The 113,022-nt window shown below is 56.8% G+C and carries 108 protein-coding genes (2 of these 108 only partly in view); 75 read left to right on the top strand and 33 right to left on the bottom strand.

Annotated features, from left to right (window positions below; genetic code table 11):
* From livH to ugpQ, 9 genes are all read left to right on the top strand, one after another.
* Window positions 1-416, top strand: the end of a protein-coding gene (livH, locus tag ACQG1Y_RS22045) for a high-affinity branched-chain amino acid ABC transporter permease LivH (protein ID WP_426737064.1). Its footprint begins 511 nt before the window's first position; the window shows 416 of its 927 coding nt (coding positions 512-927); the start codon falls outside the window, past its left edge; the stop codon is at window positions 414-416.
* Window positions 413-1,690, top strand: coding sequence for a high-affinity branched-chain amino acid ABC transporter permease LivM (locus ACQG1Y_RS22040; protein WP_003861542.1), 1,278 nt, complete (start codon window positions 413-415; stop codon window positions 1,688-1,690). Before livH ends, ACQG1Y_RS22040 begins: the two co-directional genes overlap by 4 nt.
* Window positions 1,687-2,451 (top strand): high-affinity branched-chain amino acid ABC transporter ATP-binding protein LivG, encoded by a 765-nt coding sequence (gene livG / locus ACQG1Y_RS22035; RefSeq protein ID WP_003861544.1) that lies wholly within the window; start codon window positions 1,687-1,689, stop codon window positions 2,449-2,451. Before ACQG1Y_RS22040 ends, livG begins: the two co-directional genes overlap by 4 nt.
* A 1-nt stretch (window position 2,452) precedes the next feature.
* Complete coding sequence (gene livF, locus ACQG1Y_RS22030) at window positions 2,453-3,166, top strand: high-affinity branched-chain amino acid ABC transporter ATP-binding protein LivF (RefSeq protein ID WP_015571469.1); 714 nt, start codon at window positions 2,453-2,455, stop codon at window positions 3,164-3,166.
* Window positions 3,167-3,413: 247 nt separating this feature from the next.
* The gene (ugpB, locus tag ACQG1Y_RS22025) at window positions 3,414-4,730 is read left to right on the top strand and encodes a sn-glycerol-3-phosphate ABC transporter substrate-binding protein UgpB (protein WP_192967511.1); all 1,317 of its coding nucleotides are present in this window, start codon (window positions 3,414-3,416) and stop codon (window positions 4,728-4,730) included.
* A 102-nt stretch (window positions 4,731-4,832) separates the two neighbouring features.
* Window positions 4,833-5,720, top strand: a complete 888-nt coding sequence (gene ugpA / locus ACQG1Y_RS22020; RefSeq protein ID WP_003861551.1) for a sn-glycerol-3-phosphate ABC transporter permease UgpA — start codon at window positions 4,833-4,835, stop codon at window positions 5,718-5,720.
* A complete protein-coding gene (gene ugpE / locus ACQG1Y_RS22015) occupies window positions 5,717-6,562 on the top strand; it encodes a sn-glycerol-3-phosphate ABC transporter permease UgpE (RefSeq protein ID WP_015571468.1) in 846 nt (281 codons plus the stop codon). Before ugpA ends, ugpE begins: the two co-directional genes overlap by 4 nt.
* Window position 6,563: 1 nt before the next feature.
* On the top strand, window positions 6,564-7,634 hold the full coding sequence (locus ACQG1Y_RS22010; RefSeq protein WP_015571467.1) for a sn-glycerol-3-phosphate import ATP-binding protein UgpC: 1,071 nt from the start codon (window positions 6,564-6,566) through the stop codon (window positions 7,632-7,634).
* Complete coding sequence (gene ugpQ / locus ACQG1Y_RS22005) at window positions 7,631-8,371, top strand: glycerophosphodiester phosphodiesterase (RefSeq protein WP_015571466.1); 741 nt, start codon at window positions 7,631-7,633, stop codon at window positions 8,369-8,371. Before ACQG1Y_RS22010 ends, ugpQ begins: the two co-directional genes overlap by 4 nt.
* On the opposite strand, the gene ACQG1Y_RS22000 is transcribed toward ugpQ, so the two are convergent.
* Window positions 8,361-8,732, bottom strand: coding sequence for a DUF2756 family protein (locus ACQG1Y_RS22000; protein ID WP_017384131.1), 372 nt, complete (start codon window positions 8,730-8,732; stop codon window positions 8,361-8,363). The genes ugpQ and ACQG1Y_RS22000 overlap by 11 nt on opposite strands.
* 122 nt (window positions 8,733-8,854) lie before the next feature.
* Between ACQG1Y_RS22000 and ggt the strand changes: the two genes are divergently transcribed.
* Window positions 8,855-10,600, top strand: a complete 1,746-nt coding sequence (gene ggt / locus ACQG1Y_RS21995) for a gamma-glutamyltransferase (RefSeq protein ID WP_072134592.1) — start codon at window positions 8,855-8,857, stop codon at window positions 10,598-10,600.
* Between the two features lie 87 nt (window positions 10,601-10,687).
* Here ggt and yhhY read toward each other — a convergent pair whose 3' ends face one another.
* The gene (gene yhhY, locus ACQG1Y_RS21990; RefSeq protein WP_017384133.1) at window positions 10,688-11,176 is read right to left on the bottom strand and encodes an N-acetyltransferase; all 489 of its coding nucleotides are present in this window, start codon (window positions 11,174-11,176) and stop codon (window positions 10,688-10,690) included.
* 311 nt (window positions 11,177-11,487) lie between these two features.
* Between yhhY and ACQG1Y_RS21985 the strand changes: the two genes are divergently transcribed.
* From ACQG1Y_RS21985 to ACQG1Y_RS21960, 6 genes are all read left to right on the top strand, one after another.
* Window positions 11,488-12,525 carry an oxidoreductase gene (locus ACQG1Y_RS21985; RefSeq protein ID WP_032655374.1) on the top strand — a complete coding sequence of 346 codons (1,038 nt, stop codon included), beginning with the start codon at window positions 11,488-11,490 and terminating at the stop codon, window positions 12,523-12,525.
* Between the two features lie 123 nt (window positions 12,526-12,648).
* On the top strand, window positions 12,649-13,344 hold the full coding sequence (locus tag ACQG1Y_RS21980; protein WP_003861565.1) for a pirin family protein: 696 nt from the start codon (window positions 12,649-12,651) through the stop codon (window positions 13,342-13,344).
* A gap of 91 nt (window positions 13,345-13,435) precedes the next feature.
* Entirely contained in the window at window positions 13,436-14,431 is a 996-nt protein-coding gene (gene gntR, locus ACQG1Y_RS21975; RefSeq protein ID WP_003861567.1) for a gluconate operon transcriptional repressor GntR, read from the top strand.
* Between the two features lie 126 nt (window positions 14,432-14,557).
* Complete coding sequence (gene gntK, locus ACQG1Y_RS21970) at window positions 14,558-15,085, top strand: gluconokinase (RefSeq protein ID WP_003861569.1); 528 nt, start codon at window positions 14,558-14,560, stop codon at window positions 15,083-15,085.
* Between the two features lie 3 nt (window positions 15,086-15,088).
* Window positions 15,089-16,429, top strand: coding sequence for a gluconate transporter (gene gntU / locus ACQG1Y_RS21965; protein WP_017693851.1), 1,341 nt, complete (start codon window positions 15,089-15,091; stop codon window positions 16,427-16,429).
* Between the two features lie 365 nt (window positions 16,430-16,794).
* Window positions 16,795-17,241, top strand: a complete 447-nt coding sequence (locus ACQG1Y_RS21960; RefSeq protein ID WP_426737061.1) for a hypothetical protein — start codon at window positions 16,795-16,797, stop codon at window positions 17,239-17,241.
* A gap of 187 nt (window positions 17,242-17,428) precedes the next feature.
* Here the strand turns inward: ACQG1Y_RS21960 and yhgN are convergent, their stop codons facing one another.
* Entirely contained in the window at window positions 17,429-18,022 is a 594-nt protein-coding gene (yhgN, locus tag ACQG1Y_RS21955) for an NAAT family transporter YhgN (RefSeq protein ID WP_003861574.1), read from the bottom strand.
* 178 nt (window positions 18,023-18,200) lie between these two features.
* On the opposite strand from yhgN, the gene asd reads away from it, so the two are divergent.
* The 6 genes from asd to glgP all read left to right on the top strand — a co-directional run bounded on the left by asd (window position 18,201) and on the right by glgP (window position 28,912).
* Complete coding sequence (asd, locus tag ACQG1Y_RS21950) at window positions 18,201-19,304, top strand: aspartate-semialdehyde dehydrogenase (RefSeq protein WP_003861575.1); 1,104 nt, start codon at window positions 18,201-18,203, stop codon at window positions 19,302-19,304.
* Window positions 19,305-19,543: 239 nt separating this feature from the next.
* Complete coding sequence (gene glgB, locus ACQG1Y_RS21945; RefSeq protein ID WP_368740839.1) at window positions 19,544-21,730, top strand: 1,4-alpha-glucan branching enzyme; 2,187 nt, start codon at window positions 19,544-19,546, stop codon at window positions 21,728-21,730.
* Window positions 21,727-23,700, top strand: a complete 1,974-nt coding sequence (glgX, locus tag ACQG1Y_RS21940; protein WP_368740838.1) for a glycogen debranching protein GlgX — start codon at window positions 21,727-21,729, stop codon at window positions 23,698-23,700. Before glgB ends, glgX begins: the two co-directional genes overlap by 4 nt.
* Before the next feature lie 17 nt (window positions 23,701-23,717).
* A complete protein-coding gene (gene glgC / locus ACQG1Y_RS21935; RefSeq protein WP_017384139.1) occupies window positions 23,718-25,013 on the top strand; it encodes a glucose-1-phosphate adenylyltransferase in 1,296 nt (431 codons plus the stop codon).
* Window positions 25,013-26,446, top strand: a complete 1,434-nt coding sequence (gene glgA / locus ACQG1Y_RS21930) for a glycogen synthase GlgA (RefSeq protein ID WP_017384140.1) — start codon at window positions 25,013-25,015, stop codon at window positions 26,444-26,446. Before glgC ends, glgA begins: the two co-directional genes overlap by 1 nt.
* Before the next feature lie 18 nt (window positions 26,447-26,464).
* Entirely contained in the window at window positions 26,465-28,912 is a 2,448-nt protein-coding gene (gene glgP, locus ACQG1Y_RS21925; protein WP_015571454.1) for a glycogen phosphorylase, read from the top strand.
* Between the two features lie 87 nt (window positions 28,913-28,999).
* On the opposite strand, the gene glpD is transcribed toward glgP, so the two are convergent.
* Complete coding sequence (glpD, locus tag ACQG1Y_RS21920; protein WP_032649735.1) at window positions 29,000-30,508, bottom strand: glycerol-3-phosphate dehydrogenase; 1,509 nt, start codon at window positions 30,506-30,508, stop codon at window positions 29,000-29,002.
* A 285-nt stretch (window positions 30,509-30,793) separates the two neighbouring features.
* Between glpD and glpE the strand changes: the two genes are divergently transcribed.
* Genes glpE through ACQG1Y_RS21905 form a run of 3 tightly spaced genes read left to right on the top strand, consistent with a single transcriptional unit; the run spans window position 30,794 to window position 32,779 of the window.
* Window positions 30,794-31,126: a thiosulfate sulfurtransferase GlpE gene (glpE, locus tag ACQG1Y_RS21915; RefSeq protein WP_368740837.1), complete on the top strand. Its 333-nt coding sequence runs from the start codon at window positions 30,794-30,796 to the stop codon at window positions 31,124-31,126.
* A 47-nt stretch (window positions 31,127-31,173) separates the two neighbouring features.
* Window positions 31,174-32,004 (top strand): rhomboid family intramembrane serine protease GlpG, encoded by an 831-nt coding sequence (gene glpG / locus ACQG1Y_RS21910; protein ID WP_015571451.1) that lies wholly within the window; start codon window positions 31,174-31,176, stop codon window positions 32,002-32,004.
* 16 nt (window positions 32,005-32,020) lie between these two features.
* The gene (locus ACQG1Y_RS21905; protein WP_017384141.1) at window positions 32,021-32,779 is read left to right on the top strand and encodes a DeoR/GlpR family transcriptional regulator; all 759 of its coding nucleotides are present in this window, start codon (window positions 32,021-32,023) and stop codon (window positions 32,777-32,779) included.
* Window positions 32,780-32,877: 98 nt separating this feature from the next.
* Here the strand turns inward: ACQG1Y_RS21905 and malT are convergent, their stop codons facing one another.
* Window positions 32,878-35,583, bottom strand: coding sequence for an HTH-type transcriptional regulator MalT (gene malT / locus ACQG1Y_RS21900; protein WP_015571449.1), 2,706 nt, complete (start codon window positions 35,581-35,583; stop codon window positions 32,878-32,880).
* Between the two features lie 572 nt (window positions 35,584-36,155).
* Between malT and malP the strand changes: the two genes are divergently transcribed.
* Together malP and malQ are read left to right on the top strand one after the other, a co-directional pair.
* Window positions 36,156-38,549: a maltodextrin phosphorylase gene (gene malP / locus ACQG1Y_RS21895; protein WP_368740836.1), complete on the top strand. Its 2,394-nt coding sequence runs from the start codon at window positions 36,156-36,158 to the stop codon at window positions 38,547-38,549.
* A gap of 9 nt (window positions 38,550-38,558) precedes the next feature.
* Window positions 38,559-40,640, top strand: coding sequence for a 4-alpha-glucanotransferase (gene malQ, locus ACQG1Y_RS21890; protein ID WP_047728576.1), 2,082 nt, complete (start codon window positions 38,559-38,561; stop codon window positions 40,638-40,640).
* 86 nt (window positions 40,641-40,726) lie between these two features.
* Here the strand turns inward: malQ and gntT are convergent, their stop codons facing one another.
* From gntT to gntX, 3 genes are all read right to left on the bottom strand, one after another.
* The gene (gene gntT, locus ACQG1Y_RS21885) at window positions 40,727-42,043 is read right to left on the bottom strand and encodes a gluconate transporter (protein WP_047728578.1); all 1,317 of its coding nucleotides are present in this window, start codon (window positions 42,041-42,043) and stop codon (window positions 40,727-40,729) included.
* A gap of 305 nt (window positions 42,044-42,348) precedes the next feature.
* The gene (gene nfuA / locus ACQG1Y_RS21880; RefSeq protein ID WP_003861601.1) at window positions 42,349-42,924 is read right to left on the bottom strand and encodes a Fe-S biogenesis protein NfuA; all 576 of its coding nucleotides are present in this window, start codon (window positions 42,922-42,924) and stop codon (window positions 42,349-42,351) included.
* Between the two features lie 61 nt (window positions 42,925-42,985).
* Window positions 42,986-43,666 carry a DNA utilization protein GntX gene (gene gntX / locus ACQG1Y_RS21875; protein WP_033488063.1) on the bottom strand — a complete coding sequence of 227 codons (681 nt, stop codon included), beginning with the start codon at window positions 43,664-43,666 and terminating at the stop codon, window positions 42,986-42,988.
* 36 nt (window positions 43,667-43,702) lie between these two features.
* On the opposite strand from gntX, the gene bioH reads away from it, so the two are divergent.
* Window positions 43,703-44,485: a pimeloyl-ACP methyl ester esterase BioH gene (gene bioH, locus ACQG1Y_RS21870; protein ID WP_368740835.1), complete on the top strand. Its 783-nt coding sequence runs from the start codon at window positions 43,703-43,705 to the stop codon at window positions 44,483-44,485.
* On the opposite strand, the gene feoC is transcribed toward bioH, so the two are convergent.
* The 5 genes from feoC to greB all read right to left on the bottom strand — a co-directional run bounded on the left by feoC (window position 44,460) and on the right by greB (window position 50,495).
* Window positions 44,460-44,696: a [Fe-S]-dependent transcriptional repressor FeoC gene (gene feoC / locus ACQG1Y_RS21865; protein ID WP_017384148.1), complete on the bottom strand. Its 237-nt coding sequence runs from the start codon at window positions 44,694-44,696 to the stop codon at window positions 44,460-44,462. The two genes, bioH and feoC, sit on opposite strands and share 26 nt — an antisense overlap.
* Window positions 44,697-44,707: 11 nt before the next feature.
* A complete protein-coding gene (gene feoB, locus ACQG1Y_RS21860; protein WP_368740834.1) occupies window positions 44,708-47,026 on the bottom strand; it encodes a Fe(2+) transporter permease subunit FeoB in 2,319 nt (772 codons plus the stop codon).
* A 30-nt stretch (window positions 47,027-47,056) separates the two neighbouring features.
* Window positions 47,057-47,284, bottom strand: a complete 228-nt coding sequence (feoA, locus tag ACQG1Y_RS21855) for a ferrous iron transporter A (protein ID WP_015571441.1) — start codon at window positions 47,282-47,284, stop codon at window positions 47,057-47,059.
* Window positions 47,285-47,603: 319 nt separating this feature from the next.
* Window positions 47,604-49,934, bottom strand: a complete 2,331-nt coding sequence (locus ACQG1Y_RS21850; protein ID WP_015571440.1) for a Tex family protein — start codon at window positions 49,932-49,934, stop codon at window positions 47,604-47,606.
* An 87-nt stretch (window positions 49,935-50,021) separates the two neighbouring features.
* Window positions 50,022-50,495 (bottom strand): transcription elongation factor GreB, encoded by a 474-nt coding sequence (greB, locus tag ACQG1Y_RS21845; protein WP_017384149.1) that lies wholly within the window; start codon window positions 50,493-50,495, stop codon window positions 50,022-50,024.
* Window positions 50,496-50,723: 228 nt separating this feature from the next.
* On the opposite strand from greB, the gene ompR reads away from it, so the two are divergent.
* Entirely contained in the window at window positions 50,724-51,443 is a 720-nt protein-coding gene (gene ompR, locus ACQG1Y_RS21840) for a two-component system response regulator OmpR (protein ID WP_001157751.1), read from the top strand.
* A complete protein-coding gene (gene envZ, locus ACQG1Y_RS21835; RefSeq protein WP_003861615.1) occupies window positions 51,440-52,786 on the top strand; it encodes a two-component system sensor histidine kinase EnvZ in 1,347 nt (448 codons plus the stop codon). Before ompR ends, envZ begins: the two co-directional genes overlap by 4 nt.
* 94 nt (window positions 52,787-52,880) lie before the next feature.
* On the opposite strand, the gene pckA is transcribed toward envZ, so the two are convergent.
* The 5 genes from pckA to ACQG1Y_RS21810 all read right to left on the bottom strand — a co-directional run bounded on the left by pckA (window position 52,881) and on the right by ACQG1Y_RS21810 (window position 59,020).
* Window positions 52,881-54,497: a phosphoenolpyruvate carboxykinase (ATP) gene (gene pckA, locus ACQG1Y_RS21830; protein WP_017693860.1), complete on the bottom strand. Its 1,617-nt coding sequence runs from the start codon at window positions 54,495-54,497 to the stop codon at window positions 52,881-52,883.
* Window positions 54,498-54,832: 335 nt separating this feature from the next.
* Window positions 54,833-55,711, bottom strand: a complete 879-nt coding sequence (hslO, locus tag ACQG1Y_RS21825; RefSeq protein WP_023304550.1) for an Hsp33 family molecular chaperone HslO — start codon at window positions 55,709-55,711, stop codon at window positions 54,833-54,835.
* A gap of 24 nt (window positions 55,712-55,735) precedes the next feature.
* Window positions 55,736-56,137 (bottom strand): ribosome-associated heat shock protein Hsp15, encoded by a 402-nt coding sequence (hslR, locus tag ACQG1Y_RS21820; protein WP_003861618.1) that lies wholly within the window; start codon window positions 56,135-56,137, stop codon window positions 55,736-55,738.
* Window positions 56,134-56,817: a GMP/IMP nucleotidase gene (gene yrfG, locus ACQG1Y_RS21815; RefSeq protein ID WP_426737054.1), complete on the bottom strand. Its 684-nt coding sequence runs from the start codon at window positions 56,815-56,817 to the stop codon at window positions 56,134-56,136. Before yrfG ends, hslR begins: the two co-directional genes overlap by 4 nt.
* Window positions 56,818-56,881: 64 nt before the next feature.
* A complete protein-coding gene (locus ACQG1Y_RS21810) occupies window positions 56,882-59,020 on the bottom strand; it encodes an intracellular growth attenuator family protein (protein WP_017384151.1) in 2,139 nt (712 codons plus the stop codon).
* Window positions 59,021-59,347: 327 nt separating this feature from the next.
* On the opposite strand from ACQG1Y_RS21810, the gene nudE reads away from it, so the two are divergent.
* Window positions 59,348-59,908, top strand: coding sequence for an ADP compounds hydrolase NudE (nudE, locus tag ACQG1Y_RS21805; protein WP_003861622.1), 561 nt, complete (start codon window positions 59,348-59,350; stop codon window positions 59,906-59,908).
* Between the two features lie 94 nt (window positions 59,909-60,002).
* On the opposite strand, the gene mrcA is transcribed toward nudE, so the two are convergent.
* Window positions 60,003-62,555 carry a peptidoglycan glycosyltransferase/peptidoglycan DD-transpeptidase MrcA gene (mrcA, locus tag ACQG1Y_RS21800; RefSeq protein ID WP_017693864.1) on the bottom strand — a complete coding sequence of 851 codons (2,553 nt, stop codon included), beginning with the start codon at window positions 62,553-62,555 and terminating at the stop codon, window positions 60,003-60,005.
* 120 nt (window positions 62,556-62,675) lie between these two features.
* On the opposite strand from mrcA, the gene pilM reads away from it, so the two are divergent.
* From pilM to trpS, 12 genes are all read left to right on the top strand, one after another.
* The gene (gene pilM / locus ACQG1Y_RS21795) at window positions 62,676-63,449 is read left to right on the top strand and encodes a pilus assembly protein PilM (RefSeq protein WP_368740932.1); all 774 of its coding nucleotides are present in this window, start codon (window positions 62,676-62,678) and stop codon (window positions 63,447-63,449) included.
* Window positions 63,449-63,940, top strand: coding sequence for a PilN domain-containing protein (locus ACQG1Y_RS21790; RefSeq protein WP_045910896.1), 492 nt, complete (start codon window positions 63,449-63,451; stop codon window positions 63,938-63,940). Before pilM ends, ACQG1Y_RS21790 begins: the two co-directional genes overlap by 1 nt.
* A 3-nt stretch (window positions 63,941-63,943) precedes the next feature.
* A complete protein-coding gene (locus ACQG1Y_RS21785) occupies window positions 63,944-64,396 on the top strand; it encodes a hypothetical protein (RefSeq protein ID WP_017693866.1) in 453 nt (150 codons plus the stop codon).
* The gene (locus ACQG1Y_RS21780; protein WP_015571434.1) at window positions 64,386-64,790 is read left to right on the top strand and encodes a HofP DNA utilization family protein; all 405 of its coding nucleotides are present in this window, start codon (window positions 64,386-64,388) and stop codon (window positions 64,788-64,790) included. The genes ACQG1Y_RS21785 and ACQG1Y_RS21780 overlap by 11 nt, the downstream gene beginning before the upstream one ends.
* Window positions 64,702-65,940, top strand: coding sequence for a DNA uptake porin HofQ (gene hofQ, locus ACQG1Y_RS21775; RefSeq protein WP_032104286.1), 1,239 nt, complete (start codon window positions 64,702-64,704; stop codon window positions 65,938-65,940). The genes ACQG1Y_RS21780 and hofQ overlap by 89 nt, the downstream gene beginning before the upstream one ends.
* A 286-nt stretch (window positions 65,941-66,226) precedes the next feature.
* Window positions 66,227-66,748 carry a shikimate kinase AroK gene (gene aroK / locus ACQG1Y_RS21770; protein WP_003861630.1) on the top strand — a complete coding sequence of 174 codons (522 nt, stop codon included), beginning with the start codon at window positions 66,227-66,229 and terminating at the stop codon, window positions 66,746-66,748.
* 57 nt (window positions 66,749-66,805) lie between these two features.
* Window positions 66,806-67,894 (top strand): 3-dehydroquinate synthase, encoded by a 1,089-nt coding sequence (gene aroB, locus ACQG1Y_RS21765; RefSeq protein ID WP_003861631.1) that lies wholly within the window; start codon window positions 66,806-66,808, stop codon window positions 67,892-67,894.
* Between the two features lie 92 nt (window positions 67,895-67,986).
* Complete coding sequence (gene damX / locus ACQG1Y_RS21760) at window positions 67,987-69,291, top strand: cell division protein DamX (protein WP_332999496.1); 1,305 nt, start codon at window positions 67,987-67,989, stop codon at window positions 69,289-69,291.
* Between the two features lie 67 nt (window positions 69,292-69,358).
* Window positions 69,359-70,171 (top strand): adenine-specific DNA-methyltransferase, encoded by an 813-nt coding sequence (dam, locus tag ACQG1Y_RS21755; protein ID WP_015571432.1) that lies wholly within the window; start codon window positions 69,359-69,361, stop codon window positions 70,169-70,171.
* A 39-nt stretch (window positions 70,172-70,210) separates the two neighbouring features.
* A complete protein-coding gene (gene rpe / locus ACQG1Y_RS21750) occupies window positions 70,211-70,888 on the top strand; it encodes a ribulose-phosphate 3-epimerase (protein ID WP_003861634.1) in 678 nt (225 codons plus the stop codon).
* On the top strand, window positions 70,881-71,642 hold the full coding sequence (gene gph, locus ACQG1Y_RS21745) for a phosphoglycolate phosphatase (RefSeq protein ID WP_017384158.1): 762 nt from the start codon (window positions 70,881-70,883) through the stop codon (window positions 71,640-71,642). The genes rpe and gph overlap by 8 nt, the downstream gene beginning before the upstream one ends.
* Window positions 71,635-72,639, top strand: coding sequence for a tryptophan--tRNA ligase (gene trpS, locus ACQG1Y_RS21740; protein ID WP_414234778.1), 1,005 nt, complete (start codon window positions 71,635-71,637; stop codon window positions 72,637-72,639). The genes gph and trpS overlap by 8 nt, the downstream gene beginning before the upstream one ends.
* Window positions 72,640-72,775: 136 nt before the next feature.
* Here the strand turns inward: trpS and ACQG1Y_RS21735 are convergent, their stop codons facing one another.
* The 5 genes from ACQG1Y_RS21735 to tsgA all read right to left on the bottom strand — a co-directional run bounded on the left by ACQG1Y_RS21735 (window position 72,776) and on the right by tsgA (window position 78,908).
* A complete protein-coding gene (locus tag ACQG1Y_RS21735; protein WP_063413014.1) occupies window positions 72,776-72,946 on the bottom strand; it encodes a YhfL family protein in 171 nt (56 codons plus the stop codon).
* Between the two features lie 142 nt (window positions 72,947-73,088).
* Window positions 73,089-74,462 carry a siroheme synthase CysG gene (cysG, locus tag ACQG1Y_RS21730; RefSeq protein ID WP_040118178.1) on the bottom strand — a complete coding sequence of 458 codons (1,374 nt, stop codon included), beginning with the start codon at window positions 74,460-74,462 and terminating at the stop codon, window positions 73,089-73,091.
* Between the two features lie 134 nt (window positions 74,463-74,596).
* Window positions 74,597-74,923: a nitrite reductase small subunit NirD gene (gene nirD / locus ACQG1Y_RS21725; protein ID WP_015571429.1), complete on the bottom strand. Its 327-nt coding sequence runs from the start codon at window positions 74,921-74,923 to the stop codon at window positions 74,597-74,599.
* Entirely contained in the window at window positions 74,920-77,463 is a 2,544-nt protein-coding gene (gene nirB / locus ACQG1Y_RS21720; protein ID WP_032104008.1) for a nitrite reductase large subunit NirB, read from the bottom strand. Before nirB ends, nirD begins: the two co-directional genes overlap by 4 nt.
* Before the next feature lie 260 nt (window positions 77,464-77,723).
* Entirely contained in the window at window positions 77,724-78,908 is a 1,185-nt protein-coding gene (tsgA, locus tag ACQG1Y_RS21715; protein ID WP_063135382.1) for an MFS transporter TsgA, read from the bottom strand.
* A gap of 278 nt (window positions 78,909-79,186) precedes the next feature.
* On the opposite strand from tsgA, the gene ppiA reads away from it, so the two are divergent.
* From ppiA to argD, 4 genes are all read left to right on the top strand, one after another.
* Window positions 79,187-79,759: a peptidylprolyl isomerase A gene (gene ppiA / locus ACQG1Y_RS21710; protein WP_000920483.1), complete on the top strand. Its 573-nt coding sequence runs from the start codon at window positions 79,187-79,189 to the stop codon at window positions 79,757-79,759.
* A 105-nt stretch (window positions 79,760-79,864) separates the two neighbouring features.
* Window positions 79,865-80,449 (top strand): putative adenosine monophosphate-protein transferase Fic, encoded by a 585-nt coding sequence (locus ACQG1Y_RS21705; protein WP_063136794.1) that lies wholly within the window; start codon window positions 79,865-79,867, stop codon window positions 80,447-80,449.
* Between the two features lie 30 nt (window positions 80,450-80,479).
* Window positions 80,480-81,043 (top strand): aminodeoxychorismate synthase component 2, encoded by a 564-nt coding sequence (gene pabA, locus ACQG1Y_RS21700; protein ID WP_033488050.1) that lies wholly within the window; start codon window positions 80,480-80,482, stop codon window positions 81,041-81,043.
* An 87-nt stretch (window positions 81,044-81,130) separates the two neighbouring features.
* Window positions 81,131-82,351, top strand: coding sequence for a bifunctional acetylornithine/succinyldiaminopimelate transaminase (gene argD / locus ACQG1Y_RS21695; protein ID WP_023295528.1), 1,221 nt, complete (start codon window positions 81,131-81,133; stop codon window positions 82,349-82,351).
* Here the strand turns inward: argD and ACQG1Y_RS21690 are convergent.
* Both ACQG1Y_RS21690 and crp read right to left on the bottom strand, forming a co-directional pair.
* A complete protein-coding gene (locus ACQG1Y_RS21690) occupies window positions 82,348-84,435 on the bottom strand; it encodes a YccS/YhfK family putative transporter (protein WP_032104001.1) in 2,088 nt (695 codons plus the stop codon). The genes argD and ACQG1Y_RS21690 overlap by 4 nt on opposite strands.
* Before the next feature lie 57 nt (window positions 84,436-84,492).
* Window positions 84,493-85,125, bottom strand: a complete 633-nt coding sequence (gene crp / locus ACQG1Y_RS21685; protein ID WP_000242758.1) for a cAMP-activated global transcriptional regulator CRP — start codon at window positions 85,123-85,125, stop codon at window positions 84,493-84,495.
* Between the two features lie 310 nt (window positions 85,126-85,435).
* On the opposite strand from crp, the gene ACQG1Y_RS21680 reads away from it, so the two are divergent.
* A complete protein-coding gene (locus ACQG1Y_RS21680) occupies window positions 85,436-85,840 on the top strand; it encodes an OsmC family protein (RefSeq protein ID WP_015571423.1) in 405 nt (134 codons plus the stop codon).
* A gap of 86 nt (window positions 85,841-85,926) precedes the next feature.
* Here the strand turns inward: ACQG1Y_RS21680 and ACQG1Y_RS21675 are convergent, their stop codons facing one another.
* The 3 genes from ACQG1Y_RS21675 to ACQG1Y_RS21665 are packed head-to-tail and all read right to left on the bottom strand — an operon-like array spanning window position 85,927 to window position 88,064.
* Window positions 85,927-86,796: a phosphoribulokinase gene (locus ACQG1Y_RS21675; protein WP_003861663.1), complete on the bottom strand. Its 870-nt coding sequence runs from the start codon at window positions 86,794-86,796 to the stop codon at window positions 85,927-85,929.
* Between the two features lie 30 nt (window positions 86,797-86,826).
* On the bottom strand, window positions 86,827-87,045 hold the full coding sequence (locus ACQG1Y_RS21670) for a YheU family protein (RefSeq protein ID WP_014171926.1): 219 nt from the start codon (window positions 87,043-87,045) through the stop codon (window positions 86,827-86,829).
* The gene (locus tag ACQG1Y_RS21665) at window positions 87,045-88,064 is read right to left on the bottom strand and encodes a hydrolase (protein WP_045907649.1); all 1,020 of its coding nucleotides are present in this window, start codon (window positions 88,062-88,064) and stop codon (window positions 87,045-87,047) included. Before ACQG1Y_RS21665 ends, ACQG1Y_RS21670 begins: the two co-directional genes overlap by 1 nt.
* A gap of 228 nt (window positions 88,065-88,292) precedes the next feature.
* On the opposite strand from ACQG1Y_RS21665, the gene mdcA reads away from it, so the two are divergent.
* The 8 genes from mdcA (at window position 88,293) to mdcH (ending at window position 95,339) form a co-directional block, all read left to right on the top strand.
* A complete protein-coding gene (gene mdcA / locus ACQG1Y_RS21660) occupies window positions 88,293-89,948 on the top strand; it encodes a malonate decarboxylase subunit alpha (RefSeq protein WP_015571421.1) in 1,656 nt (551 codons plus the stop codon).
* Complete coding sequence (locus ACQG1Y_RS21655) at window positions 89,948-90,805, top strand: triphosphoribosyl-dephospho-CoA synthase (protein ID WP_017384166.1); 858 nt, start codon at window positions 89,948-89,950, stop codon at window positions 90,803-90,805. Before mdcA ends, ACQG1Y_RS21655 begins: the two co-directional genes overlap by 1 nt.
* A gap of 9 nt (window positions 90,806-90,814) precedes the next feature.
* Window positions 90,815-91,114, top strand: coding sequence for a malonate decarboxylase acyl carrier protein (gene mdcC, locus ACQG1Y_RS21650; RefSeq protein ID WP_000411786.1), 300 nt, complete (start codon window positions 90,815-90,817; stop codon window positions 91,112-91,114).
* A complete protein-coding gene (locus tag ACQG1Y_RS21645) occupies window positions 91,107-91,940 on the top strand; it encodes a biotin-independent malonate decarboxylase subunit beta (protein ID WP_368740902.1) in 834 nt (277 codons plus the stop codon). The genes mdcC and ACQG1Y_RS21645 overlap by 8 nt, the downstream gene beginning before the upstream one ends.
* Window positions 91,940-92,740, top strand: a complete 801-nt coding sequence (gene mdcE, locus ACQG1Y_RS21640; RefSeq protein ID WP_032104009.1) for a biotin-independent malonate decarboxylase subunit gamma — start codon at window positions 91,940-91,942, stop codon at window positions 92,738-92,740. Before ACQG1Y_RS21645 ends, mdcE begins: the two co-directional genes overlap by 1 nt.
* A 123-nt stretch (window positions 92,741-92,863) precedes the next feature.
* A complete protein-coding gene (locus tag ACQG1Y_RS21635; RefSeq protein ID WP_000222846.1) occupies window positions 92,864-93,823 on the top strand; it encodes an AEC family transporter in 960 nt (319 codons plus the stop codon).
* Window positions 93,824-93,825: 2 nt separating this feature from the next.
* Complete coding sequence (locus ACQG1Y_RS21630) at window positions 93,826-94,443, top strand: malonate decarboxylase holo-ACP synthase (protein WP_426737047.1); 618 nt, start codon at window positions 93,826-93,828, stop codon at window positions 94,441-94,443.
* Entirely contained in the window at window positions 94,443-95,339 is an 897-nt protein-coding gene (mdcH, locus tag ACQG1Y_RS21625; RefSeq protein WP_017693877.1) for a malonate decarboxylase subunit epsilon, read from the top strand. Before ACQG1Y_RS21630 ends, mdcH begins: the two co-directional genes overlap by 1 nt.
* Before the next feature lie 85 nt (window positions 95,340-95,424).
* On the opposite strand, the gene ACQG1Y_RS21620 is transcribed toward mdcH, so the two are convergent.
* Both ACQG1Y_RS21620 and ACQG1Y_RS21615 read right to left on the bottom strand, forming a co-directional pair.
* Window positions 95,425-96,357, bottom strand: a complete 933-nt coding sequence (locus tag ACQG1Y_RS21620; protein WP_368740901.1) for a LysR substrate-binding domain-containing protein — start codon at window positions 96,355-96,357, stop codon at window positions 95,425-95,427.
* A 15-nt stretch (window positions 96,358-96,372) separates the two neighbouring features.
* Window positions 96,373-98,277: an ABC transporter ATP-binding protein gene (locus ACQG1Y_RS21615; RefSeq protein ID WP_023295522.1), complete on the bottom strand. Its 1,905-nt coding sequence runs from the start codon at window positions 98,275-98,277 to the stop codon at window positions 96,373-96,375.
* A 132-nt stretch (window positions 98,278-98,409) separates the two neighbouring features.
* On the opposite strand from ACQG1Y_RS21615, the gene kefG reads away from it, so the two are divergent.
* The 4 genes from kefG (at window position 98,410) to slyD (ending at window position 101,665) form a co-directional block, all read left to right on the top strand.
* Window positions 98,410-98,961 carry a glutathione-regulated potassium-efflux system ancillary protein KefG gene (gene kefG / locus ACQG1Y_RS21610; RefSeq protein ID WP_003861686.1) on the top strand — a complete coding sequence of 184 codons (552 nt, stop codon included), beginning with the start codon at window positions 98,410-98,412 and terminating at the stop codon, window positions 98,959-98,961.
* Window positions 98,961-100,766 carry a glutathione-regulated potassium-efflux system protein KefB gene (gene kefB, locus ACQG1Y_RS21605; protein ID WP_045907652.1) on the top strand — a complete coding sequence of 602 codons (1,806 nt, stop codon included), beginning with the start codon at window positions 98,961-98,963 and terminating at the stop codon, window positions 100,764-100,766. The genes kefG and kefB overlap by 1 nt, the downstream gene beginning before the upstream one ends.
* 13 nt (window positions 100,767-100,779) lie before the next feature.
* Window positions 100,780-100,980: a YheV family putative zinc ribbon protein gene (locus ACQG1Y_RS21600; protein ID WP_003861689.1), complete on the top strand. Its 201-nt coding sequence runs from the start codon at window positions 100,780-100,782 to the stop codon at window positions 100,978-100,980.
* 94 nt (window positions 100,981-101,074) lie between these two features.
* A complete protein-coding gene (gene slyD / locus ACQG1Y_RS21595) occupies window positions 101,075-101,665 on the top strand; it encodes a peptidylprolyl isomerase (RefSeq protein ID WP_003861691.1) in 591 nt (196 codons plus the stop codon).
* 51 nt (window positions 101,666-101,716) lie between these two features.
* On the opposite strand, the gene ACQG1Y_RS21590 is transcribed toward slyD, so the two are convergent.
* A complete protein-coding gene (locus tag ACQG1Y_RS21590) occupies window positions 101,717-101,935 on the bottom strand; it encodes a protein SlyX (protein ID WP_063138914.1) in 219 nt (72 codons plus the stop codon).
* A gap of 238 nt (window positions 101,936-102,173) precedes the next feature.
* On the opposite strand from ACQG1Y_RS21590, the gene fkpA reads away from it, so the two are divergent.
* The 11 genes from fkpA to bfr all read left to right on the top strand — a co-directional run bounded on the left by fkpA (window position 102,174) and on the right by bfr (window position 110,375).
* The gene (fkpA, locus tag ACQG1Y_RS21585; RefSeq protein WP_003861695.1) at window positions 102,174-102,992 is read left to right on the top strand and encodes an FKBP-type peptidyl-prolyl cis-trans isomerase; all 819 of its coding nucleotides are present in this window, start codon (window positions 102,174-102,176) and stop codon (window positions 102,990-102,992) included.
* A gap of 167 nt (window positions 102,993-103,159) precedes the next feature.
* The gene (locus ACQG1Y_RS21580; RefSeq protein WP_003861697.1) at window positions 103,160-103,882 is read left to right on the top strand and encodes a helix-turn-helix transcriptional regulator; all 723 of its coding nucleotides are present in this window, start codon (window positions 103,160-103,162) and stop codon (window positions 103,880-103,882) included.
* Window positions 103,882-104,268, top strand: a complete 387-nt coding sequence (tusD, locus tag ACQG1Y_RS21575; RefSeq protein WP_015571410.1) for a sulfurtransferase complex subunit TusD — start codon at window positions 103,882-103,884, stop codon at window positions 104,266-104,268. Before ACQG1Y_RS21580 ends, tusD begins: the two co-directional genes overlap by 1 nt.
* Complete coding sequence (gene tusC / locus ACQG1Y_RS21570) at window positions 104,268-104,627, top strand: sulfurtransferase complex subunit TusC (RefSeq protein ID WP_003861700.1); 360 nt, start codon at window positions 104,268-104,270, stop codon at window positions 104,625-104,627. Before tusD ends, tusC begins: the two co-directional genes overlap by 1 nt.
* Before the next feature lie 7 nt (window positions 104,628-104,634).
* Entirely contained in the window at window positions 104,635-104,922 is a 288-nt protein-coding gene (tusB, locus tag ACQG1Y_RS21565; RefSeq protein ID WP_015571409.1) for a sulfurtransferase complex subunit TusB, read from the top strand.
* Window positions 104,923-105,046: 124 nt separating this feature from the next.
* Window positions 105,047-105,421, top strand: coding sequence for a 30S ribosomal protein S12 (gene rpsL, locus ACQG1Y_RS21560; RefSeq protein ID WP_000246815.1), 375 nt, complete (start codon window positions 105,047-105,049; stop codon window positions 105,419-105,421).
* Window positions 105,422-105,517: 96 nt separating this feature from the next.
* Window positions 105,518-105,988: a 30S ribosomal protein S7 gene (rpsG, locus tag ACQG1Y_RS21555; RefSeq protein ID WP_003861706.1), complete on the top strand. Its 471-nt coding sequence runs from the start codon at window positions 105,518-105,520 to the stop codon at window positions 105,986-105,988.
* Window positions 105,989-106,084: 96 nt separating this feature from the next.
* A complete protein-coding gene (fusA, locus tag ACQG1Y_RS21550; RefSeq protein WP_006812195.1) occupies window positions 106,085-108,199 on the top strand; it encodes an elongation factor G in 2,115 nt (704 codons plus the stop codon).
* Between the two features lie 69 nt (window positions 108,200-108,268).
* Window positions 108,269-109,453 (top strand): elongation factor Tu, encoded by a 1,185-nt coding sequence (tuf, locus tag ACQG1Y_RS21545; RefSeq protein ID WP_017693880.1) that lies wholly within the window; start codon window positions 108,269-108,271, stop codon window positions 109,451-109,453.
* 178 nt (window positions 109,454-109,631) lie between these two features.
* Window positions 109,632-109,826, top strand: a complete 195-nt coding sequence (bfd, locus tag ACQG1Y_RS21540) for a bacterioferritin-associated ferredoxin (RefSeq protein ID WP_003863268.1) — start codon at window positions 109,632-109,634, stop codon at window positions 109,824-109,826.
* Window positions 109,827-109,898: 72 nt separating this feature from the next.
* A complete protein-coding gene (gene bfr, locus ACQG1Y_RS21535) occupies window positions 109,899-110,375 on the top strand; it encodes a bacterioferritin (RefSeq protein WP_003863270.1) in 477 nt (158 codons plus the stop codon).
* Here bfr and ACQG1Y_RS21530 read toward each other — a convergent pair.
* Window positions 110,359-110,832, bottom strand: a complete 474-nt coding sequence (locus tag ACQG1Y_RS21530) for a prepilin peptidase (RefSeq protein ID WP_017693881.1) — start codon at window positions 110,830-110,832, stop codon at window positions 110,359-110,361. The genes bfr and ACQG1Y_RS21530 overlap by 17 nt on opposite strands.
* A gap of 380 nt (window positions 110,833-111,212) precedes the next feature.
* On the opposite strand from ACQG1Y_RS21530, the gene rpsJ reads away from it, so the two are divergent.
* The 4 genes in view from rpsJ to rplW are tightly spaced (at most 32 nt apart) and all read left to right on the top strand, a layout consistent with a single transcriptional unit that may run on beyond the window.
* A complete protein-coding gene (gene rpsJ, locus ACQG1Y_RS21525) occupies window positions 111,213-111,524 on the top strand; it encodes a 30S ribosomal protein S10 (RefSeq protein ID WP_001181005.1) in 312 nt (103 codons plus the stop codon).
* Between the two features lie 32 nt (window positions 111,525-111,556).
* On the top strand, window positions 111,557-112,186 hold the full coding sequence (rplC, locus tag ACQG1Y_RS21520) for a 50S ribosomal protein L3 (RefSeq protein WP_003863274.1): 630 nt from the start codon (window positions 111,557-111,559) through the stop codon (window positions 112,184-112,186).
* Between the two features lie 10 nt (window positions 112,187-112,196).
* Window positions 112,197-112,802, top strand: coding sequence for a 50S ribosomal protein L4 (gene rplD, locus ACQG1Y_RS21515; RefSeq protein ID WP_000424395.1), 606 nt, complete (start codon window positions 112,197-112,199; stop codon window positions 112,800-112,802).
* Window positions 112,799-113,022: the 5' portion of a 50S ribosomal protein L23 gene (gene rplW, locus ACQG1Y_RS21510; protein WP_000617546.1), read on the top strand. It continues 79 nt past the right edge of the window; only the first 224 of its 303 coding nucleotides appear in the window; it begins with the start codon at window positions 112,799-112,801; the stop codon falls past the right edge of the window. Before rplD ends, rplW begins: the two co-directional genes overlap by 4 nt.

Below are 113,022 nucleotides of genomic sequence, written 5' to 3'. Positions count from 1 at the left end.
TGACCCTGTTCATCCGCTACTCCCGCATGGGACGCGCCTGCCGCGCCTGCGCGGAAGATCTGAAGATGGCGAGCCTGCTCGGGATTAACACCGACCGCGTGATTGCCCTGACCTTCGTGATCGGCGCAGCGATGGCGGCGGTGGCTGGCGTGTTGCTCGGCCAGTTCTACGGCGTAATCAACCCGTACATCGGCTTTTTGGCCGGGATGAAAGCCTTCACCGCGGCGGTACTGGGCGGCATCGGCAGCATTCCGGGCGCGATGATCGGCGGCCTGATCCTGGGCGTGGCCGAAGCGCTCTCCTCGGCGTACCTGAGCACAGAATATAAAGACGTGGTGTCGTTTGCCCTGCTGATTCTGGTTCTGCTGGTCATGCCTACCGGTATTCTGGGCCGTCCGGAGGTAGAGAAAGTATGAAACCGATGCATTTTGCAATGGCGCTGCTCTCTGCGGCCATGTTCTTCGTGCTGGCGGGCGTCTTTATGGGCGTCCAGTTAGGACTGGACGGCACGAAGCTGGTGGTGGATACCGCTCCCGACATCCGCTGGCAGTGGGTGTTTATCGGCACCGCGGTGGTGTTCTTGTTCCAGCTGTTGCGTCCGTTGTTCCAGAAGACGCTGAAAAACGTCTCCGGGCCGAAATTCGTCCTGCCGGCGATCGACGGTACAACGGTGAAACAGAAGCTGTTCCTGGTGGCGCTGCTGGTGGCTGCCGTGGCGTGGCCGTTTATGGTATCGCGCGGGACGGTGGATATTGCCACCCTGACCATGATCTACGTGATTCTGGGGCTGGGTCTGAACGTGGTGGTGGGGCTGTCTGGCCTGCTGGTGCTGGGCTACGGCGGGTTCTACGCCATCGGCGCGTACACCTTCGCGCTGCTGAACCACTATTACGGCCTCGGCTTCTGGACCTGTCTGCCGCTGGCGGGGCTGGTCTCTGCCGCGGCGGGCTTCCTGCTCGGCTTCCCGGTGCTGCGCCTGCGCGGTGACTATCTGGCGATTGTGACCTTAGGCTTCGGCGAAATCGTCCGTATTCTGCTGCTCAACAATACCGAAGTGACCGGCGGTCCGAACGGCATCAGCCAGATCCCGAAACCGACCTTCTTCGGCCTGGAGTTCAGCCGTACCGCCCGTGAAGGCGGCTGGGATACCTTCAGCAATTTCTTTGGCATCAAGTACGATCCGTCCGACCGCGTGATCTGGCTCTATCTGGTGGCGCTGCTGCTGGTGGTGATTACCCTGTTCGTGATCAACCGTCTGCTGCGCATGCCGCTGGGCCGCGCGTGGGAAGCGCTGCGCGAAGATGAGATCGCCTGCCGCTCCCTGGGCCTGAACCCGACCCGCATCAAGCTGACCGCATTTACCATCAGCGCCGCGTTTGCCGGTTTCGCCGGGACGCTGTTTGCCGCACGTCAGGGCTTCGTCAGCCCTGAATCGTTCACCTTTGCCGAATCCGCCTTTGTGCTGGCGATTGTGGTGCTCGGTGGAATGGGCTCGCAGTTCGCCGTGATCCTCGCGGCTATCCTGCTGGTGGTCTCCCGCGAGCTGATGCGCGACTTTAACGAATACAGCATGTTAATGCTGGGTGGTTTGATGGTGCTGATGATGATCTGGCGTCCGCAGGGTCTGCTGCCGATGACCCGTCCACAGCTGAAGCTGAAACGCACACAGGCGAAAGGAGAGCAGGCATGAAGCCTTTATTATCCGTTAACGGCCTGATGATGCGCTTTGGCGGCCTGCTGGCGGTCAACAATGTGAATCTGGATCTGCACAAGAAAGAGATTGTCTCCCTGATTGGCCCGAACGGCGCGGGAAAAACCACGGTCTTTAACTGTTTGACCGGCTTCTACAAGCCGACGGGCGGCACCATCATGCTGCGCGACCAGCACCTTGAAGGGCTGCCGGGCCAGCAGATTGCCCGCATGGGCGTGGTGCGTACCTTCCAGCACGTGCGTCTGTTCCGCGAGATGACGGTGATTGAGAACCTGCTGGTGGCACAGCATCAGCAGCTGAAAACCGGGCTGTTCTCCGGCCTGCTGAAAACCCCGGCCTTTCGCCGCACGCAGGAGGAGGCGCTCGACCGCGCCGCGACCTGGCTCGACCGTATCGGCCTGCTCCAGCACGCTAACCGTCAGGCGAGCAACCTCGCTTACGGGGATCAGCGTCGCCTTGAGATCGTGCGCTGCATGGTGACCCAGCCGGAGATCCTGATGCTCGACGAACCAGCGGCAGGTCTCAATCCGAAAGAGACCAAAGAGCTGGACGAGCTGATTGCCGAGCTGCGCGACCATCACGACACCACCATCCTGCTGATTGAGCATGACATGAAGCTGGTGATGGGCATTTCGGACCGTATCTACGTGGTAAACCAGGGCACGCCGCTGGCAAACGGCACGCCGGAAGAGATCCGCAACAACCCGGACGTGATCCGCGCATACCTTGGTGAGGCATAAGATGGAAAAAGCGATGTTAACGTTCGACAAGGTCAACGCGCACTACGGCAAGATCCAGGCGCTGCACGACGTCAGCCTGCACATCAATCAGGGCGAAATCGTCACCCTGATTGGCGCCAACGGCGCGGGTAAAACCACGCTGCTCGGCACCCTGTGCGGCGACCCGCGCGCCACCAGCGGGCGGATTGTGTTTGACGGCAAAGATATTACCGACTGGCAGACGGCTAAGATCATGCGTGAAGCGGTGGCGATTGTCCCGGAAGGGCGCCGCGTATTCTCCCGCATGACGGTGGAAGAGAACCTGGCGATGGGCGGTTTCTTCGCCCATCGGGATGAATTCCAGACCCGCATCAAGTGGGTGTACGAACTCTTCCCGCGCCTGTGGGAGCGTCGTATTCAGCGAGCGGGCACCATGTCCGGCGGCGAGCAGCAGATGCTGGCGATTGGCCGCGCGCTGATGAGCCAGCCGCGCCTGCTGCTGCTGGACGAGCCGTCGCTTGGTCTTGCGCCGATCATTATCCAGCAGATCTTCGACACCATCGAGCAGTTGCGTAAAGAGGGGATGACCATCTTCCTCGTCGAGCAGAACGCCAACCAGGCGCTGAAGCTCGCCGACCGTGGCTACGTGCTGGAGAACGGGCGCGTGGTGCTCTCCGATACCGGTGACGCGCTGCTGGCGAACGAGGCGGTGCGGAGTGCGTACCTCGGAGGCTAAGCCGTCTGTGTTGCCCGGTGGCGCTGCGCTTACCGGGCCTACAGGGATCGACCAGGCCGGGTAAGGCGTAGCCGCCACCCGGCTTTTTTAACCACTACACCCCTTCACATAACCATCATCCCCCTGACGCCTGGCTGTCACTTATCTGTAAACAAACAGTTATTTTTCTGTCATTCGAGCATGTCATGTTACCTCGCGAGCATAAAACGCGTGATATCGCGCATCCGGCACAATAAGAGAGATGACAATGACATCGTTACGACACACAGCTTTGGGTCTGGCACTGGGTCTGGCTTTTGCGACAAACGCAATGGCTGTGACCACCATTCCGTTCTGGCATTCCATGGAAGGGGAGTTGGGTAAAGAGGTTGACTCCCTGGCGCAGCGTTTCAACGACACCCACCCGGATTACAAAATTGTGCCGGTGTACAAAGGCAACTACGAGCAGAGCCTGAGCGCGGGCATCGCCGCCTTCCGTACCGGTAACGCGCCTGCGCTGTTACAGGTTTATGAAGTGGGCACCGCGACAATGATGGCCTCCAAAGCCATCAAGCCGGTGTACGAGGTGTTCAAAGAGGCGGGCATTAACTTTGACGAATCCCAGTTCGTACCGACCGTAGCGGGTTACTACACCGATTCCAGAACCGGCCACCTGCTGTCCCAGCCGTTTAACAGCTCCACGCCGGTGCTGTATTACAACAAAGACGCCTTCAAAAAAGCCGGTTTAGATCCGGAGCAGCCGCCAAAAACCTGGCAGGAGCTGGCTGAGTACACCGCGAAGCTGAAAGCGGCGGGGATGAAGTGCGGCTACGCCAGCGGCTGGCAGGGCTGGATCCAGATTGAAAACTTCAGCGCCTGGCACGGGCTGCCGGTTGCCACCCAAAATAACGGCTTCGACGGTACCGACGCGGTGCTGGAGTTCAACAAGCCGGAGCAGGTGAAGCACATCGCGCTGCTGGAAGCACTCAACAAGAAGGGCGACTTCAGCTACTTCGGGCGTAAAGACGAATCCACCGAGAAGTTCTACAACGGCGACTGTGCCATTACCACCGCCTCGTCCGGCTCGCTGGCGGATATACGTCACTATGCCAAATTCAACTACGGCGTGGGCATGATGCCGTACGACGCTGACGTTAAAGGCGCGCCGCAAAACGCTATCATCGGCGGGGCGAGCCTGTGGGTGATGCAGGGTAAAGACAACGGCACCTACAAAGGCGTGGCCGAGTTCCTCGACTTCCTGGCGAAGCCGGAAAACGCCGCCGAGTGGCACCAGAAGACCGGCTATCTGCCGATCACCAAAGCCGCGTACGACCTGACCCGCGAGCAGGGCTTCTATAGCAAAAACCCAGGCGCAGACATCGCGACGCGCCAGATGCTGAACAAGCCGCCGTTGCCGTTCACCAAAGGCCTGCGTCTGGGCAACATGCCGCAGATCCGCACCATCGTCGATGAAGAGCTGGAAAGCGTGTGGACCGGTAAGAAAACCCCACAGCAGGCGCTGGACTCTGCGGTAGAGCGCGGAAATCAGCTGCTGCGCCGCTTTGAGCAGTCGACCAAATCGTAAAAAAATGCCCGGTGGCGCTGCGCTTACCGGGCCTACGACGTGCCCCATGTAGGCCGGGTAAGGCGTAGCCGCCACCCGGCATTGTTCAGGAACCTAATCTCAATGTCCTCATCCCGTCCGGTGTTCCGTTCCCGCTGGCTGCCGTACCTGTTGGTCGCGCCGCAGCTGGTCATCACCGTTATCTTTTTTATCTGGCCTGCGGGCGAAGCGCTGTGGTACTCGGTACAAAGCGTCGATCCGTTCGGGCTTTCCAGCCAGTTTGTCGGGCTGGACAACTTTACCGCGCTGTTCCACGACAGCTACTACCTGGACTCCTTCTGGACGACGATCAAATTCAGTGCGCTGGTCACCGTGAGCGGTCTTGTCGCGTCGCTGTTTTTCGCCGCGCTGGTGGATTACGTGGTGCGCGGCAGCCGTCTGTATCAGACCCTGATGCTGCTGCCCTACGCCGTGGCTCCCGCCGTGGCCGCCGTGCTGTGGATCTTCCTGTTTAACCCAGGGCGCGGGCTGATTACCCACTTCCTGGGCGAGTTTGGCTACGACTGGAACCACGCCCAGAACAGCGGGCAGGCGATGTTCCTGGTGGTGTTCGCCTCGGTGTGGAAGCAGATCAGCTATAACTTCCTGTTTTTCTTTGCCGCGCTACAGTCTATCCCGCGTTCGCTGGTGGAGGCCGCCGCCATCGACGGCGCAGGGCCGGTGCGCCGCTTCTTCCGCCTGTCGCTGCCGCTGATCGCCCCGGTGAGTTTCTTCCTGCTGGTGGTTAACCTCGTGTACGCCTTCTTCGACACCTTCCCGGTGATTGACGCCGCCACCGCGGGCGGCCCGGTGCAGGCGACCACCACGCTGATCTACAAGATCTACCGCGAAGGCTTTGCGGGGTTGGATCTCTCCGCTTCTGCCGCGCAGTCGGTGGTGCTGATGTTCCTCGTCATCATCCTCACGGTGGTGCAGTTCCGCTATGTCGAAAGTAAGGTGCGCTACCAATGATTGAGAACCGTCGCGGGCTGACGATTTTCAGCCATACCATGCTGATTTTAGGGATTATCGTCATCCTGTTCCCACTGTACGTGGCCTTCGTCGCCGCCACGCTGGACACCAAAGCGGTGTTCGACACCCCGATGACGCTGATCCCGGGCGGACACCTTTTCGAAAACATGAAGACCATCTGGACCCAGGGCGTGGGCGCCAACAGCGCGCCGTTCTGGCTGATGATGCTCAACAGCTTCATCATGGCGTTTGGCATCACCGTCGGCAAAATTACGGTGTCGATGCTCTCAGCGTTCGCCATCGTCTGGTTCCGCTTTCCGCTGCGTAACCTGTTTTTCTGGATGATTTTCATCACCCTGATGCTGCCGGTAGAGGTGCGTATCTTCCCGACGGTGGAGGTGATCGCCAACCTGAAGATGCTCGACAGCTACGCGGGCTTAACCCTGCCGCTGATGGCCTCGGCGACCGCCACCTTCCTGTTCCGCCAGTTCTTTATGACCCTGCCGGATGAGTTGATTGAAGCCGCGCGCATCGACGGGGCCTCGCCGATGCGCTTCTTCCGCGACATCGTGCTGCCGCTGTCGAAAACCAACCTCGCGGCGCTGTTTGTGATCACCTTTATCTACGGCTGGAACCAGTATCTGTGGCCGTTGCTGATCGTTCAGGACGTCAACCTCGGCACCGCCGTGGCAGGCATCAAAGGCATGATCGCCACCGGCGAAGGCACCACCCTCTGGAACCAGGTGATGGCGGCGATGCTGCTCACCCTTATCCCACCCGTAGTCATTGTTTTAGCCATGCAGCGCGCGTTTGTCCGCGGCCTGGTCGATAGCGAGAAATAAGATGGCAGGTTTAAAATTACAGGCAGTTACCAAAAGCTGGGACGGTAAAACCCAGGTCATTCAGCCGCTGACGCTCGACGTGGCGGACGGGGAATTTATCGTGATGGTCGGCCCGTCCGGCTGCGGAAAATCCACCCTGCTGCGTATGGTGGCCGGGCTGGAGCGCGTAACGTCCGGGGATATCTGGATTGACCGCCAGCGCGTCACCGAGATGGAGCCCAAAGATCGCGGCATCGCGATGGTGTTCCAGAACTATGCCCTCTATCCGCACATGAGCGTGGAAGAGAACATGGCCTGGGGGCTGAAAATTCGCGGTATGGGCAAAGGTCATATCGACGAGCGCGTAAAAGAAGCCGCGCGCATTCTGGAACTTGACGGCCTGCTTAAGCGCCGCCCGCGCGAGCTCTCCGGCGGCCAGCGTCAGCGCGTGGCGATGGGGCGCGCCATCGTGCGCGACCCGGCGGTATTCCTGTTCGACGAACCGCTGTCAAACCTCGACGCCAAACTGCGCGTGCAGATGCGCCTTGAGCTACAGCAGCTGCATCGCCGCCTGAAAACCACGTCCCTCTATGTGACTCACGATCAGGTTGAAGCCATGACCCTCGCCCAGCGCGTGATGGTGATGAACAAAGGCATCGCCGAGCAGATTGGCACCCCGGTGGAGGTCTACGAAAAACCGGCCAGCCGTTTTGTGGCGAGCTTTATCGGCAGCCCGGCGATGAACCTGCTGGACGGGCGGATCAATACGGCGGGAACCCACTTCGAGCTGGAAAGCGGGATGGCGTTGCCGATCAACTGGTACTATCGTGGCTACGCCGGGCGTAAGATGACGCTCGGTATCCGCCCGGAGCATATTGGTTTGACGTCTCAGGCGGACGGCGGCGTGCCGCTGGTGATGGATACGCTGGAGATGCTGGGCGCAGACAACCTGGCGCACGGGCGCTGGGGCGAGCAAAAGCTGGTGGTGCGCCTGCCGCATCAGGAGCGCCCGAAGGCAGGCAGCACGCTGTGGCTGCATATGCCGGAAAATCACCTGCACTTATTTGACGGTGAAACAGGACAACGAGTATGAGCAACTGGCCTTACCCCCACATCGTCGCCCACCGGGGCGGCGGTAAGCTGGCGCCGGAAAACACCCTGGCGGCAATTGACGTTGGCGCGCGCTACGGCCACACGATGATCGAATTCGACGCGAAGCTGTCGAAGGACGGCGAAATTTTCCTGCTGCACGACGACAATCTCGAACGCACCAGCAACGGCTGGGGCGTGGCAGGTGAACTGCCGTGGCGTGACCTGCTGAAGGTGGACGCCGGAAGCTGGTACAGCGGCGAATTTAAAGGCGAACCGCTGCCGCTGCTGGCGGAAGTGGCGGACCGCTGTCGTCAAAACGGCATGATGGCCAACATCGAAATCAAACCGACCACCGGCACCGGGCCGCTGACGGGTAAAGTGATTGCCCTCGCCGCGCGCGAGCTGTGGGAAGGGATGACCCCGCCGCTGTTGTCGTCGTTTGACATCGACGCGCTGGAAGCCGCACAGGCTGCCGTACCGGAGTTGCCGCGCGGGCTGCTGCTGGATGAGTGGCGAGAAGACTGGCGCGCGCTGACGACCTTCTTAGGCTGCGTGTCGATCCACCTCAACCATAAGCTGCTGGATGAAGCGCGCGTGACGCTGTTGAAGGAGGCCGGTCTGCATATCCTGGTGTATACCGTCAATAAACCCCAGCGTGCAGCCGAGCTGCTGCGCTGGGGCGTGGACAGCATCTGTACCGATGCGATTGACCAGATTGGGCCGAACTTTATTTATTAAGCATACTGCCGTTCTGCTGGGTCGGCAGCATGTGCTGCTGACCGCTGCTTTGCGACACCCCGCCCCCTAACATCCCACCGTTTGAGTTTGGCAGCGGCTGCTCCCGCATCTGGCCCTGCTGCACGCGCTGGGTGTTGGTATTCATCTGGTTTTGCAGGTGCTGCTGCTGCACCTGGGTCTGCGTTTTTAACTGCTGATTGAGCATCCCTTTCTGCTGCTGTTGCTGGCTCATCATCTCCGTCTGCATACGCTGCTGGCTCGGAATGACGTAGCCCGGCTGGTTCGGGTTGTTCAGGGTGTTGATTGGCTGTGCGAGCGCGGCGAACGGAAGCAGCGCGGTCAGGATCAGTAATCGTTTCATGGTTATCTCCTCCTTTGAGGCTTCTCTTAAGTTTACCCTGATTCCGGCATAACGATGATTTTTTAAGAGTTGTGAACCAGGCTTAAGCGGGGAATATGGGCCCCTTCACCTGGAGAACAATAATGATGAAACCAACCTTTTTGCGCTGGGTCGCCATCGCTGCGCTGATGGCAGGCGGCACATTTACCGTGGCGGCCAACCCGCCCGCCGCTCCTCCGGTCTCTTACGGCGTGGAGGAGGATGTTTTTCACCCCGTGCGGGCGACGCACGGCATGGTGGCCTCGGTTGACGCGCTGGCAACGCAGGTGGGCGTCGATATTCTTAAACAGGGCGGTAACGCGGTGGATGCGGCGGTCGCGGTGGGATATGCGCTGGCGGTGACGCATCCACAGGCGGGGAACCTGGGCGGCGGCGGGTTTATGATGCTGCGCACCAAAGACGGTAAAACCACGGCCATCGACTTCCGTGAGATGGCGCCGAACCAGGCCTCCCGCGATATGTTCCTCGACGATCAGGGCAATCCGGACAGTAAAAAGTCTCTGACCTCGCACCTTGCCTCCGGCACGCCGGGCACCGTTGCGGGCTTCTCGCTGGCGCTGGAAAAATACGGCACGCTGCCGCTGAATAAAGTGGTGCAGCCTGCCATCAAGCTGGCGCGCGACGGCTTCGTCGTCAACGACGCGCTGGCGGACGACCTCAAAACCTACGGCAGCGAAGTTATTCCCAATCATGAGAACAGCAAGGCTATCTTCTGGAAAGACGGCGAGCCGCTGAAAAAGGGCGATAAGCTGGTGCAGAAGAACCTCGCAAAAAGTCTCGAACTGATTGCCGAAAACGGTCCGGACGCCTTCTATAAGGGGCCGATTGCCGATCAGATTGCCGATGAGATGCAGAAGAACGGCGGGCTGATCACCAAAGCGGATCTGGCGGAATATAAGGCGGTGGAGCGCGAGCCGATCAGCGGCACCTATCGCGGCTACGAGGTCTTCTCCATGCCGCCGCCTTCCTCCGGGGGCATTCACATCGTGCAGATCCTCAATATTCTGGAAAACTTCGATATGCACAAGTTCGGCTTCGGTAGCGCCGATGCCATGCAGGTGATGGCGGAGGCAGAGAAGCGCGCCTACGCTGACCGCTCGGAATACCTTGGCGATCCGGACTTCGTGAAGGTGCCGTGGCAGGCGCTGACCAACAAAGCCTATGCCAAATCGATTGCCGACGAGATCGACATCAACAAGGCGAAGCCGTCGAGCGAGATCCGCCCCGGCAAGCTGGCGCCGTATGAAAGTAACCAGACCACCCATTTCTCGGTGGTGGATAAAGACGGTAACGCGGTGGCGGTGACCTACACGCTTAACACCACTTTCGGCACCGGGATTGTGGCGGGCAACAGCGGTATTTTGCTGAACAACGAGATGGATGACTTCTCCGCCAAACCGGGCGTGCCGAACGTCTACGGGCTGGTCGGCGGCGATGCGAATGCGGTCGGGCCGAAGAAGCGCCCGCTGTCGTCCATGTCGCCCACCATCGTGGTGAAAGACGGCAAAACCTGGCTGGTGACCGGCAGCCCTGGCGGGAGCCGGATTATCACAACCGTGCTGCAAATGGTGGTGAACAGTATCGACTTTGGGATGAACGTCGCCGAAGCGACCAATGCGCCGCGTTTCCACCACCAGTGGCTGCCGGACGAGCTGCGCGTGGAGAAGGGCTTTAGCCCGGACACCCTCAAGCTGCTTGAGCAGCGCGGGCAGAAGGTGGCGGTGAAGGAGGCGATGGGCAGCACCCAGAGCATTATGGTCGGGCCGGACGGGGCGCTGTTTGGCGCATCGGACCCGCGTTCGGTGGATGATTTAACGGCGGGGTATTGATTTTTTTGCCCGGTGGCGCTGCGCTTACCGGGCCTACAACGGCACGAACGTAGGCCGGGTAAGGCGAAGCCGTCACCCGGCAACAAACTACTTCATACGCGCCATATAATACGCATCCACATACTCGCCGTTGCGCAGGGCGTAGCGCCTGCCGGTGCCTTCAATCTCAAACCCGTGCTTTTTGTACACCGCGATTGCCGGTTCGTTATCCACAAACACCGTTAACTCGATGCGGTCGACGCGCAGCCAGTTGTCGCACATATCGATCATGGTGCGAATCAGTGCGCTGGCCACGCCGCGGTTATGCCACTGCGCGCCAACGCAGATACCGAAATCTGCAACGTGGCTGCGGCGTGGTCGCTGGGCGACATCAATGGTGAGGTGGCCGACCACGATATCATCAATGCAGGCAACCAGCTGTTTAATGCCCGGCTGCTCGCCTAGCCGCATTTGCCACATTTCTATTGAAGGATGAGGAACCTGTAGCGTGTTGTGGTACACCTCCGGCTGGGCGTGGATCTGACGAATGGCGTCGTAATCTTTCGGTTCAGCGTGGCGTATCACTATTTCACTCATTCCTTGTTCCTCAGTCAGTTAAAAGTCCCCTCCAACATCAGTGACTTTAAAAGTTGAGTCAATCGCTATTTTTTGCAAAAAGTGTTGGACAAGTGCGAATGAGAATGATTATTATTGCTCTGCATTCAGGAAGACCTCCTACGGGAACCTGAAAGCACGACATTGCTCACATTGCTTCCAGTATTACTTTAGCCAGCTTCTCGCTGGCTTTTTTTTTGCCCTTTTTCTCCCTCTCCCTGTGGGAGAGGGCTGGGGTGAGGGCAAAACATGCGCTATGGTAAAACCCAGTAACCTTCCAAAAGGACTGAGCCATGACACTACATTGTGCATTTATTGGATTTGGCAAAAGCACCACGCGTTACCACCTTCCGTATGTTCTTAACCGAAAAGAGACCTGGCACGTGGCCCATATCTATCGCCGCCGCGCGAAGCCAGAAGAGCAGTCTCCGCAGTATTCCCATATTCATTTCACCAGCGATCTTGATGAGGTGCTTAACGACCCGCAGGTGAAGCTGGTGGTGGTCTGTACCCACGCTGACAGCCACTTTGACTACGCGAAACGCGCGCTGGAAGCAGGTAAAAACGTGCTGGTGGAAAAGCCGTTCACCCCGACCATCGCCGAAGCGAAGGAGCTGTTCGCGCTGGCGAAAAGCAAAGGGCTGACCGTCACGCCGTACCAGAACCGTCGCTTTGACAGCTGCTTCCTGACGGCAAAAAAGGCAATTGAAAGCGGCAAACTCGGCGAGATCGTGGAAATCGAAAGCCACTTCGATTACTACCGCCCGGTGGCGGAAACCCAGCCCGGACTGCCGCAGGACGGATCTTTCTACGGTCTCGGTGTGCACACCATGGACCAGATCATCTCCTTGTTTGGCCGCCCGGACCACGTGGCGTATGACATCCGCAGCCTGCGCAATAAGGCCAACCCGGACGATACCTTTGAAGCGCAGCTGTTCTACGGCGACCTGAAAGCCATCGTAAAAACCAGCCATCTGGTGAAAATCGACTACCCGAAATTTATCGTTCACGGCAAGAAAGGCTCCTTTATCAAGTACGGTATTGACCAACAGGAGACCAGCCTGAAGGCCAATATCATGCCGGGTGAACCGGGCTTTGCGGCAGATGATTCCGTGGGCGTGCTGGAGTACGTGAACGACGAGGGCCTGACGGTCAGGGAAGAGCTAAAGCCGGAAACGGGCGACTATGGACGCGTCTACGATGCGCTGTATGACACCCTCGCCACCGGCGCGCCGAATTATGTCAAGGAATCTGACGTTCTGACCAACCTGGAAATCCTCGAACGGGCCTTTGAACAGGCTTCTCCTGCCACGGTAACCCTCGCCAGATAAGCAAAAATGGCTCCTCTGCGCTTGTTCTAAATTTTTGAACAGAGGAGTCAATTTTCACCCTCTATGATCCCAGGGCGTTTGCGTCCACACTTACTCCATCGAAACGAACTGAGGGTGAAAACAATGATCTACTTACGCAAAGCAAACGAACGTGGTCACGCGAATCATGGCTGGCTGGACTCATGGCATTCATTCTCGTTTGCCGACTACTACGACCCGAACTTTATGGGCTTCTCCGCACTGCGCGTGATTAACGACGACGTGATTGATGCAGGCCAGGGCTTCGGTACCCACCCGCACAAAGACATGGAAATCCTGACCTATGTGCTGGAAGGGGCGGTTGAGCACCAGGACAGCATGGGCAACAAAGAGCAGGTTCCGGCGGGCGAGTTCCAGATTATGAGCGCGGGTACCGGGGTGCGTCACTCTGAGTACAACCCGAGCAAAACGGAAAAACTGCACCTGTATCAAATCTGGATCATTCCAGAAGAGACCGGCATCACGCCACGCTACGAGCAGCGCCGCTTCGACGCGAAACAGGGCAAACAGCTGGTGCTGTCCCCGGATGCGCGTGAAGGTTCCCTGAAAGTGCATCAGGATATGGAGCTGTACCGCTGGGCGCTGGCGAAAGATGAACAGTCTGTACACCAGATTGCCGCTAACCGCCGCGTGTGGATCCAGGTGGTGAAAGGTGAAGTGTCCATCAACGGCACCAAAGCGACAACCGCCGATGGCCTGGCAGTCTGGGATGAGCAGGCGCTCTCCGTGCATGCCGACAGCGAAAGTGAAATTCTGCTGTTTGACTTGCCGCCGGTCTAAATAATTTCTCAACCTTCCCTTTAAACGGGGAAGGTTGAGCTTTGTCCGTGATAAACTGAGCAAATCTCTCACTTCAAGATTTCTCAGGACGATGAAAAAGAAACGCCCCGTACTTCAGGATGTCGCCGATCGCGTCGGTGTGACCAAAATGACGGTCAGCCGTTTTTTACGTAACCCGGAACAGGTTTCCGTGGCGTTGCGTGGCAAGATTGCCGCCGCCCTTGATGAACTGGGTTATATCCCCAACCGCGCGCCCGATATTCTCTCCAATGCAACCAGCCGTGCGGTGGGCGTCCTGCTTCCTTCCTTAACCAACCAGGTATTCGCCGAAGTGCTGCGTGGCATTGAAAGCGTCACCGATGCGTTTGGCTATCAGACCATGCTCGCCCACTACGGGTACAAGCCGGAACTGGAAGAGGAACGTCTTGAATCGATGCTTTCCTGGAACATTGACGGCCTGATTTTAACGGAACGTACTCACACCCCGCGCACGCTGAAAATGATTGAAGTGGCAGGCATTCCGGTGGTGGAACTGATGGACAGCCAGTCGCCGTGCCTCGACATCGCCGTGGGGTTCGATAACTTTGAAGCGGCGCGTCAGATGACGGCGGCGATCATCGCCCGCGGTCATCGCCATGTGGCCTATCTGGGTGCGCGTCTGGATGAACGTACTATCATCAAACAGAAGGGATACGAGCAGGCGATGCTCGACGCCGGTTTAACCCCGTACAGCGTGATGGTGGAGCAATCTTCTTCTTACACGTCGGGTATTGAGCTGATGCGTCAGGCGCGACGCGAGTATCCGCAACTGGACGGTATTTTCTGCACCAACGATGACCTTGCGGTCGGCGCCGCGTTTGAGTGCCAGCGTCTGGGTTTAAAAATCCCGGATGATATGGCGATTGCCGGCTTCCACGGCCACGACATTGGCCAGGTGATGGAGCCGCGTCTGGCGAGCGTCCTGACCCCGCGTGAACGCATGGGCCGCATTGGCGCAGAGCGCCTGCTGGCGCGCATTCGTGGTGAGGCAGTTACCCCGAAAATGTTAGATTTAGGTTTCACCTTGTCACCGGGTGGATCTATTTAATCCGACAAATTTGAAGTAGCTCACACTTATTCACTTCGCGCACGTTTGGATATTGCTTCTCATATGCCCCGGCAGGACAATGTTACCGATAACTGTTACCCGTAACAATTGACTGAGGGACACCCTTTGAGCACGACTAATCACGATCACCACGTTTACGTCCTGATGGGCGTGTCCGGTAGCGGTAAATCTGCCGTGGCGAGCGAAGTGGCGCATCAACTCCAGGCTGCGTTTCTTGATGGTGACTTCCTCCATCCGCGCAGCAACATCATGAAAATGGCTTCCGGCGAGCCGCTGAACGACGACGACCGCAAACCATGGTTGCAGGCGCTGAATGACGCCGCGTTCGCGATGCAGCGCACCAATAAAGTCTCCCTGATCGTCTGTTCCGCACTGAAAAAAACCTATCGCGACCTGCTGCGCGACGGCAACCCGAACCTCTCTTTCATCTACCTGAAAGGTGATTTCGGGGTGATTGAAAGCCGCCTGAAGGCGCGTAAAGGCCACTTCTTCAAAACCCAGATGCTGGTAACGCAGTTCGAAGCGTTGCAGGAGCCGGGAGCTGACGAACAGGATGTCTTAGTGGTTGATATCGATCAGCCGCTGGAAGGTGTTGTTGCCAGCACCATTGAGGTTATTAATAAAAGGCAGTAAGTTTTGAGTACATTAACGCTAGTTTTGACAGCAGTGGGCTCCGTATTGCTGCTGCTGTTTTTAGTGATGAAGGCGCGTATGCACGCCTTTGTGGCTTTGATGGTGGTTTCTATTGGTGCCGGTCTCTTTTCCGGCATGCCGCTCGACAAAATCGCGGCGACGATGGAAAAAGGGATGGGCGGCACGCTCGGCTTCCTGGCCATTGTGGTGGCGCTGGGCGCGATGTTTGGCAAGATTTTGCACGAGACGGGCGCGGTCGATCAGATTGCGGTCAAGATGCTGAAATCCTTCGGGCACAGCCGTGCGCACTACGCGATTGGTCTGGCCGGTCTGATTTGCGCGCTGCCGCTGTTCTTTGAAGTGGCCGTTGTGCTGCTGATTAGCGTGGCGTTCTCCATGGCGCGGCATACTGGTACCAACCTCGTGAAGCTGGTCATTCCGCTGTTTGCGGGCGTGGCGGCTGCGGCGGCGTTCCTGCTGCCGGGGCCTGCGCCGATGCTGCTGGCCTCCCAGATGCATGCTGACTTTGGCTGGATGATCCTGATTGGCCTGTGCGCGGCAATTCCGGGGATGATTATCGCCGGTCCGCTGTGGGGCAACTTCATCAGCCGTTACGTTGAACTGCACATTCCGGATGACATCTCCGAGCCGCACCTGGGCGAGGGAAAAATGCCGTCCTTCGGCTTCAGCCTGTCGCTGATCCTGCTGCCGCTGGTGCTGGTGGGCCTGAAAACCATCGCTGCGCGCTTTGTGCCGGTGGGGTCAACCGCTTACGAATGGTTCGAATTTATTGGTCATCCGTTCACCGCGATCCTGGTGGCGTGTCTGGTAGCAATTTACGGCCTGGCGATGCGTCAGGGTATGCCGAAAGACCGCGTGATGGAGATCTGTGGTGCCGCGCTGCAACCGGCGGGGATTATCCTGCTGGTGATCGGGGCGGGCGGCGTGTTTAAGCAGGTGCTGGTGGATTCCGGCGTTGGCCCGGCGCTGGGCGAAGCGCTGACCGGGATGGGGCTGCCGATTGCAGTCACCTGTTTCGTGCTGGCCGCGGCGGTACGTATCATTCAGGGCTCCGCGACCGTAGCGTGCTTAACCGCCGTGGGTCTGGTAATGCCGGTGATTGAACAGCTGAACTACTCCGGTGCGCAGATGGCGGCGCTCTCTATCTGTATCGCGGGTGGCTCGATTGTGGTTTCTCACGTTAACGACGCGGGCTTCTGGCTGTTCGGTAAATTTACCGGCGCAACCGAAGCGCAAACCCTGAAAACCTGGACGCTGATGGAAACCATCCTCGGCACGACGGGTGCGGTTGTCGGGATGATTGCGTTTACGCTGCTGAGCTAATCCCTGTTTTCTCCCTCTCCCTGTGGGAGAGGGTTGGGGTGAGGGCATCAGGCCACACCCTAAAATAAAATTTCGTTTTGCGAGCCACCTTCCAGAGCCTCTCTTGTCACCCCGCCCCCAACGCAGTATCTTCTTGCCGCGCCTGCAAAATCAGGCGTCAGGATTAGCCTCCTGAACTACCTCATCAGCGACACGAGTGTTATCGTGTCGTGCGCTTGGCTACACTCCAATGGTGGGCCAGGCGGGGGCGTCGCAAGACGCGCCGGTAGCTGATGAGGCCGGTAAGGCTAACCCTGTCTGGTTCCACCACCCGTGAGATTAGCCTCTCCAGTGGTGGATACACATTACTCATCAGAGGCTGTCTTATGACTACTACCCCTAACTTTTCTCACACTTTATTTACTACCCCATTCGATCACACCACTGATTTCACCGAATTGGCAGATAATTGCTCGAGGTTTGTCGACGTGCTGGTTGAATGTGACGATCCAACCCAGAAGATGGCGCTGTGCGGACGGCTCTCAGCCTGCCTCGCACTGCTTCAGCCTACGCTGCTTGAACCTGTTCCGGAATATTTAAAAGCCAGCCTGACGGTGGATGACCTGCCGCTGGACGTGCCGGTCTTCGAACCGGAAGTGGATCAGTTAGGGCGATATTGCCAGCTGTTAACGCAAATGCTGTTAGCGCATTCGCTGTCAGAAAGCGATGAAAGAGTCGCAGGAGATTTGTTGCAGGATTTAGTGTGGTTTTACAGTGATACGCTGAAAGCGCCGCGCTGGTTGCTCACAAAGGAAGGCATCGTGCCGCTGTAAAAAAACCGGGTGGCGCTTACGCTTACCCGGCCTACGGGACCAGAGTTTGTTGTAGGTCGGGTAAGGCGAAGCCGCCACCCGACAAAATAAGACCTCTGCGGCCTGATGCCCTCACCCCGGCCCTCTCCCACGGGGAGAGGGGGCAAACACTAAAAACGGCAATCTAAGATTACCGTTTTGCTTTTACCTACCCTTTCATCCACGCCCGGATCCCGTCCAGGAACATCTGCGTTGCCATCATCACCAGAATTAGCCCCATCAGGCGCTCCAGGGCGTTTACCCCTTTCTCACCCAGCAGGCGCAGGAACAGCGACGACTGCAACAGGATAATAAACGTCCCGCCCCAGGCGATCAGCAGGGCAATCACCAGATGGCTCATCTGATTCGGATACTGATGCGACAGCAGCATCAGCGTCGCCAGAATCGTTGGCCCGGCGACCAGCGGAATTGCCAGCGGCACGATAAACGGCTCTTCACCCGCAGGCAGGCCGCTGCTGCTGCCCTCCGCGCTCGGGAAAATCATCTTAATAGCAATCAGGAACAAAATGATCCCGCCGGAAATGGAGACCGTTTCGGCGCGTAAGTTCAGGAAAGCGAGGATTTTTTCACCGGCGAACAGGAAGATAAACATCACCAGCAGGGCGATGAGCAGCTCGCGGATCATGATCGCCCGGCGGCGCTTCGGCTCGGTATGCTTCAGCACTGACATGAAGATCGGCAGATTACCGAGCGGATCCATAATCAGGATCAATAAAACCGCTGCGGAAATGATTTCACTCATCTTAAATTATCCCTGATACTTATTGTGGTCATTGTGATGATTAGCACTTTTTCTGATTGCCGGGCAATCATCGATTAATTTCGCTTGCGACTTTGGCAGCATTTTGTAATGTGAAGCATATCCCAGTTCAATACTGGCTTGCACAATCAGCACACACCCCTTGCAGGAAAAAAATGCTATGAAAAACGTTGGTTTTATCGGCTGGCGCGGTATGGTCGGCTCTGTACTCATGCAACGCATGGTTGAAGAGCGCGATTTCGACGCCATCCGCCCGGTCTTCTTCTCCACTTCCCAGCTCGGCCAGGCTGCACCGTCCTTTGGGGGTACCACAGGCACGTTGCAGGATGCTTACGATCTGGAAGCGCTGAAGGCACTCGACATTATTGTGACCTGCCAGGGCGGCGATTATACCAACGAAATCTATCCGAAGCTGCGTGAAAGCGGCTGGCAGGGCTACTGGATTGATGCGGCCTCTTCGCTTCGCATGAAAGACGATGCCATCATTATTCTTGACCCGGTTAACCAGGGCGTCATCACCGACGGCCTGAACAACGGCGTGAAAACCTTTGTTGGCGGTAACTGCACCGTCAGCCTGATGCTGATGTCCCTCGGCGGCCTGTTCGCACAGGATCTGGTGGAGTGGGTCTCCGTGGCGACCTACCAGGCGGCGTCCGGCGGCGGCGCGCGTCATATGCGTGAGCTGCTGACCCAGATGGGCCAGCTGCACCAGAGCGTCGCTGCCGAGCTGGCAGACCCGGCGTCCGCCATCCTCGACATCGAGCGTAAAGTCACTCAGCTCACCCGCAGCGGCGAGCTGCCGGTGGATAACTTTGGCGTACCGCTGGCCGGTGGCCTGATCCCGTGGATCGACAAACAGCTGGATAACGGCCAGACCCGCGAAGAGTGGAAGGGCCAGGCTGAGACCAACAAAATCCTCGGCACCGCGAACACCATTCCGGTTGACGGTCTGTGCGTGCGTATCGGCGCGCTGCGCTGCCACAGCCAGGCCTTTACCATTAAACTGAAAAAAGATGTGTCTATTCCGACCGTGGAAGAGCTGCTGGCCGCACACAACCCGTGGGCGAAAGTGGTGCCAAACGATCGCGATATCACCATGCGCGAACTGACCCCGGCAGCCGTTACCGGCACGCTGACCACCCCGGTTGGTCGTCTGCGCAAGCTGAACATGGGGCCGGAGTACCTCTCCGCGTTCACCGTTGGCGATCAGCTGCTGTGGGGTGCAGCCGAGCCGCTGCGCCGCATGCTGCGCCAGCTGGCGTAATAATTTGTTAAACACGGGGGGTGATTGTCACCCCCTTTTTTTGCGTACTACATGGAGTAAAACGCAGATGTCTTATTTTTTATCAGGAGGACCCACGACGTTGGCTATGCTTTAAGGAAGATTTATTTCTCACCTGAGGGTAGGGCGGAGCAGAGAGGATTAACTGCACCGTTTAGGTCACATTAAAAGTCGTCCCGGAGCGCGTAAAAAGGGCGACATAAAAAAACAGGATGAACACCATGTCCGATCGTATTTCGAGAGACGTGATTAATGCGCTTATTGCGGGTCACTTTGCCGACCCCTTTTCTGTGCTAGGGATGCACCGTACAGAGGCCGGACTGGAAGTTCGGGCGCTGTTACCGGATGCAACAGAAGTGTGGGTTATCGAACCCAAAACCGGCCGCAAGGTGGGTAATCTGGAATGCCTCGACTCGCGTGGCTTCTTCTCGGGCGTCATGCCCCGCCGTAAAAATCCTTTTCGTTATCAGCTTGCCGTTATCTGGCACGGTCAGCAAAACCTGATTGACGATCCCTATAGCTTCGGCCCGCTCTTAAAAGAGATGGACGCCTGGCTGCTGTCCGAAGGGACCCATTTACGCCCCTACGAAACGCTGGGTGCCCATGCGGATACCATGGACGGTATCACCGGCACGCGTTTTGCCGTATGGGCGCCAAACGCCCAGCGCGTCTCCGTCGTCGGGCAGTTCAACTACTGGGACGGTCGTCGTCACCCCATGCGTCTGCGCCGGGAAACCGGCATCTGGGAGCTGTTTATCCCCGGCGCGCACAACGGTCAGCTCTACAAATTCGAGATGATCGATGCCAACGGCAAGCTGCGCATTAAATCCGACCCGTACGCCTTTGAGGCAGAACTACGCCCGAATACCGCCTCGCTGATTTGCGGCCTGCCGGAGAAGGTTGTCCAGAGTGATGAGCGCAAGCAGGCCAACCGCTTTGATGCGCCAATCTCCGTCTATGAAGTGCATCTCGGCTCGTGGCGTCGCCACACCGATAACAACTTCTGGCTGAGCTATCGCGAGCTGGCGGACCAGCTGGTGCCGTACGCCAAATGGATGGGCTTTACCCATCTGGAGCTGCTGCCGATCAACGAACACCCATTTGACGGCAGCTGGGGCTATCAGCCAACCGGGCTGTATGCGCCCACGCGCCGCTTCGGCACGCGCGATGACTTCCGCTATTTCATCGATGCCGCGCACGCCGCCGGGCTGAACGTGATCCTCGACTGGGTGCCGGGCCACTTCCCGTCGGATGATTTTGCGCTGGCAGAGTTCGACGGCACAAAGCTGTACGAGCACAGCGACCCGCGCGAAGGCTATCACCAGGACTGGAACACGCTGATCTACAACTACGGTCGCCGTGAAGTATCGAACTACCTGGTCGGGAACGCGCTGTACTGGATCGAACGTTTCGGCATTGATGCCCTGCGCGTGGATGCGGTGGCGTCGATGATCTACCGCGACTACAGCCGCAAAGAGGGGGAGTGGATCCCGAACGAGTATGGTGGCCGTGAAAACCTCGAAGCGATTGAGTTTCTGCGCAACACCAACCGGATTATCGGCGAGCAGGTGGAAGGCGCTGTGACCATGGCGGAAGAGTCCACCGACTTCCCGGGCGTTTCCCGTCCACCGGCAATGGGTGGTCTGGGCTTCTGGTACAAATGGAACCTCGGCTGGATGCACGACACGCTCGACTACATGAAGCTCGACCCGGTTTATCGTCAGTATCACCACGATAAGCTCACCTTCGGGTTGCTCTATAACTACACCGAAAACTTCATGCTGCCGCTGTCGCACGATGAAGTGGTGCACGGCAAGAAATCCATTCTCGACCGCATGCCGGGCGACCCATGGCAGAAGTTTGCCAACCTGCGCGCTTACTACGGCTGGCTGTTTGCTTTCCCGGGTAAAAAGCTGCTGTTTATGGGCAACGAGTTCGCTCAGGGCCGCGAATGGAACCACGATAGCAGCCTTGACTGGCATCTGCTGGAAGGTGCGGACAACTGGCACCACGGCGTACAGCGTCTGGTTCGTGACCTGAACCTGACCTATCGCCACCACAAAGCGCTGCACGAGCTGGACTTCGATCCGTACGGCTTTGAGTGGCTGGTGGTGGACGACCACGAGCGCTCGGTGTTTGTCTTTGTGCGCCGCGACAAGGCGGGTAACGAGATCATTGTCGCCAGCAACTTCACGCCGGTGCCGCGCGAACACTACCGCTTCGGCATTAACCAGCCGGGCAAATGGCGCGAAATTCTCAATACCGACTCCATGCACTACCACGGCAGCAACGCGGGTAACGGTGGCCTGGTGCAGAGCGATGCCATTGAAAGCCACGGCCGTCCGAACTCCCTGAGCCTGACGCTGCCGCCGCTTGGCACAATCTGGCTGGTGCGGGAGGGTGAATGACGCAGCTTACGGCAGGTAAACCCGAACCGCTCGGGGCGAGTTTTGACGGAAAGGGGGTGAACTTCACGCTCTTTTCCGCCCATGCGGAGCGGGTGGAACTCTGTGTGTTTGACGGGGAAGGTAACGAGCACCGTTACGATTTACCGGCGCGCACGGGGGATACCTGGCATGGCTACCTGGCCGGAGGACGGCCGGGGATGCACTACGGTTTTCGCGTACACGGCCCCTGGGAGCCCTCTCAGGGGAACTGGTTTAACCCGGCGAAGCTGCTGATTGACCCGTGCGCGCACCGCGTGGACGGTGAGTTTAAAGATGACTCGCTGTTCCACGTTGGCTACGGCGAACCTGACCACCGCGACAGCGCGCCCATCGCGCCCAAAAGCGTGGTGGTGCACGATCTCTATGACTGGGAAGACGATGCCCCGCCGCGCACGCCGTGGGGTAACACCGTTATTTATGAAGCCCACGTCAAAGGGCTGACATATCTGCATCCGTCGATCCCTAAAGAGATGCGCGGCACCTACAAAGCGCTTGGGCATCCGACGATGGTCGCGTACCTGAAGCACTTAGGGATCACCGCGCTGGAGCTGTTGCCCGTGGCGCATTTCGCCAGCGAGCCGCGGCTACAGCGTCTTGGGTTAAGCAACTACTGGGGCTACAACCCGCTGGCGATGTTCGCCCTCGACCCGCGCTACGCGGTGCAGCCGGAGAAGGCACGGGATGAGTTTCGCGATGCGGTGAAGGCGCTTCACGCGGCGGGTATCGAGGTCATTCTGGACGTGGTGCTGAACCACAGTGCGGAAAGCGATCTTGACGGCCCGACGCTCTCACAGCGCGGAATCGATAACCGTAGCTATTATTGGATCAGGGACGACGGCGATTACGAGAACTGGACCGGGTGCGGTAACACCCTCAACCTCAGTCATCCGGCCGTTACGCATTACGCGTACGAGTGCCTGAAATACTGGGTTGAGACGTTCCACGTGGACGGTTTTCGCTTCGACCTGGCGCCGGTGATGGGGCGCACCCCGGCGTTCAGCCAGCAGGCGCCGCTGTTTGAGGCCATCAAAAACTGCCCGGTGCTTTCAAAGGTTAAGCTGATCGCGGAGCCCTGGGATATCGGAGAGGGCGGTTATCAGGTGGGGAATTTCCCGCCGCTGTTTGCCGAGTGGAACGACCACTTCCGCGATGCCATCCGCCGCTTCTGGCTGACGCGCGATCTGTCGCTGGGGGAGTTTGCCGGTCGCTTTGCCGGCTCCAGCGATCTCTTCAAGCGTGACGGCAAACGTCCGTCGGCCACCATTAACCTGCTGACGGCACACGACGGTTTTACGCTGCGCGACTGCGTTTGTTTCAATCAGAAACACAATGAGGCAAACGGCGAGGAGAATCGCGATGGGACTAACAATAACCATAGCTTCAACCATGGTATAGAAGGTTTAGGCGGAAGTCTGGATGTGATCGAGCGGCGACGCGCCAGCGTTCATGCGCTGCTGACGACGCTTTTGTTGTCGCAGGGCACGCCGATGCTGCTGGCGGGCGATGAGCACGGCCACAGCCAGCACGGCAACAACAACGCCTATTGCCAGGACAACACCCTGACCTGGCTCGACTGGGGAGAAGCGAACAGCGGGCTGACCCATTTCACCGCGGCGCTGATCCATCTTCGCCAGCGCATCCCCGCGCTCACCGCCGACCGCTGGTGGGAAGAGGGCGACGGAAACGTTCGCTGGCTGAATAAAGACGCGCAACCGTTAAGCGCGCAAGAGTGGCAACACGGCATACCCTGTCTGCAAATCCTGCTTTCGGATGCGTGGCTGGTGACGCTGAACGCGACGGATGACGTCGCAGAGATTGTTGTACCTGACGGGGAATGGCGAGCCATTCCTCCCTTTGCCGGAGCGGATAATCCGGTTGTTATGGCTGTCTGGCACGGGCCTGCGCACGGAGTGTGCGTATTCCAAAGATGATAAAAAAGGAGTTAGTCATGGTTAGATTAGAGAAGAACGATCCGTTAATGTTGGCGCGCCAGCTACCATTAAAAACAGTTGCCCTGATACTCGCGGGCGGGCGTGGTACCCGTCTGAAAGATTTGACCATCAAGCGCGCCAAACCGGCCGTTCACTTTGGTGGTAAGTTCCGTATTATCGATTTTGCACTTTCCAACTGCCTGAACTCAGGCATTCGCCGTATTGGCGTCATTACCCAGTATCAGTCGCACACGCTGGTGCAGCACATTCAGCGCGGCTGGTCATTCTTCAGCGAAGAGATGAACGAATTTGTCGATCTGCTCCCGGCGCAGCAGCGCGTTCATGGGGAGAACTGGTACCGCGGCACGGCGGATGCCGTGACCCAGAACCTCGACATCATTCGTCGCTACAGCGCGGAATACATCGTTATCCTCGCCGGGGACCACATCTACAAGCAAGATTACTCCCACATGCTGATCGACCACGTCGAAAAAGGGGCGCGCTGCACCGTGGCGTGTCTGCCAGTGCCTGTTGCGGAAGCAACCGCGTTTGGCGTGATGCATGTAGATGGCGATGACAAGATTATCGACTTTGTCGAAAAACCGGCGAACCCGCCAACCATGCCGGGCGACGACACCAAATCGCTCGCCAGCATGGGGATCTATGTCTTTGATGCCGATTATCTTTATGAACTGCTGGAAGAGGACGACAAAGACGAAAACTCCAGCCACGACTTCGGTAAAGACATCATCCCGAAAATTACCAAAGCTGGCATGGCGTATGCACATCCTTTCCCGCTGTCCTGCGTGCAGTCAGACCCGAATGCGGAACCTTACTGGCGCGACGTCGGTACGCTGGAAGCCTACTGGAAAGCGAACCTCGATCTGGCGTCCGTCACGCCTGAGCTGGATATGTACGACCAGAACTGGCCGATTCGCACGCATATGGAATCGTTGCCGCCGGCGAAGTTCGTTCAGGATCGCTCCGGCAGCCACGGCATGACGCTCAACTCGCTGGTCTCTGGCGGTTGCATTATCTCCGGTTCGGTGGTGGTGCAGTCCGTGCTGTTCCCGCGCGTGCGTATAAACTCATTCTGTAATATCGATTCGGCAGTTCTGCTGCCGGATGTCTGGGTAGGACGCTCATGTCGTCTGCGTCGCTGCGTTATCGATCGTGCCTGCATCATTCCCGAGGGGATGGTGATTGGGGAAAACGCGGAAGAAGATGCGCGTCGTTTCTACCGTTCGGAAGAGGGGATCGTGTTAGTAACACGGGAAATGTTGCGGAAGCTGCAAATCAAACAGGAGCGATGATGCAGGTTTTACACGTATGTTCTGAGATGTTCCCGTTGTTAAAAACGGGCGGCCTGGCGGATGTTCTTGGTGCATTACCAGCGGCGCAAATCGCCGGAGGGGTGGATACCCGCGTGTTGTTGCCCGCTTTTCCGGATATCCGGCGCGGTATTCCCGATGCAAAGGTTGTTACCCGTCGCGAGACCTTCGCGGGACGTATCACCCTGCTGTTTGGACATTACAATGGCGTAGGGATTTACCTGATTGATGCCCCGCATTTATACGATCGACCCGGCAGCCCGTATCACGATACCAACCTGTACGCCTATACCGATAACGTGATGCGCTTTGCCCTGCTCGGCTGGGTGGGGGCGGAAATGGCCGTCGGACTGGATCCGTTCTGGCGTCCAAACGTGGTGCATGCGCACGACTGGCATGCGGGGCTGGCTCCTGCGTATCTGGCGGCGAAGGGGCACCCGGCCAAATCGGTGTTTACGGTGCACAACCTGGCGTATCAGGGCATGTATTACGCGCATCATATGAATGACATCGATCTGCCATGGTCGTTCTTTAACATGCACGGACTGGAGTTTAACGGACAGATTTCGTTCCTGAAGGCGGGTTTGTACTACGCCGACCACATCACGGCGGTCAGCCCAACCTACGCGCGGGAAATTACTCAGCCGGAGTTCGGTTACGGTATGGAAGGGCTGCTGCAACAGCGCCACCGTGAAGGTCGTCTGTCGGGCATTCTGAACGGCGTGGATGAACAGATCTGGAATCCGGAAACGGATCTCCTGCTGGCGGCGCGCTATGGACGAGACTCCGTGGAGGACAAAGCGGAGAACAAACGCCAGCTGCAAATTGCGATGGGGCTGAAGGTCAACGACAAGGTGCCGCTGTTTGCGGTGGTCAGCCGCCTGACCAGCCAGAAAGGGCTGGATCTGGTGCTGGAAGCGCTGCCGGGATTACTGGAGCAGGGCGGCCAGCTGGCGCTGCTCGGCGCGGGCGACCCGGTATTGCAGGAAGGTTTCCTCGCGGCCGCGGCGGAACATCCGGGGCAGGTGGGCGTGCAGATTGGCTATCACGAAGCGTTCTCGCACCGCATCATGGGCGGCGCGGACGTGATTCTGGTGCCGAGCCGCTTCGAGCCCTGCGGCCTGACGCAGCTCTATGGTCTGAAATACGGCACGTTGCCGCTGGTGCGCCGCACGGGCGGGCTGGCGGATACGGTGTCTGACAGCTCCCTGGAAAACCTGGCGGATGGTATCGCCAGCGGGTTTGTTTTCGAGGACAGTAATGCCTGGTCGCTGCTTCGGGCGATCCGGCGTGCTTTCGTCTTGTGGTCCCGTCCATCCCTGTGGCGTTACGTACAACGTCAGGCGATGTCCATGGACTTTGGCTGGCACGTTGCGGCGCAGTCCTACCGCGACCTTTATCAACGCTTGATGTAACGAGGCGAAGTTACTGATATGAATGCTCCATTTAGCTACTCTTCCCCCACGCTCAGCGTTGAGGCGTTGAAACATTCGATCGCCTATAAGCTGATGTTTACCATCGGGAAAGATCCCGTTATTGCCAACAAACATGAGTGGCTGAACGCCACGCTGTTTGCGGTGCGCGACCGTATGGTCGAACGCTGGCTGCGCTCTAACCGCGCCCAGCTTTCGCAGGAGACGCGACAGGTCTATTACCTGTCGATGGAGTTTCTGATTGGTCGCACCCTCTCCAATGCGCTGTTATCGCTCGGGATTTATGACGACGTCAAAAACGCACTGGAAGAGATGGGGCTGGATTTAGAAGAGCTGATTGACGAAGAGAACGACCCGGGGCTGGGTAACGGTGGTCTCGGGCGTCTTGCCGCCTGTTTCCTCGATTCACTGGCGACGCTGGCGCTGCCGGGGCGCGGCTACGGTATTCGCTACGACTACGGTATGTTCAAGCAGAACATCGTGGATGGTCGTCAGAAAGAGTCTCCTGACTACTGGCTGGAGTACGGTAACCCGTGGGAGTTCAAGCGCCACAACACGCGCTACAAGGTGCGTTTTGGCGGGCGTATTCAGCAGGAAGGGAAAAAATCCCGCTGGGTGGAAACCGAGGAGATCCTCGCCGTGGCCTATGACCAGATCATCCCCGGCTACGACACCGATGCGACCAATACGCTGCGCCTGTGGAACGCGCAGGCCAGTAGCGAGATCAACCTGGGTAAATTCAACCAGGGTGACTACTTCGCGGCGGTGGAAGATAAAAACCACTCCGAGAATGTGTCACGCGTCCTGTATCCGGATGACTCGACCTACTCAGGCCGCGAGCTGCGCCTGCGTCAGGAGTATTTCCTCGTCTCGGCAACGATTCAGGATATCCTTAGCCGTCACTATCAGCTGCACAAAACCTATGCGAATCTGGCGGAAAAAACCGCCATTCACCTCAACGATACCCATCCGGTGCTGTCGATCCCTGAGCTGATGCGCCTGCTGATTGACGAGCATAAGTTCAGCTGGGATGACGCGTTTGAAGTAACCTGCCAGGTGTTCTCGTACACCAACCATACGCTGATGAGTGAAGCGCTGGAGACGTGGCCGGTGGATATGCTCGGCAAAATTCTGCCGCGCCATCTGCAAATCATCTTCGAGATCAACGACTACTTCCTCAAGACCTTGCAGGAGCAGTACCCGAACGATACCGGTCTGCTGAGCCGCGCCTCGATCATTGATGAATCCAACGGGCGTCGCGTACGCATGGCCTGGCTGGCGGTGGTGATCAGCCACAAGGTGAACGGCGTGTCAGAGCTGCACTCGAACCTGATGGTGCAGTCGCTGTTTGCGGACTTCGCGAAGATCTTCCCGACGCGTTTCTGCAACGTGACCAACGGCGTCACCCCGCGCCGCTGGCTGGCGCTGGCGAACCAGCCGCTCTCCGACGTTCTGGATGAGAACATTGGCCGCACCTGGCGCACCGATTTGAGCCAGTTGAGCGAGCTGGAGCAGCACATTGATTTCCCGACGGTGAATAAAGCGGTACGGGAAGCCAAGCTGCTGAACAAGAAGCGTCTGGCGGTCTGGCTGGCGATGCATCTGAACGTGGTGGCGAACCCGAAAGCGCTGTTCGACGTGCAGATCAAACGTATCCACGAGTACAAGCGTCAGCTGATGAATGTCCTGCACGTTATTACCCACTACAACCGCATTAAGGCTGACCCGACGGCGGAGTGGGTGCCGCGCGTGAAAATCTTTGCCGGTAAGGCGGCGTCCGCGTACTACATGGCGAAGCACATCATTCATCTCATCAACGATGTGGCGAAGGTGGTGAACCACGATCCGGACATTGGCGATAAGCTGAAGGTCGTGTTTATCCCGAACTACAGCGTAAGCCTGGCGCAGCTGATTATTCCGGCGGCGGATCTCTCTGAGCAGATTTCCACGGCGGGGACGGAAGCATCCGGCACCAGTAACATGAAGTTTGCCCTGAACGGCGCGCTGACTATCGGCACGCTGGACGGCGCAAATGTCGAAATGCTGGAGCATGTGGGCGCGGAGAATATCTTTATTTTCGGGAATACGGCGGAAGAGGTGGAGGCGCTGCGCAAGCAGGGCTACTCGCCCCGTGAGTATTATGAAGAGGATGACGAGTTACGCCAGGTGCTGACGCAAATCGCCACCGGCGTGTTTAACCCTGAGGAGCCCGGACGCTATCGCGATCTGGTGGACTCGCTGATTAACTTTGGCGATCACTATCAGGTGCTGGCGGATTACCGCAGCTACGTGGATTGTCAGGATAAGGTGGACGAACTGTACCGTCAGCAGGAGAAGTGGACCAGCGCCGCGATGCATAACATCGCCAACATGGGGTACTTCTCGTCGGACAGAACCATCAAAGAGTATGCCGAGAATATCTGGCATATTGATCCGGTGCGGTTGTAAAAACAAAGCCCGGTGGCGCTGCGCTTACCGGGCCTACGGGATCGAGTAGGCCGGGTAAGGCGGAGCCGCCACCCGGCTTTTTTTCAATTACGACGCCAACGACAATTCACGCTTTCCCGCATGTTGTTGCAACCATTGCGCCACGCGAGACTGCTGCTCGGCATTCAGCCACATCCCTTCTTTAGTACGACGCCAGATAGCATCGTCCAGACGGCGCACCCACTCGTGTTCCACCAGGTAGCGCAGTTCCGCTTCGTACAGCTCATGGCCAAAATGCTCGCCCAGATCGGCAATCTCTTTCGCCTCGCCGAGGAACAGTTCGGTGTTGCTGCCGTAGGTGCGGGCATAGTGGCGCGCCATTCCTTCGGTAATGAACGGGAAGCGGCGACGCAGCTTCGCGGCGTAATCGTCGCGGTTATCGCCGATATCGCCGCCAGGCAGCACGGCGCCTTTCGTCCACGCCGGGCCGATGCCTTTGTAATACGGCGCCAGTTTCTCCAGCGCGTGCTCCGCCAGTTTACGGTAGGTGGTGAGCTTACCGCCAAATACCGACAGCAGGGGCGCCTGACCGTTCACGTCATGAATATCAAGCGTATAGTCACGGGTGATGGCCTGCGGTGAGTCAGACTCGTCATCACACAGCGGACGCACGCCGGAGTAGGTCCAGACCACGTCATCGCGCGCCAGCTGTTTCTTAAAGTGCGCGTTGTACACTTTCAACAGATAGCTGACTTCACTCTCGTCGATCTCAACGTTTTTCGGATCGCCTTTGTACTCTACGTCGGTGGTGCCGATGATGGAGAACTCGTCCATCCACGGGATCACAAACACAATGCGCTTGTCTTCATTTTGCAGGATATAAGCCTGTTTCTGGGTATGCACGCGCGGCACCACAATGTGGCTGCCCTTGATCAGGCGGATGCCGTACGGAGAAGGCAGGTGCATACCGTCATCGAAGAACTGTTTTACCCACGGGCCGGTGGCATTCACCAGGCCGCGCGCTTTCCAGCTAAACTTCTCACCGGTATCCACGTCTTCCGCTTCCACAATCCACAGGCCGTTTTCGCGGCGTGCGGCGGTCGCGCGGGTACGGGTTTTCACCTCGCCGCCTTTCTTCTCGACCATCTGCGCGTTAGCCAGCACCAGACGCGCATCGTCCACCCAGCAGTCGGAATATTCGAAACCGCGCACGATTTCAGGTTTAAGAACCGACTCTGAGCCAAAACGCAAACCTGTCGAACCCGGCAGGCTGGTGCGTTTACCCAGATGATCGTACATAAAAAGACCAATGCGGATCATCCACGCCGGACGCAGATGCGGGCGATGAGGCAGACGGAAACGCATCGGGATCGCCAGATGCGGAGCCATTTTCAGCAGTACTTCGCGTTCAGCCAGCGCTTCGCTGACCAGGCGAAATTCGTAGTGTTCCAGGTAGCGCAGGCCACCGTGGATCAGCTTGGAGCTGGCGGAAGACGTCGCGCAGGCGAGATCGTTAGCTTCCAGCATCAGCACGGATAAACCGCGTCCTGCGGCATCAACCGCAATACCGGCACCGTTGATGCCACCGCCTATCACAATCAGATCTTTGGTTTCCATAACACCCTCATGCACTTTCGTTAAAGCTCAAAAATGTTCGATATCGCTCATAATAGCAAAGGAACGCGCTTTTGGTAACATCAAAAAAACAATTTAGAGTGATATGGATAACATAATGGCGTTTACCCGCCGCCAGGACGTACACTACGGGGTAAAATAGTGCGGTCTGATGCCCTCACCCCAGCCCTCTCCCACGGGGAGAGGGTGATCCGTTTCCCTCTCCCTCCGGGAGAGGGTAGGGTGAGGGGAAAACCGCACCACACCTGAATATAAGATGAGAACACCATGGATCAGTTTGAATGTATTAACGTAGAAGAAGCCCATCAGAAGATGCACCAGGGACAAGCGGTGCTGGTGGATATCCGCGATCCGCAGAGCTTTGCGATGGGCCACACGCCGGGCGCGTTCCATCTCACCAACGACACGCTGGGCACGTTTATGCGCGATAACGACTTCGATACCCCGGTGATGGTGATGTGCTATCACGGCAACAGTAGTAAAGGCGCGGCGCAGTATCTGCTCCAGCAGGGTTACGACGCGGTGTACAGCGTCGATGGCGGCTTCGATGCCTGGCATCGTCATTTCCCGGCAGAAGTTGAATACGCGTTTGAGCGCTGATCCCGCTATACTGTCCCCTTTTGTGTGGAAATAAGCGACCGCTGCCCATGTTGATGATCACCTCTTTTAGCAACCCGCGCGTCGCCCAGGCGTTTGTCGACTATATGGCGACGCAGGGCATTATCCTGACTATTCAGCAGCATACACAGACGGATGTCTGGCTGGCAGACGAAAGCCAGGCCGGCCGCGTGAATGACGAGCTAGCGCGTTTTCTGGAAAACCCGGGCGACCCGCGTTATCTGGCGGCAAGCTGGCAATCCGGCCAGACCGGCAGTGGCCTGCACTATCAACGTTTTCCGTTTCTCGCCACCCTGCGCGAGCGCGCAGGACCGTTTACGCTGCTTTTGATGGCAGCCTGCATCATCGTCTTCATTATTATGAGCGTGGTGGGCGACCAGAGCGTGATGATTGCCCTCGCATGGCCGTACGATCCCTCCCTGCAATTTGACGTCTGGCGCTACTTCACGCATGCGCTGATGCACTTCTCGGTGATGCATATCCTCTTTAACCTGCTGTGGTGGTGGTATCTCGGCGGGGCGGTGGAGAAGCGGCTCGGCAGCGGCAAGCTGATTGTGATCACCCTTATCAGCGCCCTGTTAAGCGGCTACGTGCAGCACAAATTCAGCGGTCCATGGTTTGGCGGGTTATCCGGCGTGGTGTACGCCCTGATGGGTTACGCCTGGCTCAGAGGCGAGCGCGACCCGGATAGCGGCATCTATTTACAACGTGGATTAATAACCTTTGCGTTAATATGGCTTATTGCCGGATGGTTTGATCTGTTTGGTATGTCTATCGCCAATGGTGCGCACGTTACCGGCCTGGCGGTTGGGCTGGCGATGGCGCTGGCCGATACGCTCCATGCGCGAAAACGAACATAATTCCCAGGGATATTTCATGAAACAAACACAACGTCATGACGCCATTATCGAACTGGTAAAAAAACAGGGATACGTCAGTACTGAAGAGCTGGTGGAGCAGTTTGCCGTCAGCCCGCAAACCATCCGTCGTGACCTCAACGACCTGGCCGATCAGAACCGTATTTTGCGTCACCACGGCGGCGCCGCACTGCCGTCCAGCTCGGTGAACACCTCATGGCATGACCGTAAGGCGACGCAAACGGCAGAGAAAGAGCGTATCGCCCGTAAAGTGGCGAGCCAGATCCCGAACGGCGCGACGCTGTTTATTGATATCGGCACCACGCCGGAAGCGGTCGCCCATGCGCTGCTTAACCACGAGAACCTGCGCGTGGTGACCAACAACCTGAACGTGGCCAACACGTTGATGCAGAAAGACGATTTCCGCATCATCCTCGCGGGCGGCGAACTGCGTAGCCGCGACGGGGGCATTATCGGCGAAGCGACGCTCGATTTTATCTCTCAGTTCCGCCTCGACTTCGGCATTCTGGGGATCAGCGGCATCGACAGCGACGGCTCGCTGCTGGAGTTTGATTACCACGAGGTGCGCACCAAGCGCGCGATCATTGAAAACTCACGTCACGTGATGCTGGTGGTGGACCACTCCAAATTTGGCCGTAACGCGATGGTCAACATGGGCAGCATCAGCATGGTGGATGCGGTTTACACCGACGTAATGCCGCCGGCGGGCGTGATGCAGGTAATTAAGGATAACAATTTGCAGCTGGAATTGTGCTAGCGGTTGTGTCGGATGGCGCTGCGCTTACCCGACCTACAAAATTTTCTCCCTCTCCCTGTGGGAGAGGGCCGGGGTGAGGGCATCAGACCGCAGAGGATCTACACTCCATATCCCATCATCTTCAACAGCTGCTGCGCATGCTGCACCGCATCCTGTCGGTGCGCTACGCCCAGCTTCTGATACAGATTGCGAATGTGCGTTTTGATGGTGGTCGCCGCCACCGCCAGCTCACCGGCAATCTGCTCGTTGCTGTAGCCGGAATAGATCAGCCCCAGCACCTGCCATTCACGCTGGGTGAGCGGGCTGGTACGGATAAGCTCCGGCACTTCCGGATGGTTCAGCAGACGTTCAACGAAGTTCTCATCGAAGTGCGCAAACTTGTGGCGGTGGTGCTGGTTAATCTCGCGCAGAATGCGCTGGGCGCGATGCTGATCGAGTTCTGGCAGTGTGTTGAGCTGAATCAGCTGGCGCAGCTGCTGGGCCATCACTTCACCCTCAATCACAAAGTGGCTGATAAACCCGGTGCGGTTCGCCAGCTGCAACGCTTCCAGCAGTACGCGCTGGGCATCGTTTTTACGGCCCGCCTGCCAGTAAAGCTGGTTTAACAGCAGCAGGTTGCGGTTTAAATCGCTCATCAGGCGCAGGCTGCGGGCGTTTTCGTTTAACTCTTCCAGCACAATCTCGGCAGGCTCAAAGTCACCCAGCAGGATCTGCACGCGAGCGATGTTGCGCCACTGGCTTTGCAGGAAGTGGTTATTGGCAAATTCCGGTTTAGGCGTATGACGCAGCCAGTTGGCGGCGGACTTTTTATCGCCGGTCATCTGCCAGTAAATCACCCGCACCTTATCGGCGTTGGACACCCAGTCGCTATGGTACTGCCCGTTGCCGAGCAGGTTTTCCAGGCGGTTAAGATGGTTGCGGGCATTATCCAGGTCGCCGCGCGCCAGCGAGCACTGCACCAGCAGAGCCAGACACTGGAGCTGCTGCTGCGGCTGGAAGCTCGAAAGGACATTCAGACCCTGGCGGGCGCAGCTTTCTGCTTCATCCAGACGCGACCATGCCCACAGCAGCTGAGCGCGAATACGCAACAGGAACTCGTGCATCGGCAGCTGTTCCAGATGCTGTTCACGGATCAGCTGGAACGCTTTCTCCTGGTTTTCCCAGGCGGCTTGCAGGAATCCCTGAGCAAATAAAATCTCGCTTTGCTGGATCAGGCTCCAGAGGGCGTAATGCCAGACATCGTGGCGGCGCGCCATCTGTTCGGTTTGCTGCATGAGTGAAAGCGAACGCGTGAGATCGCCCTTACAGTGCAGCACTTCGCCGTGTACCGAGGTGGCCACAATACGGCTGTAAAAATTCGCCAGCGGCAGCTCATCCAGCGCGACCATCGCCAGCCGTTCGGCTTCCTCAGGGTCACCGTCGTTAATCGCCACCTGCGCACGCAGGGCGTTAAATTCGCCATGCAGGGTGGTATCCATCTCGCTTTCCATCTCCTGCTCGGCGCGCGCCAGCAGGGTGTTCACTTCGCTGTAGCGATGCTGGCTCTGCATCAGCCAGGCCTGGAGCAGCACCAGACGCGGATTCTCCAGCAGGCTTTCCCACGGCAGCGCTTTTAACGACTCTTCCAGCAGCGTCAGTTCACTGTGGTTGAACAGTCCCCACGCGTGGTTGAGCAGAATATCGCGCAGCATACCGGCATCCCCGGCGGCCAGCGCATGGTGGATAGCCTCGCTCGGGAAACCTTGCGCCATCCAGCTTTCGGCGGCGGCGCGGTGAATGTCAGGCAGCTCTGCGGCCAGTTCCCACTGGCAACGCTGGCGCAGGAAGCTGCCAAACAGCGGATGGTAGCTAAACCATTCGCCGGGATCGTCCATGCGCGTCAGGAACAGACCCTGACGTTCAATCTCTTCGAGCTGAAGCTGCCCGTTTTCAATGCCGGTGACGCGTACAATCAGCGCATCGTTCATGGAACGCAGCAGGGAGCTTTTCAGCAGGAAATGGCGGGTGGAGAGGTCAACGCTGTCGAGTACCTCATCCACAAGATAATCCGACAGGTGGCTGGCGTTGATGCCCGCCAGGCGGCGTGCGGACTGATGCGTCGGGCTGTTGTTTTGCCGCGCGGAGAGGGCAATCAGCTGAAGCGCCGTGGCCCAGCCGGCAACGTCATCGCACAGGCGGCTGCTTTCCGACGCCTCAATCGGAGACGTCAGGCGGCAGTCAAAGAACTGCTTCGCTTCCTGATGGGTAAAGGCCAGCTGCTGACTGCCGATTTCCAGCAGCTGATCGCGCACGCGCAGGTTGGCAATGCCCAACTGCGGAAGGTTACGCGACAGGACAACCAGCGTCAGGTTTTCCGGCTGATGGCGCAGGAAGAAACGCATGGACTCGTGAATAACCGGGTTGGTGATCAGATGATAATCATCAATCACCACATACAGCGGGCGATGCCATTCGGCCAGCTCGATAAACAGCTGGGAGAAAAGAGAGGACAGGCTGGCGTACTGGCGCTTTTGCACCATCACCTCGCTGGTGACGCAGTGTCCGTTGGTTGCCTGCTGAATCGCGGCAATTAAATAGCTGGCAAAACGCTCCTGCTGGTTATCCCCTTCATCCAGGGAGTACCAGCCAAGATCGCTTTTACCTGCCGCCCATTGCGAAATGAGCGTTGTTTTTCCATAACCCGCAGGACTCGTAACCAGCGCCAGTCGGAAATTATGCGCACCGGAAAGTTTAGCCAGCAGGCGCTCGCGGACCACAGTATGGTCAAGACGAACCGGGCGACTTAATTTGGACGGAATCAACATAGTTTTCACTTCACTGTGGGGAACGAGAGAATTTATTTTTTTTGCGCTTCGTAATTAATATCTATAAGTTCGGCCAATAGAGGAACTATTGCAAGTTATGTCTGGGTTTGGAGGCTCTGAATTTGCACTCTGTCACAAAACATTCTCATCACTGATGGAACTTTCCGTAAATGGCTGGATGCCGCGCTGCTTCTGGCTTGTGTGCATAAGTCGCGGTTGCGCTGAAACTGGTTTCAGAAAGAGATAATGACGCTGAAGTTAATTAACTTCGGGGAAAGTTGCATCGGCTTAATAGGGGTGCTGAATAATCGCGACGCGCGGAAATATTATTCTACGTAAGTAATCATTTCAGCGATGATTAATTTCCTCCGAAACTGCATTTCATTTCTTTGACGCTCTTCCGGGATCGCTTTTTCAGCGAAGCGCACACTCACACAGTGGCCTCGATCACACTTTTATGCTCATCCCCGCTACTCCTCCCTGTCTAATCCCCGACAGGAGGAGGAAGAGGCGCAATGAGCCAGGCACACTAGCGTTAAATGTTTTTACTCTCTACAGGATGCCGATTCCCTATGTCACAGCCTACTTTCAACAAAGCTCAATTTCAGGCTGCCCTGACGCGTCAGTGGCAGCGTTTTGGCCTTCATGCTGCAAACGAAATGGCGCCTCACCAGTGGTGGCAGGCGGTGAGCGGGGCGCTCGCAGAGCAGCTGGACGCTCAGCCTGTGACGAAGCCCGTGAAAGGCCAGCGTCACGTCAACTACATTTCAATGGAGTTCCTGATTGGCCGTCTGACGGGTAACAATCTGCTGAACCTTGGCTGGTATCAGGAGGTCGGTGACGTGCTGAAAGAACACGACATCAACCTGACCGATCTGCTGGAAGAAGAGATTGATCCGGCGCTGGGTAACGGCGGTCTGGGACGTCTGGCAGCCTGCTTCCTGGATTCCATGGCAACCGTGGGCCAGTCGGCGATTGGCTATGGCCTGAACTATCAGTACGGCCTGTTTCGTCAGTCATTTGCCGACGGCCATCAGATGGAAGCGCCAGACGACTGGCACCGCAATACTTATCCGTGGTTCCGCCACAACGCGCAGCTGGATGTGCAGGTCGGGATTGGCGGGAAAGTCACGAAGCAGGGACTCTGGGAACCGGCGTTCACCATTACCGGTGAAGCCTGGGACCTGCCGGTACTCGGCTACCGTAACGGCGTGGCGCAGCCGCTGCGCCTGTGGCAGGCGAAGCACGCGCATCCGTTTAACCTGACCAAATTCAACGACGGTGATTTCCTGCGCGCCGAGCAGCAGGGGATCGACGCCGAGAAGCTGACCAAAGTCCTCTACCCGAACGATAATCATCTGGCGGGTAAAAAGCTGCGTCTGATGCAGCAGTACTTCCAGTGCGCCTGCTCCGTGGCGGATATTCTGCGTCGCCACCACCTGGCGGGCCGCAAGCTGGCTCAGCTGCCGGACTTCGAAGTTATTCAGCTTAACGACACGCATCCGACCATTGCCATCCCGGAGCTGCTGCGCGTGCTGATCGACGAGCATCAGCTGAGCTGGGACGACGCCTGGGCCATCACCAGCCGCACCTTCGCCTACACCAACCACACCCTGATGCCGGAAGCGCTCGAGTGCTGGGATGAGAAGCTGGTGAAAACGCTGCTGCCGCGCCATATGCAGATCATCAACAAGATTAACGACCAGTTCAAAACGCTGGTGGAGAAAACCTGGCCGGGCGATAAGGCCGTCTGGGCGAAGCTGGCCGTTGTGCACGACAAGCAGGTGCGCATGGCGAACATGTGCGTGGTCAGCGGCTTTGCGGTGAACGGCGTGGCCGCGCTGCACTCGGATCTGGTGGTGAAAGATCTCTTCCCGGAATACCACCAGCTGTGGCCGACTAAGTTCCATAACGTGACCAACGGCATCACGCCGCGCCGCTGGATCAAGCAGTGCAACCCGCTGCTGGCCGGTCTGCTGGACAAGACCCTGAAGAAAGAGTGGGCCAACGACCTGGACCAGCTCATCAACCTGGAAAAACAGGCCGACAACGCGAAGTTCCGCGAGCAGTACCGCGCGATCAAGCTGGAGAACAAGGTTCGCCTGGCGGCGTTCGTGAAAGTGCGTACCGGGATTGAGATCAACCCGAATGCGATTTTCGATATCCAGATCAAACGACTGCACGAGTACAAACGTCAGCACCTGAACCTGCTGCACATTCTGGCGCTGTACAAAGAGATCCGCGAGAATCCGCAGGCCGACCGCGTCCCGCGCGTGTTCCTGTTCGGTGCGAAAGCGGCGCCGGGCTACTACCTGGCGAAAAACATTATCCTTGCCATTAATAAAGTGGCGGCGGCGATCAACAGCGATCCGAAAGTGGGCGACAAGCTGAAGGTGGTGTTCCTGCCGGACTACTGCGTTTCTGCGGCTGAAATGCTGATCCCGGCGGCGGATATTTCCGAGCAGATCTCTACCGCCGGTAAAGAAGCGTCCGGTACCGGCAACATGAAGCTGGCCCTGAACGGCGCGCTGACCGTCGGCACGCTGGACGGTGCGAACGTCGAAATCGCCGAGAAGGTCGGCGAAGAGAACATCTTTATCTTCGGCCATACTGTTGAAGAAGTGAAAGCCATCAAAGCCAAAGGGTACGACCCGGTGAAATGGCGTAAAAAAGATAAAGTGCTGGATGCGGTGCTCAAAGAGCTGGAAAGCGGGAAGTACAGCGACGGCGACAAGCACGCGTTTGACCAGATGCTGCACAGCATGGACAAACAGGGCGGCGACCCGTACCTGGTGATGGCTGACTTCTCGGCTTACGTTGAAGCGCAGAAGCAGGTCGACGTGCTGTATCGCGACCAGGATGCCTGGACCCGCGCGTGTATCCTGAACACCGCGCGCTGCGGTATGTTCAGCTCTGACCGCTCAATCCGTGATTATCAGGCTCGTATCTGGCAGGCAAAACGCTAAGGAAGCGCGATGGAGAGTAAACGTCTGGACAGTGCCGCGCAGGCGGCGGGAATTAGCCTCAGTTACATCAATGCGCACGGCAAACCGCAGTCTATTGGTGCGGACACCAAAAGACGTTTGCTGGATGCCATGCACAAAACCGACGCGAAAGCGTCGGGTGCGCCGGTGCCGAACGTCAAGGTCTTTACCGCGGGCAAAAAGATGCCGCTGGCGGTGGAAGGGCGCGGCGAGTTCAGCTGGCTGCTCACCACCGAAGAGGGGCATCAGCACAAAGGCCATGCCACCGGCGGCAAAACCCTCAACCTTCCGGCGAAGCTGCCGGAGGGCTACCACACGCTTACGCTTACCCGGGACGACCAGCGTTTTCACTGTCGGGTGATTGTGGCGCCAAAGCGCTGCTATGAGCCGCAGGCGCTGCGTGAAGGCAAAAAGCTGTGGGGCGCCTGCGTGCAGCTCTATACCCTGCGTTCGGACAGCAACTGGGGCATTGGCGATTTCGGCGACCTGAAAAAGATGCTGGCATCTGTTGGTGAGCGCGGCGGCGCGTTCATCGGCCTCAACCCGATCCACGCCCTCTATCCGGCGAATCCGGAAAGCGCCAGCCCGTACAGCCCGTCTTCCCGTCGCTGGCTGAACGTGATTTACATCGACGTTAACGCGTTAGACGATTTCAAAAACAGCAAAGAGGCGCAGGCGTGGTGGAAGCTTGAGACCACGCAACAGCTGCTGAAACAGGCCCGCGATGCGGACTGGGTTGATTACGCCTCCGTTACCGCGCTGAAAATGGCGGCTCTGCGTCTGGCCTGGAAGGGCTTTGCGAAGCGTGACGACGAGCAGATGGCAGCCTTCCGCCAGTTTGTGATGCAGGAAGGTGAGAGCCTTTACTGGCAGGCAGCGTTTGATGCGCTGCATGCGTATCAGGTTCAGGAGGACGAGATGCGCTGGGGCTGGCCGGTGTGGCCGGAAGCCTATCAGTCCGTTGATACCCCGGAAGTGAAGGCATTCTGTGAGACGCATGCCGACGAGGTGGATTTCTATCTCTGGTTGCAGTGGCTGGCGTACAGCCAGTTTGCCGCCTGCTGGCAGGTGAGCCAGGGCTATAACATGCCGATCGGGTTGTATCGCGATCTGGCTGTCGGCGTGGCGGAAGGCGGGGCGGAAACCTGGTGTGACCGTGAACTTTACTGCCTGAAAGCTTCTGTGGGGGCGCCGCCGGATATTCTGGGCCCGCTTGGTCAGAACTGGGGCTTACCGCCGATGGATCCGCACGTGATGGCGGCGCGTGCCTACGAGCCGTTTATCGACCTGCTGCGCGCTAACATGCAGAACTGCGGCGCGTTGCGTATCGACCACGTGATGTCCGTGCTGCGCCTGTGGTGGATCCCGTACGGTGAAACGGCTGACCACGGGGCGTACGTGCAGTATCCGGTGGACGACCTGCTCTCAATTCTCGCGCTGGAGAGTAAACGTCATCAGTGCATGGTGATTGGCGAAGATCTCGGTACCGTGCCGGTGGAAATTGTCAGCAAGCTCCGCGACAGCGGGGTTTACTCCTACAAAGTGCTCTATTTTGAAAACGACCATGAGAAAACCTTCCGCGCGCCGAAAGCGTACCCTGAACAGTCAATGGCAGTCGCGACGACGCATGATCTTCCTACGCTCAGAGGCTACTGGGAAAGCGGCGACCTGACGCTCGGCAAAACGCTGGGTCTCTACCCGGATGAAGAGGTTCTGCGTGGGCTGTATCAGGATCGCGAGCTGGCGAAGCAGGGGCTGCTGGATGCGCTGCATAAGCATGGCTGTCTGCCGAAGCGCGCCGGGCATAAGGCGTCGCTGATGTCGATGACGCCAACGCTTAACCGTGGCTTACAGCGCTATATTGCCGACAGCAACAGCGCGTTGCTCGGTCTGCAACCGGAAGACTGGATTGATATGGCGGAGCCGGTAAACATCCCCGGCACCAGCTATCAGTACAAAAACTGGCGCCGCAAGCTGTCCACAACGCTTGAAGCGATGTTTGCCGATGACGGGGTGAACAGGTTGATTAAGGATTTGGACAAGCGGCGAAAAGCGGTGGGTAAGAAGCGGTAGTTTCACCCTCACCCTAACCCTCTCCCAGAGGGAGAGGGAATAGAATGTAGGCCGGGTAAGCGTCAGCGCCACCCGGCTTTTTTACATCAAACCACCATATTCAACAGCAGCACCCCGATCAGACCGCACACCGAAATGATGGTTTCCAGCGCGGACCAGGACTTGATGGTTTCACCGATGGTCAGGTTGAAGTACTCCTTGAACAGCCAGAAGCCCGGATCGTTCACGTGGGAGAAAATCACGCTCCCGGAACCAACCGCGATAACCATCAGCTCAGGGCTGACGCCCGTGGTCGCAATCAGCGGCGCAACGATACCGCCCGCGGTAATCGCCGCAACGGTCGCAGAGCCCAGCGCGATACGCAACACCGCGGCAATAGACCATGCCATCAGCAGCGGGGAGACGTTGGTTTCATGCATCATGGCCGCGATGTATTTATCCACGCCGCTGTCGACCAGCACCTGCTTGAACGCGCCGCCACCGCCGATGATCAGCAGCATCATGGCAATGATTTTGATGGAAGAAGTCAGCGTGTCGTTGATCTGATCCATGGAACGGCCACGGTTAAGACCGAAGGTGAACATGGCGATCAGGACCGCAATCAGCGTCGCCATCACCGGGTCGCCCAGGAACTCCGCAACGGACAGGAACGCGTGACCTTTCGGCAGAACCATCTCTGCTATGGCACGCATCGCCATCAGGATCACCGGTACCAGTGAGGTCCAGACGCTGACGCCAAAGCCTGGCATCTCTTCTTCAGTAAAGGTTTTGGCGCTGTACAGCCCTTCCGGGATAGGCTTATCAATGCCTTTCAGGAAGCGCGCATACACCGGGCCTGCCAGAATCACCGTCGGGATCGCCAGAATCGTACCAAACAGCAGGGTTTTACCCATATCGGCATGGAAGATGGTGGCGATAGCCGTTGGGCCCGGATGCGGCGGCAGGAAACCGTGGGTGACGGACAGCGCCGCAGCCATCGGCACACCCACGAACAGCAGCGGGATGTTGGCGGCAGCGGCGATGGTGAACACCAGCGGCAGCATCAGCACGAAGCCCACTTCATAGAACAGCGCGAAACCGACGGTAAAACCGGTTAACACCACCGCCCATTGAATGTTCTTCTTACCAAATTTGTCGATCAGCGTGGTGGCAATACGCTGTGCGCCACCGCAGTCCGCGAGCATTTTACCGAGCATGGCGCCGAAGCCCATGATCAGCGCCAGGCTGCCGAGCGTACCGCCGACACCGGCTTTAATGGAGCTGATAACTTTAACCAGCGGCATTCCCTGCATCAGACCGACTGCAAGTGCCACCAGAACCAGAGCGATAAATCCGTTCATTTTGAAGCGGATCATCAAGAGCAGTAATAACACAACACCGATAGCGACGATGACTAATGGCATGATTGACCTGGCCTTTGAATTGTTATGGGTAACGTCATTGTTTCAACGACAAATTCCGGTTGTCCCAACTGGGAACAGAGTGTTAACGGCACTCATACTGATGCCTGCGAAAACGTTAAGTTTAGTCGGCTGTTATAAGGGTGTTGAGTGCCCACGAGAATGATACGGGTAACATGCGGTGATTGAGAATCACCCAGGGAGGCAAAATTTGAATTATGAGACGCAGGTCAACATACAGAGGGGGAGGCAAGAAAAAGTAGGCCCGGTAAGCGCAGCGCCACCGGGCAATACAGACGGGGACTGAATCAGTAGTAAGAGTGCTCGCCGCGCTGGTGCTCGGTCAGATCGCGCACGCCTTTCAGTTCCGGAAATTCGTTCAGCAGCTGCTTCTCGATCCCTTCTTTCAGGGTTACATCAACCATGGAGCAGCCGTTACAGCCGCCGCCGAATTGCAGGATCGCCAGACCATCTTCGGTGATTTCCATCAGGGAAACACGTCCCCCGTGGCCGGCCAGCTGCGGGTTGATCTGCGATTGCAGCAGATATTCCACACGCTCCATCAGCGGGGCATCGTCAGAAACTTTACGCATCTTCGCGTTTGGCGCCTTCAGCGTCAGCTGAGAACCCAGCTGGTCAGTGACGAAATCAATCTCCGCATCTTCAAGATACGGCGCGCTCAGCTCATCAACGTACGCGGTGAGCTGTTCAAATTTAAGGGCAGTGTCAGTTGCTTCCACAGCATCCGGAGGACAATAAGAGACACCACATTCTGCATTCGGAGTGCCTGGATTGATCACAAACACGCGGATCTGCGTCCCTTCTTCCTGATTTGCCAGCAGTTTGGCAAAGTGCGCTTGTGCAGAATCGGAAATACGGATCATAGCTTTGGCCTAATAGTTGACTAAATTACCTGGGTATAATCATACGCCCATTGAAGAAGGGCTACAAGGTACGGCACAGACACCATACCTGAACTGACGCGGCGCCGCTTTGCAAAAGCAGTCGGGAAAGTTCAGCCACGGTACTGCCCGTGGTGACGACATCATCCACAATCGCGATATGGAGGCCGTTGACCGGCAATTCAAGGCGAAAGGCGTTTTTCAGGTTCCTTTTGCGCGACCGGGCGTTGAGCCGGTGCTGAACGGCAGTGGCATGAGTACGTTTCAGCGTAGAGGCTGGGTACCGGCAACCCAGCCAGTGGGCGAGCGGACGGCACAGCAGGTCGCTCTGATTGTATCCCCGCCGCCAGTGCCGACGCTGAAACAGTGGCACGTTCACAAGCGTGTCGACCGGCGGCAGCCCGCGCGTTCTTCGCGCCTGTAATACCGCCAGTAACAACAGGCGTGCCAGGGGCTGCGCCAGTGCAGTCTGGCTGGAAAACTTAAACTGATGAACCAGACGACTCAGCGGCAAAACGTAATCATCCACCGCCACCAGCGCGCTCCACGGCGGCGCTTTTTTCAGGCAACGGCCGCAGGGGAGCGTCTGGCTTACGGCAGGCAAGCCGCATTGCGGACAGCCCTTCAGGTAACCCAGCGCTCGCGTGCAAACGGAACAGACGCCCCACGCGCTCATCGCAAGTGGCATTCGGCATAGCCAGCACAAGCCGGGCACTGTTAGCATACGCAACCTCCATGTGAAAAAAGAGAACGTTAACTGATGAAGACGCTGTGGTGGCAGACCGTTGGGACGGGAAATTGTCATCTTGTGCTGCTGCACGGATGGGGACTGAACGCCGAAGTGTGGCGTTGCATAAGTGAGGAACTGGCCTCGCAATTCACGGTACACCTGGTGGATCTACCGGGCTATGGCCGCAGCCGCGGCTACGGCGCGATGACGCTTGACGACATGGCGGAGCAGGTTCTGGAAGCGGCGCCGCAAAAAGCCGTCTGGCTCGGCTGGAGCCTGGGCGGACTGGTGGCAAGCCAGATTGCGCTGCGCCATCCTGAACGGGTCCAGGCGCTGATCACCGTTGCCTCATCACCCTGTTTCAGCGCCCGCGAGGCGTGGCCGGGCATCAAACCTGAGGTGCTGGCCGGGTTCCAGCATCAGCTGAGCGAAGACTTCCAGCGGACGGTGGAGCGTTTCCTGGCATTACAGACGATGGGAACAGAAACCGTCCGTCAGGATGCGCGGACGCTGAAGCAGACGGTGCTTTCTCTGCCGATGCCGGAGGTTGAGGTGCTGAACGGAGGGCTGGAAATCCTGAAAACGGCCGATCTGCGCGAGCCGCTGGCGTCTTTAACGGTGCCGCATCTGCGTATTTATGGCTATCTGGATGGACTGGTTCCGCGCAAGGTGGTTCCGCTGCTGGATGCGCTGTGGCCGGAGAGTAAATCAATGGTGGTTGCCAAAGCGGCACATGCGCCGTTCATCTCTCATCCTGCTGAGTTTTGTTCGGCGCTGTCCGGTTTTATCAGCGAAGCGTCCACCACTCCCTGAGACAGGCTTTACCTTCAGGACAACTCTTACAACTGCCGGACAGACAACCGTCCGGCTCTTCCTGAATGCGCACGGCTTTCCCCATGGCCTCCAGCCTTTCCAGCATGGCATCGATCATCGGCTGCGGCGTATGCAGGCTGAGGCTGAGCTGCTTCGCCTCCATTCGTCCCTGTAACGCCAGTAAGTCACGAACCTGAATCAACGATGCCATCTTTCTTCCCCTTAGTGACAGTGGCCCGCAGGGCTGCTACAGCAGGTCGTCGGGGTTTTGCGCGTTGCCAGCAGGTTAACGTCAACGCGGCTACGCGCCCGGCGCAGCAGGCCAATCACCATCACGTTAAACAGGATCACCGCGAGGATACAGACCAGGCTGTAGCGCGGATGCTGGCTGTAATTGACGGCCTGATAAAACACGGTCGCCAGCGAGTAGGCAATGTTCAGCCCCCACAGAATGGAGAAGCCCATCCAGCCGCGGCTGGACTCACGGGCAATGGCGCCCATGACCGAGATGCACGGAATATAGAGCAGGACGAAGATCAGGTAGCTGTAGGCCGCCGACGCGCTGCCAAATTTCTGGCCCATCACGCCCATTGCTCCGGTCGCCATTTCGCCGTCGCCTTTGCTGGCTTCAATCGGGTTCGCCAGTACGCTCAGGCTGAAGGTGTCTTTCAGGCTCTGCCAGGTTTCTTCCACCGCGCCTAGCAGTTCATCGCCGAGGTTGAACGCTGCCGGATTAAACTCCTCTTCCTGGATGTTTTCCGCGGTGTAAAGCGTGTTCAGGGTGCCGACAACCACCTCTTTTGCCATCGCGCCGGTGAACAGGCCCACGGTTGCCTGCCAGTTGTCTTCCTGAACGCCAATCGGTTTGAAGACCGGCGTAATGATCCGGCTGACGGAGGCCAGGGCAGAGTCATTAATGTTGTCCGCGGCCTGGCCGCTCAGAGTGAAGCTGTTCAGGGCGCTCAGGAAAATGCTGACCACCACAATCACCTTACCGGCGCGCAGAACGAAGCCCTTCAGGCGCTGCCATGTCTGAATAATCAGGCTTTTCAGATGCGGAACGTGATAAACCGGCAGTTCCATCACGAACGGCGACGCTTCGCCACGCATGATGGTGTGCTTCAGCATCAGGCCGGTGAGAATAGCCATCACGATACCCAGCACATACAGGGAGAAGACGGCCAGCGCTCCTTCCTGACCAAAGAACGCCGCGGCAAAGACCGCGAAGATCGCCAGCCGCGCGCCGCAGGACATGAACGGCGCCATCATGATGGTCATCAGGCGTTCGCGCGGGGCATCCAGCGTACGCGCGCCCATGACTGACGGCACGTTACAGCCAAAGCCGACAATCAGCGGCACGAAGGATTTGCCCGGCAGCCCCAGCGCCTGCATCAGGCGGTCCATCACGAAGGCGGCGCGCGCCATGTAACCGGAATCCTCAAGGAAGGAGAGGAACAGGTACATCATGCCGATCTGCGGCACCAGCGGCAGGACGGTATTGATCCCGCCGCCGATCCCCTGCGCAAGGAAGATGGTCAACCATTCCGGGAAGTGGAGGGTGTAGCCCAGCCACTGAAGACCGTGCACGAAGATAGCGACAGAGCCGCCATCAAAGATAGGTTGTAATGCACCGCCGATGTTAATGGCGAGCAGGAACATCACATACATCACCAGTAAAAAGATCGGTAAACCGAGGAAGCGGTTGAGCACAATCTTATCCACGGCGGCGGTGAAGCGGCTGGGTTCAGCGGTTAATGCATTGCTGACCACGTCACAGATAGCGGCGATGGCCTGATAGCGCGCATCCGCAATGTGCAGGGCCGGGTCATCCAGCTCGTCGCTAAGGCGAGCCTGTGCGACATCCAGCTTATCCGCCGCATCGCCTGCGTAGGCGCGGCTGTAGATATCGCCTTCCAGCATTTGCAGGCCAAGCCACTGACGTTGTCTGGCGGGCATGCTGTTATCCATCTCCTGCGCCAGCTGCCCGGCTTCGCGCAGCAGCGGCTGGGCGTAGTGCACCAGTTCGACGTCGGCATTGCCCGTGTGGCGGTCAATCGCCAGCTTCAGGGCGTCAATGCCGCGAGCGCGGGTGGAAACCAGCGGAACCACCGGGCAGCCCAGACGGGCGGAGAGGGCATCGACGTCGATGCGCAGCTTTTGCTTCTCCGCGATGTCGAGCATGTTAAGCGCCACGATGCAGGGAATACCCAGCTCCAGCAGCTGTAACGTGAGATACAGATTTCGTTCGAGGTTAGAGGCATCCACCACGTTGATAAGCAGATCCGCGTCGCCGCTCAGAATATAGTGGCAGGCAATTTGCTCATCGAGAGAGGTCTGGGATGAAATCGTGGTGAGGGAATAGGTCCCCGGTAAATCAACCAGCGTGACCTGATTATCTGTCGTGGTGAACTGGCCTTCTTTGCGTTCAACCGTCACGCCTGCCCAATTTCCCACACGCTGGCGTGCGCCAGTTAACTGATTAAATAAGGTTGTCTTGCCGGAATTAGGATTGCCAATTAAGCCAATAGTTAATTTTTTCATTGTAGTAGACTCACTGAAACCGCTGGCTTGTTAACGGGATAAAGATTCAATTTCAATTAATGCGAGATCTTTTTTACGCAGAACCAGATTAACGCGTCGGGTTTCGATATGAACTGGATCGCCCAACGGCGCAACGCGCACAACCTGGAATGATGAGCCGGGTAGCATGCCCAGTGACAGGAGCTTCTGCCGATAGGCCGGGCTTATCTCACGGGTAAAACCGATAATTTTCCACGCACTGTCTGGAGTGAATTGCATAGCGCCTGATTCCACGATAGGTTAAATAATCTACACTGCGATGATAATGAGAATAGTTTTTATCAGCAATAATAAAAATGTGACGGGATGTTGTTAATCGTATTAATTTGCGGTCTGCTTGACCTTGCTCAATATTTTCGAAATTGAGGTGAAAATAAAAAGAGGGCTATTTGTTAATGAGGTGATAATTCGTGGTTTAAATATGGATACAACATATTTATTTTAATTCCCTGCGGCCTGCTTGCCGGGCGGCACTGCGTTTGCCCGGCCTACAAAACCGTAGGCCCGGTAAGCGTCGCGCCACCGGGCATTTACAGCATTAGCGTTTCTTACCCATCGCCGCTGCCAGCGCATCCATCATCGCGCTGTTGCCCGCTGGCTGTGCGTCACGTCCGCGTGGCTTCGCGGCTTTCGCTGCCGGACGCTGCTGTTCACGGCCACCGCCATTACCGCCACGGCGCGCGTTAGTGTCGCCCGGCTGCTCGTCCAGACGCATGGTCAGGGCAATACGCTTGCGCTGGAGATCCACTTCCAGCACTTTCACCTTCACGATGTCGCCCGCTTTGACCACGGTGTGCGGATCTTCAACGAACTTGTCGGCGAGGGAAGAGATATGCACCAGACCATCCTGATGCACGCCGATATCCACAAACGCGCCAAAGTTGGTGACGTTGGTTACCGCCCCCTCCAGCACCATGCCCGGCAGCAGGTCGTTCATGGTTTCTACGCCCTCAGCAAAGGTCGCGGTTTTAAACTCAGGGCGCGGATCGCGGCCCGGTTTTTCCAGCTCTTTGATGATGTCGGTGACCGTCGGCACGCCGAACTGTTCGTCGGTGAAATCCACCGCTTTCAGGTTACGCAGCGCGCTGCTGTCGCCCATCAAGTCTTTCAGCGCCTGCCGGGTGGCGGCCAGGATACGCTCGACAACCGGATAGGCTTCCGGGTGAACGGTAGAAGCATCCAGCGGGTTATCGCCGTGGTTGATGCGCAGGAAGCCCGCGCACTGCTCAAATGCTTTCGGCCCCAGACGGCTCACCTTCAGCAGCTGCTGGCGGTTCTGGAACTGACCGTTTTCATCACGCCAGGCGACGATATTCTGCGCCATCATACGGGTCAGGCCCGCCACGCGGGTCAGCAGGGGCACGGAAGCGGTGTTCAGGTCCACGCCGACGGCGTTAACACAGTCTTCCACTACCGCATCCAGCTTACGCGCCAGCTGCGTCTGGCTCACGTCGTGCTGATACTGGCCCACGCCGATGGATTTCGGGTCAATCTTCACCAGCTCCGCCAGCGGATCCTGCAAACGACGGGCGATAGAGACCGCGCCGCGCAGGGAAACGTCCAGATCCGGGAACTCCTGCGCTGCCAGTTCCGAGGCGGAATAGACAGATGCCCCCGCTTCACTGACGATCACTTTCTGCGCCGTCACTTTCGGGAACTGCTTCTGCACGTCGAGATAGAAACGTTCAGTTTCTCGGGACGCCGTACCGTTACCGATGGCAACCAGCTCAACGTTGTACTTCTCGCACAGCGCGGCGACGACGACAGCCGCTTTCGCTGCCTGACCGGTGTGCGGGTAAATGGTGTCGGTGGCAACCAGCTTGCCGGTGCCGTCAACCACGGCCACCTTCACGCCGGTACGCAGACCCGGATCGAGACCCATGGTGGCGCGCAGGCCAGCTGGCGCCGCCATCAGCAGGTCGTGCAGGTTACGGGCGAAGACGTTGATCGCTTCGTCTTCGGCGCGCTCGCGCACGGTGCCCATCAGCTCGGTTTCGAGGTGCATCAGCACCTTGATGCGCCAGGTCCAGCTCACCACGCCTTTGCGCCAGCTGTCCGCCGGGGCGTTGTTCAGGCGCAGGCCCAGATGGTCGATAATGATCTGCTCGCAGTGGCTCTCTTTTGGCGGCTCGTCAAACTGTGGATCGGCATTCAGGGAGAGTTGCAGCACGCCTTCGTTACGGCCGCGGAACATCGCCAGCGCGCGGTGAGACGGCGCGGTAGAAATGGGTTCGTGGTGATCGAAGTAGTCGCGGAATTTCGCGCCTTCTTCCTCTTTGCCGGACACCACGGTGGAGACGATATGCGCGTTCTTCCACAGGTAATCACGCACTTTGGCCAGCAGCGCCGCGTCTTCGGCGAAGCGCTCCATCAGAATATAGCGCGCGCCGTCCAGCGCGGCTTTGGTGTCCGCTACGCCTTTATCGGCGTCGATAAATTTGGCGGCTTCGGTTTCCGGATCGTGAGACGGCTCGTTCCACAGCAGATCGGCCAGTGGCTCAAGGCCGGCTTCGATCGCAATCTGCCCGCGCGTGCGGCGCTTCGGTTTGTACGGCAGATAGAGGTCTTCGAGCTCGGTTTTACTCAGGGTACCGTTAATGGCTTTTTCCAGGTCACTGGTCAGCTTGCCCTGCTCGCCGATAGATTTGAGGATCGCCTGACGTCGGTCTTCCAGCTCGCGCAGATAGCCCAGACGGGTCTCCAGGTTTCGCAGCTGCGTGTCATCCAGACCGCCGGTGACTTCCTTACGATAACGTGCAATAAACGGCACGGTGTTCCCTTCATCAAGCAGGCGAACGGCAGCTTCTACCTGTTCGGCTCTGGCCTGAAGTTCACCCGCAATAATGCGGCAGAGCGACTCTTTCATCATGGTCAGTTCATCTTGTGGATCGAAAATCAGGGGGATAGTTATACGGGCTGACACCAAAAAATGCCAGCCGGGGAGGGCGCTCTCGGACTATTTAACATACTCGATTTCGTTGACGTACCAGCTTGCTTCACCCGCAGGCGTCTGGACAACGGCTAAATCGCCTACCTCTTTTTTCAGCAGGGCGCGGGCCATGGGTGAGTCGATAGAAATGTAATCCTTACGACCGAAAATTTCATCGTAGCCGACGATACGAAAACGCAGGGTGTCGCCGCTGTCGTTTTCAATTTCGACCCACGCGCCGAAGAAGACTTTACCTTCCTGCTGCGGGGAGTAATCGACAATTTTGAGATTCTCGAGGCACTTCGTCAGGTAGCGTACCCGGCGATCGATTTCGCGCAGCCGCTTTTTATTGTACTGGTAGTCCGCATTCTCGCTGCGGTCGCCCAGGCTTGCTGCCCAGGTGACTTTTTTGGTCACTTCCGGACGCTCTTCGCGCCACAGGTAATCCATCTCTTTTTTGAGTTTCTCGTACCCTTCACGGGTGATCAGAGGCGTTTTCATGGTGCAGCCTTTAATGCCGGTTAACTGTCTTTGCGCACAATACGTAGCGCACAGTGTAACAGACAAGATTAATAATGATTTATGTGATGAAATGAACAGATAAGCTGCTGTTAAATATGCTTTGTAACAATTTCGTCTAGAATTTATACCAGAATTTGCTGGTCGAACCCGTGCACTTTTTTAGAATACGCTGTTCCAGGCTTATCCGAACCTTTGGGAGTACACACAATGCAAGAGAACTACAAAATTCTGGTCGTAGATGACGACATGCGCCTGCGTGCGCTGCTGGAACGTTATCTGACCGAGCAGGGCTTCCAGGTTCGTAGCGTCGCGAACGCGGAACAGATGGATCGTCTGCTGACGCGTGAATCTTTCCATCTGATGGTGTTGGACCTGATGCTGCCTGGCGAAGACGGGCTCTCTATTTGCCGCCGTCTGCGCAGCCAGAGCAACCCGATGCCGATCATCATGGTGACGGCGAAGGGTGAAGAAGTTGACCGCATTGTCGGCCTTGAGATTGGCGCTGATGACTACATTCCAAAGCCGTTTAACCCGCGTGAACTGCTGGCGCGTATTCGCGCCGTGCTGCGTCGTCAGGCGAACGAGCTGCCGGGCGCGCCATCTCAGGAAGAGGCCGTCATTGCATTCGGTAAGTTCAAGCTGAACCTCGGCACCCGTGAAATGTTCCGTGAAGATGAGCCAATGCCGCTCACCAGCGGCGAGTTCGCGGTGCTGAAAGCGCTGGTCAGTCACCCGCGTGAGCCGCTCTCCCGTGACAAGCTGATGAACCTGGCGCGTGGTCGTGAATACTCCGCGATGGAGCGTTCTATCGACGTGCAGATCTCTCGTCTGCGCCGTATGGTGGAAGAAGATCCGGCGCATCCTCGTTATATTCAGACCGTGTGGGGTCTGGGCTACGTGTTTGTTCCGGACGGCTCTAAAGCATGAGGCGAATGCGCTTCTCGCCGCGAAGTTCGTTTGCCCGCACGCTGTTATTGATCGTCACCCTGCTGTTTGTCAGTCTGGTGACGACCTACCTGGTGGTGCTGAACTTTGCAATCCTGCCGAGCCTTCAGCAGTTTAATAAGGTGCTGGCATACGAAGTGCGTATGCTGATGACCGACAAACTGCAACTGGAGGACGGCACGCAGTTGGTTGTTCCCCCGGCGTTCCGTCGGGAAATCTACCGTGAGCTGGGCATTTCTCTCTACTCGAACGAAGCGGCGGAAGATGCCGGCCTGCGCTGGGCGCAGCACTATGAATTCCTTAGCCAGCAGATGGCGCAGCAGCTTGGCGGCCCGACGGAAGTGCGCGTTGAGGTCAATAAAAGCTCGCCGGTTGTCTGGCTGAAAACCTGGCTGTCACCCAACATCTGGGTGCGCGTTCCGCTCACCGAGATTCATCAGGGCGACTTCTCGCCGCTGTTCCGATACACCCTGGCGATCATGCTGCTGGCCATCGGTGGCGCATGGCTGTTTATTCGTATCCAGAACCGACCGCTGGTCGACCTGGAGCATGCGGCATTGCAGGTCGGTAAAGGTATTATCCCACCGCCGCTGCGTGAGTATGGCGCATCGGAAGTGCGCTCGGTAACGCGTGCGTTTAACCACATGGCGGCAGGCGTTAAACAGCTGGCGGACGACCGTACGCTGCTGATGGCGGGGGTCAGCCATGACCTTCGCACCCCGCTGACGCGTATCCGGCTGGCAACAGAGATGATGGGCGAGCAGGATGGTTATCTTGCAGAGTCCATCAACAAGGATATCGAAGAGTGTAACGCCATCATCGAGCAGTTTATCGACTACCTGCGCACCGGGCAGGAGATGCCGATGGAGATGGCGGATCTGAACGCAGTTCTGGGCGAAGTGGTTGCTGCCGAAAGCGGCTACGAACGTGAAATTGCGACCGACCTTCAGGCAGGCGAGATTCAGGTACGTATGCACCCGCTCTCCATTAAACGCGCGGTGGCGAATATGGTGGTCAACGCGGCGCGCTACGGCAACGGCTGGATCAAAGTCAGCAGCGGTACGGAACTCAACCGCGCCTGGTTCCAGGTGGAAGACGATGGCCCGGGCATCAAGCCTGAGCAGCGTAAGCACCTGTTCCAGCCGTTCGTGCGCGGCGACAGCGCGCGCAGCACCAGCGGAACCGGCTTAGGCCTGGCGATTGTGCAGCGTATTGTTGATAACCATAACGGACTGCTGGAAATTGGCACCAGCGAGCGGGGCGGTTTGAGCATTCGTGCGTGGTTACCGGTGCCGGTTTTACGGGGGCAGGTGAAAGAGAGTTAAAAAAGGGGGGGGGCCTGATGCCCTCACCCCGGCCCTCTCCCATGGGGAGAGGGAGAAAACATTAAAAAAGGCAACTTTCGTTGCCTTTTTGCTTTTACCTTGGTCCCGCACTCACCAGCGCAGCACCGGCCGGTGTGTCGGTATACTTCTCGAAGTTTTCGATAAACAGTTTCGCCAGCGATTCAGCCTTCTCACGCCACTGTTCCGGTGAACCGTAGGTGTTACGCGGATCCAGGATACGCGTATCCACGCCCGGCAGCTCTGTTGGGATCGCCAGATCGAACATCGGCAGCGTAAAGGTCTCGGCGTTATCCAGCGAACCATCCAGAATCGCGTCGATGATGGCGCGTGTATCTTTGATGGAGATACGTTTGCCCGTACCGTTCCAGCCGGTGTTCACCAGGTACGCCTGGGCGCCGGATGCCTGCATGCGTTTCACCAGCACTTCCGCGTACTGCGTTGGGTGCAGCGACAGGAACGCCGCGCCGAAGCAGGCGGAGAAGGTTGGGGTTGGCTCGGTCACACCGCGCTCGGTACCCGCCAGTTTAGCGGTAAAGCCGGAGAGGAAATGGTACTGCGTCTGGCTGGCGGTCAGGCGGGAAACCGGTGGCAGCACGCCGAACGCATCTGCGGTCAGGAAAATCACCTTCGTGGCATGACCCGCCTTCGATACCGGCTTGACGATGTTCTCGATGTGGTAGATCGGGTAAGAGACGCGGGTGTTTTCCGTTTTCGAGGCATCGTCGAAGTCGATAGAACCATCGGCACGCACGGTGACGTTTTCCAGCAGCGCATCGCGGCGAATCGCGTGGTAGATATCCGGCTCTGCCTCTTCCGACAGGCGAATGGTCTTCGCGTAGCAGCCGCCTTCAAAGTTAAACACGCCGTCATCATCCCAGCCGTGTTCATCGTCGCCAATCAGACGACGTTTTGGATCGGTGGACAGCGTTGTTTTACCGGTGCCGGAAAGGCCGAAGAACACTGCTACATCGCCTTTTTCCCCGACGTTCGCCGAGCAGTGCATGGAGGCGATACCGCGCAGCGGCAGCAGGTAGTTCATGACTGAGAACATCCCTTTCTTCATTTCGCCGCCGTACCAGGTACCGCCGATCAGCTGGATACGCTCGGTCAGGTTGAAGGCGATGAAGTTTTCGGAGTTCAGACCCTGCTCTTTCCACTGCGGGTTGGTGCATTTCGCGCCGTTCATCACGATAAAGTCAGGGGTGAAGTCTTGCAGTTCTTCATCGGTCGGACGAATGAACATGTTCTTCACGAAATGCGCCTGCCAGGCCACTTCAGTAATGAACCGTACGGAGAGACGGGTGTCGGCGTTAGCGCCGCAGAACGCATCAATAATAAACAGACGCTTGCCGGAAAGCTGATGGGTGACAAGTCCTTTCAGATGCTGCCAGGTTTCCGGGGAGAGCGGTTTGTTATCGTTCTTCCCTTTGCCCTTATCAGCCCACCACAGCGTATCGCGGGTGGTGTCGTCTCGGACGATATACTTATCTTTAGGCGAACGACCGGTAAAAATACCCGTATCGACGGCGATAGCACCCAGGTTCGTCAACACACCGCGCTCGTATCCTTCCAGTGCCGGATTGAGCTCTTCCTGATACAGCGTATCGTAATCGGGGTTGTAGACCACTTCCTGGACGTCGTGAATACCATAAGCCTTGAGATCTTGCGGGGTTAAACCATTAACACGCATATCACTGCTCCTTAGCCAATATGTACTGCCTGAAATTGTAGGGTTTTTCTGGGGATGTTAACCGCGACGGGGCTCATAGATTTACGTATCTGGTCAAAACCCTTACTAACGGAAAACGCTGCGACTCCAGTCACAGGGCGGGCAGATTATCGCAGGAATCGCTTTTTGGATGGGGAAAATGTTCTTAAAAGGTTAATCTCTGGTGAATTTATCCAGAAGAATGTGAATGTAATCGCATACATGTAAGAAAATTACGTAAGGGTTACATTGGGAAAACGATTCAGCTTGGGTGGGGTTTTTTACCCCCCACCCCAAAGGGGTGAGGGGAAAGAGGTTTAGTGAACCTGCGGGTCCGCTGGAGAGGCGTTATTGCGGATCTCCGCGATATCCATGGAATTGAACACGTAGTGCGTACCGCAGTAATCACAGTGCATATCGATCTCACCGTCTTCCGCCATGATGCTGTCGATCTCTTCATCCGGCAGCGTTTTCAGGGCGCCAGCACAACGCTCGCGAGAGCAGGTGCACTTAAATTCCACATCCTGCGGATCGTAAACCGTCACTTCTTCTTCGTGGTACAGACGCCACAGCACGTCGGTCGCCGACAGGGTGAACAACTCTTCCGCTTTGATGGTTTCCGTCAACGTTGCCAGATGCTCGAAATCATTGGTCTGCGCATCCTGCGCAGGCAGAACCTGAAGCAGCATACCACCGGCAGCAGGCTGACCATCCACTTCACCGGTGCGGATGAACAGGCGGGTTGGCAGCTGTTCGGAACGCATGAAGTAATCTTCCAGGCAGGCGGCAAGCGTGTCGCCTTCCAGACCGACAACGCCCTGATAGCGCTCACCCTCTTCAGGCGAGATCGTGATAACCAGGTAGCCATTTCCGACCAGCGTTTTCAGATCCGCATTTTCAGGGATATCGCCCTGAACGCGCGCCACGCCGCGCATCTGCTGCTGGTTATTGCCGTTGATCACCGCCAGCGACATCGGGCCATCACCCTGCAACTGAACGGTAATATCGCCAGCGAACTTCAGCGTGGCGGTCAGCAGGCTGGTGGCAACCAGCAGTTCGCCCAACAGGGTTTTCACCGGCAGCGGGTAGTTGTGGTTTTCCAGAATCTGTTTCCAGGTTTCGGATACGGTGACCAGCTCGCCGCGCACGGCGAATTGTTCAAACAGATAGCGGTGTAATTGGTCGTGTTGGGCCATTTTCATCTCTCGTGCAGGTGAGGGTTACTCGCTCTCACCGTGTTTAAATTTCATCAGATCGCGGCGCTCTTTTTTATCCGGTCGCCGGTCCGGGTGAGGCATGGTCAGCGCATTCATCTTGCGCGCCAGCGCGGTTTTCTCGCGCTTCTCTATGCTTTCGGCCGTCTCTTCATACAGCAAAACGGCTTCGGTTGCGGGCCGCCGCTGCTCGGTAATGGCTTTCACCACCACCGTTTTCTCATCGTTGCCCTGGCGAAGCGTTAGCGTGGCATTCAGTTCAACCAGCTTGCTCGGTTTGCTGCGCTGACCGTTGTAATGCACCTTTCCGCCATCAACCATTTCACGGGCAAGGGCGCGCGTTTTGTAAAAACGGGCGGCCCACAGCCATTTATCCAGTCTTACCCCATCAGAGGGTTTTTCTTTCATGGCGTCTCCTTCACGGTGAGTGAGGGGATCATCCGGCGATAGTCGTTCAGCCCCGGATGTCGCAGATAGCTTTTTTCAGCCAGGCCGGAATCCGGATTGGTCACGCCCAGACAATAGCGAATGCCAAAAGCGGCCGCAGAATCCAGAATCGGCTCGCTGTCGTCAATAAACAGCGTGCGTTCAGGCTGTAAACCGGTCTCTTCCACCACGGCATGCCACAACCGCTGATCCTCTTTCGGATAACCAAATGTGTGGGTGGAAAGCAATAAATCAAGGTGTGAAGCAAGACCGGTATGTTCCAGCTTCACGGCCAGGTTATGGGGATGCGCATTCGTCAGCAAAATGCGGCGCTTACCGCAGGCTTTCAGCGCATCCAGGAACGGGACCGTATCGTCGCGCAGTACAGCGCGTGCGCCCTGGGCGGTGGTCATGGCACAAATATCCAAACCGAGTCGCTCGCTCCAGTAGTCAAGACAGTACCAGTTTAGCGTATGCTGCACCGCGCTATATTGCGAACGAATGAATTCCTGCGCTTCCGCCGGGGAGATCCCCTGCTGTTCACCGTATGTTTCCGGGACCAGCTTTTGGCAGAAATAGTTATCAAAGGCGAGATCAAGCAGCGTGCCGTCCATATCAAGCAGGACGGTATCGACCGCCTGCCAGTCGATATTAAGATGCATAAGGGGGAACTCCAGCCAGAAGAAACGTGCGCGACAGGGTAGCACAACTTGTCGCGCAGGGACGTTATCCGATCAGGCTCTCGGAAGAGGAGATCAGTTTCGGGTTCAGGCAATTTTCGTAGTAGGCCTGGATTTCTGCCAGCCGCGTGCGGGAACGCTGATAGCGGCGTACGGCCTGATAACCGTTCCAGACAATGCACGCCAGCATTGCAATCAGCAGCAGGGATGTCCCTATATAGCGCCACAGGCCAGCGCTATCCGGCATACGGTGCAGGCCAATATGACGCGTGCCGTTGGCGTCGGTAAAGAGGGTGGTGACGATCCCTTCCGCGCTGAATGGCGTCTGCATCAGCATCTGCGCCAGACGCTGGAATTCGCTCCACTGCTCCTGGGCAGGATAGTCATAGAGCGAAACCTGCGGATAAGGTTGATCCACCAGGTCGCTGCCTTCATCGCTGGCAATCACAAAACCGCCGGGCGCCGGGCTGTTAAGCGCCTGGGCGGCACGGGTGGTTTCACGCATCACGAAGGGGGCGGTAGAGGTCGCCACCAGGTTATCCAGCGACTCGGCGCTGACCGGACGCAGAAGCACGTTCACACCGTCCAGGCGTCCCGCTTCGGCGCGTTTCACCAGCGCGTCCCAGTCTTTGCTGTTGCCGAGGTTGACCAGCGCGTTCTTGAGCCGGATACAGTCATCCTGGGCGGAACAGAGATCCTCTGTTTTCAGGACGATTTCGCCAAAGTCATCCAGCAGTACCATGCCCGACTTCTGAATAGCCGAACGCAGGGCAGGGCTGACGCGAGAATCATCATCCGGTTTTGGATGGAGCTGGCGATTAATCGTCTGGGTGAGCGCAGTGGCCTTGTTGACCACATCTGATTCCGGCAGCGGCAGCGGAGAGGCGTCATTCCAGATGATCTGAGAGCAGTCGAACGGCGCGAACGGCGAGTTCTGGCGCGTGTTCCAGGCGCCCGGCGTGTGGATATTACACATCCCGGTGCCTTTGAGGCGCAACGTATCTCCCACGCGTACACCCGCTTCTTCGAGCTGCTGTACGCTGGTGGCTTCCACAGTTTGCGCCCCTTTGATCCACGACAGGGTAAATTTAATCGGCATATCCAGCGGCACGAAGAGCAGCAGCATGACGAAGATTAACGCGGCGCCACCGGCAATCACCGCGCTGCGGAGCCAGTGCTGAAGCGGGAAGTTTTTTACTTCGTCGTGCAGGGATAAGTAGCGCCCCTGGCGTACAACGTGGCGGTCGAGATAGATATCAATATCCGTTTTGTGGCCAAGGTCCTGCGCTATCCACGGCTGCCAGTGGCGCGGATAGATAAGATCGATGATCCCGAGCGAGATATTGTTGATATGTTCCTGATCGTTCTCACCGAACAGTCCCCAGCGTTTTGGGGTTCCGCGCAGGCAGTGAATTTCGCGTAATGACGTTTTTGCCGGCGGGGCAAATATGCCCCACAGCCCGGCGGCCAGAAGCAGTACTGCGCCACCCGCGAGCCACGGAACAAACACGTCCGGCGTCAGCAGGCAGATGAAAAAGAGCAGGAACGAGGCGACAATCAGCACCGCTTCGCGAATGCCATCCGGGCGGCTCAGGACGTACTCTTCATGCGTCTCCTGGCGGATGTTCAGTAGTTCAATCTGCTCTGTCTCTTCACCGCGAATAGAGGCCTGCGTTCCGCTTGCGCGTTCCAGCGCAAAGCGTGGCGCTTCCTGAACATATTCGCTCAGAGTATGACCATTCAGGGAGATAACCAGCGGCAGCGTATCGGTATGGATGAGCTCGACGCTGTTTTCGTCGTTGATATATTGCTCCCAGAAGGGAGGCAGGTGCACTTCAACAGAGTCGAGATAGTAACGCCACTTGTTGGGATCGTCGGTTGTAATGCCGTAGCGGGTAATGGAGCGCGTTACGCACAGAACGGTGTCACTTTGGGCGTTCAGGTTGAGCGATACGGGGGCGGCGCTGGCACCGGTAGGGCCAGGCGAAAGCCGGGATCGGTTCAGCGTGTCGAGATACTGCTCAACGGTGCTGCGTTCCTCTGGCGAAAGCTTGCGCGTGTTTGCCCCGGCAAACGCGTTCAAAAAGGGCAGCCGATAACGGCGATGTACGCGGCGCCTGAATACCCACACCGCAATCGACGCGCAGGCCAGCACAGCAGCGAGAAAAATCAAAATGGTGCTCATGCTTTCCCCATCTTACTTATCTTCTTACAGGTGTTGTCAGTCGCACCTTTTGTACAATGAATGAGATTCTGTGGTCGGCTATCGGCAAGTATGGAGTCTAACTTGAGCATGTTGACGCGCATCCCAGTGACCGGTAATGATAACAAAGCCTGTTCCGGCGCGATATCAGCAAATTCCTGGAAACATTTCAACCTCTTGACATTTGTTTTGAAATGAGAATCGCCTACAGTTACGTTGCATAAATGTAAATAAAGAGCAATTGACATTGCCGAAACCGTGCGGCGTATCGCACAATAAAGCCAGTTCACCCAGCAAAGACCCGTCAAGATGACCAAACCCTTACAAAAGCCCACCATTCTGAATGTTGAAACCGTCGCGAAATCGCGTCTGTTTAATGTCGAAAGCGTGGATCTGGAGTTCAGCAACGGTGTGCGTCGTGTTTATGAGCGTATGCGCCCCTCCTCGCGTGAAGCGGTGATGATTGTGCCCATCGTCGACGAGCACCTGATCCTCATTCGTGAATACGCCGTTGGCACAGAATCCTACGAGCTGGGTTTCTCCAAAGGACTGATCGATCCGGGCGAAACGGTGTTTGAAGCGGCAAACCGGGAGCTGAAAGAAGAGGTCGGTTTTGGCGCGAAAGAGCTGACGTTCCTGAAAAAGCTGAGCATGGCGCCGTCCTATTTCTCCAGCAAAATGAACATCGTTGTCGCGGAAGATCTCTATCCTGAATCGCTGGAAGGAGACGAGCCGGAACCGCTGCCGCAGGTTCGCTGGCCGCTGGCTCATCTGATGGATTTGCTGGAAGATCCTGACTTTAACGAGGCGCGCAACGTGAGCGCACTGTTCCTGGTGCGGGAATGGCTGAAGGGGCAGGGGCGTTTGTAGCGCCACCATTAAAAACGGCAACCGAAGGTTGCCGTTTTGCATTGACGCTGTAGGCCGGGTCAGGCGAAGTCGCCACCCGGCTTTTTTGTTGGCGTCAGAACAGCTCGTGCGTTTCGCCGTTATCAATCAATTCCGTACCCACCTCATGCACTGCCTGCGTGGTTGGCTGAGTGCCCTCGATGAAATACTCGGCACGGCTGTTACCGCCATTCGCGAGCTGTCCGGTACTGCGGTCGATATTCACCGTCACCACGCCCGGTGGAGGCGTTAGCGGCTGCTCTGGTACGCCCTCGAGAACGGCCTTCATGTATGCATCCCAGGCAGGTTGCGCACTCTTCGCGCCGCCTTCGTAACCGGAAATCTGATCTTTAATCGCGCCAGAGGCGGTCGTGCGCCCCAGATCGCGGCGGTGATCGTCAAAACCAATCCAGACGGAGGTGACAACCCCCGGGCCATAACCTGAGAACCAGGCATCTTTTGAACTGTTGGTTGTCCCGGTTTTGCCGCCGATGTCGTGGCGCTGCAAATCGCGGCCCGCTCGCCAGCCGGTGCCTTGCCAGCCCGGTTCACCAAAGATGTTGGTGTTCAGTGCGCTCTTAATCAGGAACGACAGCGGCGTGCTGATCACGTGCGGGGCATACTCCTGCGCGCCACTCTGGGCGACCAGCGCCTGATTGGCCTGTTCCAGCTGGGGCTGCGGCACCGCCAGATTCTGACGTTCCTGAGAGATCGCCACATCTTCCATATCCTTGTTTTCCAGGACATTGGATTTTGGCGTGTCGCCGTAAATCACCGGAATATCGCATTCAGGGCAGGCAATTTTCGGTTTCGCTTCAAACAGTACGCCGCCCTGATCGTTCTCTATTTTGCTGATGAAATACGGATCGACCAGGAAGCCGCCGTTCGCCATCACCGAGTAGCCACGCGCAACCTGGAGCGGCGTAAAGGACGCGGAGCCGAGCGCCAGAGATTCAGTATGAACGATGTTTTGCGCCGGGAAGCCAAAGCGTTGCAGATACTCTGCCGCATAATCCACGCCCATCGCACGCATCGCGCGAACCATGACCACGTTCTTCGACTGGCCAAGGCCCTGGCGCAGACGGATAGGGCCAGCGTATTGCGCCGGAGAGTTCTTCGGCTGCCAGTCAGAGCCCGCACCGGCATCCCAGCGGGAAATTGGCACGTCGTTGAGAATGCTGGCGAGAGTCAGCCCCTTATCCATCGCCGCGGTATACAGGAACGGTTTGATGTTCGAACCAACCTGACGCAGCGCCTGGGTCGCGCGGTTAAATTTGCTCTGGTTGAAATCGAACCCGCCAACCAGCGCCATCACGGCGCCGTTCTGCGGATTGATGGAGACCAGCGCAGAGTTTACGTCCGGCACCTGCGCCAGCCACCAGGCATCACCGACCTGACGCACCCAGATTTGTTGTCCGGTTTGTACGACATCGGTCACTTTACGTGGCGTAGGCCCCTGAAGGGTGTCAGAACGGTATGGACGCGCCCAGCGGACACCCTCCATGCGCAGCGAAACGGATGTGCCATCGGCCATCATCGCCACTGCTTCCTGTGGATCGGCCTGGGTGACGACCGCCGGACGCAGCGGGCCATAGGTCGGCAGTGCTTTCAGGGAATCCGTGATTTTTTTACTGTCCCATGCGCCTTCACCCACTTTCCACAGCACGTTGGACGGGCCGCGATAGCCATGACGCATATCGTAATCCATCACGTTATTACGCACCGCCTGCTGGGCAGCCTGCTGCACCTTGCGGGTCACGGTGGTATAGACGCGATAACCATCTTCATACGCTTTATCACCGTAGCGACTCACCATCTCCTGGCGAACCATTTCAGTGAGATACGGTGCAGAGAAAGCAATTTCCGGCGCATGGTAATTGGCGTCAATAACGTCGCTGCGCGCCTTATCGTACTCAGACTGGCTGATATAGCCTTCGCTCAACATACGCGACAGCACCACGTTACGGCGCGCGGTGGCGCGGTCCAGCGAGTAGAGCGGGTTAAACGTGGATGGCGCTTTTGGCAGGCCGGCAATGGTCGCCATTTCGCTCAGCGTGAGCTGATCGATCGGCTTACCAAAATAGACCTGAGCCGCAGCCCCTACGCCATAGGCGCGGTAGCCCAGATAGATCTTGTTGAGGTAAAGCTCAAGGATCTCGTCTTTGCTCAGCAGTTGCTCAATGCGGATCGCGAGGAACACCTCTTTGATCTTACGCATCAGCGTCTTTTCCGGGCTGAGGAAGAAGTTACGCGCCAGCTGCTGGGTAATGGTACTTGCCCCCTGAGAGGCATGACCGGAGAACAGCGCCACGCTTGCCGCACGGAAAATACCGACCGGATCGACACCGTGGTGCTCGTAAAAACGGCTGTCCTCGGTGGCGATAAAAGCCTTCACCATCACGGGTGGAATTTGATTTAAGGTCAGAGGGATACGACGTTTCTCGCCGTATTGCGCCATCAGTTCACCATCGGCGCTATAGACCTGCATAGGGATCTGAAGCCGCACATCACGAAGCGTGGCGACATCAGGGAGTTGCGGCTCGACATATTTGTACAAACCAATAATCGAGCCTGCTCCCAGCAGAATGCAACAGACTGCAAGGATCAATAAATACTTTACGAACTTCACCGGAGATTTCCCATTTGGTTTAGCCTGGGCAGTTTCTAAACAATCGCGCGGTAGTATAAAGGCAAGCCTGATTCATTGATATAGCCGTCACTCCGACGGGCGATAAGGAGATCGTGAAGCATGGCTTTTAAAACGTGGCAAACAGGCGTTCATATTCAACAGGATAAGGTGGTTGCGGTAGCGCTGACCAGAGAGCGGGCCGGATGGCGTTTACGGCGCTGGTGGGCGGTGCCGCTGCCGGACGGCGTTATCGGGGAAGGCAAAATACTTAAGCCAGAACAGCTGGTTAACGCATTACGTGGCTGGCGGAAAACATTGCCGCACTCGCATCGGGTTTTTCTCTCATTTCCGGCAACGCGCGTTCTGCAACGCGCGTTGCCCCGTCCATCCGTTACCTTGCGTGACAGCGAACAGCTCACCTGGGTAGGCGCCGCATTAGCGCGTGAGCTGGAGATGCCCGCCGATACGCTCTGTTTTGACTACACGCAGGATACGTTCAGCAACACTTTTCAGGTTACCGCAGCGCAAAACAGAGAGGTCGATACCCTGTTGACGCTGGCGAACGCGCTGCGTTTGCGTCTGGCAGCAATCGCCCCGGATGCCGGCGCGCTGGCTAATCTTCTCTCTGCTGTTGCCCCCGCCCGGTGCGTCGCCTGGAGAGATCAACACCAGTGGCTATGGGCGATGCGTCACCAGTGGGGGCGGCGCTATACCACAGAAGCGGCGACGGTGAATGAACTGGCGGCGCTGCTTGCGCTTTCTCCTTCTGATATCGCCGTGTTTGATGCTGGCCGCGAACCCTGGGAAGCGGTGACGCTGTGCCAGCCGCCGTTGCCGGAATGCGGTGCTGATTACACCGTCGCCCTGGCGCTGGCCATGAGCGAGGCGCCGTAATGAGCATGCCCAATCTTTTACCCTGGCGTCGGCAGCAACGTAATCAGCGTCTGCGTTTCTGGGGGCTGCTGTTTGCTGGCTCATGGCTGGTGATGCTGGCGGGGAGTATCAGCCTGCGGGCGACGCAGACTCTCGCGTTACAGGCGTTGCAGAGCGAACTGGCCGGGACACGTGCGGTACAGAAAGTATTGAGAGCCCGTCAGCCGCAGTCAGCGGGGCAGAAAACCCCTTCGCTGCCGTCTGATCCGGCCTGGCAACCTGCGCTGGAGTCCCTTGCCAGCGCAATGCCCCGGCAGGCGTGGCTAACGGCGCTGCGTTATCAGCCACCCTCGCTGACCCTGACCGGCTATACCACCTCACTGCCAGCGCTCACCGCCATGACCGATGCCCTGAAAAGGGTGACGGGATTTAACCCCGGACCGGCAGGCGAAATGCAACAGGATAGCCAGGGGCGATGGATGTTCTCTTTTCAACTGCATAGCCGGAGGTAGCCCGTGGGTATCTGGTATCAACGCTGGACTGATGCACGTCCTTCCCGGCGCGTCCTTTGCTGGTTGATCGCATCGGGGCTTGTTGCGTGGGCAATTTGGGGACTGCTGCTCAGGCCCGCAGCTCTGCGCTACACCGATATTCAGGCGCAGGCCATCAGTGCGAAGCGAATCAACGCCTCGCTGTGGCCAGAGGCCGGACGGCGAGCAGTGGTTACGCAAGTGACGCCCTCGCAGCCCTTTTCTCCCCTGGCTTTTCAGCGTGAGGGCGCAAGGCTGGTGTACTGGAAGCCGCAGCAGAGTGGGGGAGAGCTGGCGCTGGATGCCTCCTGGGGCGCGGTCCCGGCGCTCTTTTCCCGGCTGGCGCTTGAGAACGCGCGGGTGAGCGCGTTTTCCATCACCCCACAGGGCAAACAGTTACGCCTCAGCCTGCAACTGGAGATCGGTCATGCGCAGTAAAGCCCGTTTGCTGATCCTGCTTTCTCCGCTTTTCCTGACCGGGATGCGGGATCCCTTCTCTGTGCCGGAAGAGCGTTGCGCAGCCGGGCAGCTCAGCCAGTGGCGGTATCAGGGGATAGTCAGCGGCAGCAGGGATATCGGCCTTATGCAGGACGGGCAGAAGCGTTGGTACCGGGTAAAAACGCAGGTGCGGTTACCGACAGGCTGGCGGGTGAGCGCGATAGATAAACAACAACTGACCGTTGATGTCGGCGACATGTGCGAGCCGAAGCGATGGACATGGCAACGAGAAGGAACGAAAAAAAGTGAAGATAAGGATAGGGCTGTTACTGGCGGCACTCAGCCAGCCCCTGTGGGCCGCGACGCCAAAACCGGTCACCCTGCTGGTGGATGATGTCCCGGTGGTGCAGATATTACAGGCGCTGGTGGCGCAGGAGGATCGCAATCTGGTGGTGTCGCCGGATGTCAGCGGTTCGCTTTCGCTGAATTTAACGCGGGTGCCCTGGAGACAGGCGCTTCAGACGGTCGTGAACAGCGCCGGGCTGGTATTGCGGGAAGAGGGCGGCATTTTTTATGTGCATACGGCGGCCTGGCAACGGGAGCAACAGACGCGTAAAGAGCAGGAGCGGGCCCAGCGTCTGCTTGACGCCCCGCTGCACTCTCACAGCATTCCGTTTGCTTATGCGGATGCAGCCGAATTGCAAAAAGCGGCAGAAAAGCTCTTAAGCCCGAAAGGCAGTCTCTCCGTCGACAAGCGCACCAACCGTTTCCTGGTCAGGGATAACCAGACGGTGGTGGATATGCTCCAGCGCTGGGCTGTGCAGATGGATCTGCCCGTCGAGCAGGTGGAACTGGCGGCGCAGATTGTGACCATCAGTGAAAAAAGCCTGCGTGAACTGGGGGTGAAATGGAACCTCGCTGACGCAACGGAGGCCGGTAAGGTGGGTCAGGTCACGACGCTGGGGGCGGACCTGTCGGTGGCCAGTGCAACCACCCACGCAGGGTTTAACATCGGGCGCATCAACGGCAGGATGCTGGATCTTGAGTTGTCGGCGCTTGAGCAAAAGCAGCAGGTGGATATCATCGCCAGCCCGCGGCTGCTGGCATCGCACATGCAGCCGGCCAGCATCAAGCAGGGCAGCGAAATTCCGTATCAGGTTTCCAGCGGCGAGAGCGGGGCGACGTCCGTTGAATTTAAAGAGGCGGTATTAGGCATGGAGGTCACGCCGGTGGTCCTGCCGGGCGGTCGCGTGCGCCTGAAACTGCATATCAGTGAAAATATGCCCGGCCAGGTGCTGCAACAGGCAGACGGCGAAACGCTGGCGATCGATAAGCAGGAGATCGAAACGCAGGTAGAGGTAAAAAGTGGGGAAACGCTCGCGCTGGGCGGGATCTTTTCGCAAAAGAATAAAACCGGACGCGACAGCGTGCCCGTGCTGGGCAACATTCCGTGGCTGGGTCAGCTGTTCCGCCATGACGGAAAAGATAACGAACGGCGCGAGTTAGTGGTGTTTATCACGCCACGTCTGGTCAGTATTCATTAATGGGTAACGATCCCCGCAATGATTTTGCATTCAGTTTGTTGCAGATGTTTGACGTGGGGCATGAATTAGCATACAAGGAGTACCGATTTGAGTTGGACTTACGTCTTATTTCCTTATGCGCCGGGAACGGTGATTTAATCAGTTGCCAAACAAGCCGGAGTATTGAGATAATTTTTCGTCTGACTCTCGCTCTATTGCAAATGAGGTTTCAGTTCATGTCCTGCTACGCCGGGTGTCTGCGCAGCGGGGATTACCATTAACGAATAGTCTTAGTAGTACCGAAAAAATGGCAGAGAAACGCAATATCTTTCTGGTTGGGCCTATGGGTGCCGGCAAAAGCACTATTGGGCGTCAGTTAGCTCAACAACTCAATATGGAATTTTACGATTCTGATCAAGAGATTGAGAAACGAACCGGAGCGGATGTGGGCTGGGTCTTCGACGTAGAAGGCGAAGAAGGTTTCCGTGACCGAGAAGAAAAAGTGATCAACGAACTCACGGAAAAACAGGGCATTGTGCTGGCAACTGGCGGCGGCTCTGTAAAATCTCGCGAAACCCGCAACCGTCTCTCCGCCCGTGGCGTAGTGGTCTATCTTGAGACGACCATCGAAAAACAGCTGGCACGCACGCAGCGTGATAAAAAGCGCCCGTTGTTGCAGGTTGAAACACCGCCACGTGAAGTTCTGGAAGCTTTGGCCGATGAACGCAATCCTCTGTACGAAGAGATTGCTGATGTGACCATTCGTACTGACGATCAAAGCGCTAAAGTGGTTGCAAACCAGATTATTCATATGCTGGAAAGCAACTGATTCTGGCTTTATATACACTCGCCTGCGGGTAAAAGCATTTAAGGTGGATGTCGCGTCATGGAGAGGATTACAGTTACTCTCGGGGAACGTAGTTACCCTATCACCATCGCGGCTGGTTTGTTTAACGACCCAGCTTCCTTCTTACCACTGAAAGCGGGTGATCAGGCGATGCTGGTCACCAACGAGACGCTGGCTCCGCTTTATCTCGACCGTGTACGTCACCTGCTTGAGCAGGCGGGCGTGAAGGTCGACAGTGTGATTCTGCCCGATGGCGAGCAGTACAAAAGCCTGACGGTACTGGATACCGTCTTTACCGCACTTCTGCAAAAACCGCACGGTCGTGATACAACACTGCTTGCCCTGGGCGGCGGCGTTGTGGGCGATCTGACCGGTTTTGCAGCCGCCAGCTATCAGCGCGGCGTGCGCTTTATTCAAATTCCAACCACGTTGCTCTCACAGGTCGATTCTTCTGTGGGCGGTAAAACGGCGGTTAACCATCCGCTCGGCAAAAACATGATTGGCGCGTTCTACCAGCCTGCCTCGGTGGTAGTGGATCTCGACTGTCTGAAAACCTTGCCAGCGCGCGAACTGGCGTCCGGCCTTGCAGAAGTGATCAAATACGGCATTATTCTTGACGGGGAATTCTTCACCTGGCTGGAAGAGAATATGGATGCGCTGCTGCGCCTTGACGGGCAGGCAATGGCCTACTGTATTCGCCGTTGTTGTGAGCTGAAAGCAGAAGTCGTTGCCGCAGATGAGCGTGAAACCGGCTTACGTGCTTTACTGAATCTGGGGCATACGTTTGGTCATGCGATCGAAGCCGAAATGGGCTACGGTAACTGGCTTCACGGTGAAGCTGTCGCTGCCGGAATGGTTATGGCGGCGCGAGCCTCTGAACGTCTGGGGCAGTTCAGGCCGGAAGAGACAGCACGTATCATCGCGTTGCTTAAACGTGCTGGCTTGCCGGTGAGTGGTCCGCAGGAAATGTCTGCGCAGGCGTACCTTCCCCACATGATGCGCGATAAAAAAGTATTGGCAGGTGAGATGCGTCTGGTACTCCCGCTTGCAATAGGGAAAAGTGAAGTGCGCGGCGGAGTGCCGCACGAAGTCGTACTTGGCGCTATTGCTGATTGTCAGCAGGCGTAACAACTAGAAAGGTCAGACCGCTGTAACAGGTGGTCGTTTTAGCTTCAGGTAAATGCAGAGTCGTTGGCAGAAGCCTTTGAGTGGGGTGTTAAATGGATGAATTCAAACCAGAAGACGAGCTGAAACCCGATCCCAGCGATCGTCGTACTGGTCGTTCTCGTCAATCTTCAGAACGTGATAACGAGCCGCAGATCAATTTTGACGATGTCGAACTGGATGCAGACGATCGTCGCCCTTCGCGTAGCCGTAACGCGCGAAATGAGCGAGAAGACGAGGAGTATGAATCCGAAGAAGAGTTAATGGATGAACAGCCTGTTGAACGTCGTCCGCGCAAACGTAAAAAAGCGGTAGCGGCAAAACCGGCCTCCCGTCAGTACATCATGATGGGCCTTGGCGTTCTGGTGCTGGTCTTGCTGATTGTCGGCATTGGGTCCGCGCTAAAAGCACCTTCTACCAATTCTACCGAGCAGACGGCGTCTGCCGAGAAGAGCATCGACCTGTCTGGTAACGATGCGAGCAACCAGGCGAATGGCGCTCAGCCTGCGCCGGGCACCACTTCCGCAGAGCAGACCGCAGGTAACACCAGCGCTGGCCAGGATATCTCTCTGCCGCCTGTCTCTGCGACCCCGACTCAGGGCCAGGCGCCTGCGACGCCTGAAGGCCAGCAGCGTGTTGAAGTTCAGGGCGATCTGAATAACGCGCTGATGCAGCCGCAGAATCAGGAGCAGGTTAACGCTGCCGTGGTGAACTCCACGCTGCCAACTGAACCAGCCACCGTTGCGCCAGTTCATGGCAGCAATGCCCAGCAGCAAACGGCGACAACGGAAACCAAACCGCGCCAGACGCAGACTGCGCCACGCCAGGAGCGTAAGCAGGCTGTGATTGAGCCGAAGCGTGAGACGAAACCGCAAACCGTGGCAAAAGCGCCAGAAACGAAAGCGCCAGCGCAGACAAAACCTGCGGTGAGCCAGCCGGTTAAAGCGCCAACGCCTGCGGCAACCACTGCACCGAAAGCAACGGCGACCACAGCCGCGCCTGCTGCAACAACACCTTCTGCAACAACACCTGCGGCTCCCGCAGCCAAAACGGGCGCTGCATCAGGTAAAACGACGGGCAACGTGGGTTCTTTGCAGTCGGCCTCTTCCAGCAATTACACCCTTCAGCTGAGCAGTTCGTCTAACTATGACAACCTCAACGCCTGGGCGAAGAAATCGAATCTGAAAAACTACGTGGTTTATCAGACGACCCGTAACGGTCAACCGTGGTATGTGCTGGTGAGTGGTATTTATGCTTCCAAAGATGAAGCAAAACGTGCCGTTTCCACGCTGCCAGCCGACGTGCAGGCGAAAAACCCGTGGGCGAAGCCGATTCATCAGGTGCAGGCCGATCTGAAGTAATGTTTAAAGCGCAGGATGCTGTCGGAGCTTTCTCCACAGCCGGAGAAGGTGTAATCAGTTAGTCAGCATGAAAAAAAATCGCGCTTTTCTGAAATGGGCAGGGGGGAAATACCCCCTGCTCGACGATATTAAAAAGCACCTGCCGAAAGGCGAGTGTCTTATCGAGCCCTTCGTGGGTGCTGGATCGGTGTTCCTGAATACCGATTTTTCTCGTTATATCCTGGCGGATATCAACAGCGACCTTATCAGCCTTTATAACATCGTCAAACTGCGTACCGATGAGTATGTGGAAGAGGCGCGGAAGCTGTTTACGCCAGAGAACAACAACCCGGATGTCTACTATCAGTTCCGCGCTGAGTTTAATCAAAGCCAGGATCCGTTCCGTCGCGCGCTGTTGTTTCTTTATCTCAACCGCCATGGTTACAACGGTCTGTGCCGGTATAATCTGCGTGGCGAGTTTAACGTGCCGTTTGGCCGCTATAAGCGTCCCTACTTCCCACAGGACGAGCTGTATCACTTTGCTGAAAAAGCGCAGAATGCCGAGTTCTACTGTCTCTCCTATGAAGAGTGCATGGATCTGGCGGGCGTAAACTCGGTGGTCTACTGCGACCCGCCTTACGCGCCACTGTCTGCCACGGCAAATTTCACCGCCTACCACACCAATAGCTTCAGCCCGGCCGAGCAGGCTCGTCTGGCTGAGATGGCGGAAAAGCTGGTCAGCAAAAGAATTCCGGTGTTAATTTCGAATCACGACACGCCTGATACGCGCGAATGGTACAAAGCCGCGAAGCATTTTCAGGTAAAAGTGCGGCGTAGCATTAGCAGCAACGGCGGCACACGTAAAAAGGTGGACGAACTTCTGGCGCTTTATCGACCCTGAGCCTTTGCCCGCCGGTAAACACATTTCAAGGAGATGCGGATGAAACAGTTTTTGATTGCCCCCTCAATTCTGTCGGCCGATTTTGCCCGCCTGGGTGAAGACACTGCCAAAGCTCTCGCGGCTGGCGCGGATGTCGTCCATTTCGACGTTATGGATAACCACTACGTTCCCAACCTGACCATCGGTCCGATGGTGCTTAAAGCACTGCGTAACTACGGGATCACTGCGCCCATTGACGTGCATCTGATGGTGAAACCGGTTGACCGCATCGTGCCTGATTTCGCCGCGGCGGGTGCCAGCATCATCACTTTCCACCCGGAAGCCTCCGAACACGTTGACCGCACGCTACAGCTGATCAAAGAGAACGGCTGTAAGGCGGGACTGGTCTTTAACCCGGCGACCCCGCTGAGCTATCTCGACTACGTGATGGACAAGCTGGACGTGATCCTGCTGATGTCCGTCAATCCGGGCTTTGGTGGTCAGTCATTTATCCCTCAGACCCTCGACAAACTGCGTGAAGTGCGCCGCCGTATCGATGAGTCTGGCTATGATATTCGTCTGGAAGTGGACGGCGGCGTGAAGGTCAATAATATCGGTGAGATTGCGGCGGCAGGGGCGGATATGTTCGTTGCAGGCTCCGCCATCTTCGATCAACCGGATTACAAAAAAGTCATTGATGAAATGCGCCGTGAACTGGCGAAGGTAAGTCATGGATAAATTGCAGGCTATTCGGGGTGTAGCATTTGACCTCGACGGCACGCTGGTCGACAGCGCGCCAGGATTAACCCGCGCCGTCGATCAGGCGCTGTATGCCCTTGAACTCCCCGTTGCAGGCGAAGAGCGCGTGGTGACGTGGATTGGTAACGGTGCAGACGTGCTGATGGAGCGCGCGCTGACCTGGGCTCGTCAGGAGCGTGCCTCTCAGCGTTCCGCGCAAGGTAAACCGAGTGTTGACCACGCGGATATTCCCCAGGATGAGCAGCAGCGTATTCTGCGCAAACTGTTCGACCGTTTCTACGAAGAGACCGTCGAAGAGGGTAGCTTCCTGTTCCCGGATGTCGCTGAAACGCTGAGCGCGCTACATGCCAAAGGCATCCCGCTGGGACTGGTGACTAACAAGCCGACACCGTTCGTTGCGCCTCTGCTGGAAGCGCTGGATATCGCGAAATACTTCTCTGTAATTGTGGGCGGCGATGACGTGCAGAATAAAAAGCCGCATCCGGAACCGCTATTGCTGGTGGCAGGAAAATTATCCTTAGCGCCTGCGGAGCTGCTCTTTGTCGGGGATTCCCGCAATGATATTCTGGCTGCCAGAGCGGCAGGTTGCCCGTCGGTTGGGTTGACCTACGGCTACAACTACGGTGAAGCCATTACGCTGAGTGAGCCGGACGTTGTGTTCGACCACTTCAAAGATTTGTTGCCCGCACTCGGGCTCTCGCACAGTGAACATCAGGAATTGAATAATGACTAAGCCCATCGTTTTTAGTGGCGCACAGCCTTCAGGTGAACTGACCATTGGTAACTACATGGGTGCGTTACGTCAGTGGGTGAGCATGCAGGATGACTACCACTGCATTTACTGCATCGTGGATTTGCATGCTATCACCGCGCGTCAGGATCCCGAGAAGCTGCGCAAAGCAACACTTGATACGCTGGCGCTGTACCTGGCGTGCGGTATCGATCCAGAGAAGAGCACCATTTTCGTTCAGTCTCACGTGCCAGAGCACGCGCAGCTGGGCTGGGCGCTGAACTGCTACACCTATTTCGGCGAGCTGAGCCGCATGACCCAGTTCAAGGATAAGTCTGCCCGCTACTCTGAAAACATCAACGCCGGTCTGTTTGACTATCCGGTGCTGATGGCGGCCGACATTCTGCTGTACCAGACCAACCAGGTGCCGGTGGGTGAAGACCAGAAGCAGCACCTGGAGCTGAGCCGCGATATTGCCCAGCGCTTCAATGCGCTTTACGGTGACGTGTTCAAAGTGCCTGAGCCGTTTATTCCGAAATCCGGTGCGCGCGTGATGTCGCTGCTGGAGCCGACCAAAAAGATGTCCAAGTCTGACGATAACCGCAACAACGTTATCGGCCTGCTGGAAGATCCGAAATCGGTGGTGAAAAAGCTCAAGCGTGCGGTGACCGACTCCGACGAGCCGCCAGTGGTGCGCTACGACGTGCAGAACAAAGCGGGCGTGTCTAACCTGCTGGACATTCTCTCCGGTGTGACCGGACAGAGCATCCCTGAGCTGGAAAAACACTTTGAAGGCAAGATGTACGGCCACCTGAAAGGCGAAGTGGCAGACGCCGTTTCCGGCATGCTGACCGAGTTGCAGGAGCGCTATCACCGTTACCGTAACGACGAAGCTTTCCTGCAAAAAGTGATGAAAGAGGGCGCGGGAAAAGCCAGCGCGCGCGCCTCCGAAACTCTGAAAGCGGTGTACGACGCGATTGGGTTTGTGGCGAAACCTTAAGCCGCTTTGTCGGGTGGCGCTTACGCTTACCCGGCCTACGGGACCGTGCAGGTCGGGTAAGCGTAAGCGCCACCCGACAAAACTGACGAAACAAAAAAACCGGGACATCCCCGGTTTTTTTACGCCTGAAAAACGCTTACTGCTGTGCCGCCGGGCCGCAACCGCCGATGATCTTCGAAATGGAGATCGCCGGGTGAAGCAAGTAATCGTAGCTGCAATTATTTTTAGTATTTTGAACGTGACCGGTGCAGGCCGTCATAGTTGATAACAGGCCGACCAGAACGGCAGCTTTTGCCAGTTTGAACATACGCATTCCTTGTCAATAAATCGAAAATTGGATGTAACACGAGGGAATAAATGGAAAAGTTCCATTATGCGGGCGGTATGTTATCGACTGAGGTAAGAAGGGAGTAGTCCGCTTAAAGACTACTCCCGGGAGAGATTATGCGTTAGTGGCTGGAGAACCAGTTCAGTTTTTCGCGCAGGGCTACCACGCGACCCACCACGATCAGCGCCGGGCTTTCAACCTGCTGCGCCAGCTCGCCCAGCTGCGTCAGCACGCCATCGACCACGCGCTGCGTAATGGCGGTGCCGTTTTCCACCAGCGCGACCGGCATATCTGCTTCCATGCCGTGCTCCAGCAGTTTCGCCTGGATCGTGGCTGCCTGATTTAGCCCCATATAGAACACCAGCGTCTGCTTTTCAGCGGCCAGATTATGCCAGTCCAGTTCGCTGCCGGTTTTCAGGTGGCCCGTCACCAGGCGCACGCTCTGGGCATAGTCGCGATGGGTTAACGGAATGCCGGAATAGGCAGAACAGCCGGACGCCGCCGTAATGCCCGGCACCACGGAGAACGGAATACCCGCGTTGCACAGGGTTTCCAGCTCTTCGCCGCCACGACCAAAGATAAACGGATCGCCACCCTTCAGGCGCACCACGCGCTTTCCTTTTTGCGCTTCCCGCAGCAGGATCTGATTGATCTCCTCCTGCGGCACGCAGTGATAACCTGCCCGTTTGCCGACGAACACGCGGTCAGCATCCCGGCGCACCAGATTCATGATGTCATCAGAGACCAGACGGTCATACACCACGATGTCCGCCTGCTGGATCTGCTGGAGACCCTTCAGCGTCAGCAGGCCCGCATCGCCGGGACCTGCGCCCACCAGCACCACTTCACCGCGATGGTCCAGCGGCTCGCTCAGGAGCTGTTCGGTCGTCTCTTCAACGGCTTTGGTGTCCTGATTGGCAAGGGACTGCGCCAGCCTGTCGTTGACAAAGAACTTCTCCCAGAAGCGACGGCGTTCGCCCACGGTTGCGAAGGTTTGCTTCACGCGGGAGCGCAGCTCCCCGGCGTATTGGGCAATCTGACCAAGATGCTGCGGCAGCACGGCTTCCAGTTTTTCCCGCAGCAGACGGGCAAGAACGGGCGAGCGCCCGCCGGACGACACCGCAATCATCAGCGGTGAACGGTCGATAATCGACGGCATGATAAAGCTCGCCTCTTTCGGCGCATCCACAACGTTACAGAAGATGCGGCGCGCTTCGCAGGCGTCGCTGACGCGCTGGTTAACGTCATCGTTATCCGTTGCGGCGATGGTCAGCCAGCAGGTATCCAGCAGGGATTCATCAAATTCGCCCTGCACCTGGGTGAGCATCCCTTCCTGCGCCCAGACGTCAAACTGTGGGGCAAAAGTGAGGGCGTTGACGGTCAGCCGGGCGCCCGCCTCTAACAGCAGGCGTGCCTTGCGTTCAGCCACATCGCCGCCGCCCACGAGCAGGCAGTCGCGGTTGCGTAATTGACAAAAAATCGGCAGGTGATCCACGACGTTACCTCACAGCATTCATGGCGGGGGAAGAATTGACGTCAGGATAACAGCAGGAATCGTACAGAACATACGGTTTTTCCTGCCGTTACCCATAAGGGGTCATAAGCCTTTCCTATTGAAAAGGCGAGAGGTTACGCTTTCAGCTGCACCTCGCCGTCCTTCACGCGGACGTCGTAGTGTTTGACCGAGAAGCTTTCATCTTCCATGCAGAGTCCGTCGGTTAAGCGGAAGCGCTGCTTTTTCAGCGGGCTGGCAACCCACAGCTCGCCCTGGTGCTCCGCAATCAGACCGCGGGAGAGCACGCTGGCCTCGAAGAACGGGTCGATATTGCTGATGGCATAGACCTGTTCATCGTGGCGAGGGCGGAAAATCGCCACCTGCTCGTTGCCCAGCAGGGCACAGACGCCGGTTGCTGGCAGAATGTCGTTAATGTTGCAGATGTTTACCCACTGGCTCATGCGTTTTCCTCCACCAGCATCACCGGAATACGTTCATACGGGGTCGCTGGACGGTGCTGTTCGCGCTCCGGCACCACCTGCACGTTCGGGTCGCGCTGGGTGCTGTTGATAAAGTGTTTGAAGCGCGTCTGCGCCGCTGGCGTGTTCACGGTTTCGGTCCACTCGCAGATCACCGCCTCGCGCAGGCGAGTCATCTCGGATTCCAGCTGTTCATTCAGACCCAGCTTGTCGTCGATAATGACCGACTTCAGGTAGTCGATGCCGCCTTCGAGATTATCCAGCCAGGACGCGGTACGGGTCAGCTTATCGGCGGTACGAATGTAGAACATCATGAAGCGGTCGAGGTATTTGATCAGCGTATCGCGATCGAGATCGGCGGCCAGCAGATCCGCGTGGCGAGGTTTCATCCCGCCGTTACCGCACACGTACAGGTTCCAGCCTTTCTCGGTGGCGATGATACCCACGTCTTTCCCCTGGGCTTCCGCACATTCACGGGTACATCCTGACACGCCGAACTTCATTTTGTGCGGCGTACGGATGCCTTTGTAGCGATTTTCCAGCTCTACGCCGAAGCCCACGCTGTCGCCCACGCCGTAGCGGCACCAGGTGCTGCCCACGCAGGTTTTCGCCATGCGCAGCGCCTTGGCGTACGCGTGACCGGTTTCAAAGCCCGCTTCAATCAGCTGACGCCAGATTTCCGGCAGGTCATCTTTCTGCGCACCGAACAGGCCGATACGCTGGGAGCCGGTGATTTTGGTGTACAGGTTAAACTCACGGGCGATACGGCCCACGGCGACCAGCCCTTCCGGGGTAATCTCCCCTCCGGCAGAACGCGGGATCACCGAGTAAGTCCCGTCTTTCTGAATATTGGCCAGGAAGTTATCGTTGGTGTCCTGAAGCGGAGTGTGTTCTGGTTTGAGCACATATTCGTTCCAGCAGGACGCCAGCAGGGAACCGACGGTAGGCTTACATACTTCACAGCCATAGCCCTGGCCGTGTTTCTCCAGCAGTTCGTCGAAGGACTTAATGCCTTCCACGCGGATTAAGTGATACAGCTCCTGGCGAGAGTAAGCGAAGTGCTCGCACAGGTTGTTGTTCACTTCAATGCCCTGTTTTGCCAGCTCGGCGTTCAGCACCTGAGTGACCAGAGGAATACAGCCGCCGCAGCCGGTCCCGGCTTTGGTTTCCGCCTTCAGCGCCGCAACGGTGTGGCAGCCTTTGTTAATGGCGGAGATCAGCATGCCTTTGGTCACGTCGAAGCAGGAGCAAATCTGCGCGCTGTCCGGCAGTTTATCCACGCCGATGGACGGCTTACCGCTGGAGGCGTGCGCCGGGAGGATTAGCGCGTCCGGGTTCTCCGGCAGCTCAATGGCGTTCAGCACCAGCTGGAGCAGGTTACCGAAGTCGCTGGTATCACCCACCAGCACCGCCCCGAGCAGGGTTTTGTTGTCCGGGCTGACGATGAGACGTTTGTAGACTTCTTTGCTTTCGTCCAGATAAACATAGCTGCGGGAGTTCGGGGTGCGGCCATGCGCATCACCAATACCGCCCACGTCCACGCCCAGCAGTTTCAGCTTGGCGCTCATGTCTGCGCCGGTGAAGGCGTTTTCGCTGCCGAGGATATGGTCAACGGCGACCTGCGCCATTTTGTACCCTGGTGCAACCAGACCGTATACGCGGTTATTCCAGCTGGCGCATTCGCCGATGGCGTAGATATCCGGATCGGAGGTCTGGCAGGTATCGTTGATCATGATCCCGCCGCGCTGCGCAACGGCCAGACCGCACTGGGTGGCCAGCTTGTCGCGCGGGCGAATACCGGTGGAGAAGACGATGAAATCCACTTCCAGCTCGCTGCCGTCGGCAAAGCGCATGGTTTTACGCGCTTCGGTGCCTTCCTGCACGATCTCTTTGGTGTTCTTGCTGGTGTGAACCTTCACGCCCATGCTTTCGATTTTACGGCGTAGCTGGTCGCCACCCATATGGTCCAGCTGTTCCGCCATCAGCATCGGGGCAAATTCGATGACGTGGGTTTCAACGCCGAGGTTTTTCAGTGCGCCTGCCGCTTCCAGACCCAGCAGACCACCGCCGACAACCGCGCCGCGTTTGCTTCGACGTGCGCAGGATTCAATGGCGTTGAGGTCTTCAATGGTACGGTAAACGAAGCAATCCTGGGTTTCCGACCCTTTAATAGGCGGGATCCACGGATACGAGCCCGTCGCCATGATCAGCTTGTCGTAAAAAACCGTACGTCCGGCGCTGGAGTGGATCACTTTCTCCTGACGGTTGATGGTGATAGCGCGTTCGCCCACCAGCACTTTTACGCCATGTTTCTCGTAGAACCCTTCACGCACCAGAGAGAGCTCTTCGGCGGTATGGTGAGAGAAGTAGGAAGACAAGTGCACACGGTCGTACGCCTTGCGGGGTTCTTCACAGAACACGGTAATATCGAACTGCTCAGCATCGGCTTTATCGAGAAGATCCTCAATAAAGCGGTGGCCGACCATGCCGTTACCGATGATAGCGAGTCTGACTTTGCTCATTTTTGCCTCGATTTCTTTTCTATTACTGCCTACCTTAACGATTCAGCAGGGGCACTTATTGATGCAAATCAAATACGCCTTCACCTACCCCTTAGTGGGTATATCTATGATTTGTCAGGATTTTTATAAGTGACGGATATTGTTTGATTTTTGTGCTTGCTTATTTTTTGCACAAATATAGTGGGGTTTTTTACCCATCGGCGGGCAGGGCGGGTGAGCAGGGGAAAACCCCTTTGCAGTACGCAAAGGGGTTATGGCGATTAGTGGGTAGCTGTTGCCGGGTTGTGTTGACGGTGACGGGTCACAAAGCCCAGCACGAAGCACATGATGAACACCACGGCGTACAGACCGTTAGCGGTATGCAGCGCCGCCAGCGGGCCGCTGTGCGCAACAATCGGGCCCGTGACCACGAAGGTCAGCATGGTGCCGATGGTGCCGCAGGTCAGCACGAAGTTCACCAGCTTTGGCGAGGCCACTTTGGTCTGAAGAGAGCCAAGGGTGATGATCGAGGTGTAAATCGCACTGGAGAAGAAGCCCAGGGTCAGGATGGACCACGGCATATGCTCCGGGGAACCGTTGATGAACAGATACATCAGCACGGTCGCCAGACCCGCCAGAACGGTCAGGATCCGTTGCAGGTCGAAGAAGCGCAGGATAAAGCTAAACGCCCACATGCCGAACATGTAAGACATCCAGAAATCGCTCACCAGTTTACCCGCGTCGTTCAGGCTCATGCCCAGACCTTTCGCGTATTCAGGAACCCAGGAGATAAAGCCCAGCTGACCGAGGATGTAACACAGCGCGGCGATGGAGAGGAACAGTACGCCGATACCCCATTTTTCTTTCGCAACCGGCTCGGACGTAGTCTGCGCTTTTTTGCCCAGCACCGGGAACTCGCAGCCGAAGGTGAGAACAAAGATCGCGACATAAACCAGACCAATGCAGGCGTACACCCAGTACCACTCAATGCTGCGCGCCAGAAGATACGCGGCGACCATCGGGAAAATCATCCCGGCCATGCTGAAGAAGGAGTCGGTGAACAGCAGACGCGCGCCGCGCTGGCGGCCTTCATACATGTGCGTAATCAGGAACGTACCGATCGACATGGTGATCCCGCTCACCAGGCCCAGCACGAACATGGCGGCAGAGAAGAGGGCGATGCTGTGGCTCAGCATCAGGCCCGCCACGGCGGCAACCATCAGCACGAAGCCGAAACGCAGCTGCGTTTTCAGCGGCACGATTTCCATCAGCCAGGCATTAAGGAAAATAGAGATCAGGATCCCCGCGTTCAGGAAGGTGAAGGTGTTACTCATGCTGGAAACGGGCAGCTGGAAGTAGTCTGCGATATTTCCCATCACCATCCCGGTGACGATCACCAACGCGCCGGTCAGGGCGTAAGAGAAGAAGCTGATCCATGTGAGCTTGATGCGATTGCTGTTAGTCATGTCTGGCCTGTTAAAAGTAAAGAAAAACGCAATGACTGCGTTTGAGCGGGCAGATTTTAGTCGCGAAAGTGATCTAATTAAATCTTTTCAGAAAATTTTGAGCACAATTGCAGGTTTTAACGTGATGCAGATCACATTACGTTGTGGGGTGAACAATCGTTTGCGCGGTAATAATTGTTTCAATTTGGTAAAATTAGGTAAAAGACTGGTCTGGGTTCATACTGCTCTTTAGAATCAAGCCATTCGCTTTTTATACTGCGCTTTGTTAAGGAATTCTCATGCTCAAATCAACACTGGCGGCTGTCGCAGCTGTGTTTGCTCTTTCTGCCGTTTCCCCTGCTGCGCTGGCAGCCAAAGGAGACCCCCACGTCCTGCTGACTACCTCTGCGGGGAATATTGAGCTGGAGCTGGATAGCCAGAAAGCCCCTGTTTCGGTGAAAAACTTCCTCGACTACGTGAACAGTGGTTTTTATAACAACACCACGTTCCACCGCGTGATCCCGGGCTTTATGATTCAGGGTGGCGGTTTTAACGAGCAGATGCAGCAGAAACAGCCCAACCCGCCCATCAAAAATGAAGCAGACAACGGCCTGCTGAACAAGCGCGGCACCATCTCCATGGCGCGTACGGCGGACAAAGACAGCGCCACCAGCCAGTTCTTCCTCAACGTGGCTGATAACGCCTTCCTGGACCACGGTCAGCGCGACTTTGGCTACGCGGTGTTTGGCAAAGTGGTGAAAGGCATGGACGTTGCGGATAAGATTTCTCAGGTTCAGACTCACGATGTCGGTCCATACCAGAATGTGCCGTCTAAGCCAGTCGTCATTCTCTCCGCGAAAGTGCTGCCGTAATCGTTCCCCCACACGGGCACATCTTGCCCGTGTCTTTCCACCCTCCCTGCGAAAGCGCGTTTTGCTGCTTATACTTGTGGCAAACGGACTATTCAGGGAGGCGTAGTGAAAAAACTCACCGACAAGCAAAAATCCCGTCTCTGGGAGCAACAACGTAAGGTCAATTTTCAGGCCAGCTGCCTCCTTGAAAAAGGTAAGGGTCCCGCTGAACCTGATATCGAGATGCTGGAACTGGGGCCTTCCGCACCGGGTTTACCCCATCTGTGTCTTATTCACCGCCATTTATTCCGCAACGAAATGAAAGGCGCGGGCGAGCTGCGCACCGCCGATATTTCTAAGGGCGACATTCCTTTTTGCCATTTCGAGTACATCGAGAAAGTGGGTAATGAGCTGATGGCTTCGCTGGAAAGTGATAAATATCTGGTGGGCCTTCAGAAAGCAGAGTTTACAGACAGAATCAGTCATTACTACTGTGAAATCAACATGCTACATCCGTTTATGAGCGGTAATGGCGTGGCCCAGCGGATCTTCTTTGAACAACTGGCTATTCATGCGGGCTATGTGCTGAACTGGCAGGGGATCGACCCGAACGACTGGGCAGCCGCCAATCAGAGCGGGGCAATGGGGGATTTGACCGCCCTGAACGCCATCTTTGCCAAAGTTGTGAGCGAAGCGCGGGAATCTGCGTAAAATAGGGCGGCCATTTTTTCAGGAGCCGCCATGATTCTGCTGATTGATAACTACGATTCCTTTACCTGGAACCTTTACCAGTATTTTTGTGAGCTGGGGGCAGAGGTGGTTGTCCGCCGTAACGATGAGATCGCGCTGGCTGACATTGACGCGCTGGCACCCCAGAAAATCGTGATTTCGCCGGGGCCGTGTACCCCTTCGGAGTCCGGTATCTCGCTGGAGGCGATCCGCCATTATGCGGGCAAACTGCCGATTCTGGGCGTCTGCCTGGGTCATCAGGCCATTGCGCAGGTCTTTGGCGCCTCCATTGTCCGTGCCGCGAAAGTCATGCACGGCAAAACCTCTCCGGTCACGCACACCGGTACCGGCGTATTTCTGGGGCTAAACAATCCGTTAACCGTGACGCGCTACCATTCTCTGATCATTGATCCGCCGACCCTGCCGGCCTGCTTTGAGGTCACCGCCTGGAGCGAGACGCAGGAGATCATGGGCATTCGTCACCGTGAGTACGATCTGGAAGGCGTGCAGTTCCACCCGGAAAGCATTCTCAGCGAACAGGGGCACGCGCTGCTGGCCAATTTCCTTAATCGCTGAATATCTGTTGCCTTGTTGTGATTTTTTATGCATATTTTGTGATTATATTTTCACAATCAATGTGACATAAAAATGGATGGTCATGACATGGCAACTGAACAACCAGCAATTACCCGCGCGACATTCGATGAAGTGATCCTGCCGATTTATGCACCGGCTGAGTTTATCCCGGTGAAAGGGAGAGGCAGCCGCGTCTGGGATCAGCAGGGCAACGAGTATGTTGATTTCGCAGGCGGTATTGCGGTGACGGCGCTGGGCCATTGCCATCCTGCGCTGGTGGACGCGCTGAAAACGCAGGGCGAAACGCTGTGGCACACGAGCAACGTGTTCACCAACGAACCGGCGCTGCGTCTGGGGCGTAAGATCATCGATGCCACCTTCGCCGAACGCGTGCTGTTTATGAACTCCGGCACCGAAGCCAACGAAACCGCCTTTAAGCTGGCGCGCTACTACGCAACCACGCGTCATAGCCCGTACAAAACCAAAATCATCGCCTTCCATAACGCCTTCCACGGACGCTCCTTCTTTACCGTTTCCGTTGGCGGCCAGCCGAAGTATTCCGACGGCTTTGGTCCGAAACCTGCGGATATCATCCACGTGCCGTTTAACGATCTCCACGCCGTTAAAGCGGTGATGGACGATCACACCTGTGCCGTGGTGGTCGAGCCCATTCAGGGGGAAGGCGGCGTCACGGCGGCCACCCCGGAATTTCTGCAAGGGCTGCGCGAGCTGTGCGACGAGCACCAGGCGCTGCTGGTGTTTGATGAAGTGCAGTGTGGGATGGGGCGTACCGGAGACCTGTTTGCTTATATGCACTACGGCGTAACGCCGGATATTCTGACCAGCGCGAAAGCGCTCGGCGGCGGTTTCCCGGTCAGTGCGGTGCTCACCACCCAGGATATCGCTTCCGCATTTCATGTGGGCTCACACGGCTCCACCTACGGCGGTAATCCGCTGGCGTGCGCCGTGGCGGGTGCGGCGTTCGACATCATTAATACGCCGGACGTCCTGAATGGCGTGAATGCGAAACGCGACCTGTTTGTGAAACATCTCCAGCAGATTGACCAACAGTTTGATGTCTTCAGCGACATCCGCGGGATGGGGCTGCTGATCGGCGCCGAACTGAAGCCGCAGTACAAAGGCCGCGCGCGCGATTTCCTGCACGCCGCCGCGCACGAAGGCGTCATGGTGCTCAACGCCGGGCCGGACGTGATGCGCTTTGCGCCATCGCTGGTGGTGGAAGACAAAGACATCGAAGACGGATTAACCCGTTTTGCCGCGGCGGTCGCGAAGATCGTCAGCGGCTAATACGCGGTTCGTTTTAACCGGCGCGTTAACCAAATCCCGTGATGCGGGCGCTGACGCCATGCCACCGACGAAATGGTGTGCATGGTGTTCAGGTGCCCGAGAACGCGCTGTAAATGCTGCTCAAGGGTGCTCATCGGCCCGTGGGTCAGCGTCTCCGGCGCTTCCAGAATGTTCGAATCCCCTGACTCGCCCGGCGCGTCATACTCCAGACGCTGCTGACAGCGCTGCAACGCAATTTCACACGACTGCAAATAGCGCTGCGCCAGATCCGTCGTCAGCATCGTGTGCTCCCGCGCCAGCGTCGTCATGGCATTGATGTGCTCGACGATAAACTGGCTGTGCGTGACCCACAGCTTCATGTCAGCCAGATAGTGCGCGTTAAAGCCCGGCTCCTGCATGGCCTGGTTAAGGGAGTTGAACAGGGCGTTATGCGCCTGGTTGACCTTCATGCGCTCGTAGGCCAGCGGAGAGGGCTGCGGGTCATCGCTCAGAATAAGACGAATGGCCTGCTGGTCAGCTTCGAGCGCGTCGTGGGCGTTCTGCCTGAGCAGCCCGCTTTGCCACTGCGGCCACAGCCAGACCATGCCGCCAAAGGCGATCAGGCAGCCAATTAGCGTATCGACCAGCCGGGCAATAATAAACTGTTCCCCGTTAAGCGTGAGCAGTTGCAGGGTATACACCGCCGTCACCGTAAAGCCCACCATCGCCCAGCCGTAGTTTTTGCGGATGATCAGGTAGCTCACCAGCGTGATTGCCAGCATACCGGCCAGGGTATAGCCTTCCGGCACGTGGAAGTGCAGCGTCACGCCCGCGATAATCAGCCCCGCCATCGTACCGCCCGCCCGATGCAGAATGCGCACCCGCGTGGCGCCATAGCCGTTCTGGGTGACAAACAGCACGGTCATTAAGATCCAGTAGGGTTTCGGCAGGTGCAGGGCCATTCCCATCAGGCTGGCGATGCTCAGCATCACACTGATCCGCGCGGCATTGCGCAGGGCGGAAGATTTCAGTGATAGATAGCTTTTGAGCGCGGGCAGCAGCGGCAGCCGTTTTTGCTTATCGGCCATCAGGTCCCGGGCATAAAGCGGGCGCTGGGTGCGTAACACCCGGGCGATGCGGCTGAAATGCCAGGCAGCAAATTGCCCGACCGGGTTATCCGCGTGCTGACGCGCAATCTTTTCCAGCGCGCCGAGCTGTTTGTCCATGTTAAAGCGCGTCGGGTAGCGGTGATAGAGGATATCGTCAGCCAGCACCCGCAGGCGGGCCGCGACGGTCTGCGCGTTCCAGCGGATCACCGCTTCCGCATGGCTGCGCTCTACCAGCTTTTGCACCTCTTCCGGATTATGAAGGCTGACGGAGATATGCTCCTGCAAATCCAGCCCGACCTGGAAGGTTCGCAGCAGCCGCTTGTATTCATGATTTTTGTTGGCGGCAAGCATGTGCAACTGCTGATAGCACTGGCTGATCAGATCCACCACTTTTTGCTGGCGCGCCAGCAGCGGCGGCAGGGATTTTTCCGGGTCGGTATGTTGAGTGAGCAGTGTGTATTTTGCTTCGCAGTATTCAGCAAGCTGCACGTAGAGCAGGCTCAGGGATTCGCGCAGCGGCTGTTCCCGCCACAGCCAGAACCAGAACCAGTTAAACAGCCCGTACCATAGCGTGCCGAGGGCGTAGATCAGCAATGGCTCCCACACCGGCATATTGCCCGCAAGGCTTAAGGTGAAGATGGCGGCAATCAGCGACGCGGGAAGCAGGCGGGCGTGCAGCGAGCTGATTTCGGCGGTGACGCCGAGCGTCATCGCCAGCACGGTCAGGATCAACGGCAGAGGAATGTCGCGGGCCAGTAAGAGTTGTACGGCAAGGCTACAGCCGGCAAACAGGCAGCCGCCAATAATCAGACGTTTAAAAAAGCGTTTATGCGGCGTATCCAGACCGGCAATGTTGCAGCAGGCGGGCACGAGGGAAAACAGCAGGCCTTGCTGAAGATGTCCGAGGATCAGGCCCACGGCCACGGGAAGACACAGCACCAGCGTTTGTCGTAGTGCGTAGTTAACTTCCGGGTGATAGATCAGCCTGCGCCACATGAGGAGTAGAGACAAAAACGGCGTGCCACCCTGCGGCGGCACGCCGTTTGACCGAAATTAACGGGTTCCGTAGACCACGATAGTTTTACCGTGGGCAGAGATCAGGTTCTGGTCTTCCAGCATCTTCAGGATACGGCCCACTGTTTCACGGGAGCAGCCGACGATCTGACCGATTTCCTGACGGGTAATTTTAATTTGCATACCGTCAGGGTGGGTCATGGCGTCTGGCTGTTTCGCCAGGTTCAACAGCGTCTGCGCGATACGACCGGTCACGTCCAGGAAGGCGAGGTTACCCACCTTCTCAGAGGTCACTTGCAGACGGCGTGCCATCTGGGAAGAAAGACGCATCAGGATGTCAGGGTTGACCTGAATCAGCTGACGGAATTTCTTGTAAGAAATTTCAGCCACTTCACATGCTGTTTTTGCACGAACCCAGGCGCTACGTTCCTGGCCTTCTTCAAACAGGCCCAGTTCACCGATAAAATCGCCCTGGTTCAGATAAGAAAGGATCATCTCTTTCCCTTCTTCATCTTTGATCAGCACGGCCACCGAGCCTTTAACGATGTAATACAACGTTTCCGCTTTTTCACCCTGGTGAATCAGCGTGCTCTTTGATGGGTACTTATGAATGTGGCAATGAGACAAGAACCATTCGAGAGTCGGGTCTGTTTGCGGTTTGCCAAGCACCATGCGCTGTTATCCTCTGTTATAAGCTGTCACCAGAGTCATAAGATGCATCCGGACTCTGGGGTTGCAATCGAATTCTTACCCATACCTGGGAAGTCGGCTGTCGTAACGTTTCGCAGCCAGTAAAGTTTGATGTCCTCTGCATACATGTGTAACGTCAATGTATTACTGTAGCATCCAGAGTGTTTTAGCATAGCTTTCGCCGCGTGTCTCCTGGTGTCTCGCTTCAGCATGACGCAGGTCGCCTTCCGTTGCGAGAAATGTAACGTACACGTAATCTGTCATAAAAAATGCAACGTTGGAGTGAGTGAATATGCAAGCGCGTGTGAAATGGGTTGAAGGGTTAACGTTCCTGGGCGAGTCTGCTTCCGGGCACCAGGTTTTGATGGATGGCAACTCCGGCGATAAAGCGCCAAGCCCGATGGAAATGGTGCTGATGGCGGCAGGCGGATGCAGTGCGATCGACGTGGTGTCGATCCTGCAAAAAGGCCGTCATGACGTGACCGATTGTGAAGTGAAGCTGACGTCGGAACGTCGTGAAGAGGCGCCCCGCCTGTTCACGCATATTAATTTGCACTTTATCGTCACCGGCAAAGAACTGAAGGATGCGGCGGTCTCGCGTGCGGTTGACCTGTCTGCGGAAAAATACTGCTCTGTGGCGCTAATGCTGGAGAAAGCGGTAAAAATCACCCATTCTTATGAAGTGATCGCGGCTTAATTTTTTGGCGGGTGGCGCTTCGCTGACCCGCCCTACAAAAGCACGCCCGTAGGCCCGGTAAGCGCAGCGCCACCGGGCAAAACAATTCACGCGATCTGCTTTCCTTCCATCAGCCGCTGCACCAGCGGTGTCATGATCAGCTCCATTGCCAGCCCCATTTTTCCGCCCGGTACCACTAACGTATTCATGTGCGAAATAAACGAACCCTGTAGCATCGCCAGCAGCCAGGGGTAATCAATGCCTTCCAGGTTGCGGAAGTGGATCACCACAAAGCTCTCGTCCAGGGAAGGGATGCTTTTTGCAGCGAACGGGTTGGAGGTGTCCACGGTGGGGACGCGCTGGAAGTTAATGTGGGTTCGGGAGAACTGCGGCGTCAGGAAGTTGATGTAATCTTCCATGGAGCGCACCACCGAGTCCATGACCGCCTCTCGCGAATGGCCGCGCTCGCTCATGTCACGCGTCAGCTTCTGGATCCACTCAAGGTTAACAATCGGCACCACCCCCACCAGCAAATCCACGTGGCGCGCCACATCGTGCTGAGGCGTCACCACGCCGCCGTGCAAACCTTCGTAAAACAGAACGTCAGTCGGTTCCGGCAGCGGCTGCCAGGGCGTGAACGTGCCGGGGACCTGGTTCCAGGGCACGGCTTCATCGTAGGTGTGGAGATACTTGCGGGACTGCCCGGTACCGCTTTGCCCGTATTCACGGAAGGTTTGCTCCAGCAGGCCGAAGTCATTCGCCTCCGGGCCGAAGTAGCTGATGTGTTTACCCAGATCGCGTGCCTTGCGGATGGCCATATCCATCTCCGGGCGCGTGTAGCGGTGAAAGCTGTCGCCTTCTACCTCTGCCGCCCGTAAGTTAAGCTGGGCGAAGATCTTGCGGAAGGCGAGGCTGGTGGTAGTGGTTCCCGCCCCACTCGAACCCGTAACGGCAATAACCGGATGTCTGGCAGACATAGCAACTCCCTGACTGGAAAAGTGTAAAGATCAGCCGTGAAACGCGTTGCGTGGCATGATATTGACCGTCTCATGCAGTTCGGACCATACCAGCACCACGTCGCCGCTTTTAAGCTGGCGCTTAACATCGTTGACCTTTTGTTCAAGCGAACGTTCATGTTCACCATAATCGGTGCCTTCGCGCAAGACAAAGCTTTCAATCAGATTATCGAGCGTGTCGGGAGAGAGATCCTGCCAGGGAATAATCATTATTTACCGTCCAGATAAGCCGTTAACCAGTCGGGAATACGCGTCTCAAGCCACATTTTTGGCCGACGCAGCGTGCCGCCGACAAAGCCGACGTGTCCCCCGAATTGGGTGAGCTGATACTCCACGTTGGCCGGCAGATGATCGGGCGCCGGAATCGAGTGGTGATCCATAAACGGATCATCTTTGGCGTGGATAATCAGCGTAGGTTTCGTGATTTGGTTCAGTAAAGGCATGGCGCTGCACTGACGGTAATAGTCAATCGCATCGGCAAAGCCGTGAATTTTCGAGGTGATCAAATCATCAAACTCGCGCAGGCGCTTCACGCGTTTGAGCTGTTGCAGCGTCACAGGCAGCGTATCCGGATAGGCCTTCAGCTTGCGCGCGGCGTTGGCTTTCAGCAGGTTGAGCAGGTAGCGCTGGTACACTCGCGAAAACCCCTTTTCCATATGATAGCTGCACTGCTCCAGCATAAAGGGCGCAGACACGATCACCGCCGCATCCAGCGGTACGGCGTCGCTCTCCTTCGCCAGCAGGCAGGCCAGCATATTGCCGCCCAGCGAATACCCCACCGCTGCCGTTGACGCCTCGCCGAAATTGTCTCTTAGCCAGCGCAGGAACCAGGTACCGTCCTCGGTTTCACCCGAGTGATAAATACGTTTCTGACGATTAGGCTCGCCGCTGCATCCGCGAAAATGCATCACTACCCCAAGCCAGCCGCGGGCTTTCGCCGCCTCAATGAGACCGTGTGCGTAAGGGCTGTGCAGGCTGCCTTCCAGACCGTGAAACACCACCAGACGGGGTTTATGTCTGGCCCGATCCGGATCTTCGCTCCAGGCGAGATCCAAAAAATCGCCATCCGGCAAATCCAGCCGTTGCCAGTGCGGGGTGAACTGTACCTTGCGGCGGATCAGGCGCGGCAGCATGGTTTGCAGGTGAGGGTTAGCCACACCGCGCATGGGCACGAACTCTGCGCTCTCTTCGGCTGCAATGTCGAAGTCTGAGGGAATGATTTGGGTCATAAGGGCGATGCTGATTCTTGTCAGAAATTAACTATACCTTCCGAATTGTACCCCGTTTAGCCCGTTTTTCCGAAACATGAACTGATCCCGATCACAAATATTTACCTTGATTATTACTCTCAGGCTAATGATTTGGCTCTACGCTTAATTGATGCCTTTCTCACCAGAGCGCACACTTTACTCAACGTTAAGCAAATCAGAATGATGTGCTGAATCAGGAGGTTAATAATGTTATCTGGGCAAACACCCACCCGGCAATGGAACACCCGACGCAGTGAGAAAGCGCGTCGTCTGGCGTCCGTACCGGTGCAGGGCAAGGTACTGCCAACCGGCGATCTTGTCGCCATGCTGGAAAAACTGATCGCACCAGGCGACAAAGTCGTTCTGGAAGGCAACAACCAGAAGCAGGCGGATTTCCTTTCCCGTTCACTGGCGGAAGTGAACCCGCAAATCGTGCACGATCTGCATATGATCATGCCGAGCGTGGGCCGCAGCGAACATCTGGACATCTTTGAGAAAGGCATCGCCCGCAAGCTGGACTTCTCCTTCTCCGGTACGCAAAGCCTGCGAATCTCCCAACTGCTGGAGGATGGTCAGCTCGAAATCGGGGCGATTCACACCTACATCGAACTCTACTCACGTTTATACGTCGACCTATCGCCAAACGTGGCGCTGATTGCCGGTTTTAAAGCGGACCGCAAAGGCAACCTCTATACCGGGGCGAGTACCGAAGATACTCCGGCGCTGGTGGAAGCCGCCGCATTCCATGACGGCATCGTCATCGCGCAGGTGAACGAGCTGGTGGACGACGAGTGCGACCTGCCGCGTGTGGATATTCCGGGCTCGTGGATTGATTTTGTGGTGGTTGCCGATAAGCCGTTCTTTATCGAACCGCTCTTCACCCGTGACCCGCGCCTGATCAAACAGGAACATATCCTGATGGCGATGATGGCGATTAAAGGCATCTACGCTGAACACCAGGTGCAGTCCCTGAACCACGGGATTGGCTTTAACACCGCAGCGATCGAGCTGCTGCTGCCAACCTACGGCGAACAGCTCGGACTCAAAGGCAAAATCTGTAAACACTGGACCCTGAACCCGCATCCAACGCTGATCCCGGCCATCGAAAGCGGCTGGGTGGAGAGCGTCCACTGCTTCGGCGGCGAGCTGGGAATGGAAGAGTACATCCGCGCCCGTCCTGACGTGTTCTTTACCGGTGCCGACGGCTCCATGCGCTCTAACCGCGCCTTCTGTCAGCTGGCAGGTCAGTACGCGGTCGATATGTTTATCGGCTCCACGCTACAGGTCGACGGTTACGCTAACTCCTCAACCGTGACTCGCGGCCGTCTTTCCGGCTTCGGCGGCGCGCCAAACATGGGCCACGATCCGCACGGTCGTCGCCACGCCACACCGGCCTGGCTGAACATGATCACCGAGCCTGACCCGATGCAGCGCGGTAAAAAGCTGGTTGTGCAGATGGTGGAAACCTTCCAGGCGGGCGTGAAGCCAACCTTCGTGGAAAAACTCGACGCCGTTGAGGTCGCGAAAGCCTCTGGTATGCCGCTGGCGCCGGTCATGATTTACGGCGATGACGTCACCCACGTGCTGACGGAAGAGGGGATTGCTTACCTCTACCGGGCGAAAGATCTGGAAGAGCGTCGCGCCATGGTCGCCGCCGTGGCGGGTATCACCGATATCGGTCTGGGCGTTGACGCCAAACGCGTGGCGGAACTGCGCCAGAGCGGCAAGGTTGTGTATCCGGAAGATATGGGCATTCGCCGCACCGATGCCACCCGTTCGCTGCTGGCGGCAGGTAGCGTCGCGGACCTGGTGGAATGGTCCGGCGGTCTTTACAACCCACCTGCGAAATTCCGGAGCTGGTAATGAAACTTCTGCCCCAGATCCAGGTTGAAGGCGGTGCCGAATGGCTGGCGCGAACCGCCACGCAGTGTCTGATTGACGAAGCACGTTTAAGCCCGAAGCCCGGTCTGGTGGACAGCCGGGGGAACGGCGCGCACCACGATTTATCGCTTGCGCTGATGGAGCGCTCCGCTCACAGCCTGACCCCCACGTTTCAGGCGCTGGCGCAGCAGAGCTGGCAGCGTCCGGCGGATATTGCCCTCAGGCAAACCGTTGGCCGCCTGGGTCGCGAAGGTGAACGGCAGATGATGGCCGCTACCGACGGCGTGAACACGCACCGTGGCGCGATCTGGGCGCTGGGATTGCTGGTGAGCGCGGTGGCGATGCTGGGCGGCGATGCCCGGGCGCAAACCGTCGCGAACACCGCCGCTCAGCTGGCGAAGCTGCCGGATGACGCGGCGCCGAAAGTGTTCAGCAAGGGGTTACGCGTTACGCACCGCTACCGTGTGCCGGGCGCGCGTGAAGAGGCTCAGCAGGCGTTTCCGCACATCATGCAGCGCGCGCTGCCGCAGCTTCGCCTCAGCCGTCTCAACGGCAGCAGCGAAACGCAGGCCAGACTCGACGCGCTGATGGCGATCATGACCTCGCTCACCGACACCTGCGTGCTGTCGCGCGCCGGCATGGAGGGGCTGGACGCCATGCAGAACGGCGCCCGTGCGGTGCTGAACGCCGGAGGATGCGCAACCCTCGCCGGGCAGCAGGCGCTGGCGCGGTTAGACCGTCAGATGCTGGCGCTTAACGCCTCGCCGGGCGGAGCCGCAGACCTGCTTGCCGCCACGCTGTTTCTTGACCGCGCCGAAACGCCCTATTCAAAGCATTAAGAGGATGTTATGGAAAAAATCACATTGACCGTGCCCGCCAGCCGCGAAGTAAGCGGCAGGGCGCTGGCAGGGGTCGTCGGTTCCGGGGATATGGAGGTGCTTTTCACCGCCGAACCGGGCCAGACCTTAACCATTGATATCACCACCTCCGTCGACAACAGCCGCGGGCGCTGGGAGGCATTGTTCAACCGCCTGCAAACCGTCAGCAGCCTGCCCGCCGGTAAGCTGACCATCCACGACTTCGGCGCGACGCCGGGCGTGGCACGCATTCGTATCGAACAGGTTTTTGAAGGGGTGAACCATGCGTGATGACAGCAGCTTTATCGAATTAAAAGCGCGCCAGCGTGCGCAGGCGCTGCTCGACGACGGCAGCTACCGCGAACTGCTGGATCCGTTTGAAGGCATTATCTCTCCGTGGCTTGGGCCACAGGGGATTGTTCCTCAGGCCGATGACGGCATGGTGGTCGCGAAAGGGACCATCAACGGCCAGCCTGCGGTGGTGGTGGCGATTGAAGGCACCTTCCAGGGCGGCAGCATGGGCGAAGTGTCCGGCGCCAAAATGGCGGCAGCGCTGGAGCTGGCGGCGGAAGATAACCGCAACGGCATTCCGACTCAGGCGGTGCTGTGCCTCGAAACCGGCGGCGTACGTTTGCAGGAAGCCAACCTCGGCCTGGCGGCGATTGCCGATATCCACGCCGCGATCGTTGACCTGCGTCGCTATACCCCGGTCGTCGGGATTGTCGCCGGGACCGTGGGCTGCTTCGGTGGGATGTCTATCGCCGCGGCGCTGTGCAGCTACCTGATTGTGACCCGCGAAGCGCGGCTCGGCCTCAACGGTCCGCAGGTTATCGAGCAGGAAGCGGGCATTGAAGAGTATGACTCCCGCGACCGTCCGTTTATCTGGAGCATGACCGGCGGCGAAGTACGCTTTGAAAGCGGGCTGGTGGACGCGCTGGTGGGCGACGGCGTGAACGCGGTGAAAGCCGCGATGAACGAAGCCATCGCCAAAGGCGTACCGGCGAAACATCGCACCGATAACTACGACGATTACCTGAACCGTCTGACGAATTTCGACACCCGCAAACAGGCCGATGCCGAACAGATTAAAGCGCTTTTTGTCCGGGAGGTGAAATGATGACTAACTCAATTAGCCGTGGCGAACTCTGGCTGGAAACTCTGGCCCCGAACGCGAAACGTCTGGAGGGGTTATGCCCGTCCGTGCAGGCCGCAGACGGCGAGCTAAACGGTGAAACGGTGCGTTTTGTCGCCGTGGTGCCGGACGCCAACAACCACTTCCCGCGCGCGGCGCAGGGTGAAGTCGGCCTGCTGGAAGGATGGACGCTGGCAAAAGTGGTCAGCGAAACCGTCGCCGCCGACGCAGATAAAGCCGTGAAGCGCCCGATTGTGGCGGTAATCGACGTCCCAAGCCAGGCCTATGGCCGTCGCGAAGAGGCGTTTGGTATCCACCAGGCGCTGGCCGGCGCCGCTGCCGCCTACGCTAATGCGCGGCTGGCGGGTCATCCGGTGATTGGTCTTATCGTCGGTAAGGCCATGTCCGGCGCGTTTCTGGCGCACGGCTACCAGGCTAACCGTCTGATTGCCTTCAACGATAAAGGCGTGCTGATCCATGCCATGGGCAAAGAGTCTGCGGCGCGCATTACGCTGCGTACCGTTGAGGCGCTGGAAAAACTGGCTGCAACCATTCCGCCAATGGCGTATGACATCAGCAACTACGCCACGCTGGGGCTGCTTTCCGACCTGCTGGATATCAGCAATCCGGATGCCCCTACCGAAAGCGATCTGACGCGGGTGAAAACCACCCTGCAACAGGCCATCAGCGACGCTCGTCAGGACACCACGTTGAAAAACCGTCTGGGTGCTGACAACCGCCGCAGCTCGGCGCTCGTACGTGAACGTATGCGAGCCAGCTGGTAAGTAAAAAGAGACCTGCCAGATGCATCACCCCGTGGGCGCGCCCGTTGCGTCCACGCGGGAACCTGCATCCTGAAAATAATAAACATCGCGCCAGTGCTTAAACTTTTTTACTACAGGTGATTTATGACTTACGTAATTGTTCATGCTCTTGCACCGATTTTCGTCATCATGCTGCTGGGATTCTGGGCCGGCAAGGCAAAGATGGTCGATAACAAAAATGTTTCCCTGCTGAATATCTTCGTGATGGATTTTGCACTCCCGGCTGCGCTGTTCAGCGCCACCGTGCAAACCCCGTGGACCGGCATCGTGGCGCAGTCGCCGCTGATCCTGGTGCTCACCCTGGCGATGTGGATCACCTATGCGGTCATCTACTTCCTCGCGACGAAAGTGTTTAAAAAATCCCCGCAGGATGCGGCCGTGCTGACGCTTACCGTCGCCCTGCCAAACTACGCGGCGCTTGGCCTGCCGATTCTGGGCAGCGTGCTGGGCGAAGGCCCTTCAACCTCACTGTCCGTGGCGGTCTCCATCGCCTGTGGTTCAGTGTTGATGACCCCGTTCTGCCTGCTGATTCTGGAGCGTGAGAAAGCCCGCGCCGAAGGCAATAACTCGGGTTCAACGCTTTCCATGCTGCCGGTGCTGATGTGGCGTTCCATTAAAAAACCGATCGTGATGGGCCCGCTGCTGGGTGTGATCCTGTCCGCTATCGGCATCAAAATGCCGGAGCTGGTACTGGCGGCGATTAAACCGCTGGGACTGTCTGCGACCGCTGCGGCGCTGTTCCTGACCGGGGTGATCCTCTCCGCGCGTAAACTTCAGATCAACACCATGGTGATCACTTCCACTATCGCCAAGCTGCTGATCCAGCCAGCGATCGCCTGGGGTATCGTTTTAATCTTCGGTCTGCACGGCTCCGTGGCGATCACCGCCATCCTGATGATTGCGCTGTCCGCGGGCTTCTTTGGCGTGGTGTTCGGTAACCGCTTTGGCGTGCAGTCGCCGGATGCTGAAGCCGTGCTGCTGTTGAGCTCCGTACTGTGTATCCTGTCGCTGCCGCTGTTTATCTCGCTGACTTCAGGAATGTAATCATGACCACAACATTACGCCCACACGACCTCATCTGGCTTACCGCGCGCGACGCCCTGGAAGGGATTACCGAATCCTGGGTGGACGCGGCCTGGCATGCCGGACTACCGGTAGTGGTGCGGCGTGATGTTGATAATGAAGGCCGTATTCCCGTTGGCGTGCGCGGATTGCGCCGCGACCAGCGGGCGGGCGGATGGGTGACGCCTGAGAACGTGTTGCGCGTGGTGTCGCCCGAAGATTTGAGCGTTGCCGCCGACCTGCTGCGTTCGCCGTTTATCACTCAGCCGCCGGTTCAGGTGGCGCTTCAGCTTGCGCAGCAGTCGTGGCCGTGGACGTGGGGGATAACCGGCAGTACGGGTTACGCGCTGGCGACCGGCATTCCGGTGATCCACGCCGACAGCGATCTCGATCTGCTCATCCGCGCCCCGCGTGCCGTTTCCCCTGAGGCGTTTACTGGCTGGCAGGCTCAGCTCAGCCGTGCGTTGTGCCGGGCGGATACGCAGGTGGACACGCCCGAGGGCGGATTCGCGCTGGCGGAATGGTTACGCGACGGCAAAACGCTGCTAAAAACGCAATGTGGACCGCGCCTGGTGGCGGATCCATGGCACAGGGAGGAGTAATGAAAATACTGTTTACCTTCCCGGGGCAGGGCACACAGCATGAAGGTATGCTGCAAAACCTGCCGGGAACGGAGCTGGAGCAGGCCCGTGCTGTGCTGGGGGCGGAAGTCGATACCCTGGACAGCGCATGCTCGTTAACCCACACCCGTGCGGTTCAGCTTTCGCTGTTGATTGCCGGCGTGGCGTGGGCGCGCGAGCTGGAACGTCGCGGCGTGTCGCCGGATATCGTCAGCGGGCTGTCCATTGGCGCTTATCCTGCGGCGGTTATCGCCGGCGCGCTGGACTTTACGGACGCGCTGAAGCTGGTGGCGTTGCGCGGCGATCTGATGGAGCAGGCGTATCCTCACGGCTACGGCCTGACGGCAATTATGGGGTTGACCCTGCCGCAGGTGGAAAACCTGATTCAGGGGACAGGAACCTATATTGCTAACCTGAACGCCGAAACGCAGATCGTGATTGCCGGAGCCGATGACGGCATGGCGCAGGTGGCGGAGCGCGCCCTGGCAAAAGGCGCGAGCAAGGCTAAGCGGCTGGCGGTGAGCGTACCGTCGCACTGTGAACTGCTGGCGGAACCGGCGCAGAAGCTGGTGGCAGCATTTAATTCGGTCACGCTTTCACGTCCGCGCTGTGCGTACCTGAGCGGCAGTACCGGACGCGTGCTCTGGCAGCCGGAGAAAATTGCCGACGATCTGGCGATGAATATGGCGCGAACCGTGCGCTGGCAGGAGGCGGTGATTTCCGCTAACGAGCGTGAAGCGCGGCTGGCGATTGAGATGCCGCCAGGGGGCATCCTGACCTGTCTGACGCGGCAGGCGGCGTGGGAAGGTGAATCCATTTCGCTGGAGCGCAGCGGGGTGGACGTGGCGGTGCATCTGGCGGGTCGGCTTCGTGCATGAGTTTTTAGCCCGGTGGCGCTACGCTTACCGGGCCTACAATTCGGGAGTAGGCCCGGTAAGGCGCAGCCGCCACCGGGCAATAACATCAGGCACTATCCTGCAAACTTCTGGCATACATCCGCCCTTCGGCGGCCAGCGCGCGCAGGTTCGGATCCTGCTCGCGGTTGCGGGCAAAGACAATCGCAATCAGCTGCTGCATCTGGTACGGCTGCGCCAGCTTCAGTAGCTGCACCGAATTTTCATACACTTTCTTCATCCTGCCCGGCATCAGCGTAAAGCCGACGCCCGCCTGCACCAGGCTGAGCATTGAGAAAATGTCGTTCACCCGGGTAACAATCTCTGGTTCAAACCCGGCGATATGGAACGCTTCCTGGAACCCGGCGTAGGTCGCAAAGCCTTCTGCAAGCGCGACAAATTTCTGATCTTTGTAATCGCGGAGATCCGCTGGCCCGTGGGTATTCAGCGTGGCAGAGGCCGGTGCGGCAAGGAAAATATCGTCATGGAACAGAGGAAGCACTTCGAGGCTGTTACGGTCGATATCGCTTTCGGAAATAGAGATTAAAATCGCATCCAGCGACCCCTCATCCAGCATATGGAGCAGGGTTTCGTTCGAGCCCATCGTCAGATCCATCTCCAGATCCGGACGGCGCAGCTTCATGCCCATTATCAGGCGCGGCACAGTTTCCAGCGTCAGCGAGTAGAGCGTGCCGACGCGCAACCGTCCCTGGCCGATACCGGCGATCTTGCGCGACTCTTCCAGCCCGCGCTCCATCACCTGCATCACCTCCTGACAATACTCCAGCAGCGTCCACGCGGAGGGGAGGGCAATCAGGTTACGCCCTTTGTGAGCAAAGAGCGGGCAGCGGACGTTCTCTTCGAGGGTATGCAGCGCGCGGTGCACGCTGACACCGCTCAGGCCGAGCGTTTCGGCGGTACGTGCGATATTGCCCTTCTCCATGAACGTCATGAAGATGCTGAGCTTACGGAATGTAATCTCGCTCGTGGTATCGAAGCCCATAACCCTCCCGGCGTGTTAGTCGGCTTGCAGCATCGCTTCCAGCTGTTCCTGCGCGTCCAGCCATGCCATTTCGCACTCTTCGAGGCTGGATTTGGCTTTCGCCTGAGTTTGCAGACAGTCCGTCAGCTCCGCTTTGCGGCTCTGATCGTACAGTTCGCTGTCGCCCAGCTTCTCTTCGACGGCAGCAAGCGTGGCGTTGAGCTTTTCCATCTCTTTTTCGAGACGGGCTATCTCTTTACGCAGCGGCTGCGTCTGGGTGCGCAGTTCCGCTTCACGGCGCTTCTGGTCTTTACGCGCCTGGGCGCTGTTGGCGTTGTCTTTCGCTGACTCTTCCGGCTGGTTTTCCTGCTTCTGCACGTCCGTCAGCCACTGCTGGTAATCTTCCAGATCGCCGTCGAACGGCTCCACTTTGCCGCCGTGCACCAGATAGAGATCGTCGGTGGTGGAGCGGATCAGGTGGCGGTCGTGCGATACGACAACCAGCGCCCCTTCGAACTCGATCAGCGCTTCGGTCAGCGCCTGACGCATGTCGAGATCGAGGTGGTTGGTCGGTTCATCAAGCAGCAGCAGGTTTGGACGCTGCCAGACGATCAGCGCCAGCACCAGACGGGCCTTTTCGCCGCCGGAGAAGCGCTCGGTGTTTTCAGTCACCTTATCGCCCTGGAAGCCAAAGCCGCCGAGGTAGTCGCGCAGTTTCTGCTCCATCTCCTGCGGCGCCAGGCGCGCCAGGTGCTGGATCGGCGATTCATCCGCGCGTAAAAATTCCAGCTGATGCTGGGCGAAGTAGCCTAGCTTGATGCCCTTCGCCAGCCCGATTTCGCCGCTGACCGGGTTAAGCTCGCCCGCCAGCAGTTTGATCAGCGTCGATTTACCGGCACCGTTGCGCCCCAGCAGACCAATGCGTGAACCCGGCACCAGGTTGAGCTTGATGGAATCGAGAATAATGCGCTCGGCATAGCCCGCGCTGACCTTCTCCATCTTCAGCAGCGGGTTAGGCAGGCTTTCAGGCTCGCGGAAGCTGAAGTGGAACGGGTTATCCACGTGCGCCGGGGCGATCATCTCCATGCGTTCCAGCATCTTGATGCGGCTCTGCGCCTGCTTGGCTTTTGACGCCTTGGCCTTGAAGCGATCCACAAAGCTTTGCAGGTGCGCCACGCGCTGCTGCTGGCTTTCATACATTGCCTGCTGCTGGGCTAGGCGCGTCGCGCGCTGGCGCTCGAAAGAGCTGTAGTTGCCGGTGTATTCGAACATGCTTTGCTGTTCGATATGAATGATTTTATCCACCACCGGATCGAGGAAGTCGCGATCGTGGGAGATCAGAATCAGAGTGCCCTGATAGCTCTTGAGCCACTTTTCCAGCCAAATAACCGCATCAAGATCGAGGTGGTTGGTTGGTTCATCGAGCAGCAAAAGGTCGGAGCGGCAGATCAGCGCCTGCGCCAGGTTAAGGCGCATACGCCAGCCGCCGGAGAAATCGCTCACCGGGCGTTCAAGCTGTTCGTTGCTGAAGCCCAGACCGTGCAGCAGGCTGGAGGCACGGGAGCGAATGGTCCAGGCATCGATGGCGTCCAGCTTGCCGTGGACGGTGGCGATGGCGTGGCCGTCGTTACGTTCGTTGGCGGCGTTGAGCTCCGCTTCGAGCTTGCGGTATTCACGATCGCCGTCGATAACATAGTCGAGCGCGGGTTCGCTCAGCGCGGGCGTCTCCTGGTTCACCCAGGCGAGCTGCCAGTTGCCCGGGAAGGTAAAGTTACCGCCATCCGCGCTTATCTCGTTTTTCAGCAGCGCCAGCAGGGTGGATTTACCGCAGCCGTTTTTGCCGACCAGCCCCACTTTCTGGCCCGGGTTGATGGTAGCAGTCGCGTTATCCAGCAGGACGCGCACGCCGCGACGAATTTGTAACGAGGAGAAAACAATCATAGAAGCGCCGTATGTTCCGACTATGTTAATTTGTCATTATGATAATGTAAGGTGTGGGCCATTTTCCCCACCGGGCCGCCATGGTAGCCCAAAACGACAACAATACACAAAAACAGAACCGGGAGGGGAGTGATGTCTCAGACAGCGAAAGTGCTGCTGCTGTATGCCCATCCGGAATCACAGGACTCGGTGGCGAACCGGGTGCTGCTTAAGCCGGCCACACAGCTCAGTAACGTAACGGTGCACGATCTCTACGCGCACTATCCTGATTTTTTTATCGATATTCCTTACGAGCAGGAACTGCTGCGTCAGCACGACGTGATTGTGTTCCAGCATCCGCTTTATACCTACAGCTGTCCGGCGCTGCTCAAAGAGTGGCTGGACCGCGTGCTGAGCCGGGGCTTCTCCAGCGGGGTGGGGGGCAACCAGCTGGCGGGAAAGTACTGGCGGAGTGTCATTACCACCGGTGAGCCGGAAAGCGCTTACCGTCACGATGGGCTGAACCGTTACCCCATGAGCGACATTCTGCGGCCGTTTGAGCTGACGGCGGCGATGTGCCGTATGCACTGGATGAGCCCGATTATTATCTACTGGGCACGGCGGCAGGATCCGAAAGCACTGGCGAGCCATGCCAGGGCCTATGGCGAATGGCTGGCGTCACCGATTCCGGCGGGAGGACGCTAATGGACGGTTCGAATTTACTCCTTGCCGGGGTGCTGTTTTTGTTTGCCGCCGTCGTCGCGGTCCCGCTTGCCGCGCGTCTCGGCATTGGCGCGGTGCTGGGCTATTTGCTGGCGGGGATCGCCATTGGCCCCTGGGGGCTTGGGTTTATCAGCGATGTGGATGAAATTCTCCACTTCTCCGAGCTGGGCGTGGTCTTCCTGATGTTTATCATCGGGCTGGAGCTGAACCCCGCCAAGCTGTGGCAACTGCGGCAATCTATTTTTGGCGTCGGGGCGGCGCAGGTGTTACTCAGCGCGGCCATTCTCGCGGGACTGCTGATATTGACGCAGTTTTCCTGGCAGGCCGCGGTGATTGGCGGGATCGGTCTTGCGATGTCGTCGACGGCGATGGCGCTTCAGCTGATGCGCGACAAAGGGATGAACCGCAACGAGGCGGGGCAGCTGGGTTTTTCGGTGCTGCTGTTCCAGGATTTAGCGGTGATCCCGGCGCTGGCGCTGGTGCCGCTGCTGGCGGGCTCCGGAGACGATCATTTCGACTGGATGAAGATTTCCATGAAGGTGCTGGCCTTCGCGGGGATGCTGATCGGCGGACGGTTTTTACTGCGTCCGGTATTCCGGTTTATTGCCGCATCCGGCGTGCGCGAGGTATTCACCGCCGCAACGCTGCTGCTGGTGCTTGGCTCAGCGCTGTTTATGGATGCGCTGGGGCTGTCGATGGCGCTTGGGACGTTTATCGCCGGGGTGCTGCTTGCGGAAAGCGAGTATCGCCACGAGCTGGAGACCGCCATCGATCCGTTTAAGGGGCTGCTGTTAGGGCTGTTCTTTATCTCGGTGGGTATGGCGCTTAATCTTGGCGTGCTCTATACCCATCTGCTGTGGGTTATTGCGAGTGTCGCCGTGCTGGTGGCGGTCAAAACGCTGGTGCTGTATGTCCTCGCGAGGATTTACGGGCTGCGCAGCTCGGAAAGAATGCAGTTTTCCAGCGTGTTAAGCCAGGGTGGAGAATTTGCGTTTGTGCTGTTTTCCACGGCGTCGTCTCAGAAGCTGTTCAAAGATGACCAGATGGCGCTGCTGCTGGTGACGGTTACGCTGTCGATGATGACCACCCCGCTGCTGATGAAGCTGGTGGACAAACTGCTGTCGCGCCGCCTGAATCCCGCAGACGATGAAGATGAAGCGCCGTGGGTGGAAGATGATAAACCGCAGGTGATCGTCGTGGGCTTTGGTCGCTTCGGACAGGTGATTGGTCGCCTGTTGATGGCGAATAAAATGCGCATTACGGTGCTGGAGCGCGATATCAGCGCCGTCAACCTGATGCGCAAATATGGTTATAAGGTGTACTACGGCGATGCGACGCAGCTTGAGCTGTTGCGCTCGGCGGGGGCAGAGGCTGCGGAGTCCATCATCATCACCTGCAACGATCCGGAAGACACGATGAAGCTGGTGGAGCTGTGCCAGCAGCATTTCCCGCATCTGCATATTCTGGCGCGTGCGCGTGGACGTGTGGAGGCTCACGAACTTTTGCAGGCGGGTGTGAAACACTTCTCCCGCGAAACCTTCTCCAGCGCGCTGGAGCTGGGACGCAAGGCGCTGGTTTCGCTGGGTATGCATCCTCACCAGGCGCAACGCGCCCAGATGCATTTCCGCCGGCTGGATATGCGAATGCTGCGTGAACTGATGCCCGTGCACAGCGACACGGCGCAGATCTCCCGCGTTCGGGAAGCGCGTCGCGAACTGGAGGAGATCTTCCAGCGTGAGATGCAACAGGAACGACGCCAGCTCGACGGCTGGGATGAATTTGAATAAAGGGTAACGAAAGATGGCTGTACGTAAACGCTTTATCGCGGGCGCAAAATGCCCATCCTGCCAGGCGCAAGATACGCTGGCCATGTGGCGTGAAAATAATATCGATATCGTTGAATGTGTTAAGTGCGGTCACCAGATGCGTGAGGCCGACAAAGAAGCCCGCGATCACGTTCGCAAAGAAGAGCAAGTGATCGGCATTTTTCATCCAGACTAGCGATATGCTCTGAGTTTTTTTAAGCTTAAGGGTACACGGGTGCAGATTTCCGCTACAATCTGCGCCAGCAATTTTCCCACGCTCAGGAGATATCATGAAAGTAGCAAAAGACCTGGTGGTCAGCCTGGCCTATCAGGTACGTACAGAAGACGGTGTGTTGGTTGATGAGTCTCCGGTGAGTGCGCCGCTGGACTACCTGCATGGTCACGGTTCCCTGATTTCCGGCCTGGAAACGGCGCTGGAAGGCCATGAAGTTGGCGACAAATTCGACGTTGCTGTAGGCGCGAACGACGCTTACGGTCAGTATGATGACAACCTGGTTCAGCGCGTTCCTAAAGACGTATTCATGGGCGTTGACGAGTTGCAGGTTGGCATGCGCTTTCTGGCGGAAACTGACCAGGGTCCGGTGCCGGTTGAAATCACTGAAGTGGAAGACGACCACGTTGTGGTTGACGGCAACCACATGCTGGCGGGTCAGAACCTGAAGTTCAACGTAGAAGTTGTTGCGATCCGTGAAGCGACCGAAGAAGAGCTGGCTCATGGCCACGTTCACGGTGCGCACGGTCACGACCATGACCACGATCACGGCCACGACGGCTGCTGCGGTGGTCACGGCCACGACCATGGTCATGACCACGGCCACGGTAAAGGTGGTTGCGGTAACGGCGGCTGCGGTTGCCACTGATTCCGTACTCCGGAAAATAAAAAAGCGGGATAATCCCGCTTTTTTTACGCCTCAATAATGAGGTGGTGGCGTCTCTTCTGACTGAGAGGCAATGTTTGACGGCTGCGTGGCCTTCAGCTTTTCCGTCAGCAGGCGCATGTGATCGCGCAGTTTTGCCATTTCAAGCTCATGGGCCGTCACGGTCTGATTCAGTTCTTCGATGGTGATGTCCTGAAAAGCCAGGCGGCTTTCCAGCTCAGCCAGTCTCGTTTCGATCGTTGTATCCTTCATCATTCACCTCGTTTATCTCTCATTCGCCATAATGGACCAGCGGCGGCGAAGTTTAGCTGACTTTTTCCTTAAGTACAGTATCCATCTCCCTGACAAGAAACTTATTTAAACAAAAATAGTCTGAAAAGAAGCGACATTCGGGGGAGTCTGTCTGTAGATTTCTTCCGCAACGTTTTATAGTACGTCACTCATTTACGTTTAACACTGGGGTGAGAGACCTCAGGTCCTGGAGATATGGATGAAATCACTGTTTAAAGTTACGCTGCTGGCGACCACTATGGCTGTAGCGCTCAATGCGCCGCTGTCTTTCGCTGCTGATACTGCTGCGAAGCCTGCTGCGACTACAGACAGCAAAGCGGCATTCAAAAATGACGACCAGAAATCCGCCTACGCACTTGGCGCGTCTCTGGGTCGTTACATGGAAAACTCTCTGAAAGAACAAGAGAAACTGGGCATCAAACTGGACAAAAACCAGCTGATCGCAGGGGTTCAGGATGCGTTCGCAGACAAGAGCAAACTGTCTGACCAGGAAATCGAGCAGACTCTGCAAGCGTTTGAAGCGCGCGTGAAAGGCGCCGCTCAGACCAAGATGGAAGCAGACGCTAAAGATAACGAAGCGAAAGGCAAAGCCTACCGCGACAAGTTCGCTAAAGAGAAAGGCGTTAAAACCTCTTCTACTGGCCTGATCTATAAAGTTGAGAAAGAAGGTACCGGCGACGCGCCTAAAGACAGCGACACCGTTGTGGTGAACTACAAAGGTACGCTGATCGACGGTAAAGAGTTCGATAACTCTTATACCCGCGGTGAGCCTCTCTCCTTCCGTCTGGATGGTGTGATCCCGGGCTGGACCGAAGGCCTGAAGAATATCAAGAAAGGCGGTAAAATCAAGCTGGTCATCCCACCGGATCTGGCTTACGGCAAAACCGGCGTTCCGGGTATCCCGGCTAACTCCACGCTGGTATTTGATGTAGAACTGCTGGACATCAAACCGGCGCCGAAAGCGGATGCGAAAACAGACGCACCGGCTGACGACAAAGCCGCAGCAGCTAAGAAGTAATCCTGAAAAAAACCGCCGCCTTTACAGGCGGCGGTTTTTTTATTGCGGGGCAGATATAATTAACACTGGAAAGCGTTATACACGCTGTATTAATTTAGTTGTCCGTGTAGATAATGAGCCTGCCCTGAAAACCTAACGACAGGCTCCTGAAAAGGAGTGTTTTTTTCATGTCCAGGTCGCTTTTAACCAACGAAACCAGTGAACTTGATTTGCTGGATCAACGTCCATTTGACCAGACCGACTTCGATATTCTGAAATCCTACGAAGCGGTAGTGGACGGGTTAGCGATGCTCATTGGTTCCCACTGCGAAATCGTATTGCATTCCCTGCAAGATCTTAAGTGTTCCGCTATCCGCATTGCGAATGGTGAGCACACTGGCCGTAAAATTGGCTCGCCAATCACCGACCTTGCATTGCGTATGTTGCATGACATGACCGGCGCGGACAGCAGCGTCTCAAAATGCTATTTCACCCGCGCCAAAAGTGGCGTGCTGATGAAATCAGAAACGATCGCGATTCGAAATCGCGAACACCGGGTAATCGGTTTGCTGTGCATCAACATGAACCTTGATGTGCCATTCTCGCAAATCATGAGCACCTTCATCCCGCCAGAAACGCCGGACGTGGGCTCATCGGTGAACTTTGCTTCTTCGGTTGAGGATCTCGTGACCCAGACGCTGGAGTTCACCATTGAAGAGGTGAATGCCGATCGCAATGTATCCAACAACGCCAAGAATCGTCAGATCGTCCTGAACCTCTATGAGAAAGGGATTTTTGATATCAAAGATGCCATCAACCAGGTGGCCGATCGCCTGAATATCTCCAAACACACGGTTTACCTCTATATTCGCCAGTTCAAAAGCGGCGACTTCCTGGGACAAGACAAGTAATGCGTTTTGCGTTAATGGTGACGGGCCCGGCGTACGGTACCCAGCAGGCCAGCAGCGCGCTACAGTTTGCCCATGCGCTGCTTGATGCCGGTCATGAACTTGCAAGCGTCTTCTTTTATCGCGAAGGCGTATATAACGCGAACCAGTTTACGTCTCCGGCGAGCGATGAGTTTGACCTTGTGCGCGCCTGGCAAAAATTAAACGAAACGCAGGGCGTTGACCTGCATATCTGCGTCGCGGCGGCACTGCGTCGCGGCGTGACGGATGTGACCGAAGCCGAACGCCTCGGTCTGGCGGGGGCTAACCTGCAACCGGGCTTTTCGCTCAGCGGACTGGGTGCCCTGGCACAGGCGGCGTTGACCTGCGACAGAGTGGTGCAATTTTGATGAAGCGCGTAGCGTTTGTTTTTACTTCTGCGCCGCATGGCAGCGCTTCAGGCCGGGAAGGGCTGGATGCATTGCTCGCGACATCGGCTTTAACCGAAGATATCGGCGTCTTCTTTTTAGGCGATGGCGTATTCCAGCTTCTGGCAGGCCAACAACCGCAGGCCATTCTTGCGCGCGACTACATTGCGACCTTCAAAGTTCTGCCGCTCTATGACATTGAAACCTTCTATGTGTGCGCCGACTCGCTGGCCGCGCGTGGGTTAAACGAGAAAACACCGTTCGTGCTGGACGTGACGATCCTGACATCTGCTGCGCTGCGCGAACAACTCTCTCACTACGATACCGTTCTGACTTTCTGAGGCTGTCATGCTCCATACCCTGAGCCGTTCACCGTGGCAATGCGATATCGACACGTTACTGAGCATGCTGCGCGAAGGTGATGATCTGCTGCTGATTCAGGATGGCGTGCTTGCGGCGCTTGAAGGCAGCCGTTTTGTTGAAATCCTCGCTAATGCCCCCATAACAGTCTCTGCGCTGAAAGAGGATCTGGATGCGCGGGGTCTTTCTGGTCAAATTTCAGCCAAAATTGACGTGGTTGGCTATACTGATTTCGTCAATCTTACTGTGACGCACGCCAGTCAAATGAACTGGTGATTTGAGATCGCTGTATATTTCTTGACACCTTTTCGACGTAGCCCTAAAATTTCGCGTCCTCATATTGTATGAGGTCGTTTTATTACGTGTTTACGAAGCAAAAGCTAAAACCAGGAGCTATTTAATGGCAACAGTTAACCAGCTGGTACGCAAACCACGTGCACGCAAAGTTGCAAAAAGCAACGTGCCTGCGCTGGAAGCCTGCCCGCAGAAACGTGGCGTATGTACTCGTGTATATACCACCACTCCTAAAAAACCAAACTCCGCACTGCGTAAAGTATGCCGTGTGCGTTTGACTAACGGTTTCGAAGTGACTTCCTACATCGGTGGTGAAGGTCACAACCTTCAGGAGCACTCCGTGATCCTGATCCGTGGCGGTCGTGTTAAAGACCTTCCGGGTGTTCGTTACCACACCGTTCGTGGTGCGCTGGACTGCTCAGGTGTTAAAGACCGTAAGCAGGCTCGCTCCAAGTACGGCGTGAAGCGTCCTAAGGCTTAATGGTTCTCCGTTAAGTAAGGCCAAACTGATTTATCTTAATGTCAAACTAAACTCGTAGAGTTTTGGACAATCCTGAATTAACAACGGAGTAATCCCATGCCACGTCGTCGCGTCATTGGTCAGCGTAAAATTCTTCCAGATCCGAAATTCGGATCAGAACTGCTGGCAAAATTTGTAAATATCCTGATGGTAGATGGTAAAAAATCTACCGCAGAAGCAATCGTATACAGCGCGCTGGAGACCCTGGCTCAGCGTTCTGGTAAAAATGAACTGGAAGCCTTCGAAGTCGCTCTCGACAACGTGCGCCCGACTGTAGAAGTTAAGTCTCGCCGCGTTGGTGGTTCTACTTATCAGGTTCCAGTTGAAGTTCGTCCGGTTCGTCGTAATGCTCTGGCAATGCGTTGGATCGTTGAAGCTGCTCGTAAACGCGGTGATAAATCCATGGCTCTGCGTCTGGCGAACGAACTTTCTGATGCTGCGGAAAACAAAGGTACCGCAGTTAAGAAACGTGAAGACGTTCACCGTATGGCAGAAGCCAACAAGGCGTTCGCACACTACCGTTGGTAATCCCTTCGGAGTCGTAGTCACCAGGCGGGCGCTTCAGAGAAGCCGCCCGCTCTGGGTAACTTAACTGAACGCCTAAAGATATAAACGAGGAATCAAATGGCTCGTACAACACCCATCGCACGCTACCGTAACATCGGTATCAGTGCGCACATCGACGCCGGTAAAACCACTACTACCGAACGTATTCTGTTCTACACCGGTGTAAACCATAAAATCGGTGAAGTTCATGACGGCGCAGCCACCATGGACTGGATGGAACAGGAGCAGGAGCGTGGTATTACTATCACCTCCGCAGCGACTACTGCATTCTGGTCAGGTATGGCTAAGCAGTACGAACCGCATCGCGTAAACATCATCGACACCCCAGGGCACGTTGACTTCACCATCGAAGTAGAACGTTCCATGCGTGTTCTTGACGGCGCGGTAATGGTTTATTGCGCAGTTGGTGGTGTTCAGCCACAGTCTGAAACCGTATGGCGTCAGGCAAACAAATATAAAGTTCCACGCATCGCGTTCGTTAACAAAATGGACCGTATGGGTGCTAACTTCCTGAAAGTTGTTGGCCAGATCAAAACCCGTCTGGGCGCGAACCCTGTTCCGCTTCAGCTGGCAATTGGTGCTGAAGAAGGTTTCACCGGCGTTATCGACCTGGTGAAAATGAAAGCCATCAACTGGAACGAAGCAGATGCGGGCGTTACCTTCGAATACGAAGATATCCCGGCAGAGATGCAGGACCTGGCTGACGAATGGCACCAGAACCTGATCGAATCCGCAGCAGAAGCTTCTGAAGAGCTGATGGAGAAATACCTGGGTGGTGAAGAACTGTCTGAGCAAGAGATCAAATCTGCTCTGCGTCAGCGCGTTCTGAACAACGAAATCATCCTGGTAACCTGTGGTTCTGCGTTCAAGAACAAAGGTGTTCAGGCGATGCTGGATGCGGTAGTTGACTACCTGCCATCCCCGGTTGACGTTCCTGCCATCAACGGCATCCTGGACGACGGTAAAGATACTCCGGCTGAGCGTCACGCAAGTGATGACGAGCCGTTCTCTGCACTGGCGTTCAAAATTGCTACCGACCCATTCGTGGGTAACTTGACCTTCTTCCGCGTTTACTCTGGTGTGGTTAACTCCGGTGACACCATCCTGAACTCCGTGAAAGCGGCGCGTGAACGTTTTGGCCGTATCGTACAGATGCACGCTAACAAACGTGAAGAGATCAAAGAAGTTCGTGCGGGCGACATCGCTGCTGCTATCGGTCTGAAAGACGTGACCACTGGTGACACCCTGTGTGACCCGGATCACCCGATCATTCTGGAGCGTATGGAATTCCCTGAGCCGGTAATCTCCATCGCAGTTGAACCAAAAACCAAAGCTGACCAGGAAAAAATGGGTCTGGCTCTGGGCCGTCTGGCGAAAGAAGACCCATCATTCCGCGTATGGACTGATGAAGAATCTAACCAGACCATCATCGCTGGTATGGGTGAACTGCACCTGGACATCATCGTTGACCGTATGAAGCGTGAATTCAACGTTGAAGCGAACGTGGGTAAACCTCAGGTTGCTTACCGCGAAGCGATTCGCGCGAAAGTTACCGATGTTGAAGGTAAACACGCTAAGCAGTCTGGTGGTCGCGGTCAGTACGGTCACGTTGTGATCGACATGTACCCACTGGAGCCGGGCTCTAACCCTAAAGGTTACGAGTTCATCAACGACATCAAAGGTGGTGTAATTCCTGGCGAATACATCCCTGCCGTTGATAAAGGCATCCAGGAGCAGCTGAAAGCTGGTCCTCTGGCTGGTTACCCGGTTGTAGACATGGGTGTTCGTCTGCACTTCGGTTCTTACCACGACGTTGACTCCTCTGAACTGGCGTTTAAACTGGCTGCGTCTATTGCCTTTAAAGAAGGCTTTAAGAAAGCAAAACCAGTTCTGCTTGAGCCGATCATGAAGGTTGAAGTAGAAACTCCTGAAGAGAACACCGGTGACGTTATCGGTGACTTGAGCCGTCGTCGCGGTATGCTGCGTGGTCAGGAATCCGAAGTAACTGGCGTTAAGATCCACGCTGAAGTTCCGCTGTCTGAAATGTTCGGATATGCAACTCAGCTGCGTTCTCTGACCAAAGGTCGTGCATCATACACTATGGAATTCCTGAAGTATGATGATGCGCCGAACAACGTTGCTCAGGCCGTTATCGAAGCCCGTGGTAAGTAATCCACAGGATTAAAACCTAAGTCCCGTGCTCTCTCCGAAGGGGAGAGCACTATAGTAAGGAATATAGCCGTGTCTAAAGAAAAATTTGAACGTACAAAACCGCACGTCAACGTTGGTACTATCGGCCACGTTGACCATGGTAAAACTACCCTGACTGCTGCAATCACCACCGTACTGGCTAAAACCTACGGCGGTGCTGCTCGTGCTTTCGACCAGATCGATAACGCACCAGAAGAAAAAGCTCGTGGTATCACCATCAACACTTCTCACGTTGAGTATGACACCCCGACTCGCCACTACGCACACGTAGACTGCCCAGGCCACGCCGACTATGTTAAAAACATGATCACCGGTGCTGCGCAGATGGACGGCGCGATCCTGGTTGTTGCTGCGACTGACGGCCCTATGCCTCAGACTCGTGAGCACATCCTGCTGGGTCGTCAGGTAGGCGTTCCTTTCATCATCGTGTTCCTGAACAAATGTGACATGGTTGATGACGAAGAGCTGCTGGAACTGGTAGAGATGGAAGTTCGTGAACTGCTGTCTCAGTACGATTTCCCAGGCGACGACACTCCAATCGTTCGTGGTTCCGCGCTGAAAGCGCTGGAAGGCGAAGCAGAGTGGGAAGAGAAAATCATCGAACTGGCTGGCTACCTGGATTCTTACATCCCAGAACCAGAGCGTGCGATTGACAAGCCATTCCTGCTGCCAATCGAAGACGTATTCTCCATCTCCGGTCGTGGTACCGTTGTTACCGGTCGTGTAGAGCGCGGTATCATCAAAGTTGGTGAAGAAGTTGAAATCGTTGGTATCAAAGAGACTGCGAAGTCTACCTGTACTGGCGTTGAAATGTTCCGCAAACTGCTGGACGAAGGCCGTGCTGGTGAGAACGTTGGTGTTCTGCTGCGTGGTATCAAACGTGAAGAAATCGAACGTGGTCAGGTTCTGGCGAAGCCAGGCTCAATCAAGCCACACACCAAGTTCGAATCTGAAGTGTACATTCTGTCCAAAGACGAAGGCGGCCGTCATACTCCGTTCTTCAAAGGCTACCGTCCACAGTTCTACTTCCGTACAACTGACGTGACCGGTACCATCGAACTGCCAGAAGGCGTAGAGATGGTAATGCCAGGCGACAACATCAAGATGGTTGTGACGCTGATCCACCCAATCGCGATGGACGACGGTCTGCGTTTCGCAATCCGTGAAGGCGGCCGTACCGTTGGCGCGGGCGTTGTTGCTAAAGTTCTGGGCTAATTAATTATCCCTGAAATAAAAAGGACGCTCCGGCGTCCTTTTTTGTTTTCTGCCGTTGGGGCATTGTCATAAAAATTCGCATTTTTTGCTTTCTCCCGCCACGTATTCCGACGCCCGCGCTATTGTAATCATAACCATTCTCACTTACACTTTGCGCATATTTTGAACGGGAGTCTTTATGTACGTTTGTTTATGTAATGGTGTAAGCGACAAAAAAATTCGTCAGGCCGTTCGCCAGTTTCAACCACAATCTTTCCAGCAGCTTCGCAAGTTTGTTCCGGTGGGAAATCAATGCGGTAAATGCGTTCGCGCAGCGCGTGAGATCATGCAGGACGAACTGATGCAGATCCCGGAATTCAAAGAGATCGCGTAAGCCTCTATCTTTTTTTTGACATCCCCGTAGCCCGATCTACGCTTCAATGAGTGGAAGCGGAGGGACTATATAATGAAAGGTGATGTTAAAATCATAAGTTATCTCAATAAATTATTGGGAAATGAGCTTGTCGCAATCAATCAGTATTTTCTCCATGCAAGAATGTTTAAAAACTGGGGACTGACTCGCCTCAACGATGTTGAATACCATGAGTCCATTGATGAAATGAAACACGCCGATAAATACATTGAGCGTATTTTATTCCTCGAAGGCATTCCTAACCTACAGGATCTCGGAAAACTGGGCATCGGAGAAGATGTCGAAGAGATGCTGCGTTCTGATCTCCGGCTGGAGCTGGAGGGTGCAAAAGATCTGCGTGAAGCCATTGCCTATGCGGACAGCGTACATGACTACGTCAGCCGCGATATGATGATCCAGATCCTGGCTGATGAAGAAGGGCACATCGACTGGCTTGAGACCGAACTGGATCTCATTAGCAAAATTGGCCTACAGAACTACCTTCAGTCTCAGATCAAAGTGGAAAGTTAATCAGGCTTTCCCAGCCAACGCATAAACCCGCTGCCGCCAGAAATGGCCCAAAAGGCAGTGGGTTTTTTAATGCCTGCTTATCAGGGGTAAACAACGAGAAAGCAACCAGATACAGCAGAGCCATTAACGCGGCCACTAATGCCAGTATTGGTAGTACACACCAGCCATGCCATGCCCCCAGCGCCGCCAGATATTTTATGTCGCCATATCCCATCCCTTCACGTCGGCAGATGAGACGGTATCCCCAATAGATAATGGCGAATCCGGCGTATCCTGCCATCGCACCCACTACCGCGCTCGGCAAAAAATCAGGATGGAGACAAAGCTGGTAGAGCAGGCCCGTCCATAGCAGCGGGCAAAGAAATTTATCGGGAAGAAGCCCCGTGCGAATATCGGTGCGAACAAGCAAGGCCGATAACGCAAAATAGATCAGCAGAAAGGGGAGGGACAGTAGCATAGCGAGAGCCTCAAAATGGTTTGAGCGCATACTCGTAATAATCTGCATGCCCGGCAATGTGTAAAAACAGCAATTGCGTAGCGGCTTCAGACAAAGAGTTGAGAAGGGATACTTTGCATAAAAAATTGCGCGGCCTTACGTATAGTACGTCTTTGGCGCTTAATTTCTAAACGGCACTTGCGTCTTTCTCTGATTTACGTATAATGCGCGGGCTTGTCGTAATTGACGGCGGGTTCAATCTGAACCAGAGTAGCTCACTTTGTTACTCAACAATGCTCCCAATTGGGGAGCTACGTAAGAACGGTTACACTCTCCCATCAATCGTAATGGGTTTGAGGAGTAATCATTTTCGTTTATAAAATAATTGGAGCTCTGGTCTCATGCAGAACCAAAGAATCCGTATCCGCCTTAAAGCGTTTGATCATCGTCTGATCGATCAATCAACCGCGGAAATCGTCGAGACTGCTAAGCGCACTGGTGCGCAAGTCCGTGGTCCGATCCCGCTGCCGACCCGCAAAGAGCGCTTTACCGTTCTGATCTCTCCGCACGTTAACAAAGATGCGCGTGATCAGTACGAAATCCGCACTCACAAGCGTCTGGTTGACATCGTTGAGCCAACTGAGAAAACCGTTGATGCTCTGATGCGTCTGGATCTGGCTGCCGGTGTAGACGTGCAGATCAGCCTGGGTTAATCAGGTCATCGAGCGATTGAGAGGTTGAAACAATGATTGGTTTAGTCGGTAAAAAAGTGGGTATGACCCGCATCTTCACTGAAGATGGCGTTTCTATCCCAGTAACCGTAATCGAAGTTGAAGCAAACCGCGTTACTCAGGTTAAAGATCTGGCTAACGATGGCTACCGCGCTATTCAGGTTACCACTGGTGCTAAAAAAGCTAACCGTGTAACCAAACCAGAAGCGGGTCACTTCGCTAAAGCTGGCGTTGAAGCTGGCCGTGGTCTGTGGGAATTCCGTCTTGCTGAAGGCGAAGAGTTCACCGTAGGTCAGGACATTAGCGTTGAGCTGTTTGCTGACGTTAAAAAAGTTGACGTAACCGGTACCTCTAAAGGTAAAGGTTTTGCTGGTACCGTTAAGCGCTGGAACTTCCGTACCCAGGACGCTACTCACGGTAACTCCTTGTCTCACCGCGTTCCGGGTTCTATCGGTCAGAACCAGACTCCGGGCAAAGTGTTCAAAGGCAAGAAAATGGCAGGTCAGCTGGGCAACGAACGTGTAACCGTTCAGAGCCTGGACGTAGTACGTGTTGACGCTGAGCGCAACCTGCTGCTGGTTAAAGGTGCGGTCCCGGGTGCAACCGGTAGCGACCTGATCGTTAAACCAGCTGTGAAGGCGTAAGGGGATAGCAATGGAATTAGTATTGAAAGACGCGCAGAGCGCGCTGACTGTTTCCGAAACTACCTTCGGTCGTGATTTCAACGAAGCGCTGGTTCACCAGGTTGTTGTTGCTTATGCAGCTGGTGCTCGTCAGGGTACTCGTGCTCAGAAGACTCGTGCTGAAGTAACTGGTTCAGGCAAAAAGCCATGGCGCCAGAAAGGTACCGGCCGTGCGCGTTCAGGTTCTATCAAGAGCCCGATCTGGCGTTCAGGTGGCGTGACCTTCGCTGCGCGTCCACAGGACCACAGTCAAAAAGTTAACAAAAAGATGTACCGCGGCGCGCTGAAAAGCATTCTGTCCGAACTGGTACGTCAGGATCGTCTGATCGTTGTCGAGAAGTTCTCTGTTGAAGCGCCTAAAACTAAGCTGCTGGCACAGAAACTGAAAGACATGGCTCTGGAAGATGTGCTGATCATCACCGGTGAGCTGGACGAGAACCTGTTCCTGGCCGCGCGTAACCTGCACAAGGTTGACGTACGCGACGCGACTGGTATCGACCCGGTTAGCCTGATCGCCTTCGACAAAGTCGTAATGACTGCTGATGCTGTTAAGCAAGTTGAGGAGATGCTGGCATGATTCGTGAAGAACGTCTGCTGAAGGTGCTGCGCGCACCGCACGTTTCTGAAAAAGCGTCTACTGCGATGGAAAAAACAAACACCATCGTTCTCAAAGTTGCTAAAGACGCGACCAAAGCAGAGATCAAAGCTGCTGTGCAGAAACTGTTTGAAGTCGAAGTCGAAGTCGTTAACACCCTGGTAGTTAAAGGGAAAGTTAAACGTCACGGACAGCGTATCGG

The organism is Enterobacter cloacae complex sp. 397G4 (genome assembly GCF_050031515.1).
Classification (GTDB): Bacteria; Pseudomonadota; Gammaproteobacteria; order Enterobacterales; family Enterobacteriaceae; genus Enterobacter; species Enterobacter hormaechei_C.
Note: the sequence above shows the minus strand (reverse complement) of the source record. Positions and strands in the feature narration are given on the sequence as shown.

What these genes read in the sequence shown, in the direction of transcription:
- yhgN (WP_003861574.1), bottom strand. Translation starts at nt 18,022, where the DNA reads ATGAGTGAAATCATTTCCGCAGCGGTTTTATTGATCCTGATTATGGAT.
- feoA (WP_015571441.1), bottom strand. Translation starts at nt 47,284, where the DNA reads ATGCAATTCACTCCAGACAGTGCGTGGAAAATTATCGGTTTTACCCGT.
- feoC (WP_017384148.1), bottom strand. Translation starts at nt 44,696, where the DNA reads ATGGCATCGTTGATTCAGGTTCGTGACTTACTGGCGTTACAGGGACGA.
- ppiA (WP_000920483.1), top strand. Translation starts at nt 79,187, where the DNA reads ATGCTCAAATCAACACTGGCGGCTGTCGCAGCTGTGTTTGCTCTTTCT.
- gntR (WP_003861567.1), top strand. Translation starts at nt 13,436, where the DNA reads ATGAAAAAGAAACGCCCCGTACTTCAGGATGTCGCCGATCGCGTCGGT.
- glgB (WP_368740839.1), top strand. Translation starts at nt 19,544, where the DNA reads ATGTCCGATCGTATTTCGAGAGACGTGATTAATGCGCTTATTGCGGGT.
- ACQG1Y_RS22000 (WP_017384131.1), bottom strand. Translation starts at nt 8,732, where the DNA reads ATGAAACGATTACTGATCCTGACCGCGCTGCTTCCGTTCGCCGCGCTC.
- nirD (WP_015571429.1), bottom strand. Translation starts at nt 74,923, where the DNA reads ATGAGCCAGTGGGTAAACATCTGCAACATTAACGACATTCTGCCAGCA.
- yhhY (WP_017384133.1), bottom strand. Translation starts at nt 11,176, where the DNA reads ATGAGTGAAATAGTGATACGCCACGCTGAACCGAAAGATTACGACGCC.
- ACQG1Y_RS21680 (WP_015571423.1), top strand. Translation starts at nt 85,436, where the DNA reads ATGCAAGCGCGTGTGAAATGGGTTGAAGGGTTAACGTTCCTGGGCGAG.
- tsgA (WP_063135382.1), bottom strand. Translation starts at nt 78,908, where the DNA reads ATGACTAACAGCAATCGCATCAAGCTCACATGGATCAGCTTCTTCTCT.
- dam (WP_015571432.1), top strand. Translation starts at nt 69,359, where the DNA reads ATGAAAAAAAATCGCGCTTTTCTGAAATGGGCAGGGGGGAAATACCCC.
- ACQG1Y_RS21670 (WP_014171926.1), bottom strand. Translation starts at nt 87,045, where the DNA reads ATGATTATTCCCTGGCAGGATCTCTCTCCCGACACGCTCGATAATCTG.
- ACQG1Y_RS21675 (WP_003861663.1), bottom strand. Translation starts at nt 86,796, where the DNA reads ATGTCTGCCAGACATCCGGTTATTGCCGTTACGGGTTCGAGTGGGGCG.
- rplD (WP_000424395.1), top strand. Translation starts at nt 112,197, where the DNA reads ATGGAATTAGTATTGAAAGACGCGCAGAGCGCGCTGACTGTTTCCGAA.
- rplC (WP_003863274.1), top strand. Translation starts at nt 111,557, where the DNA reads ATGATTGGTTTAGTCGGTAAAAAAGTGGGTATGACCCGCATCTTCACT.
- malT (WP_015571449.1), bottom strand. Translation starts at nt 35,583, where the DNA reads ATGTTGATTCCGTCCAAATTAAGTCGCCCGGTTCGTCTTGACCATACT.
- nfuA (WP_003861601.1), bottom strand. Translation starts at nt 42,924, where the DNA reads ATGATCCGTATTTCCGATTCTGCACAAGCGCACTTTGCCAAACTGCTG.
- ACQG1Y_RS21665 (WP_045907649.1), bottom strand. Translation starts at nt 88,064, where the DNA reads ATGACCCAAATCATTCCCTCAGACTTCGACATTGCAGCCGAAGAGAGC.
- envZ (WP_003861615.1), top strand. Translation starts at nt 51,440, where the DNA reads ATGAGGCGAATGCGCTTCTCGCCGCGAAGTTCGTTTGCCCGCACGCTG.
- ACQG1Y_RS21630 (WP_426737047.1), top strand. Translation starts at nt 93,826, where the DNA reads ATGACCACAACATTACGCCCACACGACCTCATCTGGCTTACCGCGCGC.
- ugpQ (WP_015571466.1), top strand. Translation starts at nt 7,631, where the DNA reads ATGAGCAACTGGCCTTACCCCCACATCGTCGCCCACCGGGGCGGCGGT.
- bfd (WP_003863268.1), top strand. Translation starts at nt 109,632, where the DNA reads ATGTACGTTTGTTTATGTAATGGTGTAAGCGACAAAAAAATTCGTCAG.
- malQ (WP_047728576.1), top strand. Translation starts at nt 38,559, where the DNA reads ATGGAGAGTAAACGTCTGGACAGTGCCGCGCAGGCGGCGGGAATTAGC.
- yrfG (WP_426737054.1), bottom strand. Translation starts at nt 56,817, where the DNA reads ATGCATCTTAATATCGACTGGCAGGCGGTCGATACCGTCCTGCTTGAT.
- ACQG1Y_RS21985 (WP_032655374.1), top strand. Translation starts at nt 11,488, where the DNA reads ATGACACTACATTGTGCATTTATTGGATTTGGCAAAAGCACCACGCGT.
- bioH (WP_368740835.1), top strand. Translation starts at nt 43,703, where the DNA reads ATGAAGACGCTGTGGTGGCAGACCGTTGGGACGGGAAATTGTCATCTT.
- glgC (WP_017384139.1), top strand. Translation starts at nt 23,718, where the DNA reads ATGGTTAGATTAGAGAAGAACGATCCGTTAATGTTGGCGCGCCAGCTA.
- glpE (WP_368740837.1), top strand. Translation starts at nt 30,794, where the DNA reads ATGGATCAGTTTGAATGTATTAACGTAGAAGAAGCCCATCAGAAGATG.
- ACQG1Y_RS21600 (WP_003861689.1), top strand. Translation starts at nt 100,780, where the DNA reads ATGGCTGTACGTAAACGCTTTATCGCGGGCGCAAAATGCCCATCCTGC.
- ACQG1Y_RS21615 (WP_023295522.1), bottom strand. Translation starts at nt 98,277, where the DNA reads ATGATTGTTTTCTCCTCGTTACAAATTCGTCGCGGCGTGCGCGTCCTG.
- ACQG1Y_RS22010 (WP_015571467.1), top strand. Translation starts at nt 6,564, where the DNA reads ATGGCAGGTTTAAAATTACAGGCAGTTACCAAAAGCTGGGACGGTAAA.
- hslO (WP_023304550.1), bottom strand. Translation starts at nt 55,711, where the DNA reads ATGGCCCAACACGACCAATTACACCGCTATCTGTTTGAACAATTCGCC.
- ugpE (WP_015571468.1), top strand. Translation starts at nt 5,717, where the DNA reads ATGATTGAGAACCGTCGCGGGCTGACGATTTTCAGCCATACCATGCTG.
- pabA (WP_033488050.1), top strand. Translation starts at nt 80,480, where the DNA reads ATGATTCTGCTGATTGATAACTACGATTCCTTTACCTGGAACCTTTAC.
- kefB (WP_045907652.1), top strand. Translation starts at nt 98,961, where the DNA reads ATGGACGGTTCGAATTTACTCCTTGCCGGGGTGCTGTTTTTGTTTGCC.
- aroB (WP_003861631.1), top strand. Translation starts at nt 66,806, where the DNA reads ATGGAGAGGATTACAGTTACTCTCGGGGAACGTAGTTACCCTATCACC.
- gntT (WP_047728578.1), bottom strand. Translation starts at nt 42,043, where the DNA reads ATGCCATTAGTCATCGTCGCTATCGGTGTTGTGTTATTACTGCTCTTG.
- mdcH (WP_017693877.1), top strand. Translation starts at nt 94,443, where the DNA reads ATGAAAATACTGTTTACCTTCCCGGGGCAGGGCACACAGCATGAAGGT.
- gntX (WP_033488063.1), bottom strand. Translation starts at nt 43,666, where the DNA reads ATGCTAACAGTGCCCGGCTTGTGCTGGCTATGCCGAATGCCACTTGCG.
- trpS (WP_414234778.1), top strand. Translation starts at nt 71,635, where the DNA reads ATGACTAAGCCCATCGTTTTTAGTGGCGCACAGCCTTCAGGTGAACTG.
- ACQG1Y_RS21735 (WP_063413014.1), bottom strand. Translation starts at nt 72,946, where the DNA reads ATGTTCAAACTGGCAAAAGCTGCCGTTCTGGTCGGCCTGTTATCAACT.
- livG (WP_003861544.1), top strand. Translation starts at nt 1,687, where the DNA reads ATGAAGCCTTTATTATCCGTTAACGGCCTGATGATGCGCTTTGGCGGC.
- ACQG1Y_RS22040 (WP_003861542.1), top strand. Translation starts at nt 413, where the DNA reads ATGAAACCGATGCATTTTGCAATGGCGCTGCTCTCTGCGGCCATGTTC.
- gph (WP_017384158.1), top strand. Translation starts at nt 70,881, where the DNA reads ATGGATAAATTGCAGGCTATTCGGGGTGTAGCATTTGACCTCGACGGC.
- ACQG1Y_RS21580 (WP_003861697.1), top strand. Translation starts at nt 103,160, where the DNA reads ATGTCCAGGTCGCTTTTAACCAACGAAACCAGTGAACTTGATTTGCTG.
- ACQG1Y_RS21655 (WP_017384166.1), top strand. Translation starts at nt 89,948, where the DNA reads ATGAAACTTCTGCCCCAGATCCAGGTTGAAGGCGGTGCCGAATGGCTG.
- bfr (WP_003863270.1), top strand. Translation starts at nt 109,899, where the DNA reads ATGAAAGGTGATGTTAAAATCATAAGTTATCTCAATAAATTATTGGGA.
- ACQG1Y_RS21980 (WP_003861565.1), top strand. Translation starts at nt 12,649, where the DNA reads ATGATCTACTTACGCAAAGCAAACGAACGTGGTCACGCGAATCATGGC.
- fkpA (WP_003861695.1), top strand. Translation starts at nt 102,174, where the DNA reads ATGAAATCACTGTTTAAAGTTACGCTGCTGGCGACCACTATGGCTGTA.
- rpe (WP_003861634.1), top strand. Translation starts at nt 70,211, where the DNA reads ATGAAACAGTTTTTGATTGCCCCCTCAATTCTGTCGGCCGATTTTGCC.
- ACQG1Y_RS21590 (WP_063138914.1), bottom strand. Translation starts at nt 101,935, where the DNA reads ATGAAGGATACAACGATCGAAACGAGACTGGCTGAGCTGGAAAGCCGC.
- damX (WP_332999496.1), top strand. Translation starts at nt 67,987, where the DNA reads ATGGATGAATTCAAACCAGAAGACGAGCTGAAACCCGATCCCAGCGAT.
- tusC (WP_003861700.1), top strand. Translation starts at nt 104,268, where the DNA reads ATGAAGCGCGTAGCGTTTGTTTTTACTTCTGCGCCGCATGGCAGCGCT.
- glgP (WP_015571454.1), top strand. Translation starts at nt 26,465, where the DNA reads ATGAATGCTCCATTTAGCTACTCTTCCCCCACGCTCAGCGTTGAGGCG.
- ACQG1Y_RS21620 (WP_368740901.1), bottom strand. Translation starts at nt 96,357, where the DNA reads ATGGGCTTCGATACCACGAGCGAGATTACATTCCGTAAGCTCAGCATC.
- ompR (WP_001157751.1), top strand. Translation starts at nt 50,724, where the DNA reads ATGCAAGAGAACTACAAAATTCTGGTCGTAGATGACGACATGCGCCTG.
- ugpA (WP_003861551.1), top strand. Translation starts at nt 4,833, where the DNA reads ATGTCCTCATCCCGTCCGGTGTTCCGTTCCCGCTGGCTGCCGTACCTG.
- livF (WP_015571469.1), top strand. Translation starts at nt 2,453, where the DNA reads ATGGAAAAAGCGATGTTAACGTTCGACAAGGTCAACGCGCACTACGGC.
- mdcE (WP_032104009.1), top strand. Translation starts at nt 91,940, where the DNA reads ATGACTAACTCAATTAGCCGTGGCGAACTCTGGCTGGAAACTCTGGCC.
- ACQG1Y_RS21905 (WP_017384141.1), top strand. Translation starts at nt 32,021, where the DNA reads ATGAAACAAACACAACGTCATGACGCCATTATCGAACTGGTAAAAAAA.
- fusA (WP_006812195.1), top strand. Translation starts at nt 106,085, where the DNA reads ATGGCTCGTACAACACCCATCGCACGCTACCGTAACATCGGTATCAGT.
- ACQG1Y_RS21530 (WP_017693881.1), bottom strand. Translation starts at nt 110,832, where the DNA reads ATGCTACTGTCCCTCCCCTTTCTGCTGATCTATTTTGCGTTATCGGCC.
- slyD (WP_003861691.1), top strand. Translation starts at nt 101,075, where the DNA reads ATGAAAGTAGCAAAAGACCTGGTGGTCAGCCTGGCCTATCAGGTACGT.
- ACQG1Y_RS21790 (WP_045910896.1), top strand. Translation starts at nt 63,449, where the DNA reads ATGAGCATGCCCAATCTTTTACCCTGGCGTCGGCAGCAACGTAATCAG.
- rpsJ (WP_001181005.1), top strand. Translation starts at nt 111,213, where the DNA reads ATGCAGAACCAAAGAATCCGTATCCGCCTTAAAGCGTTTGATCATCGT.
- pckA (WP_017693860.1), bottom strand. Translation starts at nt 54,497, where the DNA reads ATGCGTGTTAATGGTTTAACCCCGCAAGATCTCAAGGCTTATGGTATT.
- ACQG1Y_RS21960 (WP_426737061.1), top strand. Translation starts at nt 16,795, where the DNA reads ATGACTACTACCCCTAACTTTTCTCACACTTTATTTACTACCCCATTC.
- ugpB (WP_192967511.1), top strand. Translation starts at nt 3,414, where the DNA reads ATGACATCGTTACGACACACAGCTTTGGGTCTGGCACTGGGTCTGGCT.
- rpsL (WP_000246815.1), top strand. Translation starts at nt 105,047, where the DNA reads ATGGCAACAGTTAACCAGCTGGTACGCAAACCACGTGCACGCAAAGTT.
- aroK (WP_003861630.1), top strand. Translation starts at nt 66,227, where the DNA reads ATGGCAGAGAAACGCAATATCTTTCTGGTTGGGCCTATGGGTGCCGGC.
- nirB (WP_032104008.1), bottom strand. Translation starts at nt 77,463, where the DNA reads ATGAGCAAAGTCAGACTCGCTATCATCGGTAACGGCATGGTCGGCCAC.
- glpD (WP_032649735.1), bottom strand. Translation starts at nt 30,508, where the DNA reads ATGGAAACCAAAGATCTGATTGTGATAGGCGGTGGCATCAACGGTGCC.
- feoB (WP_368740834.1), bottom strand. Translation starts at nt 47,026, where the DNA reads ATGAAAAAATTAACTATTGGCTTAATTGGCAATCCTAATTCCGGCAAG.
- glpG (WP_015571451.1), top strand. Translation starts at nt 31,174, where the DNA reads ATGTTGATGATCACCTCTTTTAGCAACCCGCGCGTCGCCCAGGCGTTT.
- argD (WP_023295528.1), top strand. Translation starts at nt 81,131, where the DNA reads ATGGCAACTGAACAACCAGCAATTACCCGCGCGACATTCGATGAAGTG.
- tusD (WP_015571410.1), top strand. Translation starts at nt 103,882, where the DNA reads ATGCGTTTTGCGTTAATGGTGACGGGCCCGGCGTACGGTACCCAGCAG.
- kefG (WP_003861686.1), top strand. Translation starts at nt 98,410, where the DNA reads ATGTCTCAGACAGCGAAAGTGCTGCTGCTGTATGCCCATCCGGAATCA.
- ACQG1Y_RS21850 (WP_015571440.1), bottom strand. Translation starts at nt 49,934, where the DNA reads ATGATGAAAGAGTCGCTCTGCCGCATTATTGCGGGTGAACTTCAGGCC.
- mdcA (WP_015571421.1), top strand. Translation starts at nt 88,293, where the DNA reads ATGTTATCTGGGCAAACACCCACCCGGCAATGGAACACCCGACGCAGT.
- mdcC (WP_000411786.1), top strand. Translation starts at nt 90,815, where the DNA reads ATGGAAAAAATCACATTGACCGTGCCCGCCAGCCGCGAAGTAAGCGGC.
- malP (WP_368740836.1), top strand. Translation starts at nt 36,156, where the DNA reads ATGTCACAGCCTACTTTCAACAAAGCTCAATTTCAGGCTGCCCTGACG.
- hslR (WP_003861618.1), bottom strand. Translation starts at nt 56,137, where the DNA reads ATGAAAGAAAAACCCTCTGATGGGGTAAGACTGGATAAATGGCTGTGG.
- glgA (WP_017384140.1), top strand. Translation starts at nt 25,013, where the DNA reads ATGCAGGTTTTACACGTATGTTCTGAGATGTTCCCGTTGTTAAAAACG.
- nudE (WP_003861622.1), top strand. Translation starts at nt 59,348, where the DNA reads ATGACCAAACCCTTACAAAAGCCCACCATTCTGAATGTTGAAACCGTC.
- ACQG1Y_RS21645 (WP_368740902.1), top strand. Translation starts at nt 91,107, where the DNA reads ATGCGTGATGACAGCAGCTTTATCGAATTAAAAGCGCGCCAGCGTGCG.
- pilM (WP_368740932.1), top strand. Translation starts at nt 62,676, where the DNA reads ATGGCTTTTAAAACGTGGCAAACAGGCGTTCATATTCAACAGGATAAG.
- ggt (WP_072134592.1), top strand. Translation starts at nt 8,855, where the DNA reads ATGATGAAACCAACCTTTTTGCGCTGGGTCGCCATCGCTGCGCTGATG.
- ACQG1Y_RS21780 (WP_015571434.1), top strand. Translation starts at nt 64,386, where the DNA reads ATGCGCAGTAAAGCCCGTTTGCTGATCCTGCTTTCTCCGCTTTTCCTG.
- tusB (WP_015571409.1), top strand. Translation starts at nt 104,635, where the DNA reads ATGCTCCATACCCTGAGCCGTTCACCGTGGCAATGCGATATCGACACG.
- ACQG1Y_RS21690 (WP_032104001.1), bottom strand. Translation starts at nt 84,435, where the DNA reads ATGTGGCGCAGGCTGATCTATCACCCGGAAGTTAACTACGCACTACGA.
- greB (WP_017384149.1), bottom strand. Translation starts at nt 50,495, where the DNA reads ATGAAAACGCCTCTGATCACCCGTGAAGGGTACGAGAAACTCAAAAAA.
- glgX (WP_368740838.1), top strand. Translation starts at nt 21,727, where the DNA reads ATGACGCAGCTTACGGCAGGTAAACCCGAACCGCTCGGGGCGAGTTTT.
- asd (WP_003861575.1), top strand. Translation starts at nt 18,201, where the DNA reads ATGAAAAACGTTGGTTTTATCGGCTGGCGCGGTATGGTCGGCTCTGTA.
- ACQG1Y_RS21810 (WP_017384151.1), bottom strand. Translation starts at nt 59,020, where the DNA reads ATGAGCACCATTTTGATTTTTCTCGCTGCTGTGCTGGCCTGCGCGTCG.
- crp (WP_000242758.1), bottom strand. Translation starts at nt 85,125, where the DNA reads ATGGTGCTTGGCAAACCGCAAACAGACCCGACTCTCGAATGGTTCTTG.
- rpsG (WP_003861706.1), top strand. Translation starts at nt 105,518, where the DNA reads ATGCCACGTCGTCGCGTCATTGGTCAGCGTAAAATTCTTCCAGATCCG.
- ACQG1Y_RS21635 (WP_000222846.1), top strand. Translation starts at nt 92,864, where the DNA reads ATGACTTACGTAATTGTTCATGCTCTTGCACCGATTTTCGTCATCATG.